Below are 112,612 nucleotides of genomic sequence, written 5' to 3'. Positions count from 1 at the left end.
GGTGCTCAGGTCCAGAAAGACACTCTGCCGCGGCGCGATCGCATAACCCACACGCAGCCCGGCCTCCAGATTGACGGCCGAGCTGCCCTGGTAGAAGGGCCGGCCGGCACGCACTTCGGCGGCGTTGACGCCGTAGTAGTAAGACACGTATTTGTCGTCGAGCCGGGTCGCGGACAGGCGCGGCGTGATGTCGAAGCTGCCGGCCTGGAAGCGGCGGTCCACGGTCAGCTTGAGCTTCGTGCCCTTGCTGTTGCCCGAGGCGTCGCCCAGCAGCTCGGCCGAGAGGTTGGCGACCTCGTTGCGCCAGATCGCCGCGCCGCCCAGCCAGATGCCGTCCTTGCGCTCGTCCATGCCGGCCAGGAAGGGTGAATCGGAAGCTTCGTAGCCTTCCATCGAATACCGCGCACGCAGGCGGAAGGACACCGGTCCGGCCGAGGGCAGCTTCAGGTCGGCGGAGAGGCCGGAAAGGCTGATCCATTTGCTTTCATAGGTCAGCAGCGGAAGCAGCCTGGTCTTGTTGTCAAAGTCGCGATAGGGCTTGCGCTCCACGCCCACGCCCACACCCAGGCCCCAGGAAGAGGCCTCCTCGGTCGTCTGGCCCTGTACGGCTTGCTGCTGGGCGCCGGCTGGCTGCGCGAAGGCCGCCAGCAAGAAAAGCGAAAACAGCGGGAGCGAGGCTTTGGCCGCTGCCCCGCCGGGCCGGGCGGCCGTTGGCTTCACGACGGGCTTGGCGCGGGTCGCTGCGGATTTGGCGAGGGGTCGCAATGGGCGATGGGTCATCTTCAGTTTCTCCAGGTGGTTAAGTTGAAGCAAATCATGCCGACGCGAATTTAAGGACTTCTTAGCGCTATTAAGAAATCGTTAAGCACGGCCGCCTTGGCCAGGCAAGCCGGCCTCGCCGCGGGTCATGGGCCTGTTACATCCACGTCCGGCGTGATGAAGGACAATCGGGGCATCGCGGCGCCAAATCTGCCAGATCCGCCGGAACACACACCAGGGCCCACCGCAAGCGCCCTGCAATCCACCCCTTATCGAGCCACTCATGCCCCTGCCCTCAGCCCCCGAGCAAAAACCCGTAATTCCCGCACGCCGCCTGGCCGCTTCCGCCCTCAAGGCCAATAACGAACTGATGATCAAAGGCGTCCTCTGCGTGCTGATAGGCCTGGGCGTGCTGGTCTCGCCCTACTTCATCAGTTCGCCGGGCATGCAGGGCATCGTCGCCAAGTCCTCGCTGGTGGGCTGGTTCGCGCTGGTGCTGGGCTGCGCCTTCATCGGCCTCTACGCCCGCCGGCGCATGGCGGCACCTGCCAAGGCCTGACCCAAGGCTCGACATTTCCCCGGGCCGATGCCGGACAACACCGACCGCGACGCCGCGCTGGCGATGTTTGCCGCGCTACAGCAGCGCGCAGCCGCCGCCGGCATCACGCTGCGCCAACCACCTTCCGAGCCAGACAGCTGTTGCGGCCGCGGCTGCAACGGCTGCGTGTGGGAGGGCTGGTATGAGGCCGTGGACTACTGGCGCGAAGAGGCGCTGTTAAAGCTGGCGGATCAGGCTGAAACCTGACAGTTCCTGGTGGGCCCTTCGCGAGCGCCCCCGCAAAGTGCTCCCGCATAGGAGATTCCAATACCCTCATCGAAACTTCCTGCTTGAGCCGGCTGCGGATCGCCCGCACCATCGGCATCCTGTTCAACCACCTTTACAGGATCAAAGTGGATACATCATTGAGGGGCAGTCATGTTGTGGTCGTCGGGGGCAACTCGGGGATGGGCCTGGCCCTGGGTCAGGAACTCCTGACCCAGGGCGCGGCGGTCACGGTAGTCGGAAGATCGCTTGCCAAGCTGGAAGCGGCGCGCGAGCACCTGCAGGCCCACGGAACACCGCAACTTCAACAGGCCGACGTGACCTCCGAGCAGGAGGTGCAAGCCCTGTTCGAGCGGATCGGCCGCCTGGACCACCTGGTCTGCACCGCCGCCGATATCAGCGGCTCTTACGTCATGCTGCAATCGCTGGAGCGAAGTGCGCTGGAGCGCGCCATGAATTCAAAAATCCTGGCCCCTATCCTGCTGGCCAAATACGCGTCACCCCGGTTGCCGGCGCAAGGATCGATGACTTTCGTGTCCGGCATCGCGGCGTACCGCCCCAGGCCCAAAGGCATTGCGGTCGCGGCGATCAACGCGGCCCTTGAAGGCGTTGTGCGCGCGATGGCGGTTGAACTCGCGCCCATCCGGGTCAATGCGGTTTCTCCGGGGTGGGTTCGAACGCCGATCTGGGAAGACGTTGCCGGCCCTGACGCCGACCACATGCTGGCCGCGATGGCGCAGCGCCTACCTGTGGGGCGTGTCGGCACACCCGAGGACATCGCCCACGCCATGGTCTTCCTGCTGGGCAACGGCTACACCACGGGGACCGTGCTGCATGTCGACGGTGGGCATCGCCTGGTCTAGCCCCGGTGTCCGCGCCCGCAACATCCGGGCGAAGGCCGACACGTGAAGAGGCTCGCGCCGATGCGCCCCGGCGGGCCTGACCAGACACACCGGCAGGTCCCGCATGGCACCGTCCAGGCGCACAGCCCTGACACCGGGGCCGGGCAATGCGCTTCTGAAGGCCAGTCGCGGCAGCACGCAAACGCCGAGCCCGGCGGCCACCATGCCGATCAGGCTCCTAACGCTTTCCGCTTCAAAGCTGATACCGGGCATGTCCCGGCCTGATGGCAACAGCGCTTCCAGGTAAGCACGGTAGGTACAACCCGGCGCTGTCGCACCCAGCCTCTCTTCAGCGAAATCGTGGATGGAGACGCTTTGGCGCCCGGACAAGGAGCTCCCCGACGGCACGACCAGCACCGGCTCGTCGCGGCTGAGAACCTCGCTGGTCAATGAGGCGGTGTGCGTGGGCAACCCATGCAGCAGGCCGAGGTCCGCCAAACCGTCCCTGACTGTTGACAGGGTGTCCGCCGAGTTCCGGGTCAGGAGCGTCAAGCTGACATTGGGGTAGCGTTGGGCGTAATCGGCCATGACCGGCGTAAAAACCGTAAGGGTGAGCGTCTCCGGCGCGACCAGTGTGAGGCTCGCCGCGGTGGCTGCTGCATCGCCCTTCACCGCGTGAAGGGTGTCATCCGCCATGGCCAGCAGTTCGCGTGCCCGCGCCAGGAGTTTGCCGCCGGCATCCGTCAGCGCCAGCGCGTTGCGTTGCCTGGCGAACAGGGGGCGCCCGACGGCATCTTCCAGCGCGCGGATCTGCTCGGTCACGCTGGGCTGCGTCAGATGCACCCGCTCCGCCGCGCGGGTGAAGCTCAGCGTTTCGGCCGCGGCGACGAATGTCCTTAACTGTCTAAGCTGGAACATGGCAACTTCCGTCGCAAAGGCGGTTTCTCAGCAACCATCATGGACGCCATCCGGCCGCACCGCTCCGAAGCCTAATCAGATCGCCACGGCCTCGCGGCCCGGCATGCCCAGGCGCTCGGCCGAGACATATTGCTGCCGGTAAATCTCGAAGGGCATGGTGTCCGAGGCTTCGATCTTCTTTTGCGCCTGGATGGATTCCTCGGTCACCACGGCAAAGTGGGCAAGCTCCTCCGCGCCCAGGGGCTGGGCCTGCAGCAGGGCCTGCGTTTGCAGGGACTGCGCACGCGCAAACTTGACGAAGGAGTTGTCATGCTTGCCGGCCATGGCCGCCAGCACGCGGGCCGAGGGCAAGGTGGAGGGGTCGAGCAAGGCGGCGCTGGCGGCGGTCAATGTGTCGCTGTATTGCGTGCCGCCGTGCGCGGCATCCAGGGCTGCGGCGATGGGCGCGCACTGGGCAAGCACCTCGGCGCCCCAGCCGGTCAGCGTGACTTCCTGCCCGCCGCGCTTGAGCTTGAGCCCGGGTTCGCGGCCGCGCGCCGCCGTCTGGTGCTGGTTGTGCTTGAGCTCGGCGATTTCCTGCGGCGTGTCCTTCGGGCTGTCGCTGAGCAGGCAGTGCAGCAGGAACACATCGAGGAAACGCATGGTCTGCGCGTTGATGCCGACCGGCTCGAACGGGTCCAGGTCCATCAGGCGCACTTCGATGTATTCGACACCGCGCTCGCGCAGCGCATGCAGCGGGCGCTCGCCGGGATGGATGACGCGCTTCGGGCGGATGGTGCCGTAGAACTCGTTTTCGATCTGCAGCAGCGTAGTGGCCAGTTGGTTGTAGTCGCCGCCCGGGTTGCGGATGCCGACGGCCTCGTAGGCCGGGTAAGGCCGGGTCAGCGCGTCCTGCAGCGAGGCGCCGTAGCCGTCCAGGCTGTTGTAGCTCACTGCCAGCGAGGCCTGCGCATCGCTCTGGTAGCCCAGCCGCCCCATGCGCAGCGAGGTGCCGTGCGGCATGTACATGGTGCTGTCGCTCAGGGTTTGCAGCTCGTGCTGGCGGCCGGCGACAAAGCTCGAACACACGGCGGGCGAGGCGCCGAACAGGTAGAGCAGCAAAAACGCCTGGCGGCGGAAGTTGCGGATCAGCGCGAAGTACTGTTCGCTGCTCACGTCGGGCAGCGACCAGTTGTAGTGGATGCCTGAAATCGTCTGCATGCGCCGCCCGTAGCGATGCGACAGGCCCATGCGGTAGACGCTTTTGGCGCGCCCGACGTTGGACGAGCCGAAACGCGCGATCGGGATGGTTTCGTCGGTCGGCAGGCCGCAGGGCATGCTGGAGACCCACAGCATTTCATCGCCCAGCGCCTTCATGGTGCTGTAAGTGAACTGGTGCAGCTGCGTGAGCTCCTGCAGCGTGGCTTCGGGGCTTTTGTGCGCGCCGGTGACCAGTTCCACCTGCGACTCGCTGAAATCGGTGGTGATGGTCGGGTGCGTGAGGGCCGAACCCAGGGCGGCGGGATGCGGCGTGAGGGCCAGGCCGCCGCCGGGCTGGGCGCGCAGGCTTTCCTTCTCGATGCCGCGGCGCATGCCCTTGAGCCGGGCGGGGGTGAGCGCTTTCAGGCGGCCCTGTAGCGCGCCCGCAGGCGCCTGCAACTTGGTCATATCGTCATTCCCCCAGGTTCTTGAATTGGCGTGGAAGTTATCACAGCCCGCCGCTTTACGCTGGCACGGGCAGGCTTGCCAGCACAGGCCGGGTGGGGTCTGGCGGCCCGGCCGGCAGCCCGGCCGGATTTCGGCCATGCATCTCCGTTTCGGGCACAAATACACACTTTAGCCATTTGGATGTGGAAAGCGAGCGACGCCTTCCCGCCGAGTTGTTGAAACTTCCTTGACTTGTCAGTCAAGCTGGACGACGATAAAAAACATTCAGTAACACCTCTGTTTTCACTTCATACGCTTCCAAACCCATCGGTTTTTCGAGGGAAGAGTTGAGGTCAAACTGCGAGGAGCCGCACCAAAAATGAAAAAATTGATAACCAAACTGTTTGGCGGGTCACCTCATGGGACCCCGGCCAAACGCCCGCCCGCTTCCAGCCGGGACAACCCGCTGACCATTGAAGACGGTTCGGACAACGCCACGCGCCGCCAGCTGGTGCAGGTACTGCTGCGCGACGCGCTGCGCAAATACGGCATTCCGCCGCGCTGGATCGACTGCCAGATGCTGCTGGTGAACAGCCGCAGCAGGGGACCGGGCATGTATGTGCGACTGGTCGTGCGGGAATGGGACGACCGCCTGATGAACTACGCCTTCGCATTCCAGAACGCGCTCATGGTCGAGATCACCCGCTTTGAGCCGCAGGCCAGCCAGTGGCTGCACGGCATTTCATGGCAGCTGGACGTGGCGCAAACCTGCCCGCACCGCAGCATGCCCGACAAATCCTTTTGGGCCGATCCGGTCGTCCCCCCAGTCCGGCCGGTCCGCCCCGCCCAGCCCCTTGTCCAGCCCATCGCTCCATTGTTCGAACCCATGAGCGCGGCCACCGCGGCAGCCGCCGCAGCCCCCATCCTCGCGTCACTGGGCCAGGCCCAGGCGCCGCAGGCTGAGCACAGCTCAGCGGCCGCATCCGCCGAGGCAGCCGCCCAGCGGGCACCCGCAGCCCCTGACAGCGACGCCATGAAAGACCTCGAGCGCCTCTTCCGTATCCGCGACCAGGAACTGGGCATGCGGGCGGATGGCAACCCCGCGCCGGTCGGCTACGAAGCCACGCAGCCTTCGCCGCTGTAAGGCGACTGCTTCAAAACCTCCTGCTAAAAGCAGATGCCCCGGCCGTATTGAGGCACGCGGCAAGCGCCGGCGTGGCACTCCCCTGCAATAAACGGCTTTAGAAGGCCGCTCGCGAAACTCGGCGCGGGCGCCCGAAGCCGCCGCGCGTGCACGAAAAGCGCAGTGCGCATAAACACAGAGGTCCATTTTTCAAGGTTTCGCTGCACTAATCCGACAATCAAAGTTCGGCTGCGGACAATTGCGCCGCATCAATGCGATGGCCTCAAGTACGGTTTAGGGGTTCAAAAAACCGTTCGAGAAGCCGCCATGAATTTTCAACGCCGGGACGCCACCGTGTTCCATGCAGCGCAGGGGCCACAAAATCCCCGCAATGGGCCCAGGCCAGCCAAAAGCCGGCTGCCCGGCCATGCGACGCCACCGCAACTGCAAGGATTCACGCTCACCGAGCTGCTGGTCGTCATGGCCATCATCGCGATTTTTGCGAGCTTCGCGATTCCCTCTTTCCGCGGCCTGATCGCCAGCGCCTCCGTCTCCAGCGCCGTCAATGCCTTTATCGCCGACACACGTTATGCGCGCGGCGAAGCCATGCGGCGCGGAAAGAGCGTCACGATCTGCAGAAGCGCCAACCCGATGGCCGCCACCCCCACCTGCTCCAGCGGCGACGGGGCCGCCGTCGGTGGCTGGATGGAAGGCTGGGTGGTTTTTGTCGACGAGGACGGCGACGGCGCATTTGACGGGGGAACCGACACCGTCGTCCGGGTCCAAGAGCCGTTCACGGGCCTTGGCAGCTTTCTGGCACTGAACAACGCCGGAGTCCCCCGCAATGACCGCAACTATCTCACCTACAACGCCACTGGCCGCGCAGTCGGCCTCATGGGCCGGTGGCTAGTGCAGGCGCATGGCGACTCGAGCGTCGCCAACACACCCCAGACCCGCACCCTGTGCCTGAACATCGTGGGTCGCCTCAAAGCCTACACGGGAGGCGTCCAATGCCCGACTTGAACTCAACCCCGCTGCGGCCTTGCCTGCCTCACGCGCAACGCGGCGCCTCCCTCCTCGAAGTCCTGGTAGCCATGCTGCTGTTGTCCTTCGGAATGCTGGCGCTGGCCGGTATGCAGGTCTATTCGCTTGCGGCGCAAAAAAACGCGGCCAACCGCGCTATCGCCAGCGCCCTCGCCGGCGAGCTCGCGGAACGCATCAGGCTTAACCCGAACGGCCTCGCAACAAAAAAGTATGACGGAATCAACATGCTTCCCAATGCCGTCCTGCCCGTCGTCACGAGCGCACTGTGCACGTTCCCCAATTGCACAACGGATACCCTGGTTGCCAGGGACATCGCGACCTTCCGCAGCCGTGTACGCGAAGCGCTGCCCGGGGGCGGCGTCGAACTGGTCCGCCCCGCAGGCAGCACAACACAGGCAGACCTCTGGATTCTCTGGGAGGAGGCCGCAGTTTTTGACAACACCCGAACGGCGGGCGGCACCGCCCAGTCCGCGGAACTCCACTCCGACAACTGCCCCGCCGACGCAAAGGCCTTGACCCCCCTGCCCCGCTGTTTTTACATGAAGGTGCAGCTATGAGGCCGCCGTCCAGTGGTGGCCCGAAACGGCAGGCCGGTGTCGGCCTGATTGAATTGCTGATCTCCATGATGCTGGGGCTGGTCATCATCTGCGCGCTGGTGATCATGTACCTGGGCGGCGACCAGGCCCTGCGCAATGCCCAGGCACAGGGCCAGATGAATGAAGACGCCCAGATCGCATTGGCCGTCATCACCCACGAAATGCGCCTGGCAGGCTACAACCCCCGGCGCGACACCGCCGGCTCGAGAAATGACCTCGGGCAAGGCAATTGGGGCTTGCGTGCCTGCGACACGGGGTTTTCGAACCCCGCAAATGTCCTGGTCGATGACCTGACATGCAATGCCGGAGGCAGCTTTGCGCTGGCCGTGGTCTACGAGAGCGACCTCAGCAGCGGCAAAAATACCACTACGGGCGAGCCCATGGACTGCATAGGCAGCGGTGTGACCGTCTCGCCGGGTTCCGGCTTTTACGTCATGCAGGCACGCCTCTATGTTGAAGGCCGCGCGCTGAGATGCCGCGGCAGCAGCGACCTCGGCGCATCGCAGGCCATCGCCGAAAACATCGAAAGCTTGACAGCGAACTTTGCAGTGGCCGACCCAGCCGCCGACGACAACCTCGACGTCAAAGGCTACTTGTCGGCCGGCGAAATCAACAACCCCTCGGGGTATCCCGGCTTGGCCGCGCTTTCCCTGCAGGATCGCTGGAACAAGGTGGTCGCGGCGCAGATCTGCATCGTGGTCGCCAGCGAAAACATCGTGCTGTCGGACCTGGGCAGCTCAAGCGCAAAACCCAGCTACCCGGACTGCGGCGGCACCAGGGTCACCATTACCGACGGCAAGTTGCGACGCGCCTACCGCACCACCGTGCTTTTGCGCAACCACGGCGTGGGTTATTCATGATAGGCCCGGGTCTCATCCTCTTTGGGAAGCGCCAGGCGCAACAAGGCATTGTGCTGGTCATTGCACTCATCATGCTGGCGCTGCTGTCCATCCTGTCCACCATATCGATACGCGGCGCCTCGTCCACCGAGCAGGTCGCCAACCAGAGCCGCCTAAAAGAGCTGGCCCAGCAGGCGGCCGAAGCCGCGCTGCGATTTTGCGAACAGCAGGTGCAGGCCAACGCGGCCAATCCTGCTGCCGGGTTCGCCCCCGAGACGGCACCCGTAGGCGTTCCCTACACCTGGGAGAGCATGGGCAACTGGGACGGCCCCCGCGTATCTCCCAGCCTCCGCGGAGTCCCCATCGCAGCGGCGGGCGACACGGGCAGCGCCGCGTATTTTTTTCGTGCGCCTGAATGCATGTCGCAATACATGAGCCCCGCCGACGACAACGTGTTCGTGACCACGGCGCGCGGCTTCGGGCCCGATGTCAAAACAAACGCAAACCCACCAAAAGGTACCGAGATATGGCTTCAGTCCGTCGTCACCATCCAATGAAGCGCCACCCATGCGGAAAGAAACCGCACGTGCCGTCTTTCCTCTGGCGCGCACTTGCAAGCTGCACGGCGGCGCTTCTCGCGACGAATTACACGCAGGCCGAAGTGGCGCAGGAACCACTGCTGAACAGGACCACCAGCGTCAAGCCCAATATTGCCCTGGTCATGGACACCTCGGGCTCCATGAGCCGGAACTGTGTCTTCGCCTGGCATGTGGCGCAAGCGATGAACAAGGAACATGTCAAGGATCTCGTCTGTCTCTGGGACGACGATCTCTGGTACTACAAGCTCTACGGGGTCCCCTTGGGTTCTTCTTCGTTTTTTGAGTGGGAATTCCTGTACTCCCCGTTTAACAACCGCTTGTATTACAACCCCCTGACCACCTACGGCCCAGGCTACGAGAAAGGAGAGCGCGTGAAGAACGCGACCGTGGGTGATGCGGAGGTTGTGAAGATTTACCAGCCGAAGAAAAAGCTCAAAGACAAAGCCAGCCCCACACTCAGAGAATTACGGACAGAAGCCAACTACAACAGCCAGGAGGTCACCAAAAGCGGCTTCAAATCAAACGGTGTGGATCTGGGTGCGAGCAACCCCTTTGGAAAACACAACGGCAGCCGCACCGACTGCGCCGGCGATCCCTGCACACTGGTCGAAGAACGCCAGAACATTGCCAACTGGCGTGTGTTCCACAGGAGACGCCTCTTCGCGGCAAAAACCGGCCTGTCGGCGGCCTTCGCAAGCCAGCTCGACAATTTCCGCCTCGCTTATGCCGATCTTTACACACCGCCACCCCTCACCACCATGACCGACTTTGGCGTGGTTAAAAGCCAGTTTTTTGACTGGCTGGACAGTCGCACCTGGGGAAGAGAAACGCCGCTGCGGTCCGCGCTGGACCGTGCCGGAAAGTATTACCAGAACGCGGACGACAACGGTCCCTGGGGGGCCAGGCCGTGGGTGACTCCGCCTGACACGAGCGCTCATCTGGCGTGCCGGCGTTCCTACACGCTGTTGATCACGGATGGCTACTGGAACAATCCGTCACCCACCCCGGAGAATCCAAACCCCGCCTCCGATCTTCCACCGGGCATTGACGATGCCGACGGAAAAACGGACTTCCCCGAGCTGACCCATACCACCACGGGGAAAACATACCGATACAAGCCCGGGGACAAAATAGACCCACGCAACAAGGGAAAATCCGACAGGACGGACGGCACCCCCGGCATCCGGGGTGCAAACGTCAATGACGCCAGCACCAGCGGCACCCTGGCCGATGTAGCACTGAAATACTGGGCCACCGACCTTCAGCCGGGCCTTGAGAACAACGCCGGTCCCGGCGGCGCCAACAGTCCACCGTTCTGGCAAAACATGACCACTTACACCGTCAGCTTCGGCGCTTATGGCGCCATGTCGGATGAGGAAGTGGCAAAAGCCAAGGCCGGAGAGCGGGATTGGCCAGCGCCCACACCCAACCAGTTTTCCACCATTGACGACCTTCGCCATGCGGCACACAACGGCGGAGGCGATTTTCTGACGGTCACCGATGCGGAGCAGTTCAAGCAAGGCATCAGCAAAATCATCAACCAGATCGCGGGGCAGAACCTTTCCGAATCCGGGATAGCCGCATCGGGTATGGTGCTCGACACGGGCACCCGGAAGTTTGTCCCGCTCTACAACAACGGTACCTGGTGGGGCAACCTGCAAAAGGTCAAGCCGGACGGAACTGTCGAATGGCAGGTGATTGAAACTGCCAACGGCGGCCAACCCACCGGCAAAACCACCTTGCCCTCGTTTTCGGACCGAAAGATTTTTGTGTGGGCCGATGCGGCCAGGCAGGCGATTGAGTTCACTTACGCCAACATCGATCTGGCCGGCAACAGGCTCAAAGGCGGTAACAGCAAACTGCAGCTGAGCTCCGCGGTGAATGCCGACCTCGTGAACTTCCTGCGTGGCGACCAGACCCAGGCAGGCAAAGCATTCAGACGGCGCGCGGCAGTGCTGGGCGACATCGTCAATTCGTCCCCTGTGTTCATCAAAAACAATACCAACCCGAAATATGAAAAACTTCCGGCAGGCACGCCAGGACTGGAGAGCTACAAGAATTACCTGGACACCAAGGCCGCGCGCAAGGAGGGCGTGCTCTTCGTAGGCGCCAACGACGGTATGCTGCACGCGTTCGCCGAAAGCAACGGCCGTGAACTGTTTGCCTATGTGCCTCATTCGGTGCTGGGAAAGATGGAGTCACTGGCCAGCGTCACCTACGCCCACACCTACCTGGTGGATGGCCCTTTGAATGAGGTAGATGCCTATGTGGCCGCGGGCGCGACACCCGGATGGAAAAACCTGTTGGTGGGTACGGCCGGCGCGGGCGCCAAAGCCGTCTTTGCCCTGGATGTTACAAAGCCACTGACAATGGATGGCAAGTCGGTATTGTGGGAAATCAACCCCGACCCGGCATTCCCAGTGCTACCCGGAAATGCGGCAAACTCGTTCCAGGAACTGGGCTATGTTTTGAGCGCCGTGCAAAGCGGCATCACCAAAAGCGGCCACTGGGTCAGCATCTTCGGCAACGGTTATGACAGCAAGTCCGGCCAGGCCAGCCTGTTCATCGTCGAGACGGGTTCCGGAAAACTCCTGAAAGAAATCAAAACCGACAGCATCTCCGGCAACGGCCTGGGCGGCGTGCGCCTGGTGCTCAACGGCGGGCAGCAAATCATAGGCGCCTATGCGGGCGACCTTCAGGGCCGGGTGTGGAAGTTCGACCTCAGCGGCGCAACACCCGACGAATGGAAACTGAGCAATGACGGTAGCGCCTTGTTCACCGCGCAGAACAGAGGCAAAGCCTTGCCGATCACGGCGCAGCCGGCGGTGGTGGAGCGGCGCGATCAATCCGACTACCTGTCGAGCTATCTGGTGACTGTGGTGACCGGCAAGCTGTTTGAAGCAGGCGATCCTGCAAGCACCATACCTGTACAGGCCGCCTATGGCCTGTGGGACAAAAAACCTTTTGGCCCCCTGGCCGGAGAAAAATACAAAAACATCAAAAACATTGAAGACGGCGACCTTGAACAAATGCAGGCCGTTGAGGTCAAGACAGGCATTGCCCCGAGCGCCGGCAGCACCCTCAACGCCGGCCCGGTCAGTTTTTACTCGGTGGCTTACGCCGATCCGTCGGTCACCCGCATTGACTGGTCCAGGCGGCGCGGCTGGAAGTTAAATCTCGATGTGTTTAGCGGTCAAAGGGGGATCTACCCGATCCAGATGTACGGCGAAGTTGTCAAAATTGACACCATAGTGCCTGCGCCCGCGGCCTTGAGCTGCCAGGCGTCATCCAGCAAGGCTTTGAGCTTCCTTGTCAACCCCCTGACAGGCACCTGCCGCCGCGGCGGAACCTTCGACACCAACGCCGACGGAAATATCGACGTGAACGACGCGAACGTCTGTGCCTATACATCGCTTGCCGATGGTTCGGATGTTGTTCTTCTTACGCTTGCTTTCAGCACCAGCACCAGCGGCAGCATTGGTGGCGGCAACAGCAGCAGTGGCAACAATCAAACAAGCGTACCAGTGGTCACTCCTGACCGGATCCAGATACAGAGTTCGTCGGGCTCCCAGGACGCACGGGTCGGTTCACGACCTGTCGTCACCCGGTCCTGGCGCCAGATCTTCCCCCGTGCCAACTGACCGCACACCCGGTTGATACGGAAATTTCACCATGTCCTCCTCAATCAAATTGCTCACCTGCACCGGATTCACACTCATCGAACTGATGATCGTGGTCGCCATCGTCGGCATACTCGCCGCAGTCGCTATGCCGACCCACTCCACTTATGTCGCGCGCGGGCACCGGGCCGCCGCTCGCGCGCAACTGCTGCAGGCCGCCCAGTACATGCAGCGCTTCTACTCCGCCAACGACCGCTATGACCAGGATCGCAACGGCGCCTCGGTCTGGTCCATCATGCCGCCCGGATTTCTGCGCTCGCCTGCCGAGGGGACGCAGCTATACGAATTGGTGACCACCGGCACCAACCCCAGCGCCGCCACAACAAGCACCTTCGCGCTGGTCATGACGCCCCTGGCAGGCCGGGCCATGACCAACGACAAATGCGGCGGCTTCACGATCACGCAGGCGGGCGCGAAAGGCCTGACCGCTGTTTCACCCAGCGCCGCATTGATCGCGGAATGCTGGCGCTGAAACCACGGCTTCCGGCTTCCGCCGGGGTATAAGGGAAAGCCTAGGCTAGCCTTCCTGCAGCGCATCGGTGGCTGGTGTACCCTAGCGCCAATGAGCCCCCTACCCGCCTCTACAAACGCATCCTCCCAGGCCCCCTCTTCCCTCGTCGACTCCCGCTATGCCGTGATGCGGCTGATGGTCACGCTGGCCATCATGACAGTGGGCGCTTGCGGCATGTATGTGGTGGCCGTGGTGTTGCCCGCGGTGCAGGCCGAGTTCGGCGTTTCGCGCGCCGATGCGTCCATTCCCTATACCTTGCTGATGATCGGTTTCGGCGTGGGCGGCGTGATGATGGGGCGCCTGGCCGACCGCTTCGGCGTGATGGTGCCCCTGCTGATTGGCGCGTGCGGGCTGGGCCTGGGTTTTGCGTTGGCGGCCATGGCCAGCAATGTGTGGATGTTCTCGCTGGCGCACGGCCTGCTGATCGGCTTTCTCGGTTCGGCCGCCACCTTCGCGCCGCTGCTGGCCGACACCTCCCTGTGGTTTGTGCGCCGCCGCGGCTTCGCTGTGGCGGTGTGCGCCAGCGGCAACTACCTGGGTGGTGCGATCTGGCCGCCTATCGTGCAGCACTTCGTGGAAAGCGTGGGCTGGCGGCACACCTACCTGGGCCTGGGCCTGTTCAGCTTTGTGGCCATGGCCTCGCTGGCCTTGCTGATGCGCAAGCGCCCACCAGTGGCTGTGGCCTCCAGCGTTGGCAACAGCGCCGTGGCGGCCACGACCAGCAGCATGCCTTTCGGCCTGACGCCCGGCTCGGCGCAAACACTGCTGTGCGTGGCCGGCGTGGCCTGCTGCGTGGCCATGGCCATGCCGCAGGTGCACATCGTGTCGTACTGCACCGACCTGGGCTACGGCGCGGCGCGCGGCGCCGAGATGCTTTCGCTGATGCTGGCCTGCGGCGTGGTCAGCCGCCTGGTGTCCGGCGCGATCTGCGACCGCATAGGCGGGCTGCGCACGCTGATGCTGGGCTCGGTGCTGCAAGGCATCGCGCTGCTGCTGTTTTTGCCCTTCGACGGGCTGGTGTCGCTTTACGTCATCGCCGCGCTGTTCGGCCTGTTCCAGGGCGGCCTCGTGCCGGCTTACGCCATCATCGTGCGCGAATACTTCGAGCCCGCCGAGGCCGGCGCGCGCGTGGGCACGGTGATCATGGCGTCCCTGCTGGGCATGGCGCTGGGCGGCTGGATGTCGGGCAAGGTGTTCGACCTGACCGGCTCCTACCACGCGGCTTTTATGAACGGCGTGGCCTGGAACCTGCTGAACTTCAGCATCGCCTTCTTCCTGCTGTGGCGGGTTCGGCGCATGGCGCGGGATGCGCGAGGCGCGCAGCCGGCCTGAGCGTTTGTCCGTCTTAAGCCAGGACCCTTAGCAACCACTTCTCGAGGTCGACGATCTCCTGCGGGCACACCGAGTGCTCCATCGCGTACTCATGCCATTCGACGGGATAGCCCATGGCCGTGAGCGCATCGCGCGTGGCGGTGGCGCGCGGCAGCACGACCACGCCGTCGCGCGAGCCGTGGGCCAGGAAAATCGGCACATCCTGGTTGGCGGCGCTGCGCTCGCCGGCGGTCTTGTCGGCCAGCGGCAGGTAACCCGAAAGCCCCGCAATGCCGGCGAGGCGCTCGCCGTGACGCAGGCCCGTCATCAGCGCCATGGCGCAGCCTTGCGAGAAGCCCGCGATCACGATGCGATGGGCGAGGATGCCGCGCGATGTTTCATGTGCGATCAGCGCCTCGATGTCGGCCTGCGATTTTCGCAGCCCGGCCTCGTCCTGCCGGGTCACGAGGTCGGCGCCCAGCAGGTCGTACCAGGCCGGCATGACGTAGCCGCCATTGATGGTGACGGGGATGGACGGCGCGCTCGGGAACAGGAAACGCACATCACCCACGCTGGAGAGATTGAGCTGCTCGGCGATCGGCAGGAAGTCGCGCCCGTCGGCCCCCAGGCCGTGCATGATGAGGATGGTGGCGGTGGGCTTGTCGCCGGTCTGGGCTTCAATGACTTCGAGGGACATGGGTGCGGGTCCAGGTGATTTAAGGAGCATGAGGTTTGAACACGGCGGGCTTGCGGCTGCAAACAAACCAGTCGGGATTTTAGGCGCGTCTTCCCGAGCCCTTTTTTCGCTTAAGGCCGGCCTAAGCCGACCCGCGAACAATGGTTTCCAGCGGCATGGAACACCCGGCGCGCAAAGCCTGATACGGTGTGATGACCCTTTTTGCGGAAGGAGCCTGTTGAAATGAAAACTTTGACACACAAGGCCACCTCTGCGGCCGTCTTCGGCGCGCTGGTGACCCTCGTAACGGGCGCTGTGCTGGCCCAGGCCGGCGCGCCCTTGCCGCCGGTGCAGACCAGCGGCCCGGTTGAATATTTAAGCGGCGGCATAGGCGCCGACGAATCGGCGGCGATCCGCAAGGCCAGCGGGCAATGGCCGCTGGTGCTTGAATTCGCCATCCAGGACAGGCAGCGCGCCGACTTCGCCGCTGACGTGAAGGTGCGGATACGCGACGCCCGGGGGCAGGAAGTTCTTCAAGCCACATCCGAAGGCCCCTTCCTGCTGGCGCGGCTGGCACCGGGCAGTTATGCCGTGGAGGCCACACTGGCCGGCCAGACCCTGCACCGGAAAGTGGACGTGAAGGCGGGTCAATCCTCCAGGGAAGTGTTTCTCTGGGCCGCGGGCGCGGATAAAACCAGGCCGTAAACACGCCGGATCGGACAGCACTGAAAAGCAAACCATGCGCACGCTCACCGAACTGATACGAGCCATTGACGACGGCAGCCTGCAGGACGCTGAGCGGCGGCACCTGCTGGCGGCCGCAACCGGCATCGCCGCCGGCGCCGGCCTGCTGGCCGCGGCCTACCCCTTCGCCGCCAGCCTTGCGCCCTCTGAAGCGGCGCGGGCCGAAGGCGGCCCGGTGCTGGTGGATATTTCCACCTTGGCGACGGGCGAGCTGCGCACCGTCGCCTGGCGCGGCAAACCCGTCTGGCTGATGCGCCGCAGCGAGGACATGGTGCGCGCGCTGCAACAGTCCAACCCGGCATTGGCGGACCCGCAGTCCAAGCGCTCCGAGCAACCGAAATCGTGCGCCAACCCGACCCGCTCCGAGCGCCCGGAAGTCCTGGTGGCGGTGGGGGTGTGCACGCACCTGGGCTGCTCCCCGACCCTGCGCCTGGACGACAGCGCGCTGAATGCCGAGCTGCATGCGCCCGGCGGATTTTTTTGCCCTTGCCACGGATCCCGATTCGACCTGGCCGGCCGCGTGGTGAAGAACGTGCCGGCACCGACCAACCTGGAAATTCCCGACTACCGTTTCATTGGCGATTCCCAACTGCAGATTGGCTAGCCGGCGCTGCGGGCAACTGCCCTTGTGAGCAGTCCCACGGCTTGCTAGTATCTGGCGTCAGCATCTTCTGACGCAGCCTGGAGATTCGCATGAAGCTCATCATTGCCGCCGTGGCGCTTGCCACTTCCTCACTGGCTTTTGCCCACAACTGTCCCAACGAGATGAAGGCCATAGACGCCAAGCTGATGACCAATCCCAAGCTGTCGCCCGCCGACATGAGCAAGGTCAAGGAACTGCGCGCCGACGGCGAGAAGTTCCACAAGGAAGGCAAGCACGACGACTCCATGAAGGCGCTGGGCGGCGCCAAGAAGATTCTCGGGATCTAAGAACCTGTTCACGGCATGGGCGTCCATGGCGGCGCCCCCGATAATTCCCCTGCCGACCGCCATCGCCGGGCGGTCCCCAGGAGAAACCAGCATGACATCTTTCCCGGGCCTGGGCTACTACCAGGTCGACGTGTTCACCCATGAGGCGCTGGCCGGCAACGGCCTGTCGGTCTTCCTGCCGGAAAGCCCGCTGCCGGCGCGCGCGATGCAGCGCCTGGCGGTGGAGATGCGGCAGTTCGAAAGCATTTTCATCACGCCCGACGGTCCCGGCAGCCGCTTCGAAGCGCGCATCTTCACGATGGAAGAAGAACTCGACTTCGCCGGCCACCCGCTGCTGGGCGCGGCCGGCCTGCTGCACCACCTGTATGCCGCCGGGCAGACGGCCGCCGACTGGACCCTGATGCTGGGCACGCGCGCGATCGCGCTGAGCACCACGCGGCTGGAGGGCACTGCTGCCACTTACGACGCCCGCATGAACCAGGGCAAGGCCACGTTGCAAGCCCCGCTGGGCCGCGCCGAAAGCCAGGCCTTTCTGGCCGCACTCAACCTCGAGGCCTCGCAGCTGGACATCCGCTTTCCGCTGCAGGTCGTGTCGACCGGCCTGCCCTACCTGCTGGTGCCCGCCGCGGGCGGCCTGGACCGCGCGCGCATCGTGCACCCGGCCTTCGAGGCATTGCTGGCCACGGTGGGCGCCAAGTTTGCTTATGTGCTGGACGTGGCGGCGCGCGAGGGCCGCACCTGGGACAACGCCGGGCTGGTGGAAGACATCGCCACCGGCAGCGCGGCCGGCCCCGTGGGTGCCTACCTGCTGCAGCACGGCGCGGCAACGCCGGGCGAGCTCATCACGCTGAAGCAGGGCCGCTTTGTCGGGCGCCCCAGCAAGATCACGGTGCAGGCCAACGCGGCTGGTGAGATCATGGTCAGCGGCGGCGTCGTAGTATTGGCGCGCGGGCAGCTCCTGTAGCCGCAGTGCCCGGCCGGGGACGGCATCCGCCGCGCTGCCGGCTGCGTACTTTCAGGCAAGTTGCAGTTGCGGCATGATGGCATCGCTGGCCGACAACTGGACCATCCCAGGAGGAAAAACCATGAGCATCCGCATAAACCTTGCTTCAGCGCAGCTGCGCGGCCTGCTCGCCGCCGGAGCCGCGGCCTTGGCTCTGCTGCTCGGCGCCGCGCCGGCACAGGCCGCACCATTTACGGCGGCCGACGAAAAAAGCGTGCGCGGCGTGATCGAAAGCCAGCTGGCCGCATTTGCCAAAGACGATGCGGCCAAGGCATTTTCGTTCGCGGCACCCAATGTGCGTGAAGCCGTCGGCAACGCCGCCGGCTTCATGGCAATGGTGCGCAAGGACTACCCGGTGGTGTACCGCCCGGGCTCGGTGGCATTCCTGAAAGCCGAGGGCAAGGACGACCAGGCCATCCAGCGCGTGCAGATGACGGATGCCGGCGGCGCTTCGTGGCTGGCGGTCTACAGCCTGGAGCGGCAACGAAACAAAGCGTGGCGCATCACCGGCTGCGCGCTGGTCGAAAACCGGAACCGCATGGCCTGATGCACGGGGCGCCGGCATGGATCGGCGCCCAGGCAGGACCGCCGCGCCGTCGAAACTGCCGCCGCAGGACGGCTTCCTCGCGACAGGGAGTCGATACACGGTTTACAGCGGGTTACCCGCACGGACCCCGCCAGCGGCTAAGGTGGCCGGTACTGCTGCGTTGCGGCACTTCGGAAGCCACCATGAACATGCCTGCCAGCTCACTTGAACTCCCACGCCTGCCGGTTGAACCGGCCTCACCGTCCCGCAGGGAAGGCCTGCCAACGTCGCGGCAGGCGCCGCTTCAGGGCGTCACGCAGCCGGGCGAATCACCCCTGAAAACCAGGACCCGCTGCCCCGGCTGCCTTTCAGGCTCCCTGTCCCTGGTTTACCAGGAGCCGTATACCGGCGCGGGCATCCAGGCCTACCTGGCAAGACACTATGAAGGCCATGCGTCCAGGGCGGCCGACGTGGGCGTCTATGCCCTCGCCCGCTGCGACCATTGCGGCCTCGTCTTTCAGCAACAGGTGCCCAACGACCCCTTGCTCGGTGAAATCTACAACGACTGGGTCCCGGGCACCGAGCTGGAGCGTGAACACCGCAACTACAGCCTTGACGAATACCGTTACCTCGCCGAGCAGGTCCAGTTCATCATCCAGCACTTCGGGCTGCCGCCGGGTGAGCTGGACATGCTGGACTTCGGCTTTGGCTGGGCGCACTGGTCGAAGATGGCCATGGGCTTCGGCTGCAATGTGTGGGGCGTTGAGCTGTCCGAGGAACGCGCCCGCCATGGCCGGTCCGTCGGGTTGCGGGTCGTCGGCCTGGGCGACCTGCCGGCCAGGAGGTTCCGTTTCATCAATACCGAGCAGGTCTTCGAACACCTGACGGAGCCCCGGCTGGTGCTCGAAAAGCTGCGCGACGCGCTGTCGGGCGACGGGGTCATCAAGATCAGCGTTCCCGATGCGGCGGCCGCGCTGAAAAAAATCAGCCAGGGGAAAAATTTCGGCGCACTTTCGGCCGGCGACCAGATGCCGATCGCCCCGCTGGAGCACATCAACGCGTTCAGCCACGATTCGCTGGTGGCCTTCGGCAAGGAGTTCGGCCTCAAGCCGCTGCATCCCAGCTTTTACCGGCTCTACAACAGCGCCTCCGGGATGCTGCAACCCAAAAACCTGGCGCGGGTGCTTGCCCGCCCGCTCTACCGGCACGTCTTCCCGCAGACCACCTTCGTCTATTTCGTTCGGGCTTAAGGCTTATTTAGTTACATATAGAAACACTCAAGAGATCGGCGCGCCTGGAGCGCAAACACAGCGCGAGTCCTTCGACCCGAACGGATCGCCGGGACTTGCACTTCGGGAGATGCGGAGCTTTCCCCTCTGAAAATTCAAACCTGATGCCAACAGAAAGGCGTCGTCCAATTCACATTTTCATGAAAAAGTTCCGGTTTTAAAGGAGTAGCGGCTTGACTCGGAGGCCGGGTTCGTCGACATTGTTAACACCTTGTAACATATGACGCCGACCACTGGACCCCAGCGTGAAGCACGCCCTGCCAGCCGTCCGGCGCCGCAACACGATGCCCGCTCATCATGAAACTCAACCAGCTCTTTGGAACGAAAAACGAGCCTGCAAGGACTTCGGGCGCGAGCCTTCCTGAATCGGAGGGATCTCTTCCCCCTGGCGAAGAGAATTCCGCCCTTGGCTTGCGACGGCAACTGATCCAGGTGCTGTTGCGGGACACCGCCCGGCGGGCGGGCATTCCGGCGCAGTGGCTGGACTGCCAGATGTTGCTGACCTCCAGCCGCCACGGTGAAGGCATGCACGTGCGCATCATCATGAAACACTGGGACCAGCGCCTGCTGACCTACGCGGTGGCGTTCGAGAAAGCCCTGATGGCCGACCTCAAGCGTTTTGAGCCGCATGCCGACGACTGGCTGCATGGCATTTCATGGCAGCTCGACGGAAGCCCCAATTGCCCCCACCAGAAGCTGCCTGACCCCAGCCTGTGGCAAGCGCCCGCGCGGCAGCCCGGCGCTGGGATGCCGCACACCCCGGCGACACCCGGGACACTTGCGCAGGCACAAAGCCCGGCAACGCACTAGCCCAGGCGGGCAACCAGCACCCGGCAGGGGCGCCGGCATGGATTCAATAGCTCTTCAATCGCTCAATAGCTTCCGATGTAGTCCTTCTTGCCCACTTCCACGCCGTTGTGGCGCAGGATGGCGTATGCCGTGGTGGTGTGGAAGAAGAAATGCGGCAAGCCATAGTTGAGCAGGTAGGACTGGCCCGTGAAGCGCTTTTCCTTGGGCGTGCCGGCCTGCGTGACGATCTCGCGCGTGGCGGCTTCGTCAAACTTTGCCGCGCCCAAACCCTCGATGAAGGCCAGTATGGTGTCTATGCGCGCCTGCAGTTCGGCGAACGTGGTTTCCTTGTCTTCGATTTTGGGCACTTCCACGCCGGCCAGCCGGGCCGACACGCTCTTGGCGAAGTCGCTGGCCACCTGCACCTGGCGCAGCAGGGGAAACATGTCGGGGAAAAGGCGCGCCTGCAGCAGCGCGTTGGGGTCGATGTTCTTCGCTGCCGCGTGGGTCTCGGCCTTGGCCAGGACGCCCTTGAGGCCGCCCAGCATCTGCTTGAAAACGGGAATGGAGGTGGTGTAGATGCTGCTGGTCATGGGGAAATGCTTTCTGTGAGGAGTAAATGGCCGGGCGGCGCAATGCCGCGAGACGCATTCTCGCCGGGTTCAGCCGCAGCCGCTTCTGGGTCGCCGGGTACCCGCAAATGCCGCCAACGTTTTGCGCGTGGTTTTACATCCGGGTACCGGACAGCGCTTTTATGCTCATAAAGACGTAGGACGCTATCGCGACACGCACTCTGCGTACGCAGAAACTCCTAATATCAATATCAGTAAGCCATGGCTGCACCCCGCAGTGAGGTACCCCATCATGTTCACCATCTCCAAAACCCTTGTAGCCCTGGCGGCCAGCAGCGCCATCCTGCTGTGCGGCGGCCCCGCCTTCGCGCAAACCACCAGCAACCCCGAAGGCGCCCGGCTGGCCGCCAACTACAGCGCCTTCGCTGGTTCACCGGAAAACGCGCGCTCCATGGTCAATGGGCTGCGCACCGGCACCGCCATCACACTCGGGCCCAGCCTGACCGGCCCCAACGCCACGGCGCCCGCCGCCAGCCTGTCGCCGTCCACAGGCAAGATGGGCTACGGCAACGTCAACATCGCCATTTCGCTGGCTAAAACCTCGCTGGCCCAGCAAGGCATCAGCAATCCGACGCCGGGGCAGCTTTCGGCCGCACTGGGCGGCGTGCTCGGGCAAAGAAGCGAGGGCATGGGCTGGGGGCAGATCGCCAAAGGCATGGGTGTGACGCTGGGCTCGGTCGTCAGCGCTTCACACACCGACAAGAGCGGCAAGGCATCCAGCCATTCCGCCAAGGCAGACAGCGTTGCAAAAGCCGACATCGCGGGCAAGGGCCTGGGCACCGGCAAGGACGCCGGCCATGGCGGCGGCAAGGGTAGCGGTAGCGGTAACGGTAACGGTAACGGCGGCGGCAATGGCGGCGGCAATGGCGGAGGCAACGGAGGCGGCAACGGTGGTGGCGGCGGCGGCGGCGGCGGGAAAAAATAAGACTGCCGGCAAGCGCTCACACGTTCCCAGCCACTCCAGGCTGCACAACGCCGCTGGATCACCCGATCCGGCGGCTTTTTTTTGCCCGGGCGTAGCCGCCGGCCCGGACAGGATGACGCGCGCGCAAAATAGTATGCTGTCATACAATTTTCCGGCAATGCCCTCGCCCCTCGCCCCTCGCCCCTCGCCCCTCGCTATTCCTTCGGCCGCCGCCGTTCTGAAACGACGGCGCCACGCCGTACCACAAAGGCCCACCATGAATGCCCCTCTTCCCAACGCCACCCGCAGCGCCGTGCAGGCCGCCGACCTTGCCGCCTTGCCGCTGATTGAAAAATGGGTGTCCTTTGCCTCCGTCTCCCGCGACAGCAACCTGCCCCTACTCGACTGGACCCAGGCGAAGCTTGAAGCTCTGGGCATTGAATGCCGCCGCACCTATGACGACAGCGGCAAGAAGGCCAACCTCTGGGCCACACTGCCCGCCGAAAACGGCGAAACCAAAGTTGGCGGCCTGGTGCTGTCGGGCCACACCGACGTGGTGCCGGTCGACGGCCAGCCCTGGGACACCGACCCGTTCGCGGCGCAGGTCATCGGCGACAAGCTCTACGGCCGCGGCGTGACCGACATGAAGAGCTACGGCGCCACCGCGCTGATGATGGTGCCCGAGCTGCTCAAGCGCAAACTCAAGCGCCCGGTGCACCTGGCCTTCAGCTACGACGAGGAGGTCGGCTGCATAGGCGTGCGCCGCATGATCGCCGACATGGTGGACCAGGGCTACAAGCCAGCCGGCTGCATCGTCGGCGAGCCCACCGGCATGCAGGTGGTGATCGCGCACAAGGGCAAGCACGCCTACAAGACCTCGGTGCGCGGCTTCGAGGCGCACTCCTCGCTGACGCCGCTGGGTGTCAACGCGGTAGAGATCGCGTGCGAATTCGTCGCCCACCTCAAGTCCATGCACCGCCGCCTGGTGGCCGAGGGCCCCTTCGATCCGATCTACGACGTGCCGCACACCACCATCCACACCGGCGTGATCGCCGGCGGCACGGCGCTCAACATCATCCCGCGCGACTGCGACGTGACCTGGGAGATTCGCCACCATCACATGAATTCGCCGGTCGAATTGTTCAACGAAGCCAAGGCCTTTGCCGACAGCCTGGTCCCGGCCATGCAGGCCGTGGCGGCCGATACCGGCATCAGCCACAAGCTCAACTCGGTGCTGCCCGGCTTCGCGACGGAAGCCGACAGCGAAATCGCCCGGCTGTGCTTCAAGTGCGCCGATGTCGATGCCAACTCGGGCGCCGGCAAGGTGTCGTTTGGCACGGAAGCTGCATTGTTCCATCAGGTCGGTGTGCCGACCATCGTGTGCGGCCCCGGCCACATCGCGCAGGCACACCAGCCCAACGAATGGGTCACACTCGACCAACTCGCCTGGTGCGAGCGCTTCATGCGCCGCCTGGCCGATGAAATCTGCGTGAACTGAAAACGTGATCCGAGCCGCAACCACCCTTTACCCGAAAGAACCCATTCCATGATGCAACGCCGAGATTTCCTGGGCACCGGCCTGGCCCTTGCCGCAGGCGGCGCCCTCGCCCAGTCCAATGCCAAGATCGCGCGCATCGTGGTGCCTTTTGCGCCGGGCGGCGTGCAGGACTTGCTGGCGCGCGCCATGTCCACCGAGCTCGGCCTGGCGCTGGGCCAGACCGTCATCATTGAAAACCGGCCCGGCGCCGGCGGCACCGTGGGCACGGCCTATGTCGCCAAGTCGGCGCCCGACAGCGGCGCCATGGTGCTGGGCGCGGCCAGCCACAACATCGCCGGCACGCTCTATACCAAGCTCAGCTACGACCCGCAAAAAGACTTCGCCCCCATGGCCCACATCGGCACCGCCGACTATGTGCTGATGATCCACCCCGACGTGCCGGCGAAAACCGCCGCCGAGTACATCCGCTACGCCAAGGCCAATCCCGGCAAGCTCAACTACGCCACCGCCGGCGTCGGCAGCGCCACGCACCTTTCGATGGCCTACTTCAACGGCCTGGCCGGCATCGATGTGGTGCACGTGCCGCTCAAGGCCACGGGCGAGGCGATCAACGAAGTGATCTCGGGCCGCGCCCATGCCGTGATCGCCGCCAGCATAGGCGCGCTGGCCTTTGCCAAAGACAGCCGCATACGCCTGATCGGCGTGACCTCGCCCAAGCGCTCCAAGTATTTGCCCGATGTCCCCACCATCGCCGAAAGCGGCCTGCCCGGCTACCAGTTCGATTCATGGTTCGGCCTGCTGGGCCCCGCCGCCACACCGGCGGCCGAGGTCAGCCGCGTCAACGCGGCCATGGCCAAGGTCCTCAAGGACCCGGTGGTGCTGGAGCGTCTGGACAAACAGGGCATCGAGCCACTGGCCATGAGCAACGCCGACTTCGCGAAGCTGCTGGCGGTCGATTACAAGCGCATGGCGGAAGTCGTCAGGGCCTCGGGCGCCAAGGTCGAATAAACGGCGAAGCGGCGCCCTGGTCGGCGGGCACAGCCCGCCGAAGCATGGCATGATAAATGCGTCATCCATTAGCTATTTGAAAGTCGCTTCATGCGGCTTTTTGTTTGCGGGGAGCACGAGACGCCCGACCAAGGGCGCAGTTGCGATGAAAGTCTGATACATGACCTGGTCCCTCATCGCGCGCGATTCATCGGGCGCGTTTGGCGTGGCGGTTGCCAGCAAATTTTTTGCCGTGGGCGCGCTGTGCCCGCACGCCCGCAGCGGCGTCGGCGCGCTTGCCACGCAGGCGCTGGTCAACCCGCTGTATGCCGCGCCGGCGCTGGACGGCCTGGCCTTCGGCCAGTCTCCCGACTACATCATCAAGCGCCTGACCTCGGCCGACGAAGGCCGTGACCACCGCCAGCTGCACCTGATAGGCGCAAACGGCCAAGCCGCCGGCTACACCGGCAGCGCCTGCATAGACTGGTGCGGCCACACGGCGGGCATTGGCTATTCCGTCGCCGGCAACATGCTGGCCGGCCCGCAGGTGATTGAAGCCACGGCGCTGGCCTATGAGGCCAATGCCCAACTCCCTTTTGCCGAACGCCTGATCACCGCCCTCGCTGCCGGCGAAGCCGCGGGCGGCGACAAGCGCGGCAAGCAGGCCGCCGCACTTTTGATTTACACCACAGAAGATTACTGCGCACTGGACATCCGCGTGGACGACCACACCGACCCCATCCAGGAACTGCGCCGCCTTTACGACAAAAGCCTGGAGCGCTACCAGCCCTTCAGCACCTGCCTGCCTTCGCGCCGCAGCCCGGCGGGCATCACCGACCGCGCCGTGATCGAGGCCGAGATCACACGTTTTCACGCACTGCGCGGCGGGGCCGCCGAATGACGGCCTTGCTCGAGGTGAGCGGCCTGCGCACCAGCTTCAAGCTCGAAGGCGGCGGTGAATTCGCCGCGGTGGACGGCATCAGTTTTTCCGTGTCCTCCGGCCGCACGCTCGGTATCGTCGGTGAATCGGGCTGCGGCAAAAGCGTGACCTCGCTGTCCATCATGGGCCTGCTGCCCAAGGGCCAGGGGCGTGTTTCCGCAGGCGCCATCCGCTTTGAGGGCACCGACCTGGCCACGCTGGGTGTGGACGCGATGCGCGCATTGCGCGGCAACCGCATGGCCATGATCTTCCAGGAGCCCATGACCTCGCTGAACCCGGCCTTCACGATAGGCGACCAGCTGATTGAAGGCATACGCTGCCACCGCGACATCAGCGCGGCGCAGGCAAGGGAGCATGCCATCGCCATGCTGCGCCGCGTGCGCATTCCCTCGCCCGAGCAACGCATCGACGAATACCCGCACAAGCTCTCGGGCGGCATGCGCCAGCGCGTGATGATCGCCATGGCGCTGGCCTGCGAGCCGCAGTTGCTGATCGCCGACGAACCCACCACCGCGCTGGACGTCACCATCCAGGCCCAGGTGCTGGACCTGATGCGCACGCTGCGCGAGGAAACCGGCACCGCCATCATCCTGATCACGCACGACCTGGGCGTGATCGCCGAGCTGGCCGATGAGGTCGCCGTGATGTATTCCGGCAGGATCGTGGAGCGCGCGCCCGTAGCCCGGCTGTTCGCCGAGCCGCAGCACCCTTACACCATCGGCCTGCTGGGCTCCATCCCGAAACTGCACCTGGCGCAGGACCGCCTTAACGCCATCGAGGGCCAGGTGCCCACACCCATGACACGCATGGACGGCTGCCGCTTCGCGCCGCGCTGCCCCTTCGCCGTCGACAAATGCCGGCAGGAAGTGCCGCCGCTGACGGACATGGGCGACGGCCACGAAGCGGCTTGCTGGCGCGCGCCGCTGGACATCGGCATGGTGCCCGCTCGCGCCGTAGCCGCCCTACCCAGCGAGGTGACGCCGTGAGCGCATTGCTGAAAGTCGAAAACCTGGTCAAACATTTCCCGGTGCGCCCGCACCTGTTTAGCCGCTCCAAGGCTGTCGTGCATGCGGTCGACGGGCTCAACTTTGAACTGAACGCCGGAGAGACCATGGCGCTGGTCGGCGAATCGGGTTGCGGCAAATCCACAGTGGGGCGGCTGGTGCTGCGGCTGCTGGACGCGACCTCGGGCCAGGTCTGGTTTGACGGCGAGGACCTGATGGCCCTGCCGGCCGGCCGCCTCCGCGCCAAACGCCGCGAGCTGCAGATGATTTTCCAGGACCCATATTCCTCGCTGAACCCGCGCATGACGGTGGAGCAGGCGCTGACCGAGCCGCTGGCCCTGCACGGCCTGGCGCGCGGCCGGCACCGGGAGCGCGCCGCCGAGCTGCTGGACCTGGTGGGCCTGGCGCCGCAATACCTGCAGCGCTACCCGCACGAGTTTTCGGGCGGCCAGCGCCAGCGCATCGGCATTGCGCGCGCGCTGGCGGTGGAGCCGCGGCTCATCGTCTGCGACGAGGCGGTGTCGGCGCTGGACGTTTCCATCCAGGCGCAGGTCGTCAACCTGCTGCAGGATTTGCAGCGCCGCCTGGGACTGGCTTATGTCTTCATCGCGCACGACCTCGCGGTGGTCAAACACATCGCCTCGCACGTCGCAGTGATGTACCTCGGGCAGATCGTCGAGTACGCCGACAAACAAAGCCTGTTCGCGCAGCCCCGCCATCCGTACACGCAAGCCCTGCTGTCGGCGATTCCCGTGCCCGAACCCGGCCTCAAGCGCGAGCGCACGCTGCTGCAGGGCGACGTGCCCAACCCCATCACGCCGCCTTCGGGCTGCCGCTTCAGGACGCGCTGCCCCCACGCGCGCGAGCGCTGCGCCGAGGAAGTGCCCGCGCTGCGTTCGCAAGGCGGCCACGCCGTGGCCTGCCATTTTTGGGAAGAGATCAAGGCGCCGGCCGGCATCACGGGCGGCGCCGTCGTGAACGAGAGGCTGCTCCGGCTCCAGGCCGCCTTTCATGCGCAAGCGGCCTGATGGAGACCACGATGTTCATACCCGCCCACCGATCCCCGGCACAAGACGGCCATCCAAGCCAGCCATCATCGCAATCGACAACCGCAAAGGACAAACCATGAGCACCAAAATCCTGCTGGCCTTGACATTGGCCGCCACCGCCTGCGCCACCCAGGCCCAAACCCTGCGCATAGGCCTGGCCGAAGACCCGGACGTGCTGGACCCGACGCTGGCGCGCAGCTTCGTGAGCCGCATCGTGTTTTCCTCACTGTGCGACAAGCTGGTCGACATCGACGAAAAACTCAACATCGTGCCGCAACTGGCCACCTCCTACACCTGGTCGGCCGACAACAAGGCGCTGACCCTGAAGCTGCGTAGCGGCGTGACTTTCCATGACGGCGAAAAATTCGACGCCGCCGCCGTGAAGTTCAACATAGACCGCCATAAAACCCTCGCAGGCTCGAATCGCCGCGGCGAACTGGCGCCCGTGACCACGGTGGACGTCATCGACGACCTCACCGTGAAGATCAACCTGAGCGCACCCTTCTCTCCGCTGCTCAGCGTGCTGGCCGACCGCGCCGGCATGATGGTGTCGCCCAAGGCCGCGCAGGCCGCGCCCACCAACTTCGGCACCAGGCCGGTGTGCTCGGGCCCCTTCAAATTCACCGAACGCGTGGCGCAGGACCGCATCGTGCTGGAACGCTATACCGGCTACTGGGACAAGGCCAACATCCACTTCGACAAGGTCGTCTTCCAGCCCATCGTCGACGCCACCGTGCGCCTGGCCAACCTGCGCTCCGGCCAGCTCGACTTCATCGAGCGCGTGGCGCCTTCCGACATCGCATCCATCAAGGCCGACAAAAAACTGGCCTTCTCGCGCATCACCGAGCTGGGCTACCAGGGCATCACCATCAACACCGGCAAGAGCGACCAGGCGCAGAAGAATCCGCTGGGCCGCGACCCGCGCGTGCGCGAGGCTTTTGAGCTCTCGCTGGACCGCGCCGGCATCGTGCAGGTCGCCATGGACGGCGAGGCCACGCCGGGCAACCAGTGGGTGCCACCCGCCAACAGCTTCTACGCCAAGAACGTCCCCATTCCCAAGCGCGACATCGCGCGCGCCAAGCAGCTGCTGAAAGAAGCGGGTGTGCCCAACCCCGTTTTCACGCTGATGACGCCCACCACCTCTGATGCCCAGCGCGTGGCGCAGGTGGTGCAGGCCATGGCCAAGGAGGCCGGCTTTGACGTGAAGATCCAGTCCACCGAATTCGCCACCTCGCTGAACCTGGCCGACAAGGGCCAGTTCGACGCCTATGTGCTGGCCTGGAGCGGCCGCGCCGACCCGGACGGCAATCTCTTCAGCTTCTACGGCTGCAAGCAGCCGCTGAACTACAGCGGCGAATGCCGGCCGCAGTGGGACGAATTGCTGAACCGCTCGCGCAACACGCTGGACACCGCCGGGCGCATCAAGGTGTTTGCCACGCTGGCCGCTGAAGCCGACAAGGTCAAGCCCGTTGTTTACCTTTTCCACCGCAACTGGCTTTGGGCCTACAACAAGAAAATCACCGGCATGCGCACTGTGCCTGACGGGCTGGTGCGCATCCAGGGTTTGAAGATGTAAAAGCAGGCCGCGCCCAACTCACATGCTCCAGTACTTCCTCAAGCGGCTTGCCGCGATCATCCCGACCGTGTTCTTTGTCACGGTCATCATCTTCGGGCTGCAGCAACTGCTGCCCGGTGATGCCGCGTCGGTCCTGGCCGGGGAAAACCAGGACCCCGAGGTGATCGCCTACCTGCAAAAGAAGATGCACCTCGACGAGCCGCTGCCCATGCGCTACGCCTACTGGATCTCCGGCGTGTTCCACGGCGACCTGGGCGAATCCATGCGCATCCAGCAGCCGGTGCTGGACCTGCTCAAGGAAAAGCTGCCCGTCACGCTGCAGCTGGCGGCCATGGCCATGGCGATCGCGCTGCTGATCGGCATCCCGGCCGGCATCGTCTCGGCCGTCGGCAAGGACTCGGCCTGGGACTACCTGGCCAATGTGATCGCGCTGTGGGGCCTGTCCACGCCCAATTTCTGGCTGGGCATTTTGATGATCCTGGTGTTCTCGGTGCAGCTGGGCTGGTTGCCGGCATCAGGTTATGTCAGCCCCTTTGAGGATCTCGGGGCCAACCTGGCGGCCATGATCATGCCGGCCTTTGTGCTGGGCAATGCGATCGCGGCGGTGCTGATGCGCCACACGCGCAGCGCCATGCTGCAGGTGCTCAATGCCGACTACGTGCGCACCGCGCGCGCCAAGGGCCTGACCGAGCGCCGCGTGGTGCTCAAGCATGCGCTGCGCAATGCGCTCACGCCCATCATCACGCTGGGCGCGTTGGAGTTCGGCACGCTGCTGTCGGGTGCGGTATTGACCGAGCAGGTATTTTCGATTCCCGGTTTCGGCAAGCTGATCGTGGACGCTGTATTCAACCGCGACTACGCGGTCGTGCAGGGCGTGGTGCTCTTCACCTCCAGCGTCTACATTTTGCTGAACCTGCTGGCCGACCTGGCGTATTTTGTGGTCAATCCACGGCTGAGGGGCTGAGCATGAGCGCTGTCCTTCCCGTCATCATTCCGCGTGAGGCCACGCCGGCCCGCCGCGCGCTGCGCCGCCTGATGCGGCGCCGCGGCGCCATGCTGGGCCTGGCGATCGTGCTGATTTTTGTGACACTTGCGCTGTTTGCGCCGTGGATCGCGCCCTACGACCCGATCGCCACCAGCTGGAGCGCGGTGCGCAAGCCGCCCAGCATGCAGTACCTCTTCGGCACCGACGAGATAGGCCGCGACGTGCTCTCGCGTGTGCTGTGGGGCGCGCGCGCCTCGCTGCTGGCGGGCCTGGTGTCGGTCTGCATCTCGATGGTGCTGGGTGTGCCCATAGGCCTGCTGGCCGCCTACGTGGGCGGCTGGACGGACAGCTTGATCTCGCGCTTCACCGACGCCATGCTGGCCGTGCCGTTTTTGATCCTGGCCATCGCGCTGGCCGCCTTCCTGGGCCCCAGCCTCAGCAACGCAATGATCGCCATCGGCGTCTCGGCCACCCCCATCTTCATACGCCTGACGCGCGCCCAGGTGCTGGCCATGAAGGTGGAAGACTTTGTCGAGGCGGCGCGCGCCGTCGGCAACCCGCACTGGCGCATCGCGCTGCGCCACATCCTTCCCAATGTGCTGCCGCCGCTGATCGTGCAGGCCTCACTGGCGATTGCCGCCGCCATCATCGCCGAGGCCAGCCTGTCCTTCCTGGGCCTGGGCCAGCAGCCGCCGGCGCCCAGCTGGGGCAGCATGCTCAACACCGCCAAGAATTACGTCGACAATGCCCCCTGGATGGCGGTCTGGCCCGGCCTGTCCATCTTTTTGCTGGTGCTGTCCTTCAACCTGCTGGGCGACGGCCTGCGCGATGCGCTGGACCCCAAGCACAAATAAAATAGACCTGCACCAATACGGCGCGCTTTTCCATCATCCATCATGCCCACCTTTGACGCCCTCCACTACCCCTATGCCTCCCGCCGCAACGTGGTTTATGCCAACAAGGGCATGGTCGCCACCTCGCAGCCGCTGGCCGCGCAGGCGGGCCTGCAGGTGCTGCAGGCCGGCGGCAACGCGATTGACGCGGCGATTGCCACGGCGGCCGCGCTCACGGTAGTTGAGCCCAATGCCAACGGCATAGGCGGCGATGCCTTCGCACTGGTCTGGCACGGCGGCAAGCTGCACGGCCTCAACGCCAGCGGCCCGGCGCCGCGCGCCATCACCCTCGACAAACTGACCAGCCAGGGCCTGACCGAAGTGCCCAAGTACGGCCCGCTGCCCGTGACGGTGCCGGGCACGCCCGCCGCCTGGGCCGCTTTGGCGCAGCGCTTCGGCAAATTGCCACTCAAGACCTCGATGGCACGCGCCGTCGAACTGGCGCGTGAGGGCTTTCCGGTCTCGCCCACCGTGGCGTCGGCCTGGCAGCAGGCCACCGCGCTGTTCCGTGAAAAGTTCAAGGAACCGTATTACAAGTCCTGGTTCGACACCTTCGCGCCGGAACGCGCGCCGCAGCCGGGTGAGATCTGGCGCTCCGCCGCCCATGCCGACACACTGCAATCGATTGCCGACACAGGCGCCGAGAGTTTCTACCGTGGCCCGCTGGCCGAACGCATCGCGGCCTTTGTGCAGTCTGCCGGCGGCTACCTGGCCCAGGAAGACCTGGCCGCCTTCCAGGTCGATTGGTGCGACCCGATCAGCGCCAACTACCGTGGTTATGACGTCTGGGAGATTCCGCCCAACGGCCACGGCCTGGTGGCCCTGATGGCGCTCAACATCCTCAAGGGCTATGACTTCAGCGAACGCGACAGCCTGCGCACCCACCACCTGCAGATCGAGGCCATGAAACTGGCCTTTTCCGACGGCCTGGCGCACATCGCCGACCCCGCGCACATGCGCGTGTCCGTGGCCGACCTGCTGTCGGACGCCTATGCGGCTGAGCGCCGAGCGCTCATAGGCGAACGCGCCCTGCAGCCGATGCCGGGCCAGCCCTCACGCGGCGGCACGGTCTACCTGAGCACGGCCGACGGCGAGGGCAATATGGTTTCGCTGATCCAGAGCAACTACATGGGCTTCGGCTCAGGCATGGTGGTGCCGGGCACCGGCATCGCGTTGCACAACCGCGGCAACAATTTTTCACTCGACGCCAAGCACCCCAACTGCCTGGCGCCCGGCAAGCGGCCCTACCACACCATCATCCCGGGCTTCCTGACCCAGGGTGGCCGGGCCATAGGCCCCTTCGGCGTGATGGGCGGCTTCATGCAGCCACAAGGCCATGTGCAGATGGTGATGAACACCGTGGACTTCGGCCTGAACCCGCAGGCTTCGCTGGACGCGCCGCGCTGGGAATGGGAAAGCGGCAAGCGCGTGAGCATCGAGCACTCCACGCCCGAACACCTCTTCCACGGCCTCGCGGGCCTGGGCCATCAGGTAGCCTGGTCCGGCAACCGCATGGGCTTCGGCCGCGGGCAGATCATCTGGCGCAATGCCGAGGGCGTGCTCTGCGGCGGGACTGAGCCGCGCGCAGACGGCTCCATCGCCGCCTGGTAATTCCATTTCTACTTCAGCGCGATAGGTCGTTGCACCGCCTTGCCGTGCCGGGGCCAGCCAACGCCATTTATGCAAATGCGAATGGGGTGAAAACGGTGCCAATCAAGGCGCGCGACGAATCCCAGACCGGGAGTCTGGGTGAGGAGCGCAACGCGGAGTGGCGCCGTTTTCACCCCATTCCCTCCGGGTTGCGATCAAAAAGGCCTTGCGCGGCGTTGCAAAGCCTTGGCGGGGATTACCCCGCCCGCGTTTTGCGCCTTGCTCAAGGCTTTTTTGACTCGCAACGCATCTTGCATAAATGGCGTTGGCTGGCCCCAAGCACTGTCTGCGGCGGTGCGCCTACTCTCGCACTGAATTAGAAATGGAATAAGTACCGGCGCTCACCTGAGCGCCAAGCCTGCCGTGCTGGCCAGGTATTGCTCCAGCACGGCCAGCTCGGCCACGGTGGGCGCGCCCTTGCCCGCGATGACCGCGTACAGGTTTCCCCGGAAACCCTCACGTGGGTAATAGCTGATGTAGCCGCAGCCCATCAGCATCTGGGTGAAGGCGCTGGGCGCGAAGGTCGCGGCGCTGCTGCCGACCTCGGCCGAATTGAGGCGCAGTTTTTGCGCGCCGGCTACCGACGCCAGCGCCAGCACCGCCGGTGTGTTGACGGCGAGCCTGGCCGGCGCCAGCAACTGCACTGTCTGGCCTTTCGAGTCAATCCACCGGGCGCGCGGCTGGCCGTTCAGAAAACCCAGCTCCGAGGTCTGCGGGTCTTCCGTCTTGGAGGCCTGGAATACCACACCGGTGTTGGTGGCCGCCGGAACGCTGAGGGCGGCGATGGCGAAATGCGCGTCTTCCAGGTTGTAGGGCACGCGGTTGCGCGGGTTGGGTTGCACGCCGGCCATGCGGCTGGATTTTTTGCACCAGAATCCGAAAGACTCGGGCACGCTGTGGTCGGAATTCTTTTTGCCGTTGGTCACGCGCATCACGGGCACCGACATCGGCCCCGCCGCGCCGCTGTCCTTGTTCATCCAGTTGATCATCTCCAAGGCATTGCCCGGGCTGGATCCATAACCTGAATCCGACACGGCGCGCACCACCTGGCCCGCCGCGGCCGGCGCGCCCAGCAGGTAGTCGGTGTAGCCGTCGGCCAGTTCCCATTTGCAGGCGCCGTACTTGGCGACGATGGCCAGCGCTGCGTCGGGCAGGCTTGTTGCGGCATAGCCTGCCGGGTCCGTCAGCGAAAACACCTTGCGCGGCGGCGGCACCTGGCCCGACAGCTGCCCGTCGCTGGTGTAGCTCAGGGTCGCGATCTGGTTGGCGGCGGGCGTGTAAGTGAAGCTGTCCTGCCCATTGGCACCCGCCGGAATGGTCAGGCGCGATTTGCTCAGTGTGCCGCCCTTGTTGGACGCCACCGTGAGCACCACCGGCTGGGCCAGGTTGCCGCGCGCGTAGACGGTGATCGTGATCGGGGTTCCCGCCGGCGCATAACCAGGCCCGTCATCGAACAGGCTTGCCTGCACAATGCCGGCCGCAGCCTTGAGCACGCTCGAAACCGACGACTCCAGCGTCTTGTTCTGGTGCCAGCCGGGCACATGGTTGATGGCGTAGTTGCGGATCGGCCAGTGGTTGCCGCCCATCCAGGTGTAGACCTCGCAACCCGACTGCGCGGCATAGACCGCCGTCTGCGCGAACATCGCCTCCCAGCGCGGGTCGTCAATCGGCATGCCAACCTCGGTGAGCGCCAGCTTCACACCTTTGGCCGCGGCCCAGTCGACCGCGAGCTTGAGCCTGTCCGCGCCAGTGGAAACCTTGATGGGGCCGCTGCCGAAACCGGCGCTGTAGTTCTTGGCAACCTCGGTGTCGTAGTCAAAAAAAGCTCCGTTGCTGAAGGCGTCCAGGTACACGTGCACTTCATAAATCAGGTTGCTCCCCGACAGCGGAAAGCCGGGGTTCTTGGTCGCCAAGGCCATGGCTGAGTCGTACTGGTTCCCCGCCACATAGATGGGGTTGACAGTGTCAACCGCGCGTATGGCCTGGATGGCCGCCTGCGCGAACGTGGGCCAGATCGTCAGGTCTTCGCCGCCCTTCACGGCTTCTTCATTCGATGCGATGACGCCGCCCGGCTTGGGCATGTCGTGCGGCTCGTTCATAAGGCCGTAACCGCCGAAGCCCGGGTGGTTCTTCCACTTGGTCGCCGCGCGAGTCCAGAAATCGGTGAAGTGCGCGATCTTGAGCGTCGCGCCCGGCGCCAATGAAAAAATCCGCGACTGGATTTGCACCGCATCGGTGGTGTAGGGTCTGAGCACACCGCCTGGCGGCACGGTCAGGCCTATCACCGAGCCGTCTGGCTGGAAGCGGAAATCCTGGTAGCGGCCGTAGTTGTGGTTGTCGATGATGCAGCGCGTGCCGGCGGCGGCATGGGCATCGAGCACGCCGGTGATGAAAGCCTCATAGCCCGCATGGAAGGCGCCCGGGTTGCCGATGGCCGCTTTCGCGGCCGCATTGGCCACCGTGTCGTGCAGCATGGGCTGCAGCAGCTCCCACTGGATGGGCAGCCGGTTCTTCATGAAACCGCAGGCGGCCAGGTAGGCCACGTCGGCCTTGCGCGGCACGGTGAAGTGCAGGTTGGGAGCCGAACTCGTGTTGGCCCGCAGGCCGGGCTTGGCCCATTCCATGCCCGAGAGATTGGTGCCCATGGCGGGCATACCGGCCGCGGCGCGCGCGACGGCGGCTTGCGCCTGCCGGCTCACGCCGAAGGGAAGGGCCGCCAGGGCGCCGGCTGCCAAAGCGGTTTTGGAAAATTCGCGTCTTTGCATCGGAAGGCTTCTCCTGTTGCGGTATGTCTTTGAAAGACTCAGGTTAAGCCCGGTATTTCCGCTTCATTACAGTTTGAAGCAACACAGCATCGTGCTTACATTTGGCCCCTGTCAAGGCTGACAGGTTTGGACCGTGCGAGCGAGAGAACGCGAGGTCGGTGACAATAGCGCCAGGTATTTTTTGCCGCCATGGCCCTACCCTGGCAGCTTTCACAACACCGATTTCGTGCAGGGGCCAAGAGCCCGCTGTCAATAGCACGAACGGCCTGATCCTTTTCCATTCATGACCAAAAGTTTCTTCCGGGCAGCCCTGGTGCTGGGTTTGCTGTCCGCCATCGGCCCTTTCGCCATCGACATGTACCTGCCCGCCCTGCCTTCCATCGGGCAAAGCCTGGGCGCGTCCATGGGCGCGGTGCAGGCCAGCCTGATGGCCTTCTTCATTTCGCTGGGCATAGGCCAGATTGTTTACGGCCCGGTGTCCGACATGGTGGGCCGCAAGGCGCCGCTCTACTTCGGCCTGCTGCTGTTCGCCGCGGGCAGCATAGGCTGCGCGCTGGCCCCTGACATCCATACGCTGGTGGTGCTGCGTTTCATCCAGGGCCTGGGCGCCTGTGCCGGCATGGTGGTGCCGCGCGCCATCGTGCGCGACCTGCACACCGGCCATGACGCGGCGCGGCTGATGTCGCTGCTGATGCTGGTCTTCAGCGTTTCGCCCATCCTGGCGCCGCTGGCCGGCAGCATTTTGATTGAGACCTTCGGATGGCGCAGTGTGTTCTGGGCCGTCACGGTAGCCGCCGCCGCAGGGCTGCTGCTGGTGGGTTTCACCCTGCCCGAGACACGCCCGCCCGAGCAGCGCGTGGACAGCAGCTTCGGCAGCGCGATCAAGGCCTACGGCGTGCTGCTGCGCGACCGCCACTTCATGGGCTTGGTCTTCATTGGGGCCTTCGGCATATCGAGCTTCTTCGCCTACCTGGCCAACTCCTCCTTTGTGCTGATAGACCACTACGGCCTCACGCCGCGCCAGTACAGCATCGCATTCGCGGTCAATGCGGCCTCCTTTATCGGCGCCTCGCAGTTCACCGGCAAGCTGGCCGCGCGCTTCGGCCTGGTGCCCATCGTGAAGGTGGCGGTCACCGGCTATGCCGCCGTGATGGCGCTGCTGCTGGTCGTGAACCTGGCCGGCATCGAACGCCTGGACGTGATGATCGCCCTGCTGCTGCTGGGCTACGGCTTTCTGGGCCTGGTGGTGCCTACCACCGCCGTGCTCGCGCTCGAAGAGCACGGCGCGATCGCCGGCACAGCCTCGGCCCTGATGGGCACACTGCAGTTCGTGACCGGTGCGGTGGTGATGGCGACGGTCGGCGTGTTTGCCGACGGAACCGCCCTGCCCATGGTGGCCGGCATTGCCGGCTGCGCCTTGCTGGCGTATGCGATGTCGCGCGGTACGCTGGGCGGTGTGCGCGCTGCAGTTCCTGTTTGTTAAGCCTGCATGCGCAAACGACGGGCCGCTTCCTCGGCGCGCGCGTCGTCAATCTCGCCCATCACCGCGCCCAGGTTGACCGGGCCGGTCTTGTGCGCGAAGTGGCCTGTCAACGCCGTCTCAGGCTGCAGTACGCCGCGCTGGTACAGGTCCCAGATCTCGCTGCCGAAATCCGTCTGCAGCAACTCGGGCGCGAAGCGGCCGAAAAAGCCGCGCAGGTTGGCCACGTCGCGCAGCAGCATGCGGCCCGCGTGGTTGTTGCCGGCGGCGTCCACCGCCTGCGGCAGGTCGATGATCACCGGGCCGGGCCGGCCGTCGGTCACACCCAGCAGGATGTTGAATTCCGACAGATCACCGTGCACCACACCGGCGCACAGCATGCGCACCACCTCCGTGAGCAGGGTCGCGTGGTGCAGGCGCGCGTCCTCGGCCGTGAATTCGACGTCGTTCAAACGCGGGGCGGCATCGCCGTGCTCGTCCGTCACCAGTTCCATCAGCAACACACCGTCGCAAAAGTTGTGCGGTTTGGGCACGCGCACACCGGCCGCGGCCAGACGGTAGAGCGCATCGACCTCGGCGCTTTGCCAGGCCGCCTCGGTCGCCTGCCGGCCGAAACGCGTGCCCTTGGCCATGGCGCGCGCCTGGCGCGTGTTCTTGACCTTTCGGTTTTCGGTGTAATCCACCGCCTGGCGGAAGCTGCGCTCGGTCGCATCCTTGTAGACCTTGGCGCAGCGCGTGTCGTCGCCGCAGCGCACCACGTAGACCATGGCTTCCTTGCCGCTCATGAGCTGGCGCACGACGCTGTCGATCAGACCCTCTTCGAGCAGGGACTGCAATCTCTGGGGTGTTTTCATGAAGGCCTTTTCAGCGAGTGGTTTTCGAAAAATTCAAGCCACTTCTGGCAAAGGCCGGCGCACGGCGGCTGGTTCAAGCACGCAGTCCTGCAGCGCCTGCACCAGCCAGGCCTCGACCAGCACCGGGTCGTTGACCGTCTTGATCGCCTGGTAGGCCGCTTCCGCCTCGGGGAAACGCCGCCGCAAAAAATTCAGCCATTGCTTGAGCCGCCCGGCCCGCGCGCGCGCGTCAATCCGCGAACACACGATGCGCCAGAAATCTTCAATCAGCGGCAGCAAGGCGGGCCAGCTGACATCCGCCTGCGCGCCTCGCCTGTCGGCCTTGATCGCCAGGCCCAGGCCCGGGTCGCGCACCGCGCCGCGGCCAATCATCAAGGTGTCGCAGCCTGAGAGTTCGCGGCAGCGCCGCGCGTCCTCCACCGTCCAGATCTCGCCGTTGGCCACGACCGGTATCTTCACCGCCGCGCGTATGTCGGCAATGCGCTCCCAGTAAGCCGGCGGCCTGTAGGCCTGGGCCTTGGTGCGGCCGTGCACCACCAGTTCACCGGCGCCGCCCGCCTCGATCGCAAGCGCGCATTCGACGGCCCGCGAATCGTCGTCATAACCCAGCCGCATTTTGGCCGACACGGGCATGGAAGCCGGCACCGCGCGGCGCACGGCGCCGACCACAGCCGTCAGCGTTTCAGGCTCCCTGAGAAGCGAGGCCCCACCGCCATGGCGATTGACGACCGCGGCCGGGCAGCCAAAGTTGAGGTCTATGCCGTCCGGCCCCAGGCCCGCGAGCCGCGCGGCGTTGTCTGCCATGCAGTTGGGGTCGGAGCCCAGCAGTTGCGCGCGCACCGGCACGCCGGCCAAGGTGCGGCCGCCGTGGTGCAGCTCAGGCACGATGCGATAGAACACGCGCTCGGGCAGCAGCTGGTCGGTGATGCGGATGAACTCGGAGACACAGCGGTCTATGCCGCCGACCCGCGTGAGGATGTCGCGCAGCACAAAGTCCAGCAGCCCTTCCATGGGGGCCAGCAGGACGGTGGCGTGTGCTTCAGCTTTCATCGCGCCTTCCATCGCATCCAAAGGCTACTTGGCGCCCAATCGCCACAACGAGGTCACCTCGGCCGCGCGCGCCGCATGCAGCGCGTCGCCGGCGTCCGAGGCTTTGGGATGCTGCGGCTGCGCGTCGAGGCGGTCTATGACCTTGAGCCCCGCGGCATCGATGGCGGCCAGCAGCCAAGCGCGCGTGCGCAAGCCCAGGTGCTCGGCAAAATCCGACAGGATCAGCCAGCCTTCGCCCTTGGGCTCGAGGTGCGCGGCCAGGCCGTTGAGGAAACCCAGCAGCATGCGGCTGTCTTCGTCATACACCGCGTGCTCGACCGGCGAGCCGGGGCGCGCGGGCAGCCAGGGCGGGTTGCAGACAATGATGTGGGCGCGGCCTTCGGGAAACAGGTTGGCCTCGCGCACCTCAATCTGCGGAAAACCCAGGCGCTTGAGGTTGTCGCGCGCGCAAGCCAGCGCGCGCTGATCCTGGTCGGTCGCAATGACACGCTGAACGCCGCTGCGCAGGGCCAGCACGGCGGCCAGCACGCCGGTACCGGTGCCGATGTCGAAGCCCAGCAGGTCGGCCGTGCCTTCAGGCACGGGTGCCTGGGCCACCAGGTCTATGTATTCACCGCGCACCGGCGAGAACACGCCGTAATGCGGATGGATGCGGTTGTGCGGCCCGTCCTCGCCCAAAGCGGGAATCGGCACGCCTTTGCGGCGCCACTCGTGCGCGCTGATGAAGCCCATGAGTTCACGCAAGGAAGCGACCGAGGACCCGTTAGCCTCCTTCGCGGGGCCCCAGGCTTCAGCGCAGGCCTTCTTGGCATCCGGCGCGCGGCGCAACGGAATGCTGTAGTCCGCATCAAATGGGATGAGCACCATGGACAGCACACGGGCGCGCTGCGCCTGTGCCTGGCGGTGCAGGTGGAAAGCTTCGGGGAATACCGGCGCTGGCGCTTCGACCGGGGCGGTGGCCTGCGCGGCCTCCCCGGTATCTCCAGCCTTTTGCGCCTTGACGCGCTTGTCGCGCTTGGGTTTGGCCGGTTTGTCGACACGTCGCGCCAGGGCTTGCACCAGCATGCGGGCATTCTGGAAGTCGCCGCGCCACAGCAGGCCCGTGCCCTCGCAGGCCAGGCGATAGGCGGCGTCGGCGCTCAGGCTGTCGTCGGCGATGACCACACGCTTGGGCGGCGCGGCGCCGCGCTCGGAACGCCAGCGCGCGGAACGGGCTTCGCCGCCTTCCGTCCAGTGAATGAGCGCGGGCGCGGAAGATGAAGAGGCGGGAACGGCAGGGGAAGCAGGTGAAACAGGCATCGGGGACAAACACAGCAAAGGGAGCCAAGTGTTTTAACAGATGCGGCCTCGTGTTTGGGCTGAATGCCCCTAAAACGGCCTGCCAAAGCTGGAAATCACCGTTTTTCGCCGAAACGCCCGTAGAAGCTCAAGGCTGAAACGCAAAGGCAATCACGATCTGCTCGGGGGTTTGCTTGAATTCCGCAATGACCGCCTGCTTTGACTTCGCCGAAATCTCGGCAAGCGTCACATTGGCGGGAATACCCTCAAACCTTACGTTGACGGATGTCAGCGAGCCGTTGTTCCAGTTGAAACCGACGAGCGATTTCAGCCCCAATGATTTTTCCAGCTCCTTGGATACCGCCTCCGAGTGCGCAAAACCTTCCCGCATGGTGTCGAACGGTCCACAGGCGCAAAGAGAGATCGCCAGCGCGACACTTGTTGCCAAACGCAGAAACATGGGAATTCCGTTCTTTTCGTGAGAGCGCTGGCGGCCAGGCCGCAAAGCAGCCCCCGGTCCTTGCATGTTCAGGTTGGGCACCCCGTGATCTGGTTTGTTCATACGCGTCCGGCATTGGAGGGAAAGCATGCATCGTATCGAAGTTGCAACTGAGGCAGCGCATGCCGTACCTAACGCCGACCCGCCGGCCGGTCGTGTTGCAGCCATCGGGATGCCCAGGTTTCAGCCGACCTTCGCAACACCTCACAACATTCGCTCCTATTTTCAGAAATCCACCTTCAATGTTCCGCGAGCGGACATTCAGCGTGAATGGCTGCCGTCAAAGCTCCTAAGGTGCGGCTTCTGGAGGGAATACGCCGCTGTCAGGCGTATCAAAAAACCATGCCATTTGAAATCAAACCGATTGACCAGCAGACTTTTGACGCGGTCTTCACGCCAAGGCTCACGAACCAGCTGAGCGGCTTTATTCACCCGACACGGGACTGGTTTGACCTGAGCCGCCGGTGGTGGATGGTGGAAGAGGCCCGGGACATCTACTTCCTGGAAGCCAGCCTTGCCGGCCACATGGACTGGGCCTTCAGCTATGTGCTGATCCAGAACGGCGATTTTGCCCTGGTCCGGACGGAAGACGACTTCCATTACTCTTTCATGAAAGTCTCCGCGGGCTTTTTTCTCCGCATCGACGAGATCAAAGACCTGGTCGCGCAAGCGCTGCGTGTGGGAGGGATCTTCCTGGACGGCTGCTACGACCTGCCTCCCGGCTTCGGCATGAACCTGCCCAACATCAATGCCGTACCCCGTGCGGAATTCGTTCCTCACAAAATGCGCAAGGCGTAATAAGAGCGCCCTCTTCCCCAGCGGGGGCGCGGAACTGGCTTAGCCAGGCCGCAAGCGCCCGTCCCCTGCAAGGGGAAAAGGCACTACACGAAGTGAGTGCCGATAGGGGTGTTCAGCCCGTCCAGCCGCCACCCAAAGCCCGTATCAAACCCACCGTGGCCAGGTACTGCGCGGTCTTCACCTGCAAAGCCTGGCGGCGGTTGCGCAGTTCGCTGCGCTGGGCGTCCAGCAGCTCGAGCTGGCTGACAAAGCCGTTGCGGTAGCGTGAATCCGACAGCACCGTTGCGCGCGTGGCCGAGGCTACCGAGCGCGACTGCGCTTCAGACTGTTCGGCCAGCAGGCGCAGGGCCGAGAGCTGGTCTTCCACGTCCTTGAAGGCGACGAGAATCTGCTCGCGGTAGTTGGCCAGCGCGATGTCGAGTTCGGCATTCGCGTTCTGCACGCCAGCCTGGCGGCGGCCGCCGTCAAAAATCGGCAGCGACAGCAGCGCGCCCACACCCCAGGCCTGGCTCGAGACCTTGAACAGGTCCTTGATCTCGGGCGCGGCATAACCGCCGTTGGCCGTCAGCGAGAAGGTCGGGAACCAGGCGGCCTTGGCCACACCCACACGGGCCTGCGCGGCCTGCATGCTGCTCTGCGCGGCCGAGACGTCGGGGCGGCGTTCCAGCACCGTGCTGGGCACGCCGGCCGGGATGACGGGCAAGGCGGTCGACCACTCGGCAGGCGCGACCGCAAAATTCGAAGCCACTTCACCGACCAGCACGGCCAGCGCATGTTCCAGAGCGGCACGGCGCTGGTCCAGCGCCAGCGCGTCGGATTCGGTCGAGGCAACCTCGGCGCGCACGCGGGCGACGTCGAGTTCGGCCACGTCGCCCTCACGGAAGCGCACTTCCGTCAGGCGCAGCGTGTTGCCGTACGCCTTCAGGGTGTCGCGCACCAGCGTGCGCTCGGTGTCCAGCGCGCGCAGGTTGAGGTAGGCCTGCGCCACGTCGGCCTGCACCAGCAGCTGGGTGCTGCGCAGCAGGGCTTCGCGCGACTGGGCGTCGAGCGATGCGGCATCCGAGTTCAGCGAGAGCTTGCCGATCAGGTCGACTTCATACGAAAAATTGGCTGCGGCCGTGACCGTGGTCTGCGCCACGCGGTTGGTCGTGATGTTGCTCTGGCGCACTGCGCCGCCGCTTAAGCCCACTTGCGGCAGGCGGTCGGCATCGGTATTGCGCAGGATCGCCCTGGCCTGGGCCAGCCGGCCCGCGGCCACCTTGACGCTGTTGTTGTTGGCGGCCGCCCGCTCGACCAGCTGGTCGAGCACCGGGTCGGAAAATACCTTCCACCAGGCGCCCTGCGATTGCGGGGCCGTGGCGGTGCTTGCCGTGGCGGCATTCTCTTTATAGGCCGCGGGTGCGGCGGGAATGCTGGCGGGGTCAACCGACGCGCTGGTGGCGCAGCCGGCCAGCACCAGGGCAGCCAGCAGAGGCAGCAGCGCGGTGCGCAGTTTTGACGATGTGTGGTTCATGATGAACTCCTTGACGTGATGCTTGTTGTTATTCGTGAAGCTTGACGGGTGCCGCCGGCTGCGCATGCGTTCCCGCACCGCCGCTGCCCGCGAAGGCCTCGATGTGCGGCACTTCGCCGTGCAGCTTGAGCGGGCGGTTGCCCGTGAGGCGGCGCAGGGTGACATAGAACACCGGCGTGAGGAACAGGCCGAAAGCCGTCACGCCAATCATTCCCGAGAACACCGCGACACCCATGGCATGGCGCATTTCGGCGCCGGCGCCGGTCGACAGCACCAGGGGCAGCACGCCCATGATGAAGGCCAGCGAGGTCATCAGGATGGGGCGCAAGCGCAGGCGGCTGGCTTCGATCGCAGCCTGCAAAGGCGTGCGCCCGGCAAACTCGAGTTCGCGCGCAAACTCCACGATCAGGATGGCGTTCTTCGCCGACAGCCCCACCAGCACGATCAATCCGATCTGCGTGAAGATGTTGTTGTCGCCGCCGGTGAGTTTCACGCCCAGCATGGCGGCCAAGAGGCCCATGGGCACGATCAGCACGATGGCGATCGGCAGGGTCAGGCTTTCATACTGCGCGGCCAGCACCAGGAAAACCAGCAGCAGCGCCAGCGGGAACACCCACATGGCCGAATTGCCGGCGATGATTTCCTGGTAGGTCAGGTCGGTCCACTCGTAGCTGATGCCGGGCGGCAGGGTCTCTGCCGCGATGCGGGCGACCGCGTCCTGCGCCTGGCCTGACGAATAGCCGGGGGCGGCGCCGCCGTTGATGTCAGCCGACAGGAAGCCGTTGTAGCGCATGGCGCGTTCCGGGCCGAAGCTGGGCGTGACCTTCATCAGCGCCGACAGCGGCACCATCTCGCCGGTGGCCGAGCGCACCTTGAGCAGGCCGACATCCTCGGCGCGGGCGCGATAAGGCGCGTCGGCCTGGACCCGCACGGAGTAGGTGCGGCCGAACTTGTTGAAGTCATTGGCGTACAGGCTGCCCAGGTAGATCTGCATGGTGTCGAACACGTCTGTCACCGGCACGCCGAGCTGGCGCGCCTTGGTGCGGTCAATGTCGGCATACAGCTGCGGCACGTTGACCTGGAAGCTCGAGAACATCCCCGCCAGTTCAGGCGTCTGGTAAGCCTTGCCCATGAAATCCTTGGTGGCCTTGTCCAGCGCGGCATAACCGAGCGAGCCGCGGTCTTCCAGCTGCAGCTTGAAGCCGCCGGTGGTGCCCAGGCCCTGCACGGGCGGCGGCGGGAACATCGCGATGAAGGCTTCCTGGATGCCGCCGAATTTTCCGTTCAGCTGGCCGGCGATGGCACCCGCGCTCAGGTCCGCGCTCCTGCGCTGATCGAAGGGCTTGAGCGAGAGAAACACGATGCCCGAGTTGGAGCTGTTGGTGAAACCATTGATCGACAGGCCCGGGAAGGCAATCGCGTGTTCCACGCCGGGTTGCTTCATGGCGATGTCGCTGATCTTGCGGATCACGTCTTCGGTGCGGTCCAGCGTGGCGCCGTCCGGCAGCTGCGCAAAGCCGATCAGGTACTGCTTGTCCTGGCCGGGCACGAAGCCGCTGGGCACGGCCTTGAACAGGCCGGTGGTGGCCAGCACCAGCACCAGGTAGACGCCCAGCATCACGGCCTTGCGCGAGATCGCGCCCTTGACGCCGCGGCTGTAGTTCTCGGAGCCACGGCTGAACGCCTTGTTGAAGGCGCCGAAGAAGCGGCCGAAGATTTTGTCCATGCCGCGGGTCAGCGCGTCCTTGGGCGCATCGTGGCCCTTGAGCAACAAGGCGGCCAGCGCGGGCGACAGCGTCAGCGAGTTGATCGCCGAAATCACGGTCGAGATGGCGATGGTCAGCGCGAACTGCTTGTAGAACTGGCCCGACAAACCGGTGATGAAGGCCAGCGGCACGAACACGGCGATCAGCACCAGGGCAATCGCGATGATGGGCCCGGACACCTCGCGCATGGCGCGGTAGGTAGCGTCGCGCGGACTCAGGCCCGCCTCGATGTTGCGCTCGACGTTCTCCACCACCACGATGGCGTCGTCGACCACGATACCGATGGCCAGCACCAGCCCGAACAAGCTGAGCGCGTTGATCGAAAAGCCGAAGAGGTGCATCACCGCGAAAGTGCCGATGACGGAAATGGGCACGGCCAGCAGCGGGATGACCGAAGCGCGCCAGGTCTGCAGGAAGATGATCACGACCAGCACCACCAGGGCCACGGCCTCGAGCAGCGTGTGCACCACGGCCTCGATGGACGAGCGCACGAACTGCGTGGTGTCGTAGACGATCTCGTAGTCCACGCCTTCGGGCATGCTCTTCTTGAGCTCTTTCATCACGGCCTGCACGTCATCCGAAATCTGGATGGCGTTGGAGCCCGGCGCGGCGAACACCGGCACGGCCACGGCCTGCTTGTTGTCCAGCAGCGAACGCAGCGCGTAGTCCGACGCGCCCAGCTCCAGGCGCGAGATGTCGCGCAGGCGCGTCACGGCGCCGCCCCTGTCGGTCTTGACGATGATGTCGCCGAACTCTTCCTCGCTCTGCAGGCGGCCCTGGGCGTTGATGGACAGTTGCATGTCGACGCCGGGCAGGCCGGGCGAAGCGCCCACCACGCCGGCGGCGGCCTGGATGTTCTGCTCGCGGATGGCGCGCACCACGTCGCCGGCGGACAAGCCGCGTTCAGCAACCTTCTGCGGGTCCAGCCAGACGCGCATCGAGTAGTCGCCCGAACCGAAGAGCTGCACCTGGCCCACGCCGTTGATGCGCGCCAGGCGGTCCTTGACGTTGAGCACCGCGTAGTTGCGCAGGTAGGTCATGTCGTAGCGGTCGTTGGGCGAGAGCAAGTGCACCACCATGGTGAGGTCGGGTGAGCTCTTGATGGTGGTGATGCCCAGGCGGCGCACTTCCTCGGGCAGGCGCGGCTCGGCTTGGGAGACGCGGTTCTGCACGAGTTGCTGCGCCTTGTCGGGGTCGGTGCCCAGCTTGAAGGTCACATTGAGCGTCATCAGGCCGTCGGTGGTGGCCTGGCTGCTCATGTAGAGCATGCCGTCGACGCCGTTGATGGCTTCCTCGAGCGGCGTGGCCACGGTTTCGGCGATCACCTTGGGGTTGGCGCCCGGATAGTTGGCGCGCACCACCACGGTGGGCGGCACGACGTCGGGGTACTCGGCGATCGGCAGCGAGCGCAGCGCGATCAGTCCGGCGATGAACATCAGCAGCGACAGCACGCCGGCAAAGATGGGCCGGTCAATAAAAAACTTGGATAGATTCATGGCGATTCTTCTTGTTCAGGTGTCAAGGCGGGCTCAGGACTTGGCCGCGACCTTCACGGCTTTTTCGGTGAGTTCGGCCTTGGCGGACATTTCCACCGCTTGCGGCGCGACCAGCGCGCCGGGGCGGATGCGCTGCAGGCCGTTGACGACGATGCGTTCATTGGCGGCCAGGCCGCCCTTGACCACGCGCAGGCCGTTGACGGCGGCGCCCAGCGTGACTTCGCGGTAGACCGCCTTGTTGTCGGCGCCCACCACCAGCACGAACTTCTTGTTCTGGTCGGTGCCGACCGCGCGTTCGTTGATCAGCAGCGCCGTGCCCTTGGTGGCCTGGCCCATGCGGATGCGCGCGAACTGGCCGGGCATCAGCTGGCCGTCCTTGTTGTCGAACACGGCGCGGGCGCGCACGGTGCCGCTGCGGGCATCGACCTGGTTGTCGACGAGTTGCAGCTTGCCTTCAAACGGCGTGTCGGTGCTGGCGGCGGTGCCCATCTGCACGGGAATTCGCTCCAGGCTGCGGCTGGCCGGGCCGCCGTTGCCGCCCACGTCTTTCAGGGCCTTGGCCACGACCTGCTCGTCAGCATCGAAGCTCGCGTAGATGGGGCTCACCGACACCAGCGTGGTCAGCACTGGCGCGCCGGGGCCGGCGGCCACCAGGTTGCCCACCGTCACTTCGAGCTTGCCGACGCGGCCGGAGACCGGCGCGCGCACCTGGGTGTAGCCCAGGCTCAGCTGCGCCGTCTGCAGGGCCGCATGCGCGGCGCGCAGATTGGCGTCGGCTTCGCCCTTGCCGTTGGTGCGCTCGTCAAATTCACGCTTGGAGATGGCCTGCTCGCTCCACAGGCGCTGCGAACGTTCCTGCTCGCCTTTGGCCTGGGTGACCCGGGCCTGGGCGGCCGCGACCTGCGCATCGGCGCGTTCCACGTCGGCGGCGTACGGCGCCGGGTCTATGGTCAGCAGCAGGTCGCCCTTCTTCACGAGCGCGCCCTCGCGAAAGTGCACGGACTGGATGGTGCCGGCCACGCGTGAGCGGATGTCCACGCGTTCGACCGCTTCCAGCCGGCCCGAGAACTCGTCCCAGGCGGACACGTCGCTCTGCACGACGGTAGCCACCGACACGGGCGTGGCTTGCGGCGCGGCGGGACCGGACTGGGCGCGGGTGCCGGAGGTGCCGAACACGGCGGCGGCGATGCCGGTCACGGCGAGCACGGCGAGGGCCACGGCCAGCAGGCGGCGTTTGGGGGTATGCAGTTGTATGGATGGCATGTCAATTCTCTCGATGATTGGATTTATGAAACTGATGAACTGGAAACGGATGAGGTGAAGGAAACAAATCGGCGACTGTAGAACCTCAACCTAGGTTGAGGTCAAGCGCACGACGCGCAAACACGGTGCGCCGCAAGGGCTATCAACCCGCCGCTGCTTTGCCGCGCGGCGCTTGTCGGTACCTGGATGAATCAGTGGCATGGTGAACTCCCTCAAAGAAAAAATTGAACGTCTAAAACTTCAGGACACCGCGCTGTGCGCGGCGGTCCGCGCATCCAGCGCGGTGGCAAAGAAACGGCCGAAGCGCTCATGGATCAGCAGCGCCCAGGCTTCCTGATGGTTCGCCGGCTCCAGGTAGCTGCAGGGCCAGCCCGTGGGAACGGGCAGCACCGTGTCGATCGCGACCAGGCCGGCGGCGCGCAGGCGCGCGGCATAGGCGAGCGTCTCGTCACGCAGCGGGTCGTCCTGCGCCGTGATCAGCAGCGTTGGCGGCAGGCCGGCCAGGCGAAAGGCCGAACCGGGCGCGGCGTAAGGATGGCTGGCGTCTTCCAGGCGCGGCAGGTAGTTGTGCCAGCCGTCGGCCCAGGTGCAGCCCACCGGGCCGGCTTCGGCGTCGCGCAGCGAAGCCGTGGCCAGGCAAGGGTCCAGCATGGGCGACAGCAGGATTTGCCCGGCCAGGGCCGGCTCCTGCAGGTCGCGCGCCATCAGCGCCACGGCCGCGGCGATATTGCCGCCGGCTTCCTCGCCGGCCACAAACACCGGCGCACCCGCGCCGGCCAGCTTGTGGCGGGCCTTGAAAGCCCACTCCAGGGCGGCGTAGCCCATTTCCACGGCGCTCGGAAACGGGTGCTCCGGGGCCAGCGGATAGTCCAGCGACATCACCACCGCGCCGGCGTCGGCCAGCAGCCCGGCAACGCAGGAACCGCCTTCCAGCGAGCCGCCCACAAAGGCGCCAGCATGGAAGTGCACGACCAGCGGCGACACGTCCGTGCCGCTGCGGCGGCCGTAGAAACGCACATCCAGCGGCTTTTTCAGCGCCAACTGGATCTGCTTCTCGACCCACGGGGGGCTGGTTTTGTCGGCGCCTGTGAGGGCGGGCTGCTGGCTTTTCATCGTCGTGACCGCGTAGGGCCTCCGGTTTGTTGCAATGCAGCAGAAGATACGCGCGGGGCATCACTTAATAAATAGCCATTCTGTTTATTCTTTATTTCACCAATGCAACAATCGGGGGGATGACCAGGCCGCACATGCTCAGCTACCGGGCAAATTGCCGCGCAAGCCCCTGCCTGCCTCATCGCCTGCTTTTGTGCATCAGGGCGCGAAGTGTGGACCTTGCCTCCGGGGCAAGGTCAAAGAAGCAAGGGAAAACCCGGACACCGCCAAGGGCTATTTGGGGCCACCCGCAGGAAGCCGCCATGATGGTCACAATCGCCCCTCGCATCCCCCACATAAGCCGCCGTTCGCGGATCTCCCCGACTTTCCCCCGGACCCCAGCGGCCACCCGCCGCCGGGGAACGAGGCAGCAGGCCCACCCGCCCGCGACGCCTCAAGTGCATTGACAGCCCCTTACCAGGACACAGGACAGGACTTCTCATGGACAAGTTTTCCGCAATGCAGGCTTTTGTGCGGGTCGTGGAAGCCGGCACTTTCACCAAGGCCGCCGATTCGATGGGCATGCCCAAGCCGACCGTGACGCGGCTGATCCAGACGCTGGAGCAGTCGCTGGACACCAAGCTGCTTAACCGCACCACGCGCAAGGTCACGGTCACGGCCGACGGGGCGGCTTATTACGAACGCGCCGGCCGCCTGCTGGGCGAGATGGAAGAACTCGAATCGAGCATGTCGCGCGCCAAGGCCAGCCCGCGCGGCCGGCTCAAGGTGGACATCCCTTCTTCCCTGGGCATGGCAGTGGTGATCCCGGCCCTGCCGGATTTTTATGCGCGCTACCCCGACATCCAGCTGGAACTCGGCGTGAGCGACCGGCCCATCGACATCCTGGCCGAGAACGTGGACTGCGTGATCCGCGGCGGCGAGATCACCGACCAGTCGCTGGTGGCACGCCGCATCGGCGAGTTCTATCTGATGTCCTGCGCGTCGCCGGCCTACCTCAAACGCCACGGCGTGCCCCAGCACCCGCAGGAATTGGCGCACGGACACAGGCTGATCCGCTATGTTTCACCGCGCGACGGCAAGCTCTACAGCGTCACGCTGCACAAGGACGGGCAGGCGGTGGAGGTCGAGGGCCACCACCAGCTCTCGGTCAATGACTCGAATGCCGGCGTGGCGGCGGCGCTGGCCGGCCTGGGCGTGCTGCAGACCTTGACCTTCCTGGTCCAGCACCACATCAGCAGCGGCGCGCTGGAGCCGTTGTTCAACGGCTGGTGCTCCGAGGCCAAGCCCATCCACGTGGTCTACCCGCCGAACCGCCACCTGAGCAACAAGGTGCGTGTCTTTGTCGACTGGATCGCGGAGCTGTTCGCCAAGCATGACCTGATCCAGCGCAAGAGCACGCTGCCGGGACGCATCGTGCGCGCCCAGCCCGCTGCCGAAGCGCTCGCCGAGTAACAGCGTCCCCGGCCTCTCCTACAGGCGGCGTCACTGACAGCCTACAGGGTATGCGGTGCGGGAAGGTTAAGGTTGGCGTCTGCCTGATGCCGTCCTGTCCTTCATCCTCCCATCCTGTTTGCGAAAGAGCCTCCATGCCAAGATTGAAAGCACCTGCGCCCGATGCCGAAAGCCGCAGGGCACTTGAGCAGCGGGCCCGGGAAGCCGCCCTGCCCTCGCCACCCCAGCAAAAGGGGCGCTGGCCGTTCCCCGTGCCGGACGAGCAGCCCGCCGGGGAAGCCCGGGAGCACAAGAACGAATCACCGGAAAAACCTGCCCGCCCGGGCAAGTCGGACGCTTCTTAAGCGCTCGGCCGCAGCCGCCTGGCCAGGCTGACCAGCAGCAGCACCAGCGCGCCCGCCACCAGGCCCACCACCGCGTCCATCAACAGCGGCGTGAGCCCGGCCAAAAAAGCGCCCGCACCGGTCGCCACCTGCTGCGTGAGCGATTCAATGAAGTGGTGCAGGGGCGCGAAGCCGTGCGTGAGTATTCCCCCGCCCACCAGGAACATCGCGGCCGTGCCGGCCACCGACAGCCCTTTCATGAGCCAGGGTGCGGCCCACAGGATGGCCCGGCCCAGGCCGCGCTGAAAAGCAGGCCAGGCGCCTTCGCCCGCGCGCTGGTTCAGGTAGAGCCCGCCGTCGTCGAGCTTGACGATGCCGGCCACCAGGCCGTACACCCCCACCGTCATGAGCAGTGCGATGCCGCAAAGCACCGCGACCTGCGTGATGAAGGGGCTGGCCTGCACCGTCCCCAGCGTGATCGCGATGATCTCGGCCGAGAGAATGAAGTCGGTGCGCACCGCGCCCTTGATCTTGTCTTTTTCCAGCGCCACCAGGTCCACCGCGGGATTGGACAGTGCGGCCGTCAGCGCTTCGTGCTCGGCGGCCTGCTCGTGCGCGCTGTGCATGAACTTGTGCGCGAGTTTTTCAAAACCCTCGTAGCAGAGAAAGGCGCCACCCACCATCAGCAGCGGCGTCACCGCCCAGGGTATGAAAGCGCTGATGGCCAGCGCCGCCGGCACCAGGATGGCCTTGTTGATGAAAGAGCCCCGGGCCACGGCCCAGACCACCGGCAGTTCGCGGTCGGCCTTGACGCCCGAAACCTGCTGGGCATTGAGCGCCAGGTCGTCGCCCAGCACACCGGCGGTCTTTTTGGCGGCGACTTTGGAAAGCAGCGCCACGTCGTCCAGCACGGTGGCGATGTCGTCAATCAGTGCGAGCAGGCTGCTGGCCATAGGTATTCTTTTTCGTCAGGGCCGCGGCAACGCCGCAGTAGTGTGGAAAGAGCCACCCGGCGCATGGTGTTGTACTTGTGGCGCACCGAGAAAGAGCCGCCCACTTTACCCAAGTTCTTACCCAAATTCCGCTACGCAAAAGAAAAGCCGCCCGCAGGCGGCTTGGCTTCAGTTGCAGGCGAGACTCAGCGCGCGGTCAGCCGCCCCAGGATAAAGCCAATCGCCAGGGCAGCACCCACGGCTTCCAGCGGCCTTTCCTGCACCCAGGATTTCGAAACTTCCAGCGCATGCGCCGGCGCTTCGCTGATGCGGCGCGTCTGGTCGGCAAAGCGGTCGGCCACATTGCTGGCGGTGCCCGCCAGCTTGTCGACGCCTTGATGCGCCGCCGAGGAAGCACGGTCCACCGCGCTGCGCGCCGGATCGGCCACCTTGTCGATGCCGCTGTGGAGGGCCGCGCCGGCGGACTCGACGCCGCGCTGGATGGGATTGCCGTTGGCGGAGGATGCTGTGGTTTTGTCCATGATGCTTCTTTCAAAAAAATTCCACACAATAGGCAGAAGGCGCAAGAGAGAACTAAGAGAGAACTGCTTGATTGATAGGCCATGCACGCGGGCCGTCGCCGTCTCTTTCGACTGTAGGCAGGCGCGCGGCAACAAGCTGTGCGCCGGAAGACAGGCCGGGTGTAGGACAACAGAGTGTTACGGCAGTGCACGGCTTGTCGGCTTGCACTGACAGAGAAACAGCCGCTTGGCTTGGCGGGCCGCGCCGCCCGTTCGCGCATCATCGCGCCAAGCGTCTAGAGGCGTCGCCCAACCAGAGCCAAAGGAGAAGATCATGCCCAGGATAGCCAGACCCGCATTGAGAACCGGCTCGGCCGACAACGGCCAGCCGCGCCACGGCCCGCCCGAAGAGGCGCCGGACGATGACGATGCACTGGAATTGCCGGTGGAGCCGGATGAGGGGACGCCCCTCATTCCGGATGATGAACGGGTTGTGAATGTTCCTTCTTGAGGCCGGGTCTGGAGGCCGGGTCTTGCGCCGGCCTTGCGCGCTCCCCTGTTCTCGTTGCTTAGTTCTGCTGGCCGGGGGTTGCCCGGCAGCAAGTAACTTTCTTTTGCTTCGCCAAAAGAAAGTCACCAAAGAAAAGGCGACCCGCAGTCTGGGTCCCTACGCTTCGCTGCGGGCAACCTGCGGTGCTCGACTACGGCGGGGTCTCGCGCAAACTCGCTTCGCTCAGACAAGCGCGATCCCTGATCCGCCTACGTCTGCGCTCCTCGGCCCAGCCAGGACGGGGCAAGCGGGATCGGGAGCGGGGACAAATACAAGAAGAACAAGAAGACAAATACCAACAAGGACTCGCCGTGGCGAGTCCTTGTTTCTTAGGTATCGGTATTCCTTCCCCACCCCTTGTGGATGCGCCGAGGAGCGCAGGTTCAGGCGGATCAGGGATCGCGTTGTTTGAGCGAAGCGCAGCGTAGCGAGTTTAGCGAGACCCCGCCTGAACCGAGCACCGCAGGTTGCCCGCAGCGAAGCGGAGGGACGCAGCAACCAGGGTCGCCTTTTCTTTTGCTTACTTTTCTTTTGGCGAAGCAAAAGAAAAGTGAGTAGCCGCCGGGCTACCCCCGGCCAGCAACACTAAGCAGAGGGCACTCCGTCGGAAAAAACCAACCTAACCCAAAGTCTTGAACATCACAAAAGCATCCACCAACCCCAACTTCAAATGCCGAAAAGCCCGAGGCAAAGTCGCCACCACCTCAAACCCCAATCTTCGCCATAACCGAACCGCCCGTTCGTTGGTCGACACCACCAGGTTGAACTGCATCGCCAAGAAACCCATGGCCAGCGCCTCGCGCTGCGAGTGTTCGCACATCGCCGACGCCAGGCCCTGACCCTGGGCCTCGGGCGCGACCACATAACCGCAGTTGCAGACATGCGAACCCAGGCCGGGCTGGTTGGCTTTGATGAAATAGGTGCCCAACACGGGGCCTTGGCCGTCGCGCACCACATAGGTCGCCCGGGGCGCCTCCATCCATACGGCATGTATCTCTGCTTCGGTGCTGTCCGGCGAAAAAGCGTAGGTGTCGCCGGCTTCGAAGGTGGCGCGCAGCAGCGGCCAGACGGCCGGCCAGTCGGCTTCTTCGCAGCGGCGAATCTGTATCGGGCTCATGGCTTGGGGGCGTCCACCACTTCGGCGGCCGTGCGAAAGGCCTCGACCGCGGCGGGCAGGCCGCAGTAGATGCTGGCGTGCAGCAGCACCTCCTGGAGCTGCTCCGGCGTCACGCCGTTGTTCAAGGCGCCCCGCACATGGCCCTTGAGTTCATGCTGCTTGCCCAGGGCTGTCAGCATGGCCACGGTGATCAGGCTGCGCGTCTTCAGGTCCAGCCCCGGCCGCTGCCACACGTCGCCCCAGGCGTTGCGCGTGATGTAGTGCTGGATGGGCAGGGAAAAGTCGGTCGCCTTGCCAAAGGCATTGGCCACAAAGTCTTCACCCATCACCTGCTTGCGGGTGGCCAGGCCCTTGTCGAAGTCGCTGGAAGATGTCGAGGTCACGTGAGCTCCTTGGAAAAAATCCTCAAAGCCCAAGCGTAGTGGAAAACAAAAAAGCCCGCCCGGGCTTTCACCGGAGCGGGCAGGGATCAACGCCGTTCAGGTCAGGCCAGGTCGTAACGGTCCAGGTTCATGACCTTGGTCCAGGCGGCCACAAAGTCGCGCACGAACACCTGTTGCGAATCGCTGGACCCATAGACTTCCGCGATGGCGCGCAACTGGGAGTTCGAGCCGAAGACGAGGTCGGTCACCGTCGCCGTCCACTTGAGCTTGCCGGTGGTCCGGTCACGTCCCTCGAGCACGCCTTCGGATTCGGCGGACTTTTGCCACTTGGTGCGCATGTCGAGCAGGTTCACGAAGAAGTCGTTGCTCAATGTCCCCGGCCGTTTGGTGAAAACACCATGTTGGGCCTGCCCGGCATTGGCATTCAAGGCGCGCATGCCGCCGACCAGCACCGTCATCTCGGGGGCGGTCAGCGTCATCAGGTTGGCGCGGTCGACCAGCTGCTCGGCGGCACGCTGTTCCTGCCCCTTGCGGCCGTAGTTGCGAAAGCCGTCCGCGGTCGGCTCCAGCACGGCGAACGACGCCGCATCGGTCTGCTCCTGCGAAGCATCGGTGCGCCCTGGCGAAAAAGGCACTTTCACGTCGTGGCCGGCCTTCTTGGCGGCCGCCTCGACGGCCGCGCAGCCGCCGAGAACGATCAGGTCGGCCATCGACACCTTCTTGCCGCCGGACTGCGCGCCATTAAAACCGGCCTGGATGGACTCCAGCACTTTCAGGACTTTCGCCAGCTCCGCCGGCTGGTTGGCGTCCCAGTCTTTTTGGGGTGCGAGGCGGATGCGCGCCCCGTTCGCACCGCCGCGCTTGTCGCTGCCGCGGAAGGTCGCGGCGGACGCCCAGGCCGTCGTGACGAGCTGGGAGACGGACAGTCCGGAGGCGAGGACCATGGCCTTGAGGGCCGCGATGTCCTGCTCATTGACCAGCGGGTGGTCGACAGCGGGAAGCGGGTCCTGCCAGATCAATTCTTCCTTCGGCACCAGCGGGCCCAGGTAGCGCGCGGCCGGACCCATGTCGCGGTGCGTCAGCTTGTACCAGGCGCGGGCGAAGGCATCCGCGAACTCCTGCGGGTTGGCCATGAAGCGCCGCGAGATCTTCTCGTAGGCCGGGTCCATGCGCATGGCCATGTCGGCCGTGGTCATCATCGGGGCATGGCGCAGCGCGGGATCATGGGCATCCGGCACGGTGGTCGCGGCGGCCGGATCCTTGGGTTTCCACTGGTGCGCGCCGGCGGGGCTTTTCGTCAGTTCCCACTCGTAGCCGAACAGGTTCTCGAAGTAGCCGTTGTCCCACTTGGTGGGGTTCTTGGTCCAGGCTCCTTCGATACCGCTGGTGATGGTGTGGACACCGTGGCCGGCGCCGAACTTGTTGATCCAGCCAAAGCCCTGGTCCTCGATGCTGCCGCCCTCGGGCTCGGGGCCGACATGCTCGCCGGGATTGGCCGCGCCATGGGATTTGCCGAAGGTGTGCCCGCCGGCGGTCAGCGCGACGGTCTCCTCGTCGTTCATGGCCATGCGGGCGAAGGTCTCGCGGATGTCGCGTGCCGAGCCCAGCGGATCCGGCTTGCCGTTCGGGCCTTCGGGGTTCACGTAAATCAGGCCCATCTGGACCGCACCGAGGGGGTTTTCGAGTTCGCGATCGCCGGTGTAACGCTTGTCGCCCATCCACTCGGACTCAGGTCCCCAGTAAATCTCTTCCGGCTCCCAGACGTCGGGACGTCCGCCGGCAAAACCGAAGGTCTTCAATCCCATCGATTCCATGGCCACGGTACCGGCCAGGACCATCAGGTCGGCCCAGGAGATTTTCCGGCCGTACTTCTGCTTGATCGGCCACAACAGGCGGCGCGCCTTGTCGAGGTTCCCGTTGTCGGGCCAGCTGTTCAGCGGCGCGAAGCGCTGCGTGCCGGAACCGGCGCCGCCGCGGCCGTCTGCGATGCGGTAAGTGCCTGCGCTGTGCCAGGCCATGCGGATCAAAAACGGGCCGTAATGGCCGTAGTCCGCGGGCCACCAGTCCTGCGAATCCGTCATCAGCGCATGGAGGTCCTTGACGACGGCATGCAGGTCCAGGGTCTTGAATTCCTCGGCATAGTTGAACGCCAGGCCCATCGGGTCGGACAGCGGGGAGTTCTGGTGAAGAATCTTGAGGTTGAGCTGCTCGGGCCACCAGGCGGCATTGGTTGCGGCGCCAGCCAGTGCGTGTTTGCGGGCGCCGCCCGAGAATGGGCAGGAGGCTTCGCTTTGCGTGTTGTGATCGGCCATGATGGGTTACCTTCTATGAGTAAGTGGCGCCGTGTAAGGGCTTGGAGGGCTTGGGCTTGCCAGGCGGTTGGCCTGTGAAGCACAGTCTAGGTTTCGCAGCAAAATAATCAAAGGTAATTAAAAGTATTTATCTCATAGTTTTTATTAATTGCACGCCCACCGCCCGGCTTCCACGCCGCCGAACCTGCCCTCTTGCTTTACGCTTGAAGCCGGGCCACCTATAAATAAAGCCCTTGAAGGAGACCCTGATGACCAGCCCCAAAACCTCCGGCGCGGCACCCCGCTATCCCGCGCCCGAACTGAAAGACCTGCCACAAGACATCCAGGCCAAGATCCTGGAAGTACAGGAAAAAGCCGGCTTTGTGCCCAATGTCTTCCTGGCGCTGGCGCGCCGCCCCGCCGAGTGGCGCGCCTTCTTTGCGTACCACGATGCGCTTATGCTCAAGGAAGAGGGCTCCAACCCCAGCGGCACGCTGACCAAGGGCGAACGCGAGATGATCGTCACCACCACCAGCGCGGCCAACAACTGCCTGTACTGCGTGGTGGCGCATGGGGCCATCCTGCGGATTTATGAAAAGAAGCCGCTGGTGGCCGACCAGGTGGCCGTCAACTACCGCAAGGCCGACATCACGCCGCGCCAGCGCGCCATGCTGGACTTCGCCATGAAGGTCTGCCTGCAGGCCGACCGGATTGAAGACGCCGACTTCGAGGCGCTGTACGGCCACGGCTTTGACGACGAGGACGCCTGGGACATCGCGGCGATCACGGCTTTCTTCGGCCTCTCGAACCGCATGGCGAGCTTCAGCGACATGCAGCCCAACCCCGAGTTCTACCTGATGGGCCGCGTGCCCAAACAGCCCAAGCCGGCCTGAGGATTTCATGACTTCGACCGCCACCGCTTCTCCCGTCGCCCCGGCCGCGCCCAATCCCGCATCGGCCAACCCCTCCGGCCTGACCGTGCGCAAGCTCGAGGTCGACCTGGGCCAGGGCTTTGACCGCCACTGGTATGGCGGCGACGCCTTCCTGAGCCAGTACCACAATGCCCTGTCGATGAGCTTTCCGGTCGGCGAGCAATCCTTTATCGACTCCGTGCGCGACTGCGCGAAGCTGCTGCCGCAGACGCCCGAGCATGCCCTGCTGCACGAAGCCGCGGCGCAGTTCATAGGCCAGGAGGCCACGCACCGCCACATCCACGCGCTCTACAACGCGCACCTGGAAACGCAGGGCCTGGTCAACCGCTGGCAGCACTGGGCCACGGCGCGCATCGACTATGCGAAGAAAAGAGGCATCGCGCCGCGCCACTTCCTGGCGGTGACGGCCGCCTACGAACACCTCACCGCCGTGCTGGCCGACTACCTGCTGCGCCACAACGACACGCTGGACAGCGCCGACCCGAGAATGCAAACCCTCTGGCGCTGGCACGCCGCCGAGGAAACCGAGCACCGCGCCGTCGCCTATGACCTTTACCAGGCCGTGCAGGGCAACTACGCCTGGCGCATACGCTGGTACATCTACGCGGTGCTGCTGTTCACCTTCGACTCAGGGCGGCAGACGGTGCTTAACCTCTGGCACGACGGCACGCTGTTCAAGCCCGGAACCTGGTGGAGCGCAGCCAAATTTTTCTGGGGCCGCAAGGGCGCGATGTGGTACACCACGGGCCCGCTGCTGGCCTACTTCAGGCGCGGCTTCCACCCGGACCAGGAAGCGTCTGCGGAGCCCGGGCAGCAGACACGGACCCTGGCCCAGCGCTGGCTTAAAGAGAACGAGGACAGCTTTCGCGTTGTGCGCTGAGCCGAACCGTCCACAAAACCCTCCTGGCGTTGTTGCGTCGCCTTGCCGTGCCTTTAGCACTGTCTGCGGCGACGCGCCTAGCCAGGACCGCTTCGCTGGGTTTTGTGAACGGCTCTTATTCCTCGACGATTTTGCGCATCCAGTCCGGCAAGGGTCTGGATTTCTGCGCCGGAAAATCCACCCAGATGGTGGTGGCGCCGCCCGCGGCGCAGACCACGCCCGGCGCATCGCTGCGTTCCATGGTGGCCCAGCTTTCAAAGGTGCTGCGGCCCGGGTCGCTGACATACATCTTCATCAGCACGTCGCCCGGGTATTCGAGCTGCTTGTAGAAATTGCAAAAGGCGTTAACGATGACGGGACCCTCGCCCAACGGATCGGGTTTGCAGCCGATGCCGTACATCCAGTCTATGCGTATGGTTTCCAGGTAACGGAAGTAGCTGCCGTTGTTGAGGTGGCCCATGGCATCCATGTCGCCCCATCGGATCGGGATGACCATTTCATGCACCAGTTTTTTCTTCTCGGGGATTTCAATCTTCATGGTGGCCATCGCACCTAGCGGTGCGCCCGTATGGAGGCAAGAATGCCCAGCGTGAACAGCACGCAGGCGGTGAGCTGCACCAGGGTCGGCCAGCGGCCGTCCCAGGCAAAGGAATACAGCAGCGCAAAAATCGTTTCACTGACGATCAGCTGGCCGCACAGGCTGGCGCTGAGCCGCTGGCTGGCCATGTTCCAGAGGATGGTGGCCAGCCAGGTCGATCCCACACCCGCGACCACGCACAGCAGCACAAACATCCATCGGTCTTCACGCGCGGCCAGCACGCCGGCATCCGAGCCCGCCACGCCCCACATCAGCAGCGCGCCCAGGCCGGTGGCCACGCCCAGCCAGTTGGCCCAGTCGGTGGCGTTGACTTCAGGGTGGCGCTTGAGCCAGGCGGAATTAAGGATGGCGAAAGCCGTCCAGCAGACCAGCGAGGCCGTCACGAACAGCATGCCGCGCCAGAAATGCGTCGCCGTGCCCTGGCCGGCTTCGTGCGTGGACCCCATCATGAGCGCCAGCCCGGCCAGCGTGAGCGCCAGCCCCGGCAGCAGCGCCGCCCAGCGCAAACCCTGCGGCTTGCCCAGCAGCATGACCCAGATCGGAATGGTGCCGATGACGAGCGAAGGCACTTCGGTACCCGCGTCGCGTATCGCCAGCACCAGCAGCAGGTAATAGCCGCTGAATCCGAGGATGCTCATGACCAGCGCGGCCCAGGCCTGCCGCAGCGTGGGCAGGCGGCGGCTGCGCATACCCGCCAGCATCACCCCAGCGGCCAGCACACCGTAGACGGCAAAGCGCCCAGCTGTCAGGTCGATCGAGGAATAGCCGCCCGAGCCCATTTCGAGCATGCGCGGCGCCACAAACACCAGGCCCCACAGCGCACCCGCCGCGAGCCCGGCCAGAATGCCGGTCAGCATCTATCAGACATCAGGCGGTGTGCGCGGTGGCCACCAGGCGCAGTCCGAGCAAGCCCATGGCGCCGGCGGCCGTGCGGTCCACCACGGCCTTGCTGCGCAGGTAGGCGGCGCGCGGCACCGACGAAGACAGCACCACCGCCACCACGGCATACCAGCCTGTTTCCATCACGAGCACACCGGCCAGCACCAGCAAGGCAGCCGGCAGGGGAAACTGCGCGGGCAGCAGCGCCGCGAACACGCTGCTGTAGACCACCACGATCTTGGGATTGCTCAGCTGCGTGACAAGGCCCTGGCGGAACGATTGCAGCACCGTGCGGCGCGAGGCGCCCTTTTCGGCGCCGCCCATCTCGAGCGGCTGGTGCGCGCCGCGCCAGATCTGGACGGCGATCCACATCAGGTACAGGCCGCCGACAACCTTGAGCGCCATGTAGACGCCAGGCAAAGCCGCCAGCAGCGCCTGCAACCCGGCCAGTGCCAGCATGGCAAACACCAGCGCGCCCAGTCCCATGCCCAGCGCGGCGGCCAGCCCGTCGGCGCGCGAACGCGACACCGCGATGCGTGCGACCTGCACAAAGCTGGGGCCGGGGCTGACCACGCCCGCGAGCAAGGCCAGGAAGATCAGGCCTATCGGGCCGAGGTAAGGCACTACGGAATCCATCATGTTGATCTCTCTCTCCGTGAATTGATTGATGTTGTGAATCGGTTCAGACGCCAAAACCATCGTCAGCGGCAATGACGGCACCATTGACAAAATGGCTCTCGCCGCTCGCCAGCATCACCAGCAGCGCGTCCAGGTCCTGCGGCTTGCCGATGCGCTTGCGCGGCAGCATCTGGACCAGCTTCTTGCCCTGCTCGGTCTCCCAGTGGTGGTGGTTGATCTCGGTATCAATATAGCCGGGGCAGATCGCGTTGACGTTGATGCCGAACTTGCCCCACTCCAGCGCCATGGCTTTGGTCATCTGCACCACGGCGGCCTTGCTCATGCAATACACGCCGATCTGCGGCAGCACGCGCAGCCCGGCCATGGAGGCGATGTTGATGATGCGCCCGCCGGCATAGTTGCCGGGCCCGGCGCCGCGCGAACGGGCCAGCATGCGCTTGCCGACTTCCTGCGCCACGAAGAAGGCACCCTTCACATTGGTGTTGAAGACGAAGTCGTAGTCTTCCTCATCCACGTCCTGGATGCGCTGCGTGTTGCTCACGCCCGAGTTGTTGACCAGGATGTCGATGGGGCCGACTTCGGTTTCGGCATGGGCCACGCCGGCTTTGATGCTGGCGTGGTCGGTCACGTCGAGCTCGACCACGTGCGCGTCGCCGCCGGCCGCCTCGATCTGCGCGCGCAGGTCCTTGAGTTTGTCCAGCCTGCGGCTGGCCAGCACCACCGCCGCGCCGGCGCGGCTCAGTGTTTTGGCGAACTGGGCGCCCAGGCCGCCCGAGGCGCCGGTCACGAGGGCGACACGCCCCGTCAGATCAATGCTGTAAGCCATTAGAGGCTCCTCTCTCAATTTAAACCGCACAAAAGAGAACGACCGTTCGCATCGCGGCATTCGCGACATAAAATCCAACGCGAGACCGACAATCCTTCCTGAAAATCATTATCAGCGAGTCCCCGATGAATACCCAAGAAATTCTGGCCCAGTTCGGCCCCCGTGAGGCGATGGAATACGACGTGGTCGTGGTGGGCGGCGGCCCCGGCGGCCTCGCCACCGCGATTCGGCTCAAACAACTCGCGGCCGAAAAAGGCAAGGACATCTCCGTCGTGGTACTCGAAAAGGGATCGGAGCCCGGCGCCCACATCCTCTCGGGCGCCGTGATGGACCCGAAAGCACTGACCGAACTGCTGCCCGACTGGAAAGCCCAGGGCGCACCCTTGAACCAGCCCGTCACCGCCGACGAGGTGCTCTTCCTCAGCGAAAAAAGCGCGATCAAGACACCGGCGTTTTTTGTGCCGGACTGCTTTCACAACGAAGGCAACTACGTCATCAGCCTGGGCAATGTGGTGCGTTGGCTGGCGCAGCAGGCCGAGGCGCTGGGCGTTGAAATCTTCCCGGGCTTCGCGGCGGCCGAAGTACTCTACAACGACGATGGTTCCGTCAAGGGCGTGGCCACCGGCAACCTCGGCATCGGCAAGGACGGCCAGCCCACTGACAACTTCCAGCTCGGCATGGAACTGCACGGCAAATACACCGTGTTCGCCGAAGGCGCGCGCGGCCACCTGGGCCGCCAGCTGATCAGCCGTTTCAAGCTCGACGCAGGCCGCGACCCGCAGGGCTACGCGCTCGGCGTCAAAGAGCTGTGGGAAATCGACCCGGCCAAACACAAGCCGGGCCTGGTCATCCACACCGCCGGCTGGCCCATGGACAGCCAGACCTACGGCGGCGGCTTCATGTACCACCTCGAGGACAACAAGGCCACGCTGGGCATGGTCACCGGCCTGGACTACAGCAACCCTTACCTGAGCCCGTTTGAAGAAATGCAGCGCTGGAAGACGCATCCCAGCATCAAGCAGTACCTTGAAGGCGGCAAGCGCATCAGCTACGGCGCGCGCGCCATCACCGCGGGCGGCGCGTTGAGCCTGCCCAAGACCGTGTTCCCGGGCGGCGCGCTGATCGGCTGCGAAGCCGGCTACCTCAATGCGGCCCGTATCAAGGGCAGCCACGCGGCCATCAAGTCCGGCATGCTGGCCGCCGAAGCCGCCTATGACGCCGTCACCGCCGGCCGCCAGCACGACGAGCTGGCAGCCTACCCCGAGGCCTATGCCAAGAGCTGGCTGGCCGCGGAATTGAACCAGTCGCGCAACTTCAAGTCCTGGTTCAAGAAGGGCCTTTACGTCGGCGCCTTCATGACCGGCATCGAACATTGGCTGTTGCCCAAGCTGGGTTTCAAGTCGCCGCCCTGGACCATCCACAACAGCATCCCCGACTACGCCAAGCTCAAGCCGGCGGCCGAATGCACGCCCATCGTGTACCCCAAGCCCGACAACAAGATCACCTTCGATCGCCTGAGCTCTGTCTTTGTGTCGAACACCAACCACGAAGAACACCAGCCCGCGCACCTGACGCTGAAAGACGCGAGCGTGCCGGTCAACATCAACCTGGCCAAATACGCCGGCCCGGAAAGCCGCTACTGCCCGGCCGGCGTCTACGAGTTCGTGAAGAACCCCGACAACTCCGACCGCCTGCAGATCAATGCGCAGAACTGCGTGCATTGCAAGACCTGCGACATCAAGGACCCGACGCAGAACATCGTCTGGGTTACGCCCGAAGGCGGCGGCGGACCCAATTACGCGGGCATGTAAATCCACCGCAACCCAAATCGGAACGCTCCCATCGAAAAGCCCTTCTCATTTTGAGAAGGGCTTTTTCTTTTGTCCCGGTTTTGTCTCGGGTATCTAGCGGCGCGGCGCGGCAGCCATCAAGGCCTGTCCCGCCGTCACGAGTGAGTTCGCAGGCCCCTTCTTGCCGAGCAGCGGGCCGTTCATATAAGCGCCGTCGATCAGCAGCACAAGCTGGCCTGCCAGATCGTCGGGCTTGCGAACCCTCATCCTCTTTGCCATCACGGCCAGGCGGCGCAGCAGTTCCGTCTTGTTGCGCATGGAAACCGCGCGGGCGGGATGGCTTGGTTCCGGGAACTCGGTCGCCACATTGAGGAAGGGGCAGCCGCGGTACCTGGGCGCGGCGATGTGCTCGGCGATCCAGCGCAGGTGCGCCTGCAGTTCCGCCTCGGCATCGTCCGGCTCGTTCGCCGCGACGCTTTCCCAGTCCTCCCAGTATTCGGCATCCTCGCGCTCAAGGAATGCCACCACCAGATCGTCCTTGGTCGCGAAGTGCCGGTACAAGCTGGTCTTGGCGACGCCTGAGCGTTCCACCACCAGATCGACGCCGACAGCCCTGACGCCCTCCCGGTAGAACAGCGTTGCCGCGGTCTCCAGCACGCGGTCACGCACGCTTAGTGGGCCACGTTCGTCCGCCACCGGAGTGGCTGTCTCGGTATTTTTTTTCATCGAATTTCTCCACACAATTGACACGCTACAGATCTGTACTGTACATTATCCAAAACGATACCGATCTGTAGCGTTTTGAAGAAAACAACTCAACAAACAACTTCAACAAAGGGAATTCGTGATGACATCAAACAAGACAGTGACCGTCTACGGCGCTTATGGACACACCGGGCGCTTCGTGGTTTCAGAATTGCGCCGGCGCGGCTGGACGCCCATCCTCAGCGGACGCGATGCCGAAAAATTGCAGGCCTTTGGCGCCGGGCACCCCGGGCTCCAACTGCGGCCCGCATCGGTCGACGACCCTGCCGCGCTAGATCGCGCGCTGACGGGCGCCGCGGCGGTCATCAACTGCGCCGGCCCCTTTGCCAGCACCGCCGCACCGCTGATCGAAGCCGCCATGCGCGCGCGGATTCCCTACCTGGATGTCGCGGCCGAAATAGAAGCCAACATCGACACCTTCAATCTCTTCGCGGATCGCGCACGCGAAGCCGGCATCGTTGTGGTGCACGCGATGGCCTTCTACGGTGGCCTCGGCGACCTGCTGGCAACCGCAGCCATGGGCGACTGGACTTCAGCGGACGAAATTTCCATCGCCTACGGGCTTGACAGCTGGCGGCCAACACCGGGGACCCTGATCGCCGGCCAAGTATCAAAGCAGCGCCGGGACGGCCGCCGGGTCGCTTTTGCAAATGGAAAAATCGGCTACACCACCGAAGCCGCACCGGCCGCTGAATGGACCTTTGCCGAGCCGCTGGGAAAACAACCGGTCATCGCGGAATTCACCATGGCGGACACGGTGACGATCTCGCGCCACCTCAAGGTTCCCGAGATCCGTTCCTACATGACGGCCACGGCTGTCAAGGACCTGACCGATCCAAACCCGCAAGCGCCCGTGGCCGGTGACGACAGCGGGCTGTCGACGCAAACCTTTGTGGTGGAAGTGCTCGCGCGCCGTGGTGGCGAGGAACGCCGCGCCATCGCCCGCGGGCGGGACATCTACGGCTTCACCGCGCCGCTCGTGGTCGAGGCCATGGCACGCGTCATCGGCGGCCAGGTCAAAACCACCGGTGTCCTGACCGCCGGTGAAGCATTCGACGCTCCGGACTTCCTGGCATCGCTGAGCCCCACGCATCTTTCTCTCGAGATGCGATAGCGATAGGTCTGACAGGCCTTCTTCCGGCTCTCTGCCAAACCAGAAGAACCCGGAAGAATCCGGAAGAACCCGCGCGATTTTCCAAAGGCCGCATCCCGCATGCGGCCTTTATCTTTCAGTCGCGTGCACGCCACAGATACGCGGCACAAGCCTGGAAACCTTTGTGACTTTCTGTCGGCGCGGCAAAACGCGCCCTGCAGCGAGCGCACGGCAAACGCCCCCCGTCCGCACACGGTTTGCGTGCGCCATTCACAAGTGCTTACCGAACGATTCGACACGCTTTAGGGCCTGTGTCCGGGCATCCGACGCAGGCTTGCGGCTTACGCTGACACGCCTTCCACCATCGCCACAAAGACACTGGAGTCATCCCAGGTACGGGATGTGGCCGCGCCAATCACCGGCGGCCAGGCCGTTGTGTCAGCGTTTTTTTTGGCGCATCCACCCGCTGCCCGTCAGCTTCTTATCCATTGATCCAATGACAAAAAACATCCCCAGCGTGCTGCTGACCGGCGGCGCAGGTTATATCGGAAGCCACACCTTTGTGGCTCTGGTGGAGGCCGGCTTGCAGCCGGTCATCCTCGATGATTTTTCGAACAGCCACCCGGCCGTGCTGGAGCGGCTGGCGCAATTGACGGGCCGGAGCGTTCCCTGCGAACAAGGCAACGTGCTGGACACCGCCTTTGTGGCCGAGGTGCTGCGGCGCCACCGCTGTGTCGCCGCCGTGCACTTCGCCGGCTTCAAGGCCGTTGGCGAAAGCGTGCAGCAGCCCCTGATGTACTACCGCAACAACGTGAGCGGCCTGGTCAGCCTGCTGGAGGCCATGGCCACCACCGCCGCCTGCCGCTCCGTGGTGTTTTCCTCGAGCGCCACGGTCTACGGAGACCCGGCCAGCGTGCCGATAGATGAACGCTTCCCCTGCGCACCCGAGAGCCCCTATGCCGAGAGCAAGCTCATGTGTGAAAACATCCTGGCTTCGCTGCGCGCGTCGGATCCGTCATGGCGCACCGGCGTGCTGCGCTACTTCAACCCGGTGGGTGCGCACCCCAGCGGCCTGATCGGCGAAGACCCGAACGGCATCCCCAACAACCTGATGCCTTTTGTGACCCAGGTGGCCGTGGGCAAGCGGGCCCGCCTTCAGGTCTTCGGCAGCGACTACCCGACGCCCGACGGCACCGGCGTGCGAGACTACCTGCACGTGTCCGACCTGGCCGCCGGCCATGTGGCCGCCGTGCAGGCGCTGCTGGCCAAAGGCGAGAGCTTCACAGTGAACCTGGGCACCGGTGAAGGCACCAGCGTGCTGGGCGTGGTGCGCGCCTTCGAGCGCGCCAGCGGCCAGCCCATCCCGTTTGAATTCGCGCCGCGGCGCGCGGGCGACGTGGCGCAGTATTTTGCCGACGTATCGTTGGCCCGCAGCGTGCTGGGCTGGCGTGCCATGCGCAACATCGACGACATGTGCCGCGATTCCTGGCACTGGCAGCAACGCAACCCCGACGGCTACCGGACCTTGCCCTCCGGCAGCCCCGCCACGCATGCCCCGGCCCCTGTGCGCAATAGCCCGAACGGCCCCATCCGCCCAGCGGTCAGCGTGTGATTCGCCACGGCGCAAGACAGGTGCCCCATGCGCACAAAACACATCTGCTTTCACCAGCACAAAACAGGCCATGAGCCGTTCGGACTATTGCCGATTGCTGCACTGCACAAGACACTCATCTCCTGCTTTGACAGAGGAGAAATTCATGCTTAAAGCGCTTATTACCGCCATGACCGCCGCCGTTCTGGCCACCTGGATGGCTCCAGCATCGGCCTACTCCGATTCTTCCGACCAGCCGCCACCACAGGCGCTCCCCGCCAAGGCAAGCGCCGCAAAAAACACGCCCATGAAGTTGCAGGCCGACGCCGATACGGTCAAGGTCCGCGCCGTCTACAGCCCGGACATACGCCCACGCCCCAACCCGCCACAGGCCTTCGCGGCCGATGACGAACCGGAGGCCGGGGAATCCGGCTGGCGCTCCTACGGCATGCTGCTGGCCACCCTGGTGCTGATGGGCGTGATCGCCGTGCGGCGCTTCAAGGAGGGAAGGCATTGAGCGTGAGCGGACTCGGCCGGCCCGGCGTCGCAGCGGTCAAATGGAGCGCGGCGTCCACGGTTGCCCGCTTCGCGCTGCAGCTGATGGCCCAGGTCGTCCTGGCCCGCACGCTGGGCCCGGACATCTTCGGTGTGTTCGCCATCGGTATGGTGGTGCTGACCTTTGCCACCTTTGTGTCCGGCTTCGGTTTCAGCTGGAGCCTGCTGCAGCGCGAAAAACTCAGCGACGAGGACGTGCGCTTTGCCTGGACCTGGCAGCTCATCGTGGGCCTGGCGACCACGCTGGCCGTCTACCTGCTGGCGCCCTTGCTGGCCGCCTATTTCCGCGAGCCGCGCGCGCTGGCCGTCATTGAATGGCTTTCGCTGGCCTGTCTGCTGGGCGCCGCCGCGCAGCCGGCCACCTACCTGCTGCAGCGCGACCTCAACTTCCGCGCCGTAGGCCTGGTACAGGTGGGCAGCTACGCGGCGGGTTATATCGCGGTGGGCCTGCCGATGGCGCTGACGGGCCAGGGCGAGGCCTCGCTGGTGGCGGCCTGGCTGGTCCAAGTGGCGGTGCAGCTGGCAGCCAGCTATGCGCTCAAGCCGCACGCGGTACGCCCGCTGCTCTGGTATGCCGATGCGCGCTCGGCCGTGGGCACCGGGCACACCGTGTTCTTCACCAACATCGTCAACTGGGTGCTCAACAACCTGGACCGCGTGCTGATAGGGCGCCTGCTCAACGCGCAGGCGCTGGGCCTCTACAACGTCGCCTACAACCTGGCGACCATGCCCAACACCTTGCTGCTGGGTGCGCTGCAGCCGGCCTTCCTGGCGGCCGGCGCGCGCCTGCAAAACGATTTGCCGCGGCTGGGCCGCGCCTACCTGCAGATGCTGGCCACCATCGTGGTGCTGGGCCTGCCGGCTTTTGTGACGCTGGCGTTTATTTCGCGCGACATCGTGCGCGTGCTCTACGGGCCGGCCTGGAGCGACGCGGCCTGGGTGCTGGGCGCGCTGTTCCTGTGCATGCCGGCCTATGTCATCTGGGGCCTGTCGACGCCGGTGCTGTGGAACACCGGCCGCAAACGTTATGAGTCCATGCTGCAGCTGCCGCTGGTCGCCGCCGGCGCGCTGGGCTTTTACCTGCTGGCCGGCCAGGGCATCCATGTCGCCGCGGCCGTGGCGGGCGGGCTGCTGGTGCTGCGCGCGGCCGTCATCACCACCGCGGCCTTCCGCGCGCTGGACCTGCGCGCAAGCGCCTTGCTGCCGCACGCCTGGCGCGGCCTGCTGCTGAGCGCGCTCTGCGTCGGCGGCGCGCTGGCTGGGCAGCACGCCGTGGCGACATTCAACACGCCGCTGATTTCGCTGGCCGCCGGCGCGCTCGCGGCCGGCGTGCTGCCGGCGCTGTTGCTGCTGCTGCGGCCGCAGGTGCTGGGCCCGGACGCCTCCGACATGGTGATCCGTTTCCTGCCCGGCGCGGCGAAATTCCTGCGCCGACCCGCGGCCGCTTCCGCCCTGCCCGCGTCCCTGGGCGAACAGCATCCTTAAGGCGGCTCACCATGGACCAGCCCATCGTCATTTCAGTCCTCGTCGCCGGCGCCATCCTGGCGGCGCTCACCGCCGCGCTGGGCATGGCGGGCGCGGTCCACGTGACCTCGCGCCGGGCGCACGGTTATATGCACTTCATCTTCTACGCCATCCTGCTGATGGTGGCCATGGCCAATCTTCTTTCAGGCCGCGACCTCTCCAGCAGCAACATGAAGTTCGACGAAGTGGCCGTGGTGGTGCGCCACCCGCTGGTGTCGCTGATGCAGCCCCTGGCCTCGCTGCTGCTGCTCACGCTGGCCGGCGAACGCGTGATCACGCACTGGATACGCCGCGGCAAGGCCGCGCAGGCACCTTCCGCTTTACCGGTGGCCTTTCTACTTTTCTGGCTCGGCACCGTGGCCGCGCCGGCCCTGCTGGGCGCGCACCCGCAGCTGTCGCACGACTATGTGTACCCCCTGGTGATAGGCTTCGCGGCGGTGCTGGCGACGGCCACCGAACGCGACCTGGCCTTTGGCGCGGCACGCAATGCCCTGCTGCTCTTCATCGCCGCCGGGCTGCTGCTGGTTCCTTTCAAGCCCAGCCTGGTGCTGGACGCCTCTTACACCCAAGGCCTGCTGCCGGGCGTGCCGCGCCTGGCGGGCCTGGCTCCCCATGCCGTGTCCTTGGGCATGCTGGCGCAACTGGGCCTCTTGTGCCTGCTCGCGCGCCCCTTGCAGCGCGTGTGGCTCAACCGCCTGGCCTGGGCCATGGGCCTGTTCGTGCTGTTCCTCGCGCAATCCAAGACCGCGTGGATTTCCTTCACGCTGTGCTCCGCCTGCATCCTCATCGTTCGCCAGGGCCCCGGCTTCATGCGCCGTGTGGGCGACCCGGTGCGGCCGGAGTTCGGCATCGTCTCGCTGCTGGCGTTCATGGCCGCCGTCGTCGGCCTTGCCGCCCTGCTGATGTTCGGCGACATCGACGCGCGCCTGAGCAGTTTTTTCGACAGCGCCCAGGGCGCGCAGCTGGCGTCCATGACGGGGCGCGACCAGATCTGGGCCATCGCTTATGACGAATGGCAGCGCAACCCGGTGTTCGGTTATGGGCCGACCCTGTGGGACGCGACCTTTCGCGAAGCCATAGGCATGCCCAACGCGACCCATGCGCACAACCAGTTCATGGACACGCTGTCGCGCTCGGGAACGGTGGGCGCGGCGGCGCTGGTGCTGTATGCGCTGGTGCTGCTGGTGCTGTCCATCCGCTACGCCCGCGCCAGCGGCGGCCTCACGCTGGCGTTGTTCGTGGCACTGGTGCTGCGCGCCATCAGCGAGGTGCCGCTGCTGCTCTTCGGCTACGGCCCTGAATTGATTGCCCATGTATTGCTGCTGATGACGCTGGCCGCCGCCGTGCGCGAAGCCCGCGAGCGCAAACGCCGGCCGGCGGACAGGCCGCCGGTGCCGCGCGCCGCATCGGCTTTTTCCCCGGGCCCCAGATCTCCTCAACCTCCCCTGGCCGCCGCGCGGCTGCACCGATGAAGCCATGAAATTTTCCATCGTCATCCCGCTTTACAACAAGGCGCCTTACATCAGCGGTACGCTCGCGTCGGTGCTCGCGCAGACCTTCACCGACTTCGAAGTGATCGTGGTGGACGACGGCTCCACCGACGGCGGCGCGGAGCTCGTGAGCTTCGTCACCGACCCGCGCGTGCGCCTGGTGCGCCAGGCCAACGCAGGCGTCTCGGCGGCGCGCAACCACGGCATCGCGCTGGCGCGCGGCGAGTGGGTGGCCTTTCTCGACGCCGACGACTGGCACCACCCCGACTACCTCGCCACGCTGGTGTGGACCCAGGCGCGCTGCCCCCAGGCCGACACCGTGGCCACCGACTACCTTCCGGTGCCCGACACCCTGGACATGTGGCCACCGCGCTGGCCCGCGATGGACAGCAACCCGGACATAGAGGTCGTCACCGACCTGCCGCGGCGCTGGATGGCCTCGCCGACGCTGTGCACCAGTGCCGTCTCGGTGCGGCGCACGCGGCTGCTGGCTATGCAGCCCTGCTTTCCCCCCGGTGAATCGCATGGCGAAGACGTGGACCTGTGGTTCCGCCTCGCGGAGCAGGCGCCGGTGGCGCTGGCCCACACGCCGCTAATGGCCTACCGGCTCGCCGTGGAAGGCGGCCTCAGCAGCGGGCATGCGCCGCTGGCCATGCCGCCTTTTCTCGAGCGCATGGAGCAGCGCGCGCTTTCCGGCGCCATGCCACCCGCGCGGCGCGGCTCGGCACTGTGGCTGGTGGCCCAGTACCAGCTCACGCTGGCGCGGCAGGCGCTGGCCGTCGGCAATCGTCGCGAAGGCTGGGCCTGGCTAATCAAGGCGCACCGCGCGGCCGGCGGAAAGCGCTGGTGGCTGACAGCCGCCATGGCGCTCTTCATGCCGGGCCCGCTGGTCAGGAACTGGCAGCGCTGGCGGGTGCGCCGCACCGTACCTGCGGCCAGCCCCGCCGAAGCAGGATAAAAGCATGAACCAAAAATTACCTCGCAAAATGGCACCCCTCTGGCATTCGTGCCGGGTCTCCGTGGTCATCAAGGCCCTGAACGAGGAACAACGCATTCGGGCGACCATCGAAAGTGCACTGCGTGCCGTCTCTGCCGTTGGCGGAGAAGTCATCCTGGCCGACTCCTGCTCGACGGACCGCACGGTGGAGCTGGCTTGCACGTATCCCATACGCATCGTCCAGCTGGCTAATCCCAATGAGCGCTGCTGCGGCGTCGGTCCGCAGCTCGGCTACCAGCATTCGCATGGCGACTTCATTTATATCCTCGATGGCGACATGCAGATGCAGGAGGGCTTTCTGGAGAAAGCCCTCGCCTTCCTGGAGGCCCATGAGGATGTTGCAGGCGTGGGCGGACGGGTGGTGGAGCAAAACACCGAGAGCCTCGAGTACATGGCGCGTGGTGAACGGGACTCCCCGCACCTGCGGCCGGGCAACGTGGACCGGCTCGACGGCGGTGGGCTTTACCGCCGCAGCGCCATCGAGGCGGCAGGCTATCTTTCCGATCGAAATCTTCACAGCTACGAAGAATTTGACCTGGCCATCAGGCTGCGCGCCCTCGGCTGGCGCCTCTGGCGCCTGCCGGTGGATGCCGTCAATCACTTCGGGCACGACGCGCCACCCTATCGCCTTTTGATGCGGCGCTGGCGCACCCGGTATATCTGCGGGCTGGGTGAACTTGTCCGCGCGGCAGCGGGCAAGCCGCGCCTGCATCTGGCTTTGGAGGGATTGCGGGAATTGCGCCTGTACCTGGCAGTGCTCGGCTGGTGGGCGATCATGGCGAGCCTGGTGTTCTGGCCGGTTTCTGCATCCTTGCGCCTGGCATTCTTCTGCATCATCGCCACGGCGCCGGTGTTGCTGATGACCTGGCGAAAACGGTCCGCAACCAAGGCACTTTATTCAGTGGTTTCCTGGTGCTTCAATGCCGCAGGCCTCATACGCGGCCTGCTTCGCCCGCAACGGCCGGCCCGCGAGGCCATCGCAAGCCGGATTGTCAAGGACTCGGCAATGACGCATCACCCCGCAATCCAGGGGGCTGCCCATTGAAAGGCGAAACCCAGCAATTTACCGGCGTGCAGGTGCTGCGCTTCGCCGCGGCCATGCTGGTCGTGGTGATGCACATCACCCAGGCCATCTCCATGCACATCAGCGGGACCGGGCCCAGCCACTACTGGGGAGCGGGCTCGGCGGGGGTGGACATCTTTTTTGTGATCAGCGGCTTCGTCATGGCCATGTCGACCGCCTCGCTGCCGGCGGATGGGCCCGCGCGCATGGACGCGGCCTGGGTCTTCATGCGCCGCCGCCTGGTCAGGATCGCGCCGCTCTACTGGTTCTACACCCTGCTCAAGGTGGCCCTGCTGCTGGCCATGCCGGCGCTGGCCGCGCGCTCCTCGGTGGAGCCCGGCCACCTCGCGGCCTCGCTGCTCTTCATCCCCAGCATGAGCCCCTGGGGCCTGGTGCAGCCCACGCTGCCGGTCGGCTGGACCCTGAATTTTGAAATGCTGTTTTATGCGGTGTTCGCCGTGGCCATCGCCCTGGGCGCGCCGCGCATCCGGTTTTGCCTGGCGGCCTTTGTATTGATCTTCGCGGCGGGCTACCTGCTGCCGGAATCGGTCGCGCTGAACTTCTACGCCCAGACCATCGTGTTCGAGTTCATCCTCGGCGTCTGCATCGCCCATGCCTTTCTGCACTTCCGCCGCCCCGGGCCGCTGGCGGGCCTGGTGGCGATGGCGGCCGGCGCACTGTACATGTTCGCGCCCGACTGGGGGCATTCGGCCGACCGCTTCGCCACCTGGGGCTGCGGCGCCGCGCTCATCGTGCTGGGGGCCGTCTGGATGGAACCCTGGACCGTGCGCGCGCCGCTGGCTTCGCGCCTGTCCTTCCTGGGCGACGCCTCGTATTCGATCTACCTGTCGCACACCTTTGTGGTGCCGGCCGGCGTGCAGGCGCTCAAGCGCCTGGGCGTGCAGGACAGCCTGGCCATCATGCTGGCCGTCGGCCTGGCCGTGGCCGTGACGGGCTGCCTCTCCTATGTGTGGCTGGAGCGGCCCATGACCGCCTTCTTCAAGCGCGCCCTGCTCGGCGCGCCCAAGCTCTCTTACCAAACTCCCGGAAAGTAATCACCTCCATGCGAACCGAATCGCTGCCACGTACCGCCATCCGCGAACGCGAAGGCCGCTACATTTACATCGCCTGCCCCTGGACGCCGCTGGGCGGCGGCATGTTCAAGGTGGCGGATTACCTGATCCAGGCCCAGGCCTCTTCGGCCAGCCTCGCCTCGGCGGAAGCCGCCGAACTGCGGCCGCTGGACACGCGCGGCGGCGCCAACGCTTTTTACTCCTTCTGGGTGCTCGCCACCGCGCTGGCCCGCATCGCGCGCGGCAGGCTCAGCGGCCGGCTGGCCGGCGTGCACGTCAACATGGCCGAGCGGCTGAGCCTGTTCCGCAAGGGCGCCGTCATCGCCACCTGCCGCGCCCTGGGCGTTCCGGTGGTGCTGCACCTGCATGCCGCGCAGTTGCACCATTTTTACCAGTCGCTGCCGCGCCCGCTGCGGGCGCTGACGCGCTGGGTGTTCTCGCTGCCGGCCAGTGTCGTGGTGCTGGGCTCGGCCGCGCGGCGCTTTGTCATCGAGGAGCTGGGCGTGGCGCCCGAGCGCGTGGACATCGTCATCAACGGTGTGCCCGAGCCCACCCATGCGCGCCGCGTCGCCGGCGATTCCGCCATGCAGCGCCTGCTGTTCGTGGGCAACCTGTCGGAGCGCAAGGGCGTGACCGACCTGCTGCAGGCGCTGGCCCTGCCCGGCCTTGACACGGCCCGCCTGGAAGTGACCCTGGCCGGCGGCGGCGACGTCGAAGCTTATGAGGCCAAAGCCCGGCAGTTGCGCATAGACAGCTTTGTGCGTTTTGCCGGATGGTCGGACCAGCAGCAGGTGGCCCGGCTGATGGCGCGCGCCGACGTGCTGGTCCTGCCCTCTTACGATGAAGGCCTGCCGCTGGTGATCCTGGAGGCGCTGGCCAACGGTGTCGCGGTGGTGTGCAGCCCCGTCGGGGAGATACCGACGGTGCTCAGCGACGGCGTCAATGCCTGCTTTGTGCAGCCCGGCGACGTGGCCGGCATCGCGGCCGGCTTGCGCCGCGTGCTGCAGGATGCAGAACTGCGCGCCGCGCTGGAACGCAACGGCAGGGCGCTGTACGAGCAGACCTTTTCCATCGCCCATTTTTTCTCCAGCGTGGCCCATATCCACCAGCGCGATTTCGGCGTGGCCGGACGACTGCTGCGCCCTGCCGCAGCTTCACGGGAAGGCGCGGCATGATCCGCGACGCCGGCACCATCCCCAACGGCAGCCGCCTGGAGGCGGACGTCTGCGTGGTCGGCAGCGGCCCGGCGGGCATCGCGTTGGCACTGTCGCTCAGCGACCAGGGGCACGCCGTGCTGCTGCTCGAGTCGGGCCTGTTGCAGGCGCATGCCCCCACGCAAGACCTGTACGAAGGCGAGGTCGCCGACGAACAGCTGCACAGCCCGCCCGGCAAATACCGGCAGCGGCGGCTGGGCGGATCCTCGGCGATCTGGGGCGGGCGCTGCATGCCTTTCGACCCCATCGACTTTGAAACCCGCGCCCATATTCCGCACAGCGGCTGGCCGCTGTCTTACGGCGACCTGCTGCCCTGGTACCCGCGCGCCAACGCCCTGGCCGAGGCCGGGCGCTTCCTGTATGACGCGCATGAGGCCCTGGAGCCGGGGACCGGTCCCCTGATCGCCGGTTTCGACAGCCCGCGCGTGCTCAGCAACGGGCTCGAGCGCTTTTCCTGCCCCACGCATTTCGGCAGCCGCTATGCCAAACGGCTGGCGCTGGCGCCCACGCTCGAGGTGCTGACGGGCGCCAACTGCACCGCGCTGCGGCTGCAGGCCGACGGCCGGGCGCTGCGTGAACTCGAAGTGCGCACGCTGGCCGGCACGCAATTTACCGTCGCCGCGCGCAACACGGTGCTGGCCGCGGGCGGGCTTGAGACCGCGCGGCTGCTGCTGGCCTCGCGCGACGTGGCGCCGCAGGGCGTGGGCAATGCGCACGACGTGGTCGGCCGCTATTACATGTGCCACATCGCCGGCAACGTCGGCATGCTGACGGTGCACGGGCCGACGCGCGACGTGCGGCACGGCTATGAGGTCTCGCCGGAAGGCATTTACTGCCGGCGCCGCCTCTCGGTCGCGGCAAGCGAACAGCAACGCCTGGGACTGGCCAACGCGGTGGCGCGCCTGCACTTCCCGCGCATCACCGACCCGGCGCACCGCAGCGGCGTGCTGTCAGGCCTGTTCCTGGCGCGCAAGATGATCAGCTACGAATACAGCAAGCGCCTCAAGGACGGTGCGCCGCCGACGGCCGGTATCTATGCACGCCACCTGCTCAACGTCGTCGCCGACCCGCTGGACACGACGGCCTTCCTGGCGCACTGGCTGGCAAAGCGCACCCTGGCGGAGCGCAAATTTCCCTCGGTGATCCTGCGCAACCGCAGCAACCGCTTCAGCCTGGAAGTGCACGGCGAGCAGATCCCCCAGGCCCACAGCCGGGTCACGCTGGCCGGCGGCGTCGATGCATTGGGCATGCCCCGCCTCAAGGTCGACTGGCGCTACAGCCGCGCCGACATCGACTCCGTGGGCGCGACCCTGGATGTGATGGCCCAGGAATTCGAGCGCAGCGGCAAGGCCCGCTTCGACTACAACCGCCACACGCTGGAAGAAGACCTGATGCGCTTCGGCGCCTACGGCGGCCACCACATCGGCACGGCGCGCATGGGCACGGACCCGCGCAGCAGCGTGGTCGACGCGGATTGCCGCGTGCATTCGGTGCGCAACCTGTTTGTTGCCGGCAGCGCGGTCTTCCCGACTTCCAGCCAGGCCAACCCGACGCTGACGCTGATCGCCCTGTCGCTGCGGCTGGGTGACTTCCTGTCGCGGCAGCTGCGCGCCGAGCGCTCGCCGCTGCAGATGAAGGAGGCCGCATGAAAGTCCTGGTACTGGGCGCATCCGGCCACATAGGCGCGCGCCTGCTCGAGATGCTGCACGCCACGCCCTGGGCCGTGGCCACGGGTGCGTCCCGGCACATGAAAAACACCGCGAGCTGGCTGGAACTGGACAGCCGCGACCCGCGTGAGCTGGCATCAGCGCTGAAAGGTTTTGATGCAGTAGTCAACTGCGTGGCGGGCGATGCGGCCTCGATCGCCGGCGGCGCGCGCGCGCTGGTGCAGGCCGCGCTGCAAGCCGACTGCCGGCGCATCGTGCACCTGAGCACCATGTCGGTCTACGGGCCCGCCGAAGGCAATGTGCGTGAGGACGCACCGCTGGACCCAGGCCTGGGCTGGTATGGCAAGGCCAAATGCGAGGCCGAGGCCGCCATGCGCGACTTCGTGCAGCACGGCGGCGAGGCGGTCCTGCTGCGCCCCGGCTGCGTCTTCGGCCCCGGCAGCCAATTGTGGGTAGGACGCATAGGCCGCTGGCTGCAGGCCGGCCGCCTGGGCGACCTGGGCATCGCGGGCGACGGCTGGGCCAACCTGGTCCACGTCGACGACGTCTGCCAGGCCCTGTTGCTGGCGCTGCGACTGCCGGCGGCGCAGGGCGAGATGCCGGTGTTCAACCTGGCGGCGCCCGACAGCCCGCGCTGGAACGAGTATTTTGTGGACCTGGCCCTGGAGATCAAAGCAACGCCCGTGCGCCGCCTGGGCCGGCGCCGGCTCCAGCTTGATGCCTGGCTCTGCGGCCCTCCGCTCAAGGCGGCCGAGCTGGCCCTGAAGCGGCTGGGCGGACACGGCCTGAAACTGCCCGACGCCCTGCCGCCCGGCCTGCTGGGCCTGTGGTCGCAACACATACACCTGGACACGCAAGCGGCCACTGAGCAGCTGGGCGTGCAATGGACCTCTTATGCCGACGGCCTGCGCGACTCCGCCTTGTGGTTCTGCGCACCCGCCGCCAGCCAACCCGCGATGGACAACATGATATGCACGCCCTGAGAGCCGACACTTACCGAAAGTCCGGGCAGACCGATGCCCGGTCCACCCTCAAGGCCGCGCTGCTGGACCCGGCGTTTCGCGTGCTCGCCTGCCTGCGCTTGTGCCAGGCCGCGCAGCAACTGCCGCCCAGCTGGCGCCTGCTGGCTGTGCTGCCCGCGCGGCTGCTCTACCGCCTGGTGAGCCAGCTGGCCGGCATCGAGATTCCCTGGCGCACCGACATCGCCCCTGGGCTGGCGCTCACGCACGGGCGCGGCATCGTCGTCAACGCCGGCGCGCGCATAGGCCGCAACGTCACGCTGTTCCACGGCGTCACGCTGGGCCAGCGCGACCATATTGACGCGCAGGGCCGCAGGCACACCCTGTACCCGGTGATCGAAGACGAGGTCTGGATAGGCCCGCACGCCATCATCGTGGGCGGCGTCACCGTGGGCAAAGGCAGCCGCGTTGCCGGCGGCGCCTATGTGTTCGAAGACGTGCCGCCCTATTCAGTGGTGCTCGGCAATCCCGGGCAGATCGTCAGGCGCGATTGCACGCCCGACGTGGACAACCGGTACGACGAGGAAGACATTCCTGTGGCCCAGGCCGCCCATTCGACGGCAGCGGGTGACGCCCACATCAATGCTGGTTAGAGCTGCCAACTAACAGAATCCGCCGAAGCCGCGCAATCGATGCACGATGCGCTCCCGGTTATTTTCTTAATCTGCGTAAATCTGCGTAATCTGCGGATAAAGAATTCATCCACAGATTTCGCAGATTTACGCAGATCGAAAAACCAAGTGCCAGCAATTACAGGCTGCGCACTCACTTTAAAGACCTGCGGATATTAACGCCGATTGATGGACGCCAGCCGCAGCGCCCTTGTGAGAAACAAAGGATTGCCAACCACATAGCGCTGGAACAGCCGGCGCGGCTCGAGCGCGAGGCGGAACACCCACTCCAGTCCGGCCTTGCGCATCCACATCGGCGCGCGCGGTGTCTTGCCGCCCAGGAAATCGATGATGGCGCCGCCGCAGACGATCAGGCAGGGAAAGCCCAGCACGCCGCGCAGCTGGGCCGCGACTTCTTCCTGCCGCGGCATGCCCATGCCCAGCACAATCAGTGTCGGCCGGTGCTCAGCCGCCAACAGGGCGTAGACACGCACGTCGAGAAAGCCGTGGGCGCATATGACCTCGCTGTGCGGGGCGAACTCCTCGCGCACGCGCTGCCGGGCTTTGTCGAGGTAGGGCTCGCGCGTGCCGAACAGCGCGATGCCACGGCCGTCGAAAGCACGTATGAGTTTCGGAATCAGGTCGGTCCCATTGAGGTTGAGGCCGGGCTCCATGCGCAGCAGCTTGAACAAGGTGGCCATGCCGGAGCCGTCCCTGAGCACCCTGTCAGCCGACTGCATCGCGTCAAAAAAAGGCGCCGACACCGCCATGGAATTCATCGCGTGCGCGTTCGCGAACGCCAGCACCAAGGGCGCGCGAGGCTGGCTCAATTCGGCCAGCAAGGCCTGCCCCTGGGCTGGGCTTTGCACACGCTCTATCTTCTCCAGCAGCAGCGACCAGCGCCCACGCCAGTCGGTCGGGCTGTCGACAGCGGGATTCAGCATGAAACTCTCCGCTCGCGGGACCACACCGTGAGAAAATCGGGCCCATGGCCAAAGCACTTTCCCTTGAAAATTTCCAGCGCACCGTGCGCATCCTCGCGGCGCTGACGGTCGCCATGAGCGCTGCGGTGCTGTACGTGGGCGGCGCCCAGCCGGTGGCCGTGGGACTCTTTCCCGCGCCCTGGGACAAGCTGGCCCACCTGCTGACCTTTGCCGTGGTCGGCATGGCCGCCGGGCTGGCCGGCGGCATGCGCGGCTGGCGCATGGCCTTGTGCTGCCTCGCGGGCGCCCTCCTTGTCGGCGGCATGGACGAGTTGCACCAGATGTTCCTGCCGGGCCGCAGCGCGAGCTGGGCCGACCTGGCCGCCGACGCGGCCGGCGGCCTGCTGGGCGCGGCGGTGCTGGCTGCGGCGGACCGCCTCTCGGGCGGACGCCTCCTGCATCGCCTCACGCATCGTTAAGCACCGAACCCACCATCGCGACGCCGAACTCGCGCAGGCTGTGCGTGAAGCGCGTCATCTGCGGCACCGAACTGGTGTTCTGCCGCGCCACCACCAGCGCGGCGCCAGCGCGCACCGCCACCGTGTGGGCGTCGGCGCACTCGCTGGCGGGCGGCGTGTCGATGATGATGATGTCGAAATCCTGTCCCAGCGACTGCAGCAGCCGGGAAAACTCCTGCCGGCCCAGCAATTCCTGCGGATTCGGCGGGATGACACCAGCCGGCAGCACCGACAGGTCCTGCAGCGCAGCGACGCTGACCACGGCCTCCAGCCCGGCGCGTCCAGCCAGCATGTCCGACAGGCCCGCACCCTTGCCGAGGTTGAACAGCAGGTGCTGGCGCGGCGCCCGCATGTCGGCGTCGATCAGCAGGGTGCGCAGGCCCAGCTGCGAAAACACGATGGCCAGGTTGGCCGAGATATAGCTGCGCCCTTCCCGTGAGCCGGCGCTGACGATGGCCAGGCCGCGGCGGTCCGGCCCGGTGTCGAACCAGCGCAGCATCAGCTGGCTGCGCAGCGCGCGCAGTTGCTCAACAGGCTGGCTGTTCGGGTGGTGGGCCGCCACCAGTTCTCGGCTCAAATTGCTTTCGCGAGCCAGGTAGGGATAGTCGAACTGCACCGACAGCGCATAACGCACGTCGTCGTCGGTCAGCAGCCCCAGTGCCTTGCCGGAGTCACCGAAGCGGGCGCCGCGGTCCTTCTGGAAATGCACGATGCGCTCGGCATCGAGCGGCGAGAGCCGCCCGGCATCGACCAGGATGGCGCCTATGGAGCGGGCCGAGCCGGTGGCCGGCTTGCTGGGCACCGTCAGGGGAACGGAGCGCGCCGCCGTTGCGTTGTTGTTTCGGTTCATGTCTATCCTCCCATACCGAGCGCCAGCCGGCGCGGACCGCTGAGCCGGGTGTTGCCCGTGCTCGAAGAAATGCTGGCCAGCACCGGCAGGTCCAGCATCTGCACCAGGTCCTCGGCGGAGCGCACGCGGCGGTTGGCGAGCTCCAGCAGCAAGGCGCAGGCGATGCCCAGCAGCGTCCCGCCGAACGCGGCGACCAGCAGGTTGACCAGCAACCTCGGGCTGGACGGCAGGATGGGCGGTGTCGCCACATTGAGTCGCACCACATTGGTCTGGTTGGTCAGGCTCTGCAGGCGCGTCTGCGAGGCGCTCTGGCTCACGGTTTCGTAAGCGCGCTGGGCCGACTCGACGTCGCGGCGGTAGACGTTGAGTTCGTCGCGCTGCTTGTTGATGGCCAGCACGCGGGCTTTTTGCGCGCCGACGGCACCCTGCAGTTCGCGTTCGCGGTCCTTGCCGACGCGGTAGGTGGTTTCGATGGAGGCATTGATGCGCCCGGTTTCGCTGGCCAGCCGGCTCTTGAGCGCGGCCAGTTCGGATTCGGCGCGCTGGCGCTCGGGATGGTTCTCCCCGAGGCGCACACCGATCTCCTGCACCTTGGCTTCCTGCCGCGCCACGTCGGCTTTCAGGCCGTTGATCAGCGGGCTTTGCATCACCTCGGCGATGGTGTCGCCGCGCGAGCCGCGCTTGCTCTGGCTGTCGGTGGTGTCGCCCTGCACCGTGGTGAGCTGCGAGGACAGCTCCGCCAGCTTGGTGGTTTCATAGTCGACGCGCTCGTCGCTGCTGACGATGCCGGCCTTTTGCTGGTATTCGGACAGGCGGGCCTGGGCCTCCTCGAGCTTGGCGCGCGAGGCCTTGGTCTGCTCGTCAAACCATTCCGCGTAGATGCGCGCGGGTTCGGTCTTCAGCGCCAGGTTGATGTCGAGGTAGGCCTGGGCAAAGGCGTTGGCGACGTTCGCGGCCTCTTCGGGCTCGCTGCCCTTGTAGGTGATGTTGATCACATTGCTTTCGCGCGCGGGCCGCACGTCCAGGCGCTTCTGCAGCGAGTCCGCGATCCAGCCTTCCAGCGTGCCGCGGCCTTCCGTCGCTTCCAGCCAGCGCTCTTTGGTGCGCGGGTTTTCATCGAGCTTGAGCGCCTTCACGACGCGCTGGGCCACGCGGTCGCCGCCGATGATGTCGACCTGCGTGGCCATGTAGCTGGGCGCCACCAGGCCCTGTATGGGCGCGCTGCCGGCCCCGGCCACCGGGTCGGGAGAGCGTACGTCGACGAGCACGGCGGTCTGCGCCGTGTATTTTTTCGGCAGCACCAGGCTGACCGCCAAAGCCGCCGAGATGGCCAGCAGAATCACCAGCAGGGCCACGCCGTAGCGGGCCCGCAGGATCAGTAAAAATTGATGGAGTGTCATGGCTTTCCAGTCATGGCTGTTTAGAAAAGGCTTTCACGGACGTAGATCACGTCCTCGGGGCGTACCGGGTCATTCAGGTTTGGCGTGGTTTCCACCACCTTGCCCGAGGCGTCGCGGCGATGCAGCTTCAGGCGATTCTGGCTGCCGCGCACCGTGGGGCCGCCGCCCTGGGCCAGCGCCTGCATCACCGTCATGCCGCGCTCGATGCGGTAGGGGCCGGGGCGCTGTGCCTCGCCGTAGATGTAGAACATGGGCGCCTTGTTGACGTACAGCGTGTCGCCGCCGGTCACCACAATGTCCTCGTCCGACTTGGCGTTAAGAAACAGCCCCGGGATGTCGATGACCTTGCGGAAGGGCTTGCCGTCGCGCTGGCCGGTAACGATCAGCACGTCGTCACCGGTGGGGGTGGTGCCGCCGGCCGCGGCCAGCATGTCGCTGACACGGGTGTTGAAGGTCTCCAGCGGGAAGCGGCCGGGCCGGCTCACCTGCCCCAGCACCGCCACCTGGTTGCCGCGCACCTGGCGCAGCACGATGTTGACCTGCGGCACCTTGACGAAGCCGCCGCTGCGCAGCGCGTCGCCGATCTTCTTCTCGGCCTCGGCGATGGTCAGCCCGCCGAGCTGCACACTGCCCACCAGCGGGTAGCTGATCACACCGCTTTCGGAAACACGCGCATCGATGGAAAGATCCGGGCTCTGGTAGACCTGCACACCGATGGCGTCGCCGGCGCCCAGCCGGTAGTCCTGGCTGTTGGGCAGGCTGGGCGTGGCCGCCACCGACGACGGCGCCACAGGTGTCGTTGTCGCCGCGGCCTGCACGGCAGGAGGTGCCGCGGGCGGCGGCGGGGCCGCCGGGGCGGTTTGAGCCCACAGCGGCGCGGCCAGCGCGCACAACAACGGGGCCAGGAGGTATCGGGTCATGGATTTCAGCATCAGCGGGTTCATCTTGTGGCCTCTCGGGAAAGCGTGGATTCAGGAAAATTCAAAAGCAGGAAAGGGCCGGCCATGGGAAGCTCTCATCAAAAACTTGCGTCGGCTGACAGACCGAAGGAATTGCTCTTGTAGTCAAAACCCGGCTCATTCGATTTGCGCCTGTCGCTCTGCATCGATGCCGTCAACTTGAGCGCGCGCATGGCCTGCCATTCCAGCGCCAGCGACAGCAGGTTGGTGGTATCGCGGCGGTTGGTCGCCGCGAAGCCCGGAAGGGGGCCCTTGAAGTCGCGCGCGCCGTGGTCGTAGCGCAGGCGCACCGCGGTTTTTTCGGTGGGCTTCCAGGTCGGGGCGATGAAGAAGCGGTAGCCCTCGTAGTAGCTGGCGGTGGTGGTCTGGTAGCTGGCCAGTTCGCGCACCAGGCCGCCGGCCAGGGTGGTTTTGGGCGTGATGAACCAGGCCGCGTCGAGCTGGCCGGTCACGCCGGAAAAGTCGCGCGCGCCCAGGCCGTCGTGGTTGCGGTCCAGGTGCGCGACCTTGGCCCGCAATGTGGTCTTGGCGGTGGGCGCCCACTCAACACGGAACTCATGCTCACGGTCGGTGAAATCGCCCCCAACCCCCGGCGCCAGGAAGCGGCCCGGGTATTCGCCCTTGCCCTCCCTGAAGCGGTAGGCCATGGAAGTACCGGATGGATACACATAACGCACGCCGGCCTCGGCGCCGTGGATCCTGGTGTCGCCTTCGAAAGTGTTGGGCTGGCTGTTGGTACTGGTGCGCTCGAACAATCCGCCCACCACGCGCCAGGCGCCGTCGAGCTCATATTCCGCGTCAAAAATAGTCGAGCGGTTGGTCCGGCGGTTGATCTGCCCGGCGCCCTGCACGTCGGCGTAGGTGTCGACGTACTCGCGGCTGTCGCTCGTCAGGTTGCCGTGCAGGGCCGGCGTGAAGCTCCAGCGCCAGGCGGCCGCGTAGTTCACCGCCGTGAAATCCAGGTAGGAAAAGCGGCTGTAGTGATGGTCCTCGATATTGGCGTCGAACTCGAAACGCTGCAACCCGAAGGGCTTGTTGATCTTGAAGCCCGCCGTCGTCACCGACACATTGTCGTCGCGCTCCGGCCTTCCGAGCAGCGCCTGCGTGTTGGCGGAATCGGACAGGCGGAACACATTGCTGTCGTGCGTGATGCTTTGCCCCAGCCGGAACTGCAGCGTGTCCAGTTCGTCGGCCTGCCCGGCGAGCGGGAACAGGCCCAGCAGCAGGAAGGGAATCGGAAGGAGTTTGCGATGGGGACTCAAGGAATGGGGGCCCTCCGCGCCGGAAGCGGCAAGACTGGGAATCGTGGGGTGCCCGCGATCGCCGCATGGAGTGGGAGCCGCGGGGGGATGAGATGAAGATAGCGGATTCATGATGGGGAGGCGATAGTCCTTTTGTCCTAATGGGTTGGCAAGGCCACGCCTTTTTTCCTTTCTTTTTTTGGTTATTCCGGTTTCAACAAACTTCAACGAACTTCAACGAACTCAACAAACTTCGGCGAACCCGAATCTCTCAACACCGAATCTCAATAAGCCGCGCCATCCTTGAAGACCAGGCGAATGGTTTTCAGGATGATGAAAAAATCCAGCTGCAGCGACCAGTTGCGCAGGTAGTCCAGGTCGCAGTCGATGCGCGACTGCATCTTGTCCAGCGTGTCGGTCTCGCCGCGCTGGCCGTTGACCTGGGCCCAACCCGTGATGCCGGGCCTGACCTTGTGGCGCACCATGTAGCCCTTGATGAGCGAGCGGTACATCTCGTTGTGCGCCACGGCGTGTGGGCGCGGGCCGACAATGCTCATGCGGCCCTGCAGCACGTTGATGAACTGCGGCAGTTCGTCGAGCGAGGTCTTGCGCAGGATGGCGCCGAGGCGGGTGACGCGCATGTCGTTTTTGCTGGCCTGGCGTATCGCGGCGCCGTCCTCGGTGACGGCCATGGAGCGGAATTTGTAGACCAGGATCTGCTCGCCGTCCAGGCCGTAGCGGCGCTGCTTGAAGATGACGGGGCCCGGCGAGTCCAGCTTCACCAGCAGGGCGATGACCAGCATCACGGGAAAGATCAGCAGCAGGATCAGCAGCGACAGCACGATGTCGCTGGCCCGCTTGAGGAAGCCGTTGACGCCGCGGAAGGGCGTGTCGCAGACCGAGATCACCGTGACGCCGCACACCGTGTCGCTACGGCCCTGGATCAGGTCGGTGATGAACATGTCCGGCACGAAGTAGATCGAGGCGGTGGTGTCCTTGAGGCCGTCGAGCACCTGCAGGATGCGCGGCCGCGAGGCCATGGGCAGCGACAGGTAGATGAACTGGATGCGGTGCTGCTTGACGTAGGCCGGCAGGTCGTCGATTTTCCCGACCAGCCGGTGCTCGTCCTGGGCTTCCCGGCGCTCCTCGCCGCGGTCGTCGAAAAAGCCCTTCAGTTCAATGCCCGAGTAGGCCGAGCCGGCGATGTGCCTGGCCAGCGAAACACCCTGCTCGTTCATGCCGACGATCACCGCGCCGCGCGCCGGCCCTTGGAGTTTCAGCAGTTGCGGCGCCGCGGCCCTGAGCGCCAGGTGCGCGCCGGCCTGGGCCACGGGCGCGACCCACAGCCAGTGCATCAGCACGGTCATGGAAAATTTGTGGAAGTACTCCGTCACATAGCCGGTCAGCAGCAGCAGGCCGGCGATCCATATCCAGTGAAAGGCGATGGTCGAGAACACCTTCCACACCGGCAGGCGCAACTGGGAGCTGCCCGGAAACGTCAGCGAGAACACGATCACGGACAGGATCAGGTAGGCGGGCCGCACCGAGCCCTCAAAATAAAACGCCAGCGCCCACAGCGAGAACACCAGCACCAGCGGGTCCAGCCCGGCTTCGACGGCGGTGAACAGGTGGCTGCGCCCCAGGCCCATGGAGCGGGGCTCGCGCTGGTTGAGCCAGGCGGACGCGGATTGGAGCTGGTTGGCTTCAGCCATAGATACTGACCCTCGTCACTTTGGAAACCGCCTGCGCGCGGTTAAAGACATTGAGCTTCTGGAAGATGCGCTGCATGTGGTTCTTCACGGTGAAGCCGCTGATGTTCAGGATGGCGCCTATCTCGGAATTGGTTTTCCCCATGGCCACCCAGGCCATGATCTGCGTCTCGCGCTCGCTGAGGCCGCAGGCGTCCTCGGCTACGCCCCGCGCAGCCGGCGCAGGGCGGCGCTGCTGCGGCAGGGGCGCCAGCTGGCGCAGCACGGCGTCCATGCTGGGCATCAGCATGCGCATGGCCGTGCGTGCCGGTTCCATGGGAATTTGCTGGGCGCACATCAAGACATAAAGGCAGTCCTGTTGCGCCCGCTCATCCTGCAACCCATGAATCAGCACCGAGCGCATGCCGCGCAGGCTGTCGCTGAAAGAGCCCGGCAGGCTCGCCTGGCCCAGCAGGTATTCGAATTCACGGAAGTCCAGGCTGCAGGGCTGGCGACCGGCGGCCAGCCAACATTCGTGGAACTTTCCCAAAAGAAAAGGCAGGCCGTCCGTGCCAGGGGCATAGGAGCGCGCGCCCGGCAAGCTGGACACCACGTCGTGCTGCACAGCGCCCTCCTGGAAATTCCCCCAGCCCGCCAGCAGGATGTCGTGGGGAAGGCACTGCTGCATGTCGCCCTGCAGCCAGGCCAGCAGTTCGGCATGCCGTGTGATGGCCGCGCTTTGCCCGACCAGCGCCGCATAGCGCGCGGAATCTTCGCTTGAAAGCGGAGTCTGAAAATTCATATCTGGAGGTCACTTCCTGTATTTGTTCCACGAGCTCGCCTGTGTAAGGGGGCGCTACTGAACGGCTGATTGAGGATCGAACAAATCGCCGGGAGGCGCCATGCGCCAAGCGAGACAGTTGATGTAGGAGACGAGCCCAGTTTAGGGTTTTCCCGATTGATTCATTTGACGAAAAGGTTGCGCATTCGTTGCAACAACGTAACAGCTGTTTGCTTGATGAGGGATGCCGCATAAAACGATACGGCTTGCAACAGTTTGCTTTTTTCCGGGCCTGAAGTTGCCGCCTTGCTTGATTACGCTCTAGGCATTCCAACGCAGACATGCGCGCAGAGACACGCGCTCACACGACCCCGCGATCCGGGTGTCGGGATATTTTGCGCACCATCAAGAGAGGAACCCGCATCCGATGACCGGCCAGAAAATGAAACGCAGCCTTGAGGTGGATACGCTCAGAGGCATTGCCTGCGTCCTGCTGGTCCTGTTCCATGTGGTGGGAGACACCCCCACCACCGGATTGAGAATCCCGGAAGGGCACTGGCTGCAGGTCTTCAATGAAGCGCTGGCCTACATCCGCATGCCGCTGTTCTCGTTTATCTCGGGCTACGTCTACGCCTTTCGTCCCTACCAGGGCCGCCCGCTCGGCTTTATCAAGGGCAAGGTGCGCAGGCTGCTGCTTCCGCTGGTCACGGTGGGAACCCTTTTTGCGGTCGTACAGGCGTTCACGCCGGGCGCCAACAACGCCGTCGACCGCTGGTGGCTGCTGCACATCGTGCCGGTGGGGCACTTCTGGTTTCTGGAGGCCTTGTTCATCGTCTTCCTGGTTGTCATCCTGCTGGAGCACCTGAAAGCGCTTTCCACGCCGGCCGGCTTCGCGCTGGTCTGGGCCTTGAGCGCGGTGCTGTTCGATTACTTCAGCCCGCCGAACTATTTTGCCGCCCAGGGCGCTGTCTACCTGCTGCCGTTTTTTCTCGCGGGCCTGGCCTGCAAGCGCTTCGAGATAGGCGGCCCGGCCGCGCGCGGCATCGCGGCAGCTGTCTTCATCTGCGCCGCCACCGCGGCCATGCTGCTTCCGCAGTTCTCCGAACAGGGCACCTCCATACCCGCGCTCGGGCTCGGTGTTTGCAGCGCCTTTTTGTTGTTGCGCAGCGGATGGAGCTCTCCCCGTATGGCCTACGTCGGCTCCTATTCATTCGCGATCTACCTGCTGCACGTGTTCTTCACCGCGGCAAGCCGCATCCTCCTGAAGAAGATAGGTGTCACGGACACCTATGTGCTGATGATGGCCGGGCTGGCCGCGGGCCTTGCCGGCCCCATTGTTTCGGCGCTGCTCATCAGCCGGCATGCGGGCCTCAACCTCTGGCTGCTGGGCACGACCGGTTCCAGGTCCAAACCAAAAGAAACGAAAACAGCACCCGCCTGACACGCCTTTGATGAGCGCAATGAGGCGGCGGCGCTTCCGGCTTCATCCTTCGCGTTACTCCGCGTGAGGAAAGTAACAGCTTTGCGTTATAAAGGTACAACCTTTTACAGGACTCTTCCCTGTGCGCATGGCGAAGTTATACCAACGCAAATGGCTGTGGATCCGGTTCCCGATCGTCCTCACAGCCGCCGCCACGGCCACCGGTTTGTGGATGTTCGCCTACCCCATGCCGCCCGACCGGCTGAGCATCAGCACCGCCGCCGCGGACGGCGTCTATTACCTTCACGCCCAGCGCTACGCCGAAAAATTCGCGGACCACGGCATCACGCTGGAGATCCAGACCTCGGCCGGTTCGCAGCAAAACCTTGAACGCCTTCGCCGCGCCGGCAATCCCACCGACCTGGCTCTGATGCAAGGCGGCTTCGGCTACCTGGGCACCTCGCTGGAAAGGCGCGACCGCAGCCGCGTCGAGACCCTGGTCAATGTGGACGTGGAGCCGGTGTGGATTTTCACGCGCGGCCGCGAGATCGATTCGCTCAACCAGTTGCAAGGCCTGCGCGTGGCCATAGGCCCCGAAGGCAGCGGCACCCGCAAGGTGGCGCTCAGGCTGCTGGAGCAGGCCAGGGTAGAGGCCAAGGACCTGACACTTTCGCCGCTGACCAGCAGCCCGGCCGTGCAGGCGCTGCGGCAGGGAGCGATCGACGTGGTCTTCCTGGTCGCGGCGCCAGAGTCCTTTGTTGTGCAAAACATGCTGAGCCTGCCGGGCATCCACCTGGCGAACATCCGCAAGTCCGCCGCCATCACCGAGCGCAACCCCTACCTTGAGCCGCGCCTGCTGGCGCAGGGCACGCTGGACGCGCGGCTTCCCCCGCGCGACATCACGCTGCTGACCACTTCGGCCAGCCTGGTGGCGCGCGAGGGCCTGCACCCCGCCCTCAAGCGCCTGGCCATCGCGGTGGCCATGGATGTGCACGCCGGCGGCGGGCTGTTTCACCGCACCGGCGATTTCCCTTCGCTGCGGCGCATCGACTTTCCCACCGCGCCGCAGGCGCGCGAGACCCTGACGCACGGCCTGCCCTGGCTGGAGCGCCTGCTGCCCTTCTGGTGGGCGCAGGTCGCCGAACGCATCCTGCTGATCGTGCTGCCGCTGGCATTGCTGGCCCTGTGGCTGATGCGGCTGGTCCCGGCCTATCTGCGCTGGGTTCTGGAAAGCCGGGTCAACCGCTGGTATGGCGAACTGAAATTTATTGAGAACGACCTGGGCCAGGAATCGCTCTCGGGACTGGACCTGACGCGCTTCCTGATCCGCCTGAACGGCATCGACAAGGCCATGATGGCTTTCGCCACGCCGCGCGACCTGATGGCGCGCTGCTACACGCTGCACCAGCACATCGAGTTCGTGCGCCAGCGGCTTTACCGGATGAGGGGGCGGTAAGCGATGAAGCTGCTGCTGCTTTACCGCCGGCGCTGGTGGCTGTTCTACGTACCCGTGCTGCTGTGCGCGGCGCTGGCCTTGTGGTGGTCAGCCACCCAATGGAAGGTGCTGCCGCCCGCCGAAGTGGTGATAAGTGCAGGCTCGCCGCAAGACGGTTATTCGATGCTGGCGCAGCGCTACGCCGAGCAGCTCGAGCGCACAGGCGTGCGTGCCGAGGTCGTGTATTCGGACACGCAGAAAGGCTCGCTGGACCGGCTGACGCGGACGAGTGAGACCACCAGCATAGGCTTTGCCCACGGCATCTACGCGAACGCCGACACCCCCGTGCAGGCGCTGGCCGTCGTCGGCCAGGAGCCGGTGTGGATTTTTTCCACCACAGGCGGGCCCTCGTCGCTGGCGCAGGCCAGGGGCCTGCACATCGCGGCGGGGCCGGCTTCGTCCTCGTCCTCCATCGCGGCCAAGCTCATGCTGGCGCACGCCGGCGTGCGGCCCGCGGACGTCCAGTTCGACAATGCCACCGGCGTAGCCGCCGCCAATGCGCTAATGGACGGCAAGGTCGACCTGGTGTTCCAGGCGGCCGGTGACGACTCGCAGGCCGTGCAGCTGCTGACACGCAGCAGCGGCATCCTGCTGCTGGGCGCCGAACACGCCGGCGCGCTGGCCGCCCAGAACCCGCGCCTGCAGCCGCTGCTGCTGCCGCAAGGCGCGATCGAGCTGCGCGGCGACATCCCGCCCAAAGACCTCACGCTGATGAGCCTGCAAACCCACCTGCTGGTGCGGCCCGACGTGCACCCGGCCCTGCAGCGCGCCCTGCTCGACGCCGCCGTCGAGATCCACGAGATACCGAACTTCCTGCAGCGCCACGGCCAGTTCCCGAGCTTTCGCGGCAGCGATTTTCCGCTGTCGCCCACGGCTCGCGCCTACAGCCTGGGCGCGCGCCCCTGGATGGAAACCCTGCTGCCCTACCGCACGGCGCAGTACGCGGAACTGGTGTTCTATGCCATCGGACCCATCCTGGCCATCGCCCTGCTGATGCTGGCGTGGATTCCCAAGCTGTTCGACTGGCGCATCAGCTCGGCGCTGAACCATTTCTACGGCGACCTGAAGTTTCTGGAAAACGACATGGACGAAGTCGCCGCCGACAATCCGATGGCGCTGCGGCAGTTGCTGGAGCGGCTGGACAACATCGAGCGCCAGGTGGTGGCGCTGGACCTGCCTGATGAATTCTCCGAACGCTGGTATACCTTGCGCGAGCACCTGGCGGCCGCGCGTGATCGGTTGCTCAAGCTCAGGTCGCGCTAACGGTACGCCAAAGCGCTGTTCGCACTAAACTGCGGAACACACCGAGGCAGCGGGCTGCGGCGAACAACAAACAACAGAGACAGAGACAAAACACACATGAACATCGTCATCACCGGCGGCGCCGGATTTCTGGGTGCCAGACTGGCCCGCCAACTGCTTGAACAGGGAAAATTTTCCCTTGCGGGTGGCGCGCCGCAAACCATCCAGACCATCACACTGGTCGATCGAGTGGCACCGCCCACATCGCTGGCAGCGGACCCAAGGATTCGCGCGGTGGTCGGCGACCTTAACCAACTTCTCGAAGCCAGCGATACAACATCACAGGTCGTACGCGCTGACGACGCACTCGTGTTCCATCTGGCCGCCGCCGTCAGCGGCGAATGCGAAGCCGACTTCGACCTCGGCATGCGCAGCAACGTCGACGCCACGCGCGCGCTGCTGCAGGCCTGCCGCAGGCTGGGAAGCTCGCCCACCGTGGTGTTCGCGAGTTCGCTCGCGGTGTTCGGAAATTCGCCCGTGCAGCCCCTGCCGCCGGTGATCGACGACAGGACGCTGCCCACGCCGCAAAACAGCTACGGCATCCAGAAGTTCATCGGCGAACAACTGGTGGCCGACTACGCGCGCAAGGGTTTCATACGCGGGCGCAACGTGCGGTTGATGACGGTCAGCGTGCGCCCCGGCAAGCCCAACGGCGCGGCCTCGAGCTTTTTGAGCGGCATGATCCGCGAGCCGCTGGCGGGCCAGCGCGCCGCATGCCCGGTGCCGCGCGAAACGGCCGTGGCCTTGGCCTCCCCGGCGCGAACGATTGAAGGGCTGGTACGCGCGGCGGAGGCCGGTGATGCCGAATGGGGTGCGCGTACGGCGATCAACCTGCCCGCTTTAAAAACCACCGTCGGAGAGATGGCCGCGGCATTGGAGCGCGTAGCGGGCAAAGAGGCCGCCGGCCTGATCGACTGGACGCCGGACCCGGCCATCGCCAACATCGTGGCCAACTGGCCGGCGGTCATAGACGCGGCCCGGGCCCGGGGCCTGGGGCTTCTGCCCGACCCGGATTTCGACAGCATTATTGCGGCCTATTTAAGCGAAAACCCGCGCACCACGCCCTCAGCAGCGACGCAATAATAGGTGTGCATACGGCCGCATGCCGTAGTCGCGGATTTTCTGAACAACGATTATTTTGGAGACACCATGAAAATTTCAAAACTGCTGATCGGCATGGCTTTGGGCCTGGGATTCATAGGGGCGGCGAACGCACAGACCACCATGCGGATCAGCATTTCCACGGCGCAGAATTCACACCAGGGCGTTGCCATCGACACCTTTGCCAGGGAAGTCGAAAAACGCACGGCTGGCCGCTACAAGGTCCAGACCTTTTACAACGGCGCACTGGGCGGCGAACGCGAATCGATTGAAGCCGTGCAGCTGGGAACCCAGGAGCTGGCTTTCTCGTCCACCGGCCCGGTGCCCAACTTCGTGCCCGAGACCAAAATCCTCGACGTACCCTTCCTGTTTCGCGACAAGGCGCATGCACGGGCGGTGCTCGACGGCCCCATCGGCCAGGATCTGCTGATCAAGTTCGACGCCAAGGGCTTCAAGGCGCTGGCCTGGGCCGAAAACGGCTTTCGCCACATGACCAACAGCAAACGCGACGTGAAGCTGCCCGAAGACCTCAAGGGCCTGAAGATGCGCACCATGGAAAACCCCGTGCACATCGCGGCCTACAAGGGCCTGGGCATCATCACCACGCCGATGGCCTTCCCTGAGGTGTTCACCGCGCTGCAGCAAGGCACGGTCGACGGCCAGGAGAACCCGCTGTCCGTGATCATGTCCGCCAAGTTCGACCAGGTGCAAAAACACCTGTCGCTGACCGGCCACGTTTATTCGCCCTGCATTTTTGTGATGAACAAGGCGTCCTTCGACAAGCTCAGCGCCGCCGACAAGACCGCCTTCGTCGATGCGGCCAAGGAGGCCACCAAGGCCAACCGCGCGCGCGTCGACCAGGACGATGCCAACGGCGTGGCCGAGCTGCGCGCCAAGGGCATGACCGTGATCGAGAACGTCGACAAGTCCAAATTCGTGGCCATGCTGGCGCCCGTCAATGCCGATTTCGAGAAGCAGTTCGGCAAGGCGAACATCGACGCCATCCGGAACTACAAGTAAGTGCAAGGCACGCGGGCCGCCGGCCTCCTGCCCGGCCTGTGCGCCTTTTTTCACCGAACGCGCCCGCAGGCATCACACCGGCGGGCGCTTTCCATGTACCGGCTCTTCCCTCTTCCCCCTTCTCCATCGCGCCCCATGAAACAAGCCTTCCTCACATTTGAACGCTGGACCACCGGCTTCTCCATGCTGGTGGCCTGCCTGATGCTGGTCATCGCTTCGGCGCTCGGCATGTTCCAGATCGTCACCCGCTTCGTGCTGGAACAGCCCGCCGAGTGGAGCGAAATCCTGATCCGCCTGAGCCTGATCTGGATGGTGTTCATGGGCATCCCCATGGCCTTCCGGCAGGGCGCCATGGTCAGCGTGGACGTGCTCTACCGCTGGAGCCCGCCGCGCATCCGGCGTGTGCTGGACTGGTTTGTCTGCCTGGCCGCCCTGGCGCTGGTCGCCGTGATCGTCTGGTGGGGCTGGGACTATTCGCTGCGCGGCCGCGTGCAGTCCATGGCCGGCCTGGAGTCGGTCTCGATGTTCTGGGGCTATGTGGCCATGCCCGTGGGCGGCATGTTCTGCGTGATCGGCATCATCGGCAACCTGCTGGATCCGCAACGCAACGAACTGGAGACGGCTCAATGACGGGAGTAATGATTTCAACGATGGTGCTGTGCTTTGCGCTCACCGTCTCGGTGGCCGTGTCCATCGGCCTGGCCTCCATCTTCGGCATCCAGGCGTCCAATGCCAACATGCTGATCTCCGTCAAGGAGATGTTCTCCTCGATCAACAAATTCCCGCTGGCCGCCATCCCCTTCTTCATCCTGGCCGGCAACCTGATGGAAACCGGCGGCATCTCGCGCCGGCTGGTCGAGTTCGCCAAAAGCATCGTGGGCGGCGTGCAGGGCGGCCTGCCCATGACTTGCGTGCTGACCTGCATGATTTTCGCGGCCGTCTCCGGCTCGTCCGTGGCCACCACCTTCGCCATAGGCGCCATCCTGATACCGGCGCTCATCAAGCACGGCTACCCCACGGCCTACGCCGCGGCCCTGCAGGCCACCAGCGCGGAGCTGGGCGTGATCATTCCGCCATCCATCCCCATGATCCTCTACGGCGTGAGCGCCGAGGTCTCCATCGGTGAACTTTTCATCGCCGGCTTCGGCCCCGGGCTGCTGATAGGCTTCGCGCTGATGCTGTTCGTGCACCTGTACTGCCGCTGGAAGGGTTGGGGCAAACAGGATGGCGACGGACGCCTGAGCTTCGGCAAGGCGACCTGGCAGGCCGGCTGGGCGCTGCTGATGCCGGTGATCATCCTGGGCGGTATTTACGGCGGGATTTTCACGCCGACCGAGGCTTCAGCGGTGGCCGTGTTCTATGCCCTGGTCGTCGGCATTGTGATCTACCGCGAGATCAAGCTGGCGGACCTGTATGTCATCCTGCGCAAGTCGGTGATCTCCAGCGCGGTAATCATGTTCATCATCGCCAACGCCGGGCTGTTCGCCTTCCTGATCACCCGGGCCGGCGTGCCGGACGCCATAGGCCACTGGCTGCAGGAGGTGCTGAAGTCGCCCGCCCTCTTCCTGCTGGGTGTCAACGCCGCGCTGTTCATCATCGGCATGTTCATCGAGACCAGCGCCGCCATCATCGTGCTGGCGCCCATCCTGGCGCCGGTGGCGGTGCACTTCGGCATAGACCCGGTGCACTTCGGCCTGGTGATGGTGGTCAACCTCGCGCTCGGCATGATCACGCCGCCTTTCGGCGTGAACCTGTTCGCGGCCTGCACCGTCGCCAGGATATCGCTGGACCGCATCGTCACCCACCTGCTGCCTTTTGTAGCGGTCATATTGGTTTGCCTGATGGTGATCACTTACGTACCGCAACTCTCGCTGGGCCTGCGCGACCTGGTCTACGCCAAATAGCTTTTTTTCAGGCAGGGTTTCACGGTGTTGTCATCTGTAGAGGTAATGCTCAGGTTTTCATTTCAGGATGAAATCCATGCAGCTCCACAAAACCGACCGTGCCCGCGCCGAGCTCAAGCCCGGCGTGAGAACGCTAGGCCAGCGCGAGCGCACCCTGCTGCTGATGGCCGACGGCAGCAAATCGGCGCAGGACTTTCGCCCGCTGTTTGACGGCGACGGCGAGGCCATCGCCCTGCGCCTGTTGCGCGAAGGCTTTCTGGAAGCGCACCCGGGAAAAACCTCCCCGCCCGCCGCAGCGCCTGCACCGGCGCCTGTACCCAAACCCACGCCGGCCCAGTTGCAGAACTTCCCGAGCCCCGAAACCACGCAGGCCATCCAGGTTTCGGCCGACCAGTTTGAAGGCAAACGCTCGCTCGCCACCACCCGGATGTTCCTGTTCGACATCTGCGAGCGCATGTTCGCCCGGCGCGACCCGGTGATGGCCGAGCGCTTCCGCGAAGCGCTGCGCAACGCCAAGGACCGCGACAGCATGCTGGCCGCCTCGCGCGAAATGATCGAAGAAATCGAAAAAATCGCGGGCCACGAGCGTGCCGATTCCATCAGCGAGCGCATCGCCATGCTGCTGCCGCAGCACCAGGCGGCTTGACCGGGCCGACGGCAGCATCCGTTACACTTGCCGGGGTCAGGAGAGAGTTTTCCCAGCGAAAACCGCCGAAGGCGCACGTGCACCCCGGGGCAACCCTTTTTGGTGCACTGAACGCTCAGGCAAAAGGACTGGCAACCGCCCTGCGGCGCACCACGCGGCAAGGCGTTCCCTACTGGAGAGAGGCCGTTTTCAAAGCGGCCCACCGAAGGAGCAAGCCCGCATCGCCGGGTGAATCTCTCAGGTAAAGTGGACAGCAGGGGCACCCATGGATTTAGAACCTGTTTGCCCCCGGAGAATGCCTTGTCCGATTCGTCCACCTCTTCCGCCGCCCCTGAAACCCTGCTGAAAACACCGCTGCACGAGCTGCATGTGGAGCTTGGCGCGCGCATGGTGCCCTTCGCGGGCTATTCCATGCCGGTGCAATACCCGGCGGGCCTGATGGCCGAGCACCTCCACACACGCCAGGCCGCCGGCCTCTTCGACGTGTCCCACATGGGCCAGTTGCGCCTGGTGGGCGCCGATGCCGCGGCGGCGCTCGAATCGCTGATTCCGGTCGACGTGATCGACCTGCCGGCCGGCAAGCAGCGCTACGGCCTGCTGCTCAATGACGCGGGCGGCATCATCGACGACCTGATGTTTTTCAACCGCGATTACGCGAACGGCGGCGACCTATTCGTCATCGTCAACGGCGCCTGCAAGGTGGGCGACATCGCGCACATCCAGGCAAAAATCGGCTCGCGCTGCGAAGTCATTCCCATGCCCGAGATGGCGCTGCTGGCACTGCAGGGCCCGCAGGCCGTCAATGCGCTGCAGCGCCTGGCGCCCGGTGTCGAAAAACTCGTGTTCATGACCGGCGGGCGCTTCAGCGTCGCCGGCTGCGACTGCTTCCTCACACGCAGCGGCTACACCGGCGAAGACGGTTTTGAAATCTCCGTGCCTGCCTCGCAGGCCGAGACGCTGGCGCGCGCACTGCTGGCCCAGCCCGAGGTCAAACCCATAGGCCTGGGCGCGCGCAACTCGCTGCGCCTGGAAGCAGGCCTGTGCCTCTACGGCAACGACATCGACACGACGACCACGCCGGTCGAAGCCAACCTGAACTGGGCCATGCAAAAAGTGCGGCGCACAGGCGGCGCGCGCGCCGGTGGCTTCCCGGGCGCGGACAAAATCCTGGCGCAACTGGCCGACCCCGCTACGCTGGCCCGCAAGCGCGTGGGCCTGGTGGCGCTGGAGCGCGTGCCCGTTCGCGACCACACCGAGCTGCAATCCATTGACGGCACGCCTATCGGCGAAGTCACCAGCGGCCTGCTGGGCCCCACGATCAACCAGCCGGTCGCCATGGGCTATGTGAAGCCCGAATTCGCCACCCTGGGCACACGCGTCAACGCCATCGTGCGCGGCAAGCCCGTGCCCATGGAAGTCGCGGCCATGCCTTTTGTCCCCAACCGTTACTTCCGCGGCTGACCCCTGCCATCCCCACCCCTTAACCCCTGGAGATTCTCATGACCGTCAAATACACCGAAGACCACGAATGGCTCAAGATTGAAGGCGACATCGCCACTGTCGGCATCACCGTGCATGCGCAGGACGCGCTGGGCGACGTGGTGTTTGTGGACCTCCCCGCCGTGGGCACGACCTTCGCGCAAAAGGAAACCGCCGGCGTCGTCGAGTCGGTGAAAGCCGCCGCCGACGTCTACATGCCCGTGAGCGGCGAAGTGACCGCCATCAATGAAGCCCTGAAGGACGACCCATCGCTGGCCAACAGCGACCCCATGGGCGCCGGCTGGTTCTTCAAGATCAAGCTGTCCGACCCTTCGCAGCTCAGCGCGCTGATGGACGAGACCCGCTACACCGCTTTCTCGGCCTGATTTTCTTCCGATCCTTTTTTCTGTTTTCTGACTCCTGGCTGCCAAGCCTGACACGGGACCCGACATGTTGATGCAAACCGCCAAGCCCCTGGGCGACCTTGAAAACCCTTCCGAATTCATCGCGCGCCACATCGGCATTGACGAGACCGACGAAGTCCACATGCTCAGCATCGTGGGCTCGGCCTCGCGCCGCGAACTGGTCGAAGGCATCGTTCCGCGCTCCATCGCGCGCAGCACGCCCATGGCCATCCCGGCCCCGGTCACGGAAGCCGCCGCGCTCAAGCAGCTGAAAGCCATCGCGGGCAAGAACAAGGTGTTCAAGAACTTCATCGGCCAGGGCTACTACGGCACCTGCACGCCGGGCGTGATCCTGCGCAACATTCTCGAGAACCCCGCCTGGTACACGGCCTACACGCCTTACCAGGCCGAAATTTCGCAGGGCCGCATGGAGGCGCTGATCAACTTCCAGACCATGGTCTGCGACCTGACCGGCATGCCGATCGCCAACGCCTCCATGCTCGACGAGGCCACCGCCGCCGCCGAAGCCATGACCCTGGCCAAACGCAGCGTCAAAAGCAAAAGCAACGTCTTCATCGTGGCCGGTGACTGTCATCCGCAGACCATCGAGGTGATCCAGACCCGCGCCAAACCGCTGGGCATTGAAGTCAAGGTCAGCACGGCGTCGGCCACCCTGCCCCTGCTCATGGCCGAAGGCGACTACTTCGGCGTACTGGCCCAATACCCGGCCACCACCGGCAGCATCCATGACTTGCGCCCGCTCGCGGGCCAGGCCCACGTCGACGGCGCCGCCTTGTGCGTGGCGGCCGACCTGCTGGCGCTCACGCTGCTGGCCCCACCCGGCGAATGGGACGCCGACATCGTGCTGGGCAACACCCAGCGCTTCGGCATGCCCATGGGCAACGGCGGGCCGCACGCGGCCTACCTGGCCTGCCGCGATGAGTTCAAACGCTCGCTGCCGGGCCGCCTGGTCGGCGTCAGCGTCGACAGCCACGGCAACCCGACCTACCGCCTCGCGCTGCAGACGCGCGAGCAGCACATACGCCGCGAAAAAGCCACCTCCAACATCTGCACCGCGCAAGTGCTGCCGGCCGTCATCGCCAGCATGTACGCGGTCTACCACGGCCCGCAAGGCCTCAAGCGTATCGCCGAACGCGTGGCCGCCTACACCGCCGTCTTCGTGCGCGGCCTGCAGGAACTCGGCTATGAGATCACCAACACCGGCGCCTTTGACTCCGTGACGGTGAAGACCGGCGAGGCGACCAATGCAATCGCCGAGCGCGCGCGCCAGTCCGGCGCCAACCTGCGCTTTCGCCTGAACAACCACCTGGGCGTGTCGCTGGACGAAACCACCAGCCGCAAGGACATCGAGCTGCTCTGGTCCTTCTTCGCCAAGCCCGGCCAGACGATTCCCGTGGTCAGCGCTTTCGAAAAAGGCGTGGAGTCGCTGATCCCCGCCGACCTGCGCCGCACCACGCCTTTCCTCACGCACCCGGTCTTCAATACCCACCATTCCGAAACCGGCATGTTGCGCTACATCCGCATGCTGAGCGACAAAGACCTGGCACTGGACCGCAGCATGATCCCGCTGGGCAGCTGCACCATGAAACTCAACGCGACCAGCGAGATGATTCCCATCACCTGGCCCGAGTTCGCCAACATTCACCCCTTTGCGCCCGCCGAGCAGTTGCAGGGTTATGCCGAGCTCGACAAGCAGTTGCGCGACTGGCTGTGCCAGGCCACCGGTTATGCCGGCATCAGCCTGCAGCCCAATGCCGGCTCGCAGGGCGAATACGCGGGCCTGCTGGTCATCAAGGCCTTCCATGAAGCCCAGGGCCAGGGCCACCGCAACATCTGCCTGATCCCCTCGTCGGCCCACGGCACCAACCCGGCCAGCGCGCAGATGGTGGGCATGACGGTCGTCGTCACCGCCTGCGACGCGCAGGGCAACGTCGACATGGCCGACCTCAAGGCCAAGTGCGAACAACACAGCGCCAAGCTGGCCTGCGTGATGATCACCTACCCCAGCACGCACGGCGTGTTTGAAACGCAGGTGAAAGAACTCTGCGCGATGGTGCACAGCCACGGCGGCCGCGTCTACGTGGACGGCGCCAACATGAACGCGCTGGTCGGCGTGGCCGCGCCGGGCGAGTTCGGCGGCGACGTGAGCCACCTGAACCTGCACAAGACCTTCTGCATTCCGCACGGCGGCGGCGGCCCGGGCGTGGGCCCGGTCTGCGTGGTGGCCGACCTCGTGCCTTATCTGCCCGGCCATGCCACGGCGGGCATTCCCGTCAACGGCGTGGGCGCCGTCTCGGCCGCGCCTTTAGGCAATGCCGCGGTGCTGCCCATCAGCTGGATGTACTGCCGCATGATGGGCCCCGAGGGCCTGACGCAGGCCACCGAGGTCGCCATCCTGAGCGCCAACTACATCAGCTCGCGCCTAAAAGATCATTACCCGACGCTCTACGCCAGCGAAAACGGCCATGTGGCCCACGAGTGCATTCTCGATTTGCGCCCGCTCAAGGAAACCAGCGGCGTCAGCGCCGAAGACGTCGCCAAGCGCCTGATGGACTACGGTTTTCACGCGCCCACGCTGAGCTTCCCGGTGCCCGGCACGCTGATGGTCGAGCCGACCGAAAGCGAAACCCTGGCCGAACTGGACCGCTTCATCGACGCGATGATCGCCATCCGCGACGAGATCCGCAAGATCGAAGCCGGCCAATGGCCGCAGGACAACAACCCGCTCAAGCATGCGCCGCACACCGCGGCCAGCCTGCTAGGCGCGGACTGGGATAGGCCCTACTCGCGCGAGACCGGCGCCTTCCCGCTGGCTTCGCTCAAGCTGGTGAAGTACTGGCCGCCCGTGGGCCGGGTCGACAACGTTTACGGCGACCGCAACCTGTTCTGCAGCTGCGTGCCGGTGAGCGACTACGCTTAAAACGCTTCTCTTGCTCCACACCACTTTGCCCGCCGCATGGACGCCACGATCGTCCTGATCATTGTGGGCGCGGCGGCGGCGGGGTTTGTCCAGGGCCTGTCGGGCTTTGGCTTCAGCCTGGTGGCCATGTCTTTCTGGGCCTGGGCCATAGACCCGAAACTGGCGGCTGTCATGGCGGTTTTCGGTGGGCTGACAGGCCAGGTCATGGCGGCCTTCACGGTCAGCCGCAATACTGACTGGAAGCGCCTGCTGCCATTCCTGGCCGGCGGCCTGATCGGGCTGCCGTTAGGCTTGCTGTTGTTGCCGCGGCTTGACGTCCAGCTGTTCAAGCTGTTTCTCGGTGTGCTGCTGGCGCTATGGTGCCCGGCCATGCTTTTTTCAGGCAAGCTTCCGCGCATCCACCATGGCGGCCGCATCGCCGACGGCGCGATAGGCGCCGCGGGCGGTTTTATGGGTGCCCTGGGTGGCTTCAGCGGCGTGCTTCCGACGCTGTGGTGCACGCTGCGGGGTTACGAGAAGAGCGCCCAGCGCGCCGTCATCCAGAACTTCAATCTGGCCGTGTTGACCGTCACCATGGCCAGCTACGCGGCCGCCGGCCTGGTCACCCGCGAGACGCTTCCCATGCTGGCCATCGTGGCGCCTGCCGCGCTGATTCCCGCCTGGCTCGGTGGACGGGTGTACATGGGCATCAGCGACCTGGCTTTTCGCAAGCTGGTGCTGAGCCTGCTGACCTGCTCGGGCCTGGCGATGCTGGTGTCATCCGTGCCGGGCTTGTTGCGGCGGATCGGGTAACCCGAACGCCGATTTGTCACGCAGCGCACTTCAATAAAAACGGGAGCCGGCCCGTAGCTCGCGAATAGCCCGCATCATGGTGGGCGCCAACATATTCCATTGCAAGGCCCGTACCGATCGACGGTAACGCAACCCGCTGGCCCGCAGGGATTCCGACACCAGTTCCAGGGGATCGCTCACCACGCACAGAAGCCGCGTGAGCATGGGGTCCTGGTCGGTAGGCACACCGCCGAGGAAGGCGTCGTTTTTCCCGTCCCACAGAAGCTGGGCATTGATGTGGATGCCCCAGCCGCATTCCCAGCCGTTCGCTTGCAGGCGTTCGCGGGCGGCAGCCACGTATTCGGCATCGAAAATATAGGTATCGGTACGCACCCAACGGCCCAGCCAGAATTCCGCCAGCGGGCGCGCCGCCGGCGTGGCCCTCGGGATGAGGCCGCGCAGCATCTCGCCGCGCATCTCCATGTAGCGCAATCGCGCCGGGATGCCGGCAGAGCGCATCAGTGCGATCAGCAAGGTCGCCTTGTCGTCGCCGTCGCCCCCACGCGCCTCGAGTACGTCGCGGGCCGTCGGGTACTGCAGCTTGACTCTCTTGGTATAGGGCAGGCGCTTGACGAAGCGATAGATGGCCAGTGCCTTGTCCCGGTCGGTGCGGCACAGCTGGACAAGCGCGCGAGCTTTCAGGCGCAACTTGGTGTCGTCCAGGTCCAGCAGAGGCGTTGTGCCTAGCCAGTCCTGCGGCCGGTCGCTGGTCTTCTTATGCAGCCGGCGAGGCGAATCGAGTTGTGCGGCTAGTGCCACCATGGAACCACCAACGGAGTGAATGGTTCACGCATCGTAACCCCGGGAGCTGCAATTGTGGTGGATTTCCGTTCCACAGTCGGGCGCTGAGGGGCCGGCTACTTGTTCCCCTGGTAGAAGGCAGGCATGAGGGTTCGCGGCGTTGGATGTTGCGCCGCAGCATGCATTCAAAAGCCGCCGGCCCTCACCCCAAGCCCCCGGTTTCGGCCAAGGCATTGCGCAGCTGGGTCTGTGCGATGGGCAGTTGCAGCGCCACGGCGCGCTCTACCACGGGTGCCAGGCGGCGCAGCTTCTTCTGCGCGCGGTCCTTGGCAATGTCGGCCAGGCGGTGTTCCAGAAACGGGTTGAGCAGACGGTCGCGCAATTCCACCAGGTAGGCGCGGGCCTCGGGGCCTGTGCCCTCGGCGTCAAACACCGGCAGCACCTCGTCGGCCCATACGGCCTCCAGCGGGATGCGCAGCGCCGGGGTGTGCATGGCCTGCACCACGGTCATGTCCGCGGCACCGCCCAGCAGCTGCCAGTGTTCGGCCAATATCGTGTGGCCCAGATTCAGCAGCCAGAGCTTGCGTTGCTCGAATGGGGCCAGTGCATCCGTCACCACCATGGCAGGATGGCTGCAAGGAAGCACCATGCGCGGCTGGCGTTCAATGGCCCACAGTGCATAGGGCTCGGCTACCGCTCCGGCGGGTTCCAGCGGAGACGACACGATGCGGTCCACCAGTGAATTGACCCACACGCAGTGCTCCCGCACATAGCGAAGGAAGGCGGGCGTAACGCCCCAGCCCTGTGCCAGCGTGGATACCAGGTCGCGCAGTGTGTCACCGTTGCGGCTGACCAGTTCGCAGGGGTACAGCGTCAGGGGAGCCTCCGGCTGCTGCTGCCAGCGGTGGTGCAGAAGCGCCACCAGCTTGGCCGGGTAGCTGTGCGGCGGCGTCGTCGGGCTGCGCAGCAGCGCCCGGGTATCCGCGTCATCCAGTACATAGCCCATGTCCGCGGTGTTGGAGATGACAACCTGCACGGTGGTGGCCATGGCATCGCGCAGCTGTGTCCAGTCGCGGCGGGCATGCCAGACGGCCTGGACTGCGTTCACCTGCACGGTTTCCTCAATACGCTGGCCCTGTTGCATGCCGCGCAATTCCACGCGGTAGCCATGGGCCAGTGCCGCGGCGCGTGCACTGCTCTGCGGGCTGTCTGTGCTCTGCACGACGGTGATGCCGCCCAGGCCCTGGCCTTGGGCCAGGGCCTGGGACACAAACAGGTCCGCATGCGCCTGCAGAAAGCGCCCGGTGCCGAACTGGAGGATGGGAGTGCTCACGTGGAGGCTCCGGTCAGCATTCGATCAGCGCCTTGACCACGCCCTGCGTCGGGTCCAGCAGGGTGGCGAACTGGGCGGGTACATCGGCCAGGGCCATGCGATGGGTGTTGAGTGCCGCGGTGGGGATTTTGCCGCCCCGCATCGCCTCCAGCACCGTTTCGAAGTCTTCCATGGTGGCATTGCGGCTGCCCAGCAGCGTCGCCTCGCGTTTGTGAAACTCCGGGTCGGCGAACGTAATGTTGTCCAGCACGATCGACACCAGCACATACTTGCCGCCATGGGCAATGAACTGGAAGCCGCGCTCCATGGCCTTTGCGTTGCCCGTGGCGTCAAAAACGACATCGTAAAAATCCCCATTGGTCAGTGCGCGCAGCTCGTCCAGGTCCTTGTCACCGATCACAACACCCGCATGCGCACCCAGCTGTTGTTTACAGAATTCCACCCGCTCCTTTCGCGTGTCCAGCGCTGTGACCTGGCCGCCACGCAGGCCGGCGAACAGCAGGGCGGCCATGCCGATGGGGCCCGTCCCTACCACCAGCACACGCTGGCCGGGCTGCACGTCGGCGCGGCGTACGGCGTGGGCGCCGATCGCCAGAAATTCCAGCATGGCGGCCTGGTCCAGTGAGACCCCCTCCGCCTTGCGCACAAACTGCGCGGGTACGTTGAGATATTCGGTGAAAGCGCCGTCGCGGTGCACGCCCAACACCTGGATGTTGACGCAGCAGTTGGTCTTGCCCTGGCGGCAGGCTACACACCGGCCGCACGACAGGTAAGGCATGACAAAGACGTTGTCGCCAGGCTGAAGGGGGCTGTCCGCTGGAGCTTCCTCTACGGTGCCCGCGATCTCGTGGCCCATGACGCGCGGGTAGGCCAGGAAGGGTTGTTTGCCGGTGAAGATGTGCAGATCGGTGCCGCACACCCCCACGCGGCGTATGCGTAGCAGCACATCGCCTTCATTGCGGATGGGCATGGACCCTTCGACCGTGCGCAGCACGCCGGGAGTTTCGCAAATGACTGTCAGCATAGATATCCTCGAGTGGAAGTGGTTAGTCAATGTGGAATACGGATTCCATGGCGGCCCAGTGCTCGCCTGGTCTGCGGGTTTGAAGGGGGCGCTGGCAGGGGCCGCACAGGGTCCACCAACGCTGCGTCTCGGCATCGGCGGCGATAGCTGCCATGTCCGCGTCAAAGTCCCGGCCGTGGTATTCCCAGTAGCCGAACAGCAGGTTTTCCGGCTCTCGCAGAAAAATGCTGTAGTTGCGCAGCTGCGACTGGTGAATGCGCTGCAGCACAGCGGGCCAGACGGCCGCGTGCAGGCGCTTGTATTCGACAATGTGCTGGGGGTCGATACCAATGACCCATCCCATTCGTTGCATGTCAATTTCCGTTTATAGCTTGGTCAAGGTGGTACAGGCGCATCGGGATTCAGCAGGCCGCGGGTGCGCAGGGCCTGCCACAGCGTGGCGGGAATGGGCGTCTCCAGCCAGGCGACGTTCTGTTGCAGCTGGACCGCGGTGTGAGTGCCGGTGACGCAGCTCACCACCGCGGGGTGCGCCAGTGGAAACTGCAGTGCGGCGGCCTGCAGGGGCACGCCGAATTCCTCACACGCCAGCGCCAGCGCTTGGACGCGTGCCAACACGGCAGGCGGGGCTTCCGCATAATTGAATTTGGTGTTGCCCGCCAGGACGCCGGAGTTGAACGGCCCGGCCACCACGATGGCGTTGCCGCGGCGCACGCAGTCGTCCAGAAAGGGCGTGAGGCAGCCCTGCTCCAGCAGGGTATAGCGCCCGGCCAGCATGGTGCAGTCCAGGTCGAACTCCTGCATGCTGTCCATCACCACCTGCCATTCGTTCACGCCCAGGCCCACTGCCTTGGTGGCACCGCCACCGCGCAATTCGTCCAGCGCGCGAAAGCCGCCCCCCGTGGTCAGTTGTTGCCAGTAATGCGCATGCTGTTCGCCATGGGTGTCGCGGCCGATGTCGTGCACGTACAGGATGTCGATGTGGGCCAGGCCCAGCCGCTGCTGGCTGTCCTCGAACGAGCGCATCACGCCGCTGTAGCTGTAGTCATACTGCGGACGAAACGGGTAGGGGTTGGCCCAACCGCCATCGCCGGGAGCCACGCTGGCATCGGGGCGCAGCAGGCGTCCCACCTTGGTGCTGACGACATACTCATGGCGAGGGCAATCGGCCAGCTGGGCGCCCAGGCGGTGCTCGGAGCGGGTGTAGCCATAGTAAGGCGCGGTGTCGAAATAGCGCACGCCGGCCGCCCAGGCGCTGGCAAAGACATCTTCCACCTCGCGGGCGCTGGTGGCGCGGTACAGGCCGCCCATCTGCGCGCAGCCCAGGCCCAAGGCGGTCAGCCGCAGGTCCACGCGGGAAAGGGTTTTCAAATCCGTGGTGTGCATATGCCCGTCCTCCGGCAGCCGGTGCCGGAGGGGTCCTTGGGTTGGAGCGGTTTAGTAAAGAACGTTCTTGGCAGCGGGCGTGTCGATGTTTTTCTTGTTCACCATCAGCACGCCGGTATCGCGGAAAGCGGGTACTTTCTTGCCCGCCACGATTTCCGCCACGGTCTTTACGCCCAGGTTGCCCATCTCGAAGGCGCTTTGCACGGCAATCGCCTCGATGGTGCCGTCCTTCACAAAGCCTTGCAGGTCGGCGTTACCGTCAAAGCCGATGGCGACCACTTTGCCGGCTTTGCCCGACTGAACCAGTGCGCGGCCCATGCCGATAGCGGTGGGTTCGTTGGCACCGAAGATGCCCTTGAGGTCGGGATTGGCAGCCAGCACGTCGGTGGTCTGGTTCAGTGCGGTGCCCATCTGCGAGTTGGAGTAGAACGGGCCTACGATCTGCAGCTTGGAGTGCTTCTTGATGTAGTCGGTGAAACCTCCCACGCGGCCGATTTCGGAGCCCGAGCCCGCGGTGTAGGACATGATGGCAATCTTGCCGGTGGTACCGATCTTGTCGATCAGCGTCTTGGCGGACATTTCTCCGGCAGTCTTGTTGTCGGTGGCCAGGAAGGATTGGTAGTAAGCCTTGCCGGCATCCGATGCAGCGGAGTCAATCAGCACCACAGGAATTTTGGCTTCCCAGGCTTTTTTGATGGCGGGGATCAGGGCATCCGGATCCGAAGGGGCCAGCACGATGCCGGCGACCTTGCGGTTCACGGCGTTTTCCACCAGGGCTACCTGCCCGGCCAGGTCGGTGTCGGATGCCGCGCCCTGGAAGGTGGCGGTGTAGCCCTTGAGGTTGCCCACGGCAGCGTTGGAGCCTTTCTTCACGTTTTGCCAGAAGTCCGAGTTGGCGGTCTTCACGATGACCGCAATTTCCTTGTCGGCGGCCAGAGCCATCGACGACGCAGCCACCAGGGCGGCGGCGATCAGTGTGTGGATAAATTTTTTCATTTCTTTCCTCATGGGTAATGGTTGTGGAGGTTGTCTCTCGAAGTCCCGGTAAGCCCTGCCGGTAGGGATCACTTGCGATGGCGCATCTGGTCGATCCATACGGCCAGCAGGATGACAACGCCAATCAGAATTTGCTGGGTGAAAGCGGACACGCCGCTCATGTTCAAACCGTTGCGCAGGATGCCGATCACGAAGGCGCCGATGACGGTGCCCGACACCGTGCCCACACCGCCCGTGAGCGAGGTGCCGCCTATCACCGCGGCGGCAATGGCATCAAGTTCATACATCAGGCCCTCGCTGGGCTGGGCCGTGACCAGGCGTGACATCAGCACGCAGCCGGTCAGCCCGGCCAGCAGACCGGAAAGCACATAGGCAAACAGCGTCACGCCCTTGACGTTCACGCCCGAGAGCCTGGCGGCTTCCAGGTTGGAGCCGATGGCGTACAGATGGCGCCCCAGCGTGGCACGGTTGAGCAGAATGGAGACGGCCAGAGCCAGCACGACCATGAGCACCACGGGATAGGGAATACCGACGAACACCACGTCGGGGAAGCCGTCCGCACCGATATTGACGATGCGGAACAAGGCTCCGTTGCCCAGTTCCGCGAAGCTGTCGCCCAGGCCGCTGATGGCGCGGGCATCGGTCAGCTGCAAGGCCACGCCGCGTGCCACCAGCATCATTCCCAAGGTGGCAATAAAGGGCGGCAGTTTGAGCACCGTCACGCACAGCCCGTTGATCAGCCCGCACAGGGCGCCGACCAGCAGGCCGGCAAACATGCCCAGCGGCACGGGCGCGCCCGCCTTGACCAGCATGGCGGCCACGACGCCGGACAGTGCCAGGATGGCGCCTACCGAGAGGTCAATACCGCCGGTGATGATCACGCAAGTCGCTGCGATGCCGAGGTAGGCAATGGACGTCACCTGGAGCGCCACGGTCATGCCATTGCCCACGCTGAAGAAAGCGTTGCTGGTGAACGAAAAGATGGCGATGAGTCCCAGCAGGCTGGCCAGCGCGGCAAATTTTTGAAACAGGTCTTGTTGTTGTTCGGTCATGGTGTGGTTCGGGGAAAGGGTCTTGGAGGGTTCAGCTGGTCAGCTGGTCGGCTGGCAGAGGCGGCACGCTGCGGCCGGAGGCGTAGTGCATGACCTCCTCCTGATGGGTCTCGCGGGTGGGGCGGATGGTGACCAGGCGGCCTTCATGGAAGACCGCGACACGGTCGGTCATCCCCATGATTTCGGGCAACTCGGAGCTGATCATCACGACGCCGATGCCCTGCCCTGCGAGCTGGTCCAGCAACTGGTAGATCGCGTACTTGGCGCCCACATCAATGCCGCGCGTGGGCTCGTCAAAGAACAGCACGCGTGATTGACGGAACAGCCATTTGCTGATCACGAGTTTCTGCTGGTTGCCGCCCGAGAGCAGACGCACGATCTGGCTACTGCTGGGCGTGCGGATGTCGAGTGCGCCGATGTAGTGGCGTGCGGCATCCTGCTCTTTGGCAAACTGGATCATGCCCGCACGGTTGGACACGGCATCCATGTGGGCCAGTGTGATGTTCTGTGCCACAGTCATCTTCAATGCCAGCCCATCGTGCTTGCGGTCCTCCGAGAGGTAGGCCAACCCCTGGCGCACGGCATCCCGCGGCGAGTGAATGGTGAGACGCTGCCCGGCCAGAAACACCTCGCCGGCGTCGATGGGGTCGGCACCAAAAATGGCGCGAGCCACTTCGGTGCGGCCGGCCCCCATGAGCCCCGCAAAGCCCAGAATTTCGCCGCGGCGCAGCTCAAAGTTCACGTCGTGGAACACACCCTGGCGTGTCAGGCCCTGCACGCGTAACAACACGTCGGTCGTGGGCACGGATGTTCTCTTGGGGAATACATCGTCCAGCGAGCGCCCCACCATCTTGGCCACGATCTCCTCCACGCTGGTGTCGGCCAGGCGTTCGGTGGACACATAGCGTCCGTCGCGCAAGACAGTGACCCGGTCCACGATGAGCGCCAGCTCGTCGAGGCGGTGGGAGATGTAGACGATCCCCACCCCCGTACGCTTGAGCTCATGGATGATGGCAAACAGCCTCTCGGTCTCCGACTCTGTAAGGGACGAGGTGGGTTCGTCCATGATGAGCACCTCGGCGTTGAGCGACAGTGCCTTGGCAATTTCCACCATCTGCTGCTGGGCTACCGACAGGGTTTTGACCAGAGCGCCCGGTGCAATGTCCAGCCCCAACCGGTCCAGGCATTGCTGTGCCTGGCGGCGCAGTGCCGCCCGGTCAATCAGCCAGCCTTTGCGCGGCTCGCGGGCCAGGTAAATGTTTTCGGCCACCGTGAGGTGCGGAGCCAGGTTCAGCTCCTGGTGGATGATGGCAATGCCGGCAGCCTCGGATTCGGCGGTGGACCGGAACTGGCAGACCTCGCCGCGGTAGTACAGGGCCCCCGCATCGGGCTGGTACTGGCCGCTGATCACCTTCATCAACGTCGATTTGCCTGCGCCGTTTTCGCCGCACACCGCGTGTACTTCGCCACTTCGCACCTCAAAGCTCACACCATCCAGTGCCAGCACCCCTGGGAAACGTTTGGTGATCCCTTCCAGGCGCAACAGTACGCCAGCCTCGGCAGGCCTCGGCGCGCCGGGGCGGACGGGATCGGACACGGATGACAGCAATGCGAACTCCTCTTGGTGGGGTCAGGGGGACCTGGAGGGATGAATTTGCCGTCTTGCAAATTGGTAAGGCCACCTGACATGAATCGGGGTATTTGGCCTTACCAAGAAGTGCGTGTGTACTGGTATTTACCCGTTGTCGAGGGTCAAAATCGGGGTGAAAAGACGAAAAAAAGCCTGCGCAAATTGCACAGGCCTGACCACGGCTGAAGGGTGACGGCGGAGCTAGGGCCTGTTAGCGCTATTTATGCAAGATGCGTTGCGAGTCAAAAAGGCCTTGAGCAAGGCGCAAAACGCAGGCGGGGTGAACCCCGTCAAGGCTTTGCAACGCCGCGCAAGGCCTTTTTGATCGCAACCCGGAGGGAATGGGGTGAAAACGACGCCACTCGGCGTTGCGCTCCTCACCCAGACTCCCGGTCTCGGATTCGTCGCGCGCCTTGATTGGCGCCGTTTTCACCCCATTCGCATTTGCATAAATAGCGCTAACAGGCCCTGGCTCATGACCATTCGCGGCGATTCTCGACCCAGCGCTGCTCGGAGGCTTGCAGATGCATGCGCATGGCGTTCTGCGCGGCCAGTACGTCCCGGTTCTCCAGGGCGCGCAGGATGGTTTCATGCTCCTGCAGCGCAGTGGCCCAGCTTTGGCCGGATTCGGAATGCGCGCTCAGGCGCGCGGCAATCGGGCTGTGGCGCTCGTCAAACAGCTCGCCCACCAGCCGCTCCAGCACGGAGTTGCCTGTCATGGCTGCAATCGTCTGGTGAAACTGCCGGTCAAAGGCCAGGGGCGAGCGGTTTTGCGCCATGGCCGACAGCATGTTGTCCAGTATCTGGCGCAGCGCCAACAGTGCTTCGGGTGTGGCTTTGGCGCAGGCCTGCAGCACGATGGTGCCCTCGATGGCGGCGCGTGCCTGCATCAGTTCGATCGGGCTTTCGCCCATGCTGGCCAGGGACTGCGGCTTGCGCTGGGCCGCGTTGCAGACATACACGCCGGCGCCCATGCGCACTTCCACGCTGCCCTCGATTTCCAGGGCAATCAGCGCCTCGCGCACCGAGGGGCGCGAGACGCCAAGCTGCTGGGCCAGATCGCGCTCCGGCGGCAGCCGCGCACCCGCGGAGTAGTTGCCCTTGTCAATGAAGGTGCGGATCTGCTCGGCAATTTGTTGGTAGAGCCGACGGTTGTCGACCTGTTTGAGTTGGTCCAGCATGAGTCCTCCGCGTGAAGTGCAGTTTATGCGACGGCGGGTATTGCCATTGGCTTAGGCTCGAAATGGTAAGGCCAATTCAATACTTGCTATATCGGCCTTACCAGTTTTGGGGGTCTGCCGTCGCCACGCAGGCAGGGCGAATGCCGGGACGATAATCCAGGCCAGCCTTTTCGATTCCCCTTAGCCATGAAAGCATGACCTCCATGAAGACGTTGACCGCCGCGCTTATCGCCCTGGCATCTCTTGCCCTGTCCAGCACCGCCCTCGCCGCCGCCCCGGCCGAGACCCTGCCCAACGGCGTGAAGATCGTGCACACGGCCGACGGCACCGGCCCGCAGCCCAAGGCGACCGACACCGTCAAGGTGCACTACCGCGGCACGCTGGCCGACGGCAAGGAATTCGACAGCTCCTACAAGCGCGGCGCGCCGGCCACCTTTCCGTTGAACCGCGTCGTGCCCTGCTGGACCGAAGGCGTGCAGAAGATCAAGGTCGGCGGCAAGGCCACACTGACCTGCCCGCCCGCCACGGCGTATGGCGACCGCGGCGCCGGCGGCGTGGTGCCGCCCAATGCCACGCTGACCTTCGACATCGAACTGCTCGCGATTGAGAAGTAAAAGCTAGACAGCCGCTTCGAGCGTCGCGAGGAGGGCTTTGTCAAAGGCCTCCGCACGCTCGAACTGCAGCCAGTGGCCGGCGCCTTCGACCAGGGCCAGGCCCCTGAAATCCGCGGCTCGCGCCAGGGCCGCCGCCAGCGCATCGAGCTTGCCGCGGTACAGCGCGTCTTCTTCCCCGTAGATCGCCCATACCGGGCAGCGCAGCCGCGCCAGTGACTGCGCCAGCGCATCGGTGCGCGCCAGGCTGCGGCCCTTCATGCGGTCGCGCAGCACATTGGCGATGTGCAGGCGCAGGGCCAGTTCGTCGATCGCGTCCTCGCGGTAGAGCATCAGCGCCGCAAGGTTGTGGCGATGGATCTCATCGCGCTGGGCCGCACCGGTGATATGCCGCCAGGCGCGCAGGCGTATGGCTTTTTCGGGCGCAACACCCAGGCCGGGCGCGCCCACCAGCACCACACGCGCCGCCCGGGCGGGGAAGCGCTCCGCCAGGAAGCCCGCCACCATGCCGCCAAAAGAAAATCCCACGAGGTCGCAGGCCGCATCGCCCGCCAGCAAGGCCAGTCCCTGCTCGACCGGCTCGGGCAGCACGTCGGCATCGGTGCCCCGCAAGGGCGCGGCCGAATCGCCGAAACCGGGAAGGTCGGGCACCAGCACCCAGCGGCCCGAGGCGGCCAGCGCGGGGATGTTGCGCAGCCAGTGCATCCAGCTGCCGCTGCCGCCATGCAGCAGCACAAGCGGCGCGAGCCCGGGCCGGCGTGTGGCCTGGCCCCAGCTGTGCCAGACCATGGCGCCGTCGCCGCAAGGGGTCTCTAAACGGCTGGCTGTGCGCAGCATCGCCTGCGCCTCGGGAGGCAGCTCAATGTTTGCCGAATCTGTCATGGGGGATTTATACCCTGCCCTCCGCGCGGCCATCGTGAAGCTCCTAAACTGGCCCGGCGCCCCTATAACAACATCCATGAATTCAGGTCCACCCGAATCCTCTTCACTCCCTCTCCCGCTGGGAGAGGGTTGGGGTGAGGGCCAGCGGCGCTCGAGCACGCATAGCTTCATATCCAGGGCCGCAAGCCCTCATCCCCGCCTTCTCCCAGAGGGAGAAGGAGCAAAAACATGATCCCCTTTTCAGTCCTCGACCTATCCCCCATCGTCACGGGCGCCACCGCCGCCGATGCCTTTCGCAACACACTGGCCCTGGCTCGGCATGCCGAACAACTGGGCTTCAAGCGCTTCTGGCTGGCCGAGCACCACAACAACCCCGGCATCGCGAGCGCCGCCACCGCGGTCGTCATCGGCCACGTGGCGGGCGGCACGAGCACGATCCGCGTGGGATCCGGCGGCGTGATGCTGCCCAACCATTCGCCGCTGGTGATCGCCGAGCAGTTCGGCACGCTGGACTCGCTCTACCCCGGCCGCATAGACCTGGGCCTGGGGCGCGCACCCGGCACCGACCAGCTGACCGCCCGCGCGCTGCGGCGCGACCACCAGAACAATGCCGACACCTTTCCGCAGGACGTGCAGGAGCTGCGCTATTACTTTGAAAACATAGCACCCGGCCAGAGAATCCGCGCCGTGCCGGGCGCGGGCCTGAAGGTGCCGCTGTGGATACTCGGCTCCAGCCTCTTCGGCGCCCAGTTGGCCGCCGCGCTGGGCCTGCCCTTTGCCTTCGCCTCGCATTTCGCACCCGACATGCTGATGCAGGCCCTGGAACTGTATCGCGACCGCTTCGAACCCTCGGCGCAGCTGGACAAGCCCTATGCCATGGTGGCAGCCAACGTGGTTGCCGCCGACACCGACGAAGCGGCGCGCTACCAGCTCACCTCGGTCCAGCAGGCCATGACCAACCTGCTGCGCGGAACCCCCGGCCCCATGCCGCCGCCGATTGACGACATCGAAGCGTACTGGTCACCCGCCGAAAAGGCCGGTGCGCAACGCATGCTGCGTTATGCGGTGGCGGGTGCGCCCGCGACTGTTCGGGAAGGATTGCGATCCTTTATCGCCGAGACTCGGGCGGATGAGTTGATGGTGACTACGCATATTTTTGATCCGGCTGTTGCACGGAGGTCGTTGGAGATTACTGCCGGAGTTCGGGATAGTTTGTAGTTGCTCCGGCGGTAGTGGTCTCTGCTGAGGGTTGCTGGCCGGGGGTAGCCCGGCGGCTACTCACTTTTCTTTTGCTTCGCCAAAAGAAAAGTAAGCAAAAGAAAAGGCGACCCTGGTTGCTGCGTCCCTCCGCTGCGCTACGGGCAACCTGCGGTGCTCGGTTCAGGCGGGGTCTCGCTAAACTCGCTTCGCTCAAACAACGCGATCCCTGATCCGCCTGAACCTGCGCTCCTCGGCGCATCCACAAGGGGTGGGGAGGGGA

General features: G+C 65.1%; 103 protein-coding genes and 2 riboswitches (1 of these 105 cut by a window edge). Of the genes, 62 read left to right on the top strand and 41 right to left on the bottom strand.

Going from position 1 to position 112,612, the window contains the following annotated elements; genetic code table 11:
* A protein-coding gene (locus tag AC1D0O_RS17920) for a MipA/OmpV family protein (RefSeq protein ID WP_477654854.1) crosses the window boundary here: on the bottom strand, positions 1-780 show its 5' portion. 90 nt of this gene lie to the left of the window's left edge; only the first 780 of its 870 coding nucleotides appear in the window; the start codon lies at positions 778-780; its stop codon lies beyond the left edge, outside the window.
* Positions 781-1,042: 262 nt separating this feature from the next.
* Between AC1D0O_RS17920 and AC1D0O_RS17915 the strand changes: the two genes are divergently transcribed.
* The 3 genes from AC1D0O_RS17915 (at position 1,043) to AC1D0O_RS17905 (ending at position 2,445) form a co-directional block, all read left to right on the top strand.
* Positions 1,043-1,318 carry a hypothetical protein gene (locus tag AC1D0O_RS17915; RefSeq protein ID WP_477654853.1) on the top strand — a complete coding sequence of 92 codons (276 nt, stop codon included), beginning with the start codon at positions 1,043-1,045 and terminating at the stop codon, positions 1,316-1,318.
* 27 nt (positions 1,319-1,345) lie between these two features.
* A complete protein-coding gene (locus AC1D0O_RS17910; protein ID WP_477654852.1) occupies positions 1,346-1,564 on the top strand; it encodes an oxidoreductase-like domain-containing protein in 219 nt (72 codons plus the stop codon).
* 146 nt (positions 1,565-1,710) lie between these two features.
* Complete coding sequence (locus tag AC1D0O_RS17905) at positions 1,711-2,445, top strand: SDR family oxidoreductase (RefSeq protein ID WP_477654851.1); 735 nt, start codon at positions 1,711-1,713, stop codon at positions 2,443-2,445.
* Here AC1D0O_RS17905 and AC1D0O_RS17900 read toward each other — a convergent pair.
* Both AC1D0O_RS17900 and gshA read right to left on the bottom strand, forming a co-directional pair.
* Positions 2,326-3,342, bottom strand: coding sequence for a LysR family transcriptional regulator (locus AC1D0O_RS17900; protein WP_477654850.1), 1,017 nt, complete (start codon positions 3,340-3,342; stop codon positions 2,326-2,328). The genes AC1D0O_RS17905 and AC1D0O_RS17900 overlap by 120 nt on opposite strands.
* A 75-nt stretch (positions 3,343-3,417) precedes the next feature.
* Positions 3,418-4,989 (bottom strand): glutamate--cysteine ligase, encoded by a 1,572-nt coding sequence (gshA, locus tag AC1D0O_RS17895; RefSeq protein WP_477654849.1) that lies wholly within the window; start codon positions 4,987-4,989, stop codon positions 3,418-3,420.
* A 358-nt stretch (positions 4,990-5,347) separates the two neighbouring features.
* On the opposite strand from gshA, the gene AC1D0O_RS17890 reads away from it, so the two are divergent.
* From AC1D0O_RS17890 to AC1D0O_RS17855, 8 genes are all read left to right on the top strand, one after another.
* Complete coding sequence (locus AC1D0O_RS17890) at positions 5,348-6,112, top strand: hypothetical protein (RefSeq protein ID WP_477654848.1); 765 nt, start codon at positions 5,348-5,350, stop codon at positions 6,110-6,112.
* 306 nt (positions 6,113-6,418) lie between these two features.
* Positions 6,419-7,114, top strand: coding sequence for a GspH/FimT family pseudopilin (locus AC1D0O_RS17885; RefSeq protein WP_477654847.1), 696 nt, complete (start codon positions 6,419-6,421; stop codon positions 7,112-7,114).
* Complete coding sequence (pilV, locus tag AC1D0O_RS17880) at positions 7,102-7,692, top strand: type IV pilus modification protein PilV (RefSeq protein ID WP_477654846.1); 591 nt, start codon at positions 7,102-7,104, stop codon at positions 7,690-7,692. The genes AC1D0O_RS17885 and pilV overlap by 13 nt, the downstream gene beginning before the upstream one ends.
* Complete coding sequence (locus AC1D0O_RS17875; protein WP_477654845.1) at positions 7,689-8,591, top strand: PilW family protein; 903 nt, start codon at positions 7,689-7,691, stop codon at positions 8,589-8,591. Before pilV ends, AC1D0O_RS17875 begins: the two co-directional genes overlap by 4 nt.
* Entirely contained in the window at positions 8,588-9,127 is a 540-nt protein-coding gene (locus AC1D0O_RS17870; RefSeq protein WP_477654844.1) for a pilus assembly PilX family protein, read from the top strand. Before AC1D0O_RS17875 ends, AC1D0O_RS17870 begins: the two co-directional genes overlap by 4 nt.
* A 29-nt stretch (positions 9,128-9,156) precedes the next feature.
* The gene (locus AC1D0O_RS17865; RefSeq protein ID WP_477654843.1) at positions 9,157-12,810 is read left to right on the top strand and encodes a pilus assembly protein; all 3,654 of its coding nucleotides are present in this window, start codon (positions 9,157-9,159) and stop codon (positions 12,808-12,810) included.
* A gap of 31 nt (positions 12,811-12,841) precedes the next feature.
* Positions 12,842-13,321 (top strand): type IV pilin protein, encoded by a 480-nt coding sequence (locus tag AC1D0O_RS17860; protein ID WP_477654842.1) that lies wholly within the window; start codon positions 12,842-12,844, stop codon positions 13,319-13,321.
* 90 nt (positions 13,322-13,411) lie between these two features.
* Entirely contained in the window at positions 13,412-14,692 is a 1,281-nt protein-coding gene (locus AC1D0O_RS17855) for an MFS transporter (RefSeq protein WP_477654841.1), read from the top strand.
* Positions 14,693-14,705: 13 nt separating this feature from the next.
* Here AC1D0O_RS17855 and AC1D0O_RS17850 read toward each other — a convergent pair whose 3' ends face one another.
* Positions 14,706-15,368, bottom strand: a complete 663-nt coding sequence (locus tag AC1D0O_RS17850) for an alpha/beta hydrolase (RefSeq protein ID WP_477654840.1) — start codon at positions 15,366-15,368, stop codon at positions 14,706-14,708.
* A 222-nt stretch (positions 15,369-15,590) separates the two neighbouring features.
* Between AC1D0O_RS17850 and AC1D0O_RS17845 the strand changes: the two genes are divergently transcribed.
* From AC1D0O_RS17845 to AC1D0O_RS17815, 7 genes are all read left to right on the top strand, one after another.
* Entirely contained in the window at positions 15,591-16,052 is a 462-nt protein-coding gene (locus tag AC1D0O_RS17845; RefSeq protein WP_477654839.1) for a carboxypeptidase regulatory-like domain-containing protein, read from the top strand.
* A gap of 34 nt (positions 16,053-16,086) precedes the next feature.
* A complete protein-coding gene (gene petA / locus AC1D0O_RS17840) occupies positions 16,087-16,695 on the top strand; it encodes a ubiquinol-cytochrome c reductase iron-sulfur subunit (protein ID WP_477654838.1) in 609 nt (202 codons plus the stop codon).
* 89 nt (positions 16,696-16,784) lie between these two features.
* Positions 16,785-17,021, top strand: a complete 237-nt coding sequence (locus tag AC1D0O_RS17835; protein ID WP_436153857.1) for a hypothetical protein — start codon at positions 16,785-16,787, stop codon at positions 17,019-17,021.
* Positions 17,022-17,112: 91 nt separating this feature from the next.
* Entirely contained in the window at positions 17,113-17,985 is an 873-nt protein-coding gene (locus tag AC1D0O_RS17830) for a PhzF family phenazine biosynthesis protein (RefSeq protein WP_477654837.1), read from the top strand.
* Positions 17,986-18,106: 121 nt separating this feature from the next.
* A complete protein-coding gene (locus AC1D0O_RS17825; protein WP_477654836.1) occupies positions 18,107-18,571 on the top strand; it encodes a DUF4864 domain-containing protein in 465 nt (154 codons plus the stop codon).
* Positions 18,572-18,753: 182 nt separating this feature from the next.
* Positions 18,754-19,800 carry a class I SAM-dependent methyltransferase gene (locus tag AC1D0O_RS17820; protein ID WP_477654835.1) on the top strand — a complete coding sequence of 349 codons (1,047 nt, stop codon included), beginning with the start codon at positions 18,754-18,756 and terminating at the stop codon, positions 19,798-19,800.
* Between the two features lie 450 nt (positions 19,801-20,250).
* Positions 20,251-20,649 carry a hypothetical protein gene (locus tag AC1D0O_RS17815; RefSeq protein WP_477654834.1) on the top strand — a complete coding sequence of 133 codons (399 nt, stop codon included), beginning with the start codon at positions 20,251-20,253 and terminating at the stop codon, positions 20,647-20,649.
* Between the two features lie 62 nt (positions 20,650-20,711).
* On the opposite strand, the gene AC1D0O_RS17810 is transcribed toward AC1D0O_RS17815, so the two are convergent.
* Positions 20,712-21,221, bottom strand: coding sequence for a DUF1993 domain-containing protein (locus AC1D0O_RS17810; RefSeq protein WP_477654833.1), 510 nt, complete (start codon positions 21,219-21,221; stop codon positions 20,712-20,714).
* Between the two features lie 271 nt (positions 21,222-21,492).
* On the opposite strand from AC1D0O_RS17810, the gene AC1D0O_RS17805 reads away from it, so the two are divergent.
* The 10 genes from AC1D0O_RS17805 (at position 21,493) to AC1D0O_RS17760 (ending at position 32,707) form a co-directional block, all read left to right on the top strand.
* The gene (locus AC1D0O_RS17805; protein WP_477654832.1) at positions 21,493-22,185 is read left to right on the top strand and encodes a hypothetical protein; all 693 of its coding nucleotides are present in this window, start codon (positions 21,493-21,495) and stop codon (positions 22,183-22,185) included.
* A 256-nt stretch (positions 22,186-22,441) separates the two neighbouring features.
* Entirely contained in the window at positions 22,442-23,662 is a 1,221-nt protein-coding gene (gene argE, locus AC1D0O_RS17800; RefSeq protein WP_477654831.1) for an acetylornithine deacetylase, read from the top strand.
* A 48-nt stretch (positions 23,663-23,710) separates the two neighbouring features.
* Positions 23,711-24,670: a tripartite tricarboxylate transporter substrate binding protein gene (locus AC1D0O_RS17795; RefSeq protein ID WP_477654830.1), complete on the top strand. Its 960-nt coding sequence runs from the start codon at positions 23,711-23,713 to the stop codon at positions 24,668-24,670.
* Between the two features lie 160 nt (positions 24,671-24,830).
* The gene (locus AC1D0O_RS17790; protein ID WP_477654829.1) at positions 24,831-25,550 is read left to right on the top strand and encodes a DUF1028 domain-containing protein; all 720 of its coding nucleotides are present in this window, start codon (positions 24,831-24,833) and stop codon (positions 25,548-25,550) included.
* Positions 25,547-26,575, top strand: coding sequence for an ABC transporter ATP-binding protein (locus tag AC1D0O_RS17785; protein ID WP_477654828.1), 1,029 nt, complete (start codon positions 25,547-25,549; stop codon positions 26,573-26,575). The genes AC1D0O_RS17790 and AC1D0O_RS17785 overlap by 4 nt, the downstream gene beginning before the upstream one ends.
* On the top strand, positions 26,572-27,621 hold the full coding sequence (locus AC1D0O_RS17780; protein WP_477654827.1) for an ABC transporter ATP-binding protein: 1,050 nt from the start codon (positions 26,572-26,574) through the stop codon (positions 27,619-27,621). The genes AC1D0O_RS17785 and AC1D0O_RS17780 overlap by 4 nt, the downstream gene beginning before the upstream one ends.
* A 97-nt stretch (positions 27,622-27,718) precedes the next feature.
* Positions 27,719-29,218, top strand: a complete 1,500-nt coding sequence (locus tag AC1D0O_RS17775; RefSeq protein ID WP_477654826.1) for an ABC transporter substrate-binding protein — start codon at positions 27,719-27,721, stop codon at positions 29,216-29,218.
* A 22-nt stretch (positions 29,219-29,240) separates the two neighbouring features.
* Positions 29,241-30,182 carry an ABC transporter permease gene (locus tag AC1D0O_RS17770; protein WP_477654825.1) on the top strand — a complete coding sequence of 314 codons (942 nt, stop codon included), beginning with the start codon at positions 29,241-29,243 and terminating at the stop codon, positions 30,180-30,182.
* Between the two features lie 2 nt (positions 30,183-30,184).
* Entirely contained in the window at positions 30,185-31,057 is an 873-nt protein-coding gene (locus tag AC1D0O_RS17765; protein ID WP_477654824.1) for an ABC transporter permease, read from the top strand.
* Between the two features lie 42 nt (positions 31,058-31,099).
* The gene (locus AC1D0O_RS17760) at positions 31,100-32,707 is read left to right on the top strand and encodes a gamma-glutamyltransferase family protein (protein WP_477654823.1); all 1,608 of its coding nucleotides are present in this window, start codon (positions 31,100-31,102) and stop codon (positions 32,705-32,707) included.
* Between the two features lie 380 nt (positions 32,708-33,087).
* Here AC1D0O_RS17760 and AC1D0O_RS17755 read toward each other — a convergent pair whose 3' ends face one another.
* The gene (locus tag AC1D0O_RS17755) at positions 33,088-35,511 is read right to left on the bottom strand and encodes a cellulase family glycosylhydrolase (protein ID WP_477654822.1); all 2,424 of its coding nucleotides are present in this window, start codon (positions 35,509-35,511) and stop codon (positions 33,088-33,090) included.
* A gap of 283 nt (positions 35,512-35,794) precedes the next feature.
* On the opposite strand from AC1D0O_RS17755, the gene AC1D0O_RS17750 reads away from it, so the two are divergent.
* Positions 35,795-36,994, top strand: a complete 1,200-nt coding sequence (locus AC1D0O_RS17750; RefSeq protein WP_477654821.1) for a multidrug effflux MFS transporter — start codon at positions 35,795-35,797, stop codon at positions 36,992-36,994.
* Here the strand turns inward: AC1D0O_RS17750 and AC1D0O_RS17745 are convergent.
* From AC1D0O_RS17745 to AC1D0O_RS17730, 4 genes are all read right to left on the bottom strand, one after another.
* On the bottom strand, positions 36,991-37,845 hold the full coding sequence (locus tag AC1D0O_RS17745) for a PA4780 family RIO1-like protein kinase (RefSeq protein ID WP_477654820.1): 855 nt from the start codon (positions 37,843-37,845) through the stop codon (positions 36,991-36,993). The genes AC1D0O_RS17750 and AC1D0O_RS17745 overlap by 4 nt on opposite strands.
* Positions 37,846-37,878: 33 nt before the next feature.
* A complete protein-coding gene (locus AC1D0O_RS17740; RefSeq protein ID WP_477654819.1) occupies positions 37,879-38,895 on the bottom strand; it encodes a tRNA dihydrouridine synthase in 1,017 nt (338 codons plus the stop codon).
* 24 nt (positions 38,896-38,919) lie between these two features.
* On the bottom strand, positions 38,920-40,194 hold the full coding sequence (locus AC1D0O_RS17735; RefSeq protein WP_477654818.1) for a methyltransferase: 1,275 nt from the start codon (positions 40,192-40,194) through the stop codon (positions 38,920-38,922).
* Positions 40,195-40,321: 127 nt separating this feature from the next.
* Complete coding sequence (locus AC1D0O_RS17730; protein ID WP_477654817.1) at positions 40,322-40,735, bottom strand: hypothetical protein; 414 nt, start codon at positions 40,733-40,735, stop codon at positions 40,322-40,324.
* Positions 40,736-41,014: 279 nt separating this feature from the next.
* On the opposite strand from AC1D0O_RS17730, the gene AC1D0O_RS17725 reads away from it, so the two are divergent.
* On the top strand, positions 41,015-41,470 hold the full coding sequence (locus AC1D0O_RS17725) for a hypothetical protein (protein WP_477654816.1): 456 nt from the start codon (positions 41,015-41,017) through the stop codon (positions 41,468-41,470).
* Positions 41,471-41,582: 112 nt separating this feature from the next.
* Here AC1D0O_RS17725 and AC1D0O_RS17720 read toward each other — a convergent pair whose 3' ends face one another.
* The 4 genes from AC1D0O_RS17720 to AC1D0O_RS17705 all read right to left on the bottom strand — a co-directional run bounded on the left by AC1D0O_RS17720 (position 41,583) and on the right by AC1D0O_RS17705 (position 48,621).
* A complete protein-coding gene (locus tag AC1D0O_RS17720; RefSeq protein WP_477654815.1) occupies positions 41,583-42,983 on the bottom strand; it encodes an efflux transporter outer membrane subunit in 1,401 nt (466 codons plus the stop codon).
* Between the two features lie 28 nt (positions 42,984-43,011).
* On the bottom strand, positions 43,012-46,245 hold the full coding sequence (locus AC1D0O_RS17715) for an efflux RND transporter permease subunit (protein WP_477654814.1): 3,234 nt from the start codon (positions 46,243-46,245) through the stop codon (positions 43,012-43,014).
* 33 nt (positions 46,246-46,278) lie between these two features.
* Complete coding sequence (locus AC1D0O_RS17710; protein WP_477654813.1) at positions 46,279-47,508, bottom strand: efflux RND transporter periplasmic adaptor subunit; 1,230 nt, start codon at positions 47,506-47,508, stop codon at positions 46,279-46,281.
* A 240-nt stretch (positions 47,509-47,748) separates the two neighbouring features.
* Positions 47,749-48,621, bottom strand: a complete 873-nt coding sequence (locus AC1D0O_RS17705; protein ID WP_477654812.1) for an alpha/beta hydrolase — start codon at positions 48,619-48,621, stop codon at positions 47,749-47,751.
* A 480-nt stretch (positions 48,622-49,101) separates the two neighbouring features.
* Between AC1D0O_RS17705 and AC1D0O_RS17700 the strand changes: the two genes are divergently transcribed.
* Positions 49,102-50,073 (top strand): LysR family transcriptional regulator, encoded by a 972-nt coding sequence (locus AC1D0O_RS17700; RefSeq protein WP_477654811.1) that lies wholly within the window; start codon positions 49,102-49,104, stop codon positions 50,071-50,073.
* A 340-nt stretch (positions 50,074-50,413) separates the two neighbouring features.
* Here AC1D0O_RS17700 and AC1D0O_RS17695 read toward each other — a convergent pair whose 3' ends face one another.
* Together AC1D0O_RS17695 and AC1D0O_RS17690 are read right to left on the bottom strand one after the other, a co-directional pair.
* Positions 50,414-51,349 (bottom strand): DUF808 domain-containing protein, encoded by a 936-nt coding sequence (locus tag AC1D0O_RS17695; RefSeq protein ID WP_477654810.1) that lies wholly within the window; start codon positions 51,347-51,349, stop codon positions 50,414-50,416.
* A gap of 185 nt (positions 51,350-51,534) precedes the next feature.
* Entirely contained in the window at positions 51,535-51,870 is a 336-nt protein-coding gene (locus tag AC1D0O_RS17690) for an ElaB/YgaM/YqjD family protein (RefSeq protein ID WP_477654809.1), read from the bottom strand.
* 313 nt (positions 51,871-52,183) lie between these two features.
* On the opposite strand from AC1D0O_RS17690, the gene AC1D0O_RS17685 reads away from it, so the two are divergent.
* On the top strand, positions 52,184-52,360 hold the full coding sequence (locus AC1D0O_RS17685; RefSeq protein ID WP_477654808.1) for a hypothetical protein: 177 nt from the start codon (positions 52,184-52,186) through the stop codon (positions 52,358-52,360).
* A 658-nt stretch (positions 52,361-53,018) separates the two neighbouring features.
* On the opposite strand, the gene AC1D0O_RS17680 is transcribed toward AC1D0O_RS17685, so the two are convergent.
* The 3 genes from AC1D0O_RS17680 to katG form a co-directional block, all read right to left on the bottom strand.
* Positions 53,019-53,516: an N-acetyltransferase family protein gene (locus tag AC1D0O_RS17680; protein WP_477654807.1), complete on the bottom strand. Its 498-nt coding sequence runs from the start codon at positions 53,514-53,516 to the stop codon at positions 53,019-53,021.
* A complete protein-coding gene (locus AC1D0O_RS17675) occupies positions 53,513-53,842 on the bottom strand; it encodes a carboxymuconolactone decarboxylase family protein (RefSeq protein ID WP_436155385.1) in 330 nt (109 codons plus the stop codon). Before AC1D0O_RS17675 ends, AC1D0O_RS17680 begins: the two co-directional genes overlap by 4 nt.
* A 158-nt stretch (positions 53,843-54,000) precedes the next feature.
* The gene (gene katG, locus AC1D0O_RS17670) at positions 54,001-56,211 is read right to left on the bottom strand and encodes a catalase/peroxidase HPI (protein WP_477654806.1); all 2,211 of its coding nucleotides are present in this window, start codon (positions 56,209-56,211) and stop codon (positions 54,001-54,003) included.
* A 248-nt stretch (positions 56,212-56,459) separates the two neighbouring features.
* On the opposite strand from katG, the gene AC1D0O_RS17665 reads away from it, so the two are divergent.
* Both AC1D0O_RS17665 and AC1D0O_RS17660 read left to right on the top strand, forming a co-directional pair.
* Positions 56,460-57,083 (top strand): peroxidase-related enzyme, encoded by a 624-nt coding sequence (locus tag AC1D0O_RS17665; protein WP_477654805.1) that lies wholly within the window; start codon positions 56,460-56,462, stop codon positions 57,081-57,083.
* Positions 57,084-57,090: 7 nt separating this feature from the next.
* Positions 57,091-58,002, top strand: a complete 912-nt coding sequence (locus AC1D0O_RS17660; protein WP_477654804.1) for a metal-dependent hydrolase — start codon at positions 57,091-57,093, stop codon at positions 58,000-58,002.
* Between the two features lie 115 nt (positions 58,003-58,117).
* Here the strand turns inward: AC1D0O_RS17660 and AC1D0O_RS17655 are convergent, their stop codons facing one another.
* From AC1D0O_RS17655 to AC1D0O_RS17640, 4 genes are read right to left on the bottom strand one after another with little or no spacing between them, the layout of a single operon-like run.
* On the bottom strand, positions 58,118-58,540 hold the full coding sequence (locus AC1D0O_RS17655; protein ID WP_477654803.1) for an acyl-CoA thioesterase: 423 nt from the start codon (positions 58,538-58,540) through the stop codon (positions 58,118-58,120).
* A 14-nt stretch (positions 58,541-58,554) separates the two neighbouring features.
* Complete coding sequence (locus AC1D0O_RS17650) at positions 58,555-59,457, bottom strand: DMT family transporter (RefSeq protein WP_477654802.1); 903 nt, start codon at positions 59,455-59,457, stop codon at positions 58,555-58,557.
* Positions 59,458-59,467: 10 nt separating this feature from the next.
* Positions 59,468-60,118: a LysE family translocator gene (locus tag AC1D0O_RS17645; RefSeq protein WP_477654801.1), complete on the bottom strand. Its 651-nt coding sequence runs from the start codon at positions 60,116-60,118 to the stop codon at positions 59,468-59,470.
* Between the two features lie 43 nt (positions 60,119-60,161).
* A complete protein-coding gene (locus AC1D0O_RS17640; protein WP_477654800.1) occupies positions 60,162-60,944 on the bottom strand; it encodes an SDR family oxidoreductase in 783 nt (260 codons plus the stop codon).
* Between the two features lie 125 nt (positions 60,945-61,069).
* On the opposite strand from AC1D0O_RS17640, the gene AC1D0O_RS17635 reads away from it, so the two are divergent.
* A complete protein-coding gene (locus tag AC1D0O_RS17635; protein ID WP_477654799.1) occupies positions 61,070-62,755 on the top strand; it encodes an electron transfer flavoprotein-ubiquinone oxidoreductase in 1,686 nt (561 codons plus the stop codon).
* A 93-nt stretch (positions 62,756-62,848) separates the two neighbouring features.
* On the opposite strand, the gene AC1D0O_RS17630 is transcribed toward AC1D0O_RS17635, so the two are convergent.
* Positions 62,849-63,460: a TetR/AcrR family transcriptional regulator gene (locus AC1D0O_RS17630; protein ID WP_477654798.1), complete on the bottom strand. Its 612-nt coding sequence runs from the start codon at positions 63,458-63,460 to the stop codon at positions 62,849-62,851.
* A 121-nt stretch (positions 63,461-63,581) separates the two neighbouring features.
* Between AC1D0O_RS17630 and AC1D0O_RS17625 the strand changes: the two genes are divergently transcribed.
* The 12 genes from AC1D0O_RS17625 (at position 63,582) to AC1D0O_RS17570 (ending at position 77,378) form a co-directional block, all read left to right on the top strand.
* Positions 63,582-64,613, top strand: coding sequence for a saccharopine dehydrogenase family protein (locus AC1D0O_RS17625; protein ID WP_477654797.1), 1,032 nt, complete (start codon positions 63,582-63,584; stop codon positions 64,611-64,613).
* 475 nt (positions 64,614-65,088) lie between these two features.
* A complete protein-coding gene (gene galE, locus AC1D0O_RS17620; protein ID WP_477654796.1) occupies positions 65,089-66,204 on the top strand; it encodes a UDP-glucose 4-epimerase GalE in 1,116 nt (371 codons plus the stop codon).
* Between the two features lie 145 nt (positions 66,205-66,349).
* Positions 66,350-66,700, top strand: coding sequence for a hypothetical protein (locus AC1D0O_RS17615; RefSeq protein ID WP_477654795.1), 351 nt, complete (start codon positions 66,350-66,352; stop codon positions 66,698-66,700).
* 2 nt (positions 66,701-66,702) lie between these two features.
* Positions 66,703-68,223, top strand: a complete 1,521-nt coding sequence (locus tag AC1D0O_RS17610) for a lipopolysaccharide biosynthesis protein (protein ID WP_477654794.1) — start codon at positions 66,703-66,705, stop codon at positions 68,221-68,223.
* An 11-nt stretch (positions 68,224-68,234) separates the two neighbouring features.
* Entirely contained in the window at positions 68,235-69,734 is a 1,500-nt protein-coding gene (locus AC1D0O_RS17605) for an O-antigen ligase family protein (RefSeq protein WP_477654793.1), read from the top strand.
* A gap of 4 nt (positions 69,735-69,738) precedes the next feature.
* Positions 69,739-70,710: a glycosyltransferase family 2 protein gene (locus tag AC1D0O_RS17600; protein ID WP_477654792.1), complete on the top strand. Its 972-nt coding sequence runs from the start codon at positions 69,739-69,741 to the stop codon at positions 70,708-70,710.
* 4 nt (positions 70,711-70,714) lie between these two features.
* Positions 70,715-71,794, top strand: coding sequence for a glycosyltransferase family 2 protein (locus tag AC1D0O_RS17595; RefSeq protein ID WP_477654791.1), 1,080 nt, complete (start codon positions 70,715-70,717; stop codon positions 71,792-71,794).
* Positions 71,791-72,867 (top strand): acyltransferase family protein, encoded by a 1,077-nt coding sequence (locus AC1D0O_RS17590; protein WP_477654790.1) that lies wholly within the window; start codon positions 71,791-71,793, stop codon positions 72,865-72,867. The genes AC1D0O_RS17595 and AC1D0O_RS17590 overlap by 4 nt, the downstream gene beginning before the upstream one ends.
* Positions 72,868-72,875: 8 nt before the next feature.
* Positions 72,876-74,060: a glycosyltransferase family 4 protein gene (locus AC1D0O_RS17585; RefSeq protein WP_477654789.1), complete on the top strand. Its 1,185-nt coding sequence runs from the start codon at positions 72,876-72,878 to the stop codon at positions 74,058-74,060.
* Entirely contained in the window at positions 74,057-75,748 is a 1,692-nt protein-coding gene (locus AC1D0O_RS17580) for an FAD-dependent oxidoreductase (protein ID WP_477654788.1), read from the top strand. The genes AC1D0O_RS17585 and AC1D0O_RS17580 overlap by 4 nt, the downstream gene beginning before the upstream one ends.
* Positions 75,745-76,749 carry an NAD-dependent epimerase/dehydratase family protein gene (locus AC1D0O_RS17575; RefSeq protein WP_477654787.1) on the top strand — a complete coding sequence of 335 codons (1,005 nt, stop codon included), beginning with the start codon at positions 75,745-75,747 and terminating at the stop codon, positions 76,747-76,749. Before AC1D0O_RS17580 ends, AC1D0O_RS17575 begins: the two co-directional genes overlap by 4 nt.
* Positions 76,737-77,378: a serine O-acetyltransferase gene (locus tag AC1D0O_RS17570; protein WP_477654786.1), complete on the top strand. Its 642-nt coding sequence runs from the start codon at positions 76,737-76,739 to the stop codon at positions 77,376-77,378. Before AC1D0O_RS17575 ends, AC1D0O_RS17570 begins: the two co-directional genes overlap by 13 nt.
* 194 nt (positions 77,379-77,572) lie before the next feature.
* Here the strand turns inward: AC1D0O_RS17570 and AC1D0O_RS17565 are convergent, their stop codons facing one another.
* On the bottom strand, positions 77,573-78,340 hold the full coding sequence (locus tag AC1D0O_RS17565) for a WecB/TagA/CpsF family glycosyltransferase (RefSeq protein ID WP_477654785.1): 768 nt from the start codon (positions 78,338-78,340) through the stop codon (positions 77,573-77,575).
* Positions 78,341-78,384: 44 nt separating this feature from the next.
* Between AC1D0O_RS17565 and AC1D0O_RS17560 the strand changes: the two genes are divergently transcribed.
* Positions 78,385-78,798, top strand: a complete 414-nt coding sequence (locus AC1D0O_RS17560; RefSeq protein WP_477654784.1) for a VanZ family protein — start codon at positions 78,385-78,387, stop codon at positions 78,796-78,798.
* Here the strand turns inward: AC1D0O_RS17560 and epsG are convergent.
* The 6 genes from epsG to epsA all read right to left on the bottom strand — a co-directional run bounded on the left by epsG (position 78,785) and on the right by epsA (position 85,777).
* Positions 78,785-79,687: a chain length determinant protein tyrosine kinase EpsG gene (epsG, locus tag AC1D0O_RS17555; RefSeq protein ID WP_477654783.1), complete on the bottom strand. Its 903-nt coding sequence runs from the start codon at positions 79,685-79,687 to the stop codon at positions 78,785-78,787. The two genes, AC1D0O_RS17560 and epsG, sit on opposite strands and share 14 nt — an antisense overlap.
* A 2-nt stretch (positions 79,688-79,689) precedes the next feature.
* Positions 79,690-81,087: a chain length determinant protein EpsF gene (epsF, locus tag AC1D0O_RS17550; RefSeq protein WP_477654782.1), complete on the bottom strand. Its 1,398-nt coding sequence runs from the start codon at positions 81,085-81,087 to the stop codon at positions 79,690-79,692.
* Between the two features lie 20 nt (positions 81,088-81,107).
* Positions 81,108-82,007, bottom strand: coding sequence for a polysaccharide export protein EpsE (gene epsE, locus AC1D0O_RS17545; RefSeq protein WP_477654781.1), 900 nt, complete (start codon positions 82,005-82,007; stop codon positions 81,108-81,110).
* Positions 82,008-82,105: 98 nt separating this feature from the next.
* Complete coding sequence (gene epsL, locus AC1D0O_RS17540) at positions 82,106-83,308, bottom strand: XrtB/PEP-CTERM-associated polysaccharide biosynthesis outer membrane protein EpsL (protein WP_477654780.1); 1,203 nt, start codon at positions 83,306-83,308, stop codon at positions 82,106-82,108.
* 263 nt (positions 83,309-83,571) lie between these two features.
* Positions 83,572-84,999: an undecaprenyl-phosphate glucose phosphotransferase gene (locus AC1D0O_RS17535; protein WP_477654779.1), complete on the bottom strand. Its 1,428-nt coding sequence runs from the start codon at positions 84,997-84,999 to the stop codon at positions 83,572-83,574.
* Positions 84,992-85,777 (bottom strand): XrtB/PEP-CTERM-associated transcriptional regulator EpsA, encoded by a 786-nt coding sequence (epsA, locus tag AC1D0O_RS17530; protein WP_477654778.1) that lies wholly within the window; start codon positions 85,775-85,777, stop codon positions 84,992-84,994. The genes AC1D0O_RS17535 and epsA overlap by 8 nt, the downstream gene beginning before the upstream one ends.
* A gap of 421 nt (positions 85,778-86,198) precedes the next feature.
* Here epsA and AC1D0O_RS17525 point away from each other — a divergent pair, with 421 nt between their 5' ends.
* From AC1D0O_RS17525 to AC1D0O_RS17470, 12 genes are all read left to right on the top strand, one after another.
* On the top strand, positions 86,199-87,197 hold the full coding sequence (locus tag AC1D0O_RS17525; protein WP_477654777.1) for an acyltransferase family protein: 999 nt from the start codon (positions 86,199-86,201) through the stop codon (positions 87,195-87,197).
* A gap of 127 nt (positions 87,198-87,324) precedes the next feature.
* Positions 87,325-88,632, top strand: a complete 1,308-nt coding sequence (locus AC1D0O_RS17520; protein WP_477654776.1) for a TAXI family TRAP transporter solute-binding subunit — start codon at positions 87,325-87,327, stop codon at positions 88,630-88,632.
* Positions 88,633-88,635: 3 nt separating this feature from the next.
* Positions 88,636-89,934 (top strand): TAXI family TRAP transporter solute-binding subunit, encoded by a 1,299-nt coding sequence (locus AC1D0O_RS17515; protein WP_477654775.1) that lies wholly within the window; start codon positions 88,636-88,638, stop codon positions 89,932-89,934.
* A 96-nt stretch (positions 89,935-90,030) separates the two neighbouring features.
* Positions 90,031-91,056 carry a D-erythronate dehydrogenase gene (gene denD / locus AC1D0O_RS17510; RefSeq protein ID WP_477654774.1) on the top strand — a complete coding sequence of 342 codons (1,026 nt, stop codon included), beginning with the start codon at positions 90,031-90,033 and terminating at the stop codon, positions 91,054-91,056.
* A gap of 66 nt (positions 91,057-91,122) precedes the next feature.
* Entirely contained in the window at positions 91,123-92,094 is a 972-nt protein-coding gene (locus AC1D0O_RS17505) for a TRAP transporter substrate-binding protein (RefSeq protein ID WP_477654773.1), read from the top strand.
* Between the two features lie 135 nt (positions 92,095-92,229).
* Positions 92,230-92,724 (top strand): TRAP transporter small permease, encoded by a 495-nt coding sequence (locus tag AC1D0O_RS17500; RefSeq protein ID WP_477654772.1) that lies wholly within the window; start codon positions 92,230-92,232, stop codon positions 92,722-92,724.
* On the top strand, positions 92,721-93,998 hold the full coding sequence (locus AC1D0O_RS17495; protein WP_477654771.1) for a TRAP transporter large permease: 1,278 nt from the start codon (positions 92,721-92,723) through the stop codon (positions 93,996-93,998). Before AC1D0O_RS17500 ends, AC1D0O_RS17495 begins: the two co-directional genes overlap by 4 nt.
* A 76-nt stretch (positions 93,999-94,074) precedes the next feature.
* Positions 94,075-94,644: a hypothetical protein gene (locus tag AC1D0O_RS17490; protein WP_477654770.1), complete on the top strand. Its 570-nt coding sequence runs from the start codon at positions 94,075-94,077 to the stop codon at positions 94,642-94,644.
* A gap of 27 nt (positions 94,645-94,671) precedes the next feature.
* Positions 94,672-94,785: riboswitch (glycine riboswitch) on the top strand.
* A gap of 21 nt (positions 94,786-94,806) precedes the next feature.
* Positions 94,807-94,908, top strand: a riboswitch (glycine riboswitch).
* 36 nt (positions 94,909-94,944) lie between these two features.
* On the top strand, positions 94,945-96,105 hold the full coding sequence (gene gcvT / locus AC1D0O_RS17485) for a glycine cleavage system aminomethyltransferase GcvT (protein WP_477654769.1): 1,161 nt from the start codon (positions 94,945-94,947) through the stop codon (positions 96,103-96,105).
* A gap of 38 nt (positions 96,106-96,143) precedes the next feature.
* Positions 96,144-96,509, top strand: a complete 366-nt coding sequence (gcvH, locus tag AC1D0O_RS17480; RefSeq protein WP_477654768.1) for a glycine cleavage system protein GcvH — start codon at positions 96,144-96,146, stop codon at positions 96,507-96,509.
* Between the two features lie 64 nt (positions 96,510-96,573).
* On the top strand, positions 96,574-99,468 hold the full coding sequence (gcvP, locus tag AC1D0O_RS17475) for an aminomethyl-transferring glycine dehydrogenase (RefSeq protein ID WP_477654767.1): 2,895 nt from the start codon (positions 96,574-96,576) through the stop codon (positions 99,466-99,468).
* 36 nt (positions 99,469-99,504) lie between these two features.
* Positions 99,505-100,260 (top strand): sulfite exporter TauE/SafE family protein, encoded by a 756-nt coding sequence (locus AC1D0O_RS17470; protein ID WP_477654766.1) that lies wholly within the window; start codon positions 99,505-99,507, stop codon positions 100,258-100,260.
* 30 nt (positions 100,261-100,290) lie between these two features.
* Here AC1D0O_RS17470 and AC1D0O_RS17465 read toward each other — a convergent pair whose 3' ends face one another.
* From AC1D0O_RS17465 to AC1D0O_RS17425, 9 genes are all read right to left on the bottom strand, one after another.
* On the bottom strand, positions 100,291-101,061 hold the full coding sequence (locus tag AC1D0O_RS17465; RefSeq protein WP_477654765.1) for a transglutaminase-like domain-containing protein: 771 nt from the start codon (positions 101,059-101,061) through the stop codon (positions 100,291-100,293).
* Between the two features lie 181 nt (positions 101,062-101,242).
* Complete coding sequence (locus AC1D0O_RS17460) at positions 101,243-102,373, bottom strand: mannitol dehydrogenase family protein (protein WP_477654764.1); 1,131 nt, start codon at positions 102,371-102,373, stop codon at positions 101,243-101,245.
* 13 nt (positions 102,374-102,386) lie between these two features.
* Positions 102,387-103,397 (bottom strand): zinc-binding alcohol dehydrogenase family protein, encoded by a 1,011-nt coding sequence (locus AC1D0O_RS17455; protein ID WP_477654763.1) that lies wholly within the window; start codon positions 103,395-103,397, stop codon positions 102,387-102,389.
* Between the two features lie 22 nt (positions 103,398-103,419).
* Positions 103,420-103,749: an L-rhamnose mutarotase gene (locus tag AC1D0O_RS17450; protein WP_477654762.1), complete on the bottom strand. Its 330-nt coding sequence runs from the start codon at positions 103,747-103,749 to the stop codon at positions 103,420-103,422.
* A 23-nt stretch (positions 103,750-103,772) separates the two neighbouring features.
* Positions 103,773-104,780 (bottom strand): aldo/keto reductase, encoded by a 1,008-nt coding sequence (locus AC1D0O_RS17445; protein WP_477654761.1) that lies wholly within the window; start codon positions 104,778-104,780, stop codon positions 103,773-103,775.
* 51 nt (positions 104,781-104,831) lie between these two features.
* Positions 104,832-105,776, bottom strand: a complete 945-nt coding sequence (locus AC1D0O_RS17440) for a substrate-binding domain-containing protein (protein WP_477654760.1) — start codon at positions 105,774-105,776, stop codon at positions 104,832-104,834.
* Between the two features lie 68 nt (positions 105,777-105,844).
* The gene (locus AC1D0O_RS17435; RefSeq protein WP_477654759.1) at positions 105,845-106,828 is read right to left on the bottom strand and encodes an ABC transporter permease; all 984 of its coding nucleotides are present in this window, start codon (positions 106,826-106,828) and stop codon (positions 105,845-105,847) included.
* A 31-nt stretch (positions 106,829-106,859) separates the two neighbouring features.
* Entirely contained in the window at positions 106,860-108,434 is a 1,575-nt protein-coding gene (locus AC1D0O_RS17430) for a sugar ABC transporter ATP-binding protein (RefSeq protein WP_477654953.1), read from the bottom strand.
* A 497-nt stretch (positions 108,435-108,931) separates the two neighbouring features.
* The gene (locus tag AC1D0O_RS17425) at positions 108,932-109,639 is read right to left on the bottom strand and encodes a FadR/GntR family transcriptional regulator (RefSeq protein ID WP_477654758.1); all 708 of its coding nucleotides are present in this window, start codon (positions 109,637-109,639) and stop codon (positions 108,932-108,934) included.
* Between the two features lie 203 nt (positions 109,640-109,842).
* On the opposite strand from AC1D0O_RS17425, the gene AC1D0O_RS17420 reads away from it, so the two are divergent.
* Positions 109,843-110,253 carry an FKBP-type peptidyl-prolyl cis-trans isomerase gene (locus AC1D0O_RS17420; RefSeq protein ID WP_477654757.1) on the top strand — a complete coding sequence of 137 codons (411 nt, stop codon included), beginning with the start codon at positions 109,843-109,845 and terminating at the stop codon, positions 110,251-110,253.
* A 3-nt stretch (positions 110,254-110,256) separates the two neighbouring features.
* On the opposite strand, the gene AC1D0O_RS17415 is transcribed toward AC1D0O_RS17420, so the two are convergent.
* A complete protein-coding gene (locus AC1D0O_RS17415) occupies positions 110,257-111,132 on the bottom strand; it encodes an alpha/beta fold hydrolase (RefSeq protein ID WP_477654756.1) in 876 nt (291 codons plus the stop codon).
* 228 nt (positions 111,133-111,360) lie between these two features.
* Here AC1D0O_RS17415 and AC1D0O_RS17410 point away from each other — a divergent pair, with 228 nt between their 5' ends.
* Positions 111,361-112,350 (top strand): LLM class flavin-dependent oxidoreductase, encoded by a 990-nt coding sequence (locus AC1D0O_RS17410; RefSeq protein WP_477654755.1) that lies wholly within the window; start codon positions 111,361-111,363, stop codon positions 112,348-112,350.
* The last annotated feature ends 262 nt before the right edge of the window (positions 112,351-112,612 follow it).

The sequence above is a fragment of the Polaromonas sp. P1_F2 genome (assembly GCF_056405735.1).
The sequence above is the reverse complement of the archived record's forward strand: the minus strand, read 5'-3'. Positions and strand labels throughout refer to the sequence as shown.

Excerpts from the sequence above, each read along its gene's own strand:
- AC1D0O_RS17750 (WP_477654821.1), top strand. The coding sequence starts at position 35,795 with ATGACCAAAAGTTTCTTCCGGGCAGCCCTGGTGCTGGGTTTGCTGTCC.
- AC1D0O_RS17710 (WP_477654813.1), bottom strand. The coding sequence starts at position 47,508 with ATGCCATCCATACAACTGCATACCCCCAAACGCCGCCTGCTGGCCGTG.
- AC1D0O_RS17420 (WP_477654757.1), top strand. The coding sequence starts at position 109,843 with ATGAAGACGTTGACCGCCGCGCTTATCGCCCTGGCATCTCTTGCCCTG.
- AC1D0O_RS17675 (WP_436155385.1), bottom strand. The coding sequence starts at position 53,842 with ATGGGTGAAGACTTTGTGGCCAATGCCTTTGGCAAGGCGACCGACTTT.
- AC1D0O_RS17795 (WP_477654830.1), top strand. The coding sequence starts at position 23,711 with ATGATGCAACGCCGAGATTTCCTGGGCACCGGCCTGGCCCTTGCCGCA.
- AC1D0O_RS17680 (WP_477654807.1), bottom strand. The coding sequence starts at position 53,516 with ATGAGCCCGATACAGATTCGCCGCTGCGAAGAAGCCGACTGGCCGGCC.
- AC1D0O_RS17875 (WP_477654845.1), top strand. The coding sequence starts at position 7,689 with ATGAGGCCGCCGTCCAGTGGTGGCCCGAAACGGCAGGCCGGTGTCGGC.
- AC1D0O_RS17830 (WP_477654837.1), top strand. The coding sequence starts at position 17,113 with ATGACATCTTTCCCGGGCCTGGGCTACTACCAGGTCGACGTGTTCACC.
- AC1D0O_RS17870 (WP_477654844.1), top strand. The coding sequence starts at position 8,588 with ATGATAGGCCCGGGTCTCATCCTCTTTGGGAAGCGCCAGGCGCAACAA.
- AC1D0O_RS17730 (WP_477654817.1), bottom strand. The coding sequence starts at position 40,735 with ATGAACAAACCAGATCACGGGGTGCCCAACCTGAACATGCAAGGACCG.
- AC1D0O_RS17440 (WP_477654760.1), bottom strand. The coding sequence starts at position 105,776 with ATGAAAAAATTTATCCACACACTGATCGCCGCCGCCCTGGTGGCTGCG.
- denD (WP_477654774.1), top strand. The coding sequence starts at position 90,031 with ATGAACATCGTCATCACCGGCGGCGCCGGATTTCTGGGTGCCAGACTG.
- AC1D0O_RS17760 (WP_477654823.1), top strand. The coding sequence starts at position 31,100 with ATGCCCACCTTTGACGCCCTCCACTACCCCTATGCCTCCCGCCGCAAC.
- AC1D0O_RS17845 (WP_477654839.1), top strand. The coding sequence starts at position 15,591 with ATGAAAACTTTGACACACAAGGCCACCTCTGCGGCCGTCTTCGGCGCG.
- AC1D0O_RS17605 (WP_477654793.1), top strand. The coding sequence starts at position 68,235 with ATGGACCAGCCCATCGTCATTTCAGTCCTCGTCGCCGGCGCCATCCTG.
- AC1D0O_RS17525 (WP_477654777.1), top strand. The coding sequence starts at position 86,199 with ATGAAACGCAGCCTTGAGGTGGATACGCTCAGAGGCATTGCCTGCGTC.
- gcvP (WP_477654767.1), top strand. The coding sequence starts at position 96,574 with ATGTTGATGCAAACCGCCAAGCCCCTGGGCGACCTTGAAAACCCTTCC.
- AC1D0O_RS17520 (WP_477654776.1), top strand. The coding sequence starts at position 87,325 with ATGGCGAAGTTATACCAACGCAAATGGCTGTGGATCCGGTTCCCGATC.
- pilV (WP_477654846.1), top strand. The coding sequence starts at position 7,102 with ATGCCCGACTTGAACTCAACCCCGCTGCGGCCTTGCCTGCCTCACGCG.
- galE (WP_477654796.1), top strand. The coding sequence starts at position 65,089 with ATGACAAAAAACATCCCCAGCGTGCTGCTGACCGGCGGCGCAGGTTAT.
- AC1D0O_RS17640 (WP_477654800.1), bottom strand. The coding sequence starts at position 60,944 with ATGGCTTACAGCATTGATCTGACGGGGCGTGTCGCCCTCGTGACCGGC.
- AC1D0O_RS17515 (WP_477654775.1), top strand. The coding sequence starts at position 88,636 with ATGAAGCTGCTGCTGCTTTACCGCCGGCGCTGGTGGCTGTTCTACGTA.
- AC1D0O_RS17770 (WP_477654825.1), top strand. The coding sequence starts at position 29,241 with ATGCTCCAGTACTTCCTCAAGCGGCTTGCCGCGATCATCCCGACCGTG.
- AC1D0O_RS17585 (WP_477654789.1), top strand. The coding sequence starts at position 72,876 with ATGCGAACCGAATCGCTGCCACGTACCGCCATCCGCGAACGCGAAGGC.
- AC1D0O_RS17645 (WP_477654801.1), bottom strand. The coding sequence starts at position 60,118 with ATGATGGATTCCGTAGTGCCTTACCTCGGCCCGATAGGCCTGATCTTC.
- AC1D0O_RS17535 (WP_477654779.1), bottom strand. The coding sequence starts at position 84,999 with ATGGCTGAAGCCAACCAGCTCCAATCCGCGTCCGCCTGGCTCAACCAG.
- AC1D0O_RS17665 (WP_477654805.1), top strand. The coding sequence starts at position 56,460 with ATGACCAGCCCCAAAACCTCCGGCGCGGCACCCCGCTATCCCGCGCCC.
- epsF (WP_477654782.1), bottom strand. The coding sequence starts at position 81,087 with ATGACACTCCATCAATTTTTACTGATCCTGCGGGCCCGCTACGGCGTG.
- gcvH (WP_477654768.1), top strand. The coding sequence starts at position 96,144 with ATGACCGTCAAATACACCGAAGACCACGAATGGCTCAAGATTGAAGGC.
- AC1D0O_RS17725 (WP_477654816.1), top strand. The coding sequence starts at position 41,015 with ATGCCATTTGAAATCAAACCGATTGACCAGCAGACTTTTGACGCGGTC.
- AC1D0O_RS17890 (WP_477654848.1), top strand. The coding sequence starts at position 5,348 with ATGAAAAAATTGATAACCAAACTGTTTGGCGGGTCACCTCATGGGACC.
- AC1D0O_RS17650 (WP_477654802.1), bottom strand. The coding sequence starts at position 59,457 with ATGCTGACCGGCATTCTGGCCGGGCTCGCGGCGGGTGCGCTGTGGGGC.
- AC1D0O_RS17455 (WP_477654763.1), bottom strand. The coding sequence starts at position 103,397 with ATGCTGACAGTCATTTGCGAAACTCCCGGCGTGCTGCGCACGGTCGAA.
- epsG (WP_477654783.1), bottom strand. The coding sequence starts at position 79,687 with ATGAACCGAAACAACAACGCAACGGCGGCGCGCTCCGTTCCCCTGACG.
- AC1D0O_RS17910 (WP_477654852.1), top strand. The coding sequence starts at position 1,346 with ATGCCGGACAACACCGACCGCGACGCCGCGCTGGCGATGTTTGCCGCG.
- AC1D0O_RS17625 (WP_477654797.1), top strand. The coding sequence starts at position 63,582 with ATGACATCAAACAAGACAGTGACCGTCTACGGCGCTTATGGACACACC.
- AC1D0O_RS17500 (WP_477654772.1), top strand. The coding sequence starts at position 92,230 with ATGAAACAAGCCTTCCTCACATTTGAACGCTGGACCACCGGCTTCTCC.
- AC1D0O_RS17700 (WP_477654811.1), top strand. The coding sequence starts at position 49,102 with ATGGACAAGTTTTCCGCAATGCAGGCTTTTGTGCGGGTCGTGGAAGCC.
- AC1D0O_RS17850 (WP_477654840.1), bottom strand. The coding sequence starts at position 15,368 with ATGTCCCTCGAAGTCATTGAAGCCCAGACCGGCGACAAGCCCACCGCC.
- AC1D0O_RS17575 (WP_477654787.1), top strand. The coding sequence starts at position 75,745 with ATGAAAGTCCTGGTACTGGGCGCATCCGGCCACATAGGCGCGCGCCTG.
- epsE (WP_477654781.1), bottom strand. The coding sequence starts at position 82,007 with ATGACCCGATACCTCCTGGCCCCGTTGTTGTGCGCGCTGGCCGCGCCG.
- AC1D0O_RS17490 (WP_477654770.1), top strand. The coding sequence starts at position 94,075 with ATGCAGCTCCACAAAACCGACCGTGCCCGCGCCGAGCTCAAGCCCGGC.
- AC1D0O_RS17900 (WP_477654850.1), bottom strand. The coding sequence starts at position 3,342 with ATGTTCCAGCTTAGACAGTTAAGGACATTCGTCGCCGCGGCCGAAACG.
- AC1D0O_RS17560 (WP_477654784.1), top strand. The coding sequence starts at position 78,385 with ATGGCCAAAGCACTTTCCCTTGAAAATTTCCAGCGCACCGTGCGCATC.
- petA (WP_477654838.1), top strand. The coding sequence starts at position 16,087 with ATGCGCACGCTCACCGAACTGATACGAGCCATTGACGACGGCAGCCTG.
- AC1D0O_RS17450 (WP_477654762.1), bottom strand. The coding sequence starts at position 103,749 with ATGCAACGAATGGGATGGGTCATTGGTATCGACCCCCAGCACATTGTC.
- AC1D0O_RS17825 (WP_477654836.1), top strand. The coding sequence starts at position 18,107 with ATGAGCATCCGCATAAACCTTGCTTCAGCGCAGCTGCGCGGCCTGCTC.
- AC1D0O_RS17735 (WP_477654818.1), bottom strand. The coding sequence starts at position 40,194 with ATGCCTGTTTCACCTGCTTCCCCTGCCGTTCCCGCCTCTTCATCTTCC.
- AC1D0O_RS17820 (WP_477654835.1), top strand. The coding sequence starts at position 18,754 with ATGAACATGCCTGCCAGCTCACTTGAACTCCCACGCCTGCCGGTTGAA.
- AC1D0O_RS17805 (WP_477654832.1), top strand. The coding sequence starts at position 21,493 with ATGTTCACCATCTCCAAAACCCTTGTAGCCCTGGCGGCCAGCAGCGCC.
- AC1D0O_RS17465 (WP_477654765.1), bottom strand. The coding sequence starts at position 101,061 with ATGGTGGCACTAGCCGCACAACTCGATTCGCCTCGCCGGCTGCATAAG.
- AC1D0O_RS17810 (WP_477654833.1), bottom strand. The coding sequence starts at position 21,221 with ATGACCAGCAGCATCTACACCACCTCCATTCCCGTTTTCAAGCAGATG.
- AC1D0O_RS17495 (WP_477654771.1), top strand. The coding sequence starts at position 92,721 with ATGACGGGAGTAATGATTTCAACGATGGTGCTGTGCTTTGCGCTCACC.
- AC1D0O_RS17755 (WP_477654822.1), bottom strand. The coding sequence starts at position 35,511 with ATGCAAAGACGCGAATTTTCCAAAACCGCTTTGGCAGCCGGCGCCCTG.
- AC1D0O_RS17765 (WP_477654824.1), top strand. The coding sequence starts at position 30,185 with ATGAGCGCTGTCCTTCCCGTCATCATTCCGCGTGAGGCCACGCCGGCC.
- AC1D0O_RS17615 (WP_477654795.1), top strand. The coding sequence starts at position 66,350 with ATGCTTAAAGCGCTTATTACCGCCATGACCGCCGCCGTTCTGGCCACC.
- AC1D0O_RS17715 (WP_477654814.1), bottom strand. The coding sequence starts at position 46,245 with ATGAATCTATCCAAGTTTTTTATTGACCGGCCCATCTTTGCCGGCGTG.
- AC1D0O_RS17655 (WP_477654803.1), bottom strand. The coding sequence starts at position 58,540 with ATGAAGATTGAAATCCCCGAGAAGAAAAAACTGGTGCATGAAATGGTC.
- AC1D0O_RS17705 (WP_477654812.1), bottom strand. The coding sequence starts at position 48,621 with ATGAAAAGCCAGCAGCCCGCCCTCACAGGCGCCGACAAAACCAGCCCC.
- AC1D0O_RS17685 (WP_477654808.1), top strand. The coding sequence starts at position 52,184 with ATGCCCAGGATAGCCAGACCCGCATTGAGAACCGGCTCGGCCGACAAC.
- AC1D0O_RS17570 (WP_477654786.1), top strand. The coding sequence starts at position 76,737 with ATGCACGCCCTGAGAGCCGACACTTACCGAAAGTCCGGGCAGACCGAT.
- AC1D0O_RS17435 (WP_477654759.1), bottom strand. The coding sequence starts at position 106,828 with ATGACCGAACAACAACAAGACCTGTTTCAAAAATTTGCCGCGCTGGCC.
- AC1D0O_RS17860 (WP_477654842.1), top strand. The coding sequence starts at position 12,842 with ATGTCCTCCTCAATCAAATTGCTCACCTGCACCGGATTCACACTCATC.
- AC1D0O_RS17470 (WP_477654766.1), top strand. The coding sequence starts at position 99,505 with ATGGACGCCACGATCGTCCTGATCATTGTGGGCGCGGCGGCGGCGGGG.
- AC1D0O_RS17690 (WP_477654809.1), bottom strand. The coding sequence starts at position 51,870 with ATGGACAAAACCACAGCATCCTCCGCCAACGGCAATCCCATCCAGCGC.
- argE (WP_477654831.1), top strand. The coding sequence starts at position 22,442 with ATGAATGCCCCTCTTCCCAACGCCACCCGCAGCGCCGTGCAGGCCGCC.
- AC1D0O_RS17835 (WP_436153857.1), top strand. The coding sequence starts at position 16,785 with ATGAAGCTCATCATTGCCGCCGTGGCGCTTGCCACTTCCTCACTGGCT.
- AC1D0O_RS17775 (WP_477654826.1), top strand. The coding sequence starts at position 27,719 with ATGAGCACCAAAATCCTGCTGGCCTTGACATTGGCCGCCACCGCCTGC.
- AC1D0O_RS17635 (WP_477654799.1), top strand. The coding sequence starts at position 61,070 with ATGAATACCCAAGAAATTCTGGCCCAGTTCGGCCCCCGTGAGGCGATG.
- AC1D0O_RS17915 (WP_477654853.1), top strand. The coding sequence starts at position 1,043 with ATGCCCCTGCCCTCAGCCCCCGAGCAAAAACCCGTAATTCCCGCACGC.
- AC1D0O_RS17695 (WP_477654810.1), bottom strand. The coding sequence starts at position 51,349 with ATGGCCAGCAGCCTGCTCGCACTGATTGACGACATCGCCACCGTGCTG.
- AC1D0O_RS17720 (WP_477654815.1), bottom strand. The coding sequence starts at position 42,983 with ATGAACCACACATCGTCAAAACTGCGCACCGCGCTGCTGCCTCTGCTG.
- AC1D0O_RS17855 (WP_477654841.1), top strand. The coding sequence starts at position 13,412 with ATGAGCCCCCTACCCGCCTCTACAAACGCATCCTCCCAGGCCCCCTCT.
- AC1D0O_RS17565 (WP_477654785.1), bottom strand. The coding sequence starts at position 78,340 with ATGCTGAATCCCGCTGTCGACAGCCCGACCGACTGGCGTGGGCGCTGG.
- AC1D0O_RS17600 (WP_477654792.1), top strand. The coding sequence starts at position 69,739 with ATGAAATTTTCCATCGTCATCCCGCTTTACAACAAGGCGCCTTACATC.
- AC1D0O_RS17505 (WP_477654773.1), top strand. The coding sequence starts at position 91,123 with ATGAAAATTTCAAAACTGCTGATCGGCATGGCTTTGGGCCTGGGATTC.
- AC1D0O_RS17445 (WP_477654761.1), bottom strand. The coding sequence starts at position 104,780 with ATGCACACCACGGATTTGAAAACCCTTTCCCGCGTGGACCTGCGGCTG.
- AC1D0O_RS17660 (WP_477654804.1), top strand. The coding sequence starts at position 57,091 with ATGACTTCGACCGCCACCGCTTCTCCCGTCGCCCCGGCCGCGCCCAAT.
- AC1D0O_RS17425 (WP_477654758.1), bottom strand. The coding sequence starts at position 109,639 with ATGCTGGACCAACTCAAACAGGTCGACAACCGTCGGCTCTACCAACAA.
- AC1D0O_RS17630 (WP_477654798.1), bottom strand. The coding sequence starts at position 63,460 with ATGAAAAAAAATACCGAGACAGCCACTCCGGTGGCGGACGAACGTGGC.
- gshA (WP_477654849.1), bottom strand. The coding sequence starts at position 4,989 with ATGACCAAGTTGCAGGCGCCTGCGGGCGCGCTACAGGGCCGCCTGAAA.
- AC1D0O_RS17415 (WP_477654756.1), bottom strand. The coding sequence starts at position 111,132 with ATGACAGATTCGGCAAACATTGAGCTGCCTCCCGAGGCGCAGGCGATG.
- AC1D0O_RS17745 (WP_477654820.1), bottom strand. The coding sequence starts at position 37,845 with ATGAAAACACCCCAGAGATTGCAGTCCCTGCTCGAAGAGGGTCTGATC.
- AC1D0O_RS17595 (WP_477654791.1), top strand. The coding sequence starts at position 70,715 with ATGAACCAAAAATTACCTCGCAAAATGGCACCCCTCTGGCATTCGTGC.
- AC1D0O_RS17740 (WP_477654819.1), bottom strand. The coding sequence starts at position 38,895 with ATGAAAGCTGAAGCACACGCCACCGTCCTGCTGGCCCCCATGGAAGGG.
- katG (WP_477654806.1), bottom strand. The coding sequence starts at position 56,211 with ATGGCCGATCACAACACGCAAAGCGAAGCCTCCTGCCCATTCTCGGGC.
- AC1D0O_RS17785 (WP_477654828.1), top strand. The coding sequence starts at position 25,547 with ATGACGGCCTTGCTCGAGGTGAGCGGCCTGCGCACCAGCTTCAAGCTC.
- AC1D0O_RS17410 (WP_477654755.1), top strand. The coding sequence starts at position 111,361 with ATGATCCCCTTTTCAGTCCTCGACCTATCCCCCATCGTCACGGGCGCC.
- AC1D0O_RS17790 (WP_477654829.1), top strand. The coding sequence starts at position 24,831 with ATGACCTGGTCCCTCATCGCGCGCGATTCATCGGGCGCGTTTGGCGTG.
- AC1D0O_RS17885 (WP_477654847.1), top strand. The coding sequence starts at position 6,419 with ATGAATTTTCAACGCCGGGACGCCACCGTGTTCCATGCAGCGCAGGGG.
- AC1D0O_RS17580 (WP_477654788.1), top strand. The coding sequence starts at position 74,057 with ATGATCCGCGACGCCGGCACCATCCCCAACGGCAGCCGCCTGGAGGCG.
- epsA (WP_477654778.1), bottom strand. The coding sequence starts at position 85,777 with ATGAATTTTCAGACTCCGCTTTCAAGCGAAGATTCCGCGCGCTATGCG.